This is a genomic window from Kocuria sp. WRN011 (assembly GCF_002295155.1).
Taxonomy (GTDB): Bacteria; Actinomycetota; Actinomycetes; order Actinomycetales; family Micrococcaceae; genus Kocuria; species Kocuria carniphila.
Genome location: NZ_NSGI01000011.1, coordinates 1 through 93,375, shown reverse-complemented (window position 1 = coordinate 93,375; position 93,375 = coordinate 1). Strand labels below are relative to the sequence as shown.

Sequence of the window (93,375 nt, the reverse complement as noted above, 5' to 3'; positions counted from 1 at the left end):
CAACGGGATCATCGAACTCGGCCGCCGCATCGCCCGCGGCTTCCGCAACTTCGAGCACTACCGCCTCCGCATGCTCCTCATCACCGGTGGACTCGACGCCTCACCCCACACTCAACTCTGAAGAGCCCGATTACTTGACGTTGGTGACCGACTCCAGGTTCTGGGCGAGTTGGTTCTTGTAGCGGTTCTCTTCCTTGCACTCGAAGTTCGTGTACAGCTCCAACTGGTCCTGATAATGCGGCGATTTGGTTCCATCAGGGGCCACAAAACCACTCTGACCCGGGGGAGCAGCCACGCACATGCTCGCGCCCTTGGGGTTGAGATGCACCAGATCGTTCTGCGTACCGCGGTTCATGTACTGGAGGGTGCTGAGTGCCTCGGACGGATCGGCCTGCGGAATCCCCATGAAGTTCTTGGTCTTGTATTCGTGGGGGATCACCGGGGTGACCCATGCGGCGGGGTCATCACCGTGCGTCTCGCGCAGCTCATCGGTCGCGGCTTTGAGGGTATCGCGAAGCACTTTCCCGTGGTCCTCCCCGTTGAAGAAGTCCACGCTTTGGGGCACCGCGGAATCCTCACCGGCCAAGGCGTTCGTCAGGAGTTTGGTGGTTTCCGCCGGGCGGACGGATCCGCCGGGTTTGCGGTAAATCGACGCGGCGTACTGGTCGTAAACCTCCTGGGGCAGGTCGTCCTTCAGGACTGCCTCCGAGAGCTTGGGGAGCCAGCTGCGCATGATGGTGGGGGCGGCGCCGTCGTAGTTGCCGTCCTTGTCCTTGTCGACCGTCTGCCCGTCCCACTCGAGCAGGAAGTCGGCGTCGGAGCGGAGCTGGTCGTCAGCCGGAACGTACTCGATCGCCGATTCCAGGTGCGGGCGGAGGTAGCGAATGTTGAGGTCCGCAAACGATGTTTCCTTGTTGATGTCCCAGATTTCCTGCGGAGTGAACTTCTCCTGGGATTCCAACCGGGACGTGATCTCGTTGAAGCGGTCCACCGAGGACCAGTTGCCGCCGTCCGAATTGAAGCCGGCCGCGGACTGGTTGTTCCAGTTGGCCACGTAGCCCTGCTCGGGGTTGTACGTCTTGGGGTTGTCCTCGAACGGGCGGAAGCCCTGCCATTCCATGGTTCCGTCACCCTTGGCCGGTACACGGAAGTCCTGGTTTTCCGGCCGTGCGGGGAGCTTGCCCGGAGAGACGTAACCGATGTTTCCGCTCTTGTCCGCGTAGTACCAGTTGATGGTGATGCCCACCTTCTCGGCCTGCGCCAGGTACTCGTCCCAGTTCTTGGCCTTCATGACGTTGACCCAGCCCAGGAGGGACTGCACTTCGGTGCCCTTCCACGCGCGTTTTTTGGAGTAGGCGGAGTTGTTCTGCGGATCGGTGGCCGTCACGGTTCCGTGCACCGTGGACTGCACGGTGAAGTCCACGGGCGCGGAGCCTTTCACCGCGATCTGTTCGGTCCGTTCGGTCATGTCCCGGTACTGCCCGTTGAACATGTACTGCTTGTGGTTCGCGGGGTTGAGGTCTTCTTGGTAGATGTCATTGACATCGAGTGGTCCCGCCGTCGCCCCCCAGGCAATGTCCTTGTTGGTGCCGAAAAGAATGGACGGGTAGGCGGACGGTGTGTTGCCGGTGACGTCGATGCCCGCGCCGTGCAGGCCGATCCCGTACACGTAGGACGGGTTGAACCAGTCGAACTGCGGGCCGTTCAGCAGCGTGGAACCGCCGTCCGTGGACTTGTCCTTGCCCACCATCCAGATGTTCGACGCTTCCGGTGCCGCGTGGGGCCACCCCTGGCCTCCGAACGCTGCGGCGGTGTCCTCGGAGCTGTCCTGAACGGATGGGTCGATCGGTGCGAGCGCATGTGATCCGGAGGACTGGGTGGACACGGACTCGGCACGCGGAACGGTCGTGGGTGCGCTGGGGTCTTCCGTCCAGATCAGCTGGTCGAAAAGCTTGGCGCCCTCATCCGCTCCGTGCTCGGCAATGAGCTGGTTCTTGACCTTGAGGTTCTCCACCTCGCTGGTCGAATCCGAGAACCGGTTGGCCATGGTGCCGATCCAGATCATTGCCACGTCGTACTCGGTGAAGTGCGAGGGCTGGAAACCGAAATCGGTGAACTGCTTGGGCAGCAGGTTGGCTTGGTCCGCGAGGACCTTGTCCACGTATTTGTTGTACCCGCGGGCGTATCCGCGCAACACCGCGCGGTCGTCCTCGGAGAGCTGGTCGATCTGCTGCTGAATGGACTCGGGATCAAGTGTCGCCCGAGAACGCTTGTCATTGTCGACGCCGCTCTCGCCGATCACTTCGGCGGCCGTGCCCAGCACGGAGCGCTTGGCCATTTCCATCTGGAACATCCGGTCCTGCGCCACCGCATATCCATAGCCCGTGTAGAGACCGCCAATGGTCTTGGCGTACACGTGGGGCACGCCGTAGTTGTCACGTTCTTCTCGACGTGTTCTTTCGGGCCCTTGCCGTGTCCGTGCCCGTGACCCTGCTGGGCGTGTTGAAACGCGACGGGGACCGCGGCTGCCGGTGCTGCGGTGGTGCCCGCCATGAGTGCGACCGTCAGTGCGGGCACCAGAATTCGGTTCTTGAGTGTGGGCACGGTGTCTCCTGGGGAAGTGAGGTGAATCACGCTACGGAGTTCACTCTCTAGACAGCCCGAGAAGTTGTCAAGACTTAACCGACCGATCGGTCAAGATTACTGTTGGGTAGTAAATCTGCGCTCTGACCTGGGGCGCAGTAAAGTCCCTCCTAACCCGTCAGCCCCATACGGCCTGCGCCAGCACCGGGGCGCCCAACACGGGTTCCTGGTCCAGGACGGTCACGTCCGACACGTCGGACTCAGCCAGAAGCTCCTTCAGTCGGTCGCCCACCGGTGTGCGGGCAAGCCCGCCGCCCAGCACCACGGGCAACGGCCCGTCCAGGTGTTCCGCAACCATCATGACCAGCGCGTGCAGCTCATCCGCGGCGCGATGTGTCAGGTCCAACGCGGTGTCGTCACCGCCTGCGGCGTACTCCACCACCGTGCGGGACAGGCTCGCCCAGAAGGAACGCTCCGGGCGGTCGTGGAAGGCGGCAATGAGATCCACTGCGGAAGAAACGCCGGTGTGTAACAGCACCGCGCGAGTGAACGGGTCCGGTGCGGCATCGGGCTCGCGTTGGTTTGCCCGCAGTACGGCGCGAACAGTTTCACGGCCCAACCAGTAACCGCTGCCCTCATCTCCCAGGAGATAGCCCCACCCGCCGGCGCGGCGCTCGCAACCGGTGCAATCAATACCCCAGGCCACGGAGCCGGTTCCGGCAATCACCGCGATTCCAGTGGTGTGACCACCCGCAGCAAGGATCAGGCGAGTATCGTGCACCGCGGTGACGGGCACCTCGGAGGACACCCCGGACACCGAGCGGATGAGAGCCTCGAGCCGGGCGGCGTCGGCGGGGGTGTCCACACCACCGGCACCGGCGAGCACGGGAACGGAAGGCTCAGCTGCCAAGCCGCGGAACACCTCGCGCAGCGCAGCCGCGGCGGCCTCCGGCGAGACGTTCTGAATGTTGGCACTGGGGGCCCTGGAATGGCGAACGGCCTGGCCACCGCGGAACAGCACCCCGCGTGTGGTGCTGCCGCCGATGTCCAGGCCGATCAGTTCACTGGAATGGGTCACGGGACTTTCAGCTCACCCATTTCATCCCAGCCGTCGCCGTCGATCTGACGGGAAATGATGCGGGGAGTGGAGCTGAGGTACTGCGGAAACCGCTCGGTCATCGTGGTGAAGTGGTCGGATTTCACGTGGGCCTCGGCGGCGTCGTCGTCGAAGGCCTCCACGAGCACGTACTCGTTGGGGTTGTCGATGCTGCGTGACCAGTCGAACCACTTGTTGCCGGTCTCCGCGCGGGTGGCCCGCGTGAACTCCTCGGCCAGCTGCGGCCAGTGGTCCGCGTGCTCGGGCTTCACGTCGAATTTCACAACGATAAAGATCATGGTGGGTGTGCCTCCTTGGGTTGCGGTCTTCTCTTCCAGCATATGGGTGCAAGCCGGTGACATGCGGGGCACCTCAGCGTCCCGCGGCCGTGCACACGCGGAAGGCCCCCGCCAATGGCGGGGGCCTTCCGGTCAAAAAGTTGCGTGGTGCGGAACCTAGTTCAGTCCGTCCTTCAGGTTCTTGCCGGCGTCTTTGACGTTTTCCACGGACTGCTTGGCGCCACCAGAAGCCTTCTGGGATGCACCTTCAGCCTGCATATCGCGGTTTTCCGTGGCATCACCAAGCTTTTCCTTGGCGGATCCGGACGCTTTCTCCGCAGCATTACTGATTTTATCGCCGAGTCCCATAGGCACTTCCTTTCGTCGGACGAACAGGTACCCATAATGTAAACGGACTTGGCTGGGAGGGGAAGAGGCGGAGCCTGAAATTTCGCCCAAAGCGTGCACCCGATGCGCTCGCTGATGTGCAGCGGGCAACGTCAGAGAAGGTTATTGATAGGACACGAACCACGGCTTGGGCTCAATGTTGTACGTCTGCGCCGGTGTGAACGTGGGGGTGTCCTCGTCGTAGAAGTTCTTCCACGCCATGCGGATACCCTCGGGCAGGCCCTGTTGCAACACGCCCCAGGTCTCCATCTTCAGTTCCGGGGTGCCGTGGCCATCGGCGTGCAGAACCAGTTCCAGTTCGGGGTGGTCGGTCTTGATGTTTTCGCGATCCTGAATCATGGACATGGAGAATTGATGCAGGATCACGACCTTTTGTGGCAGGTCGTTCTTCGCGGTGAGCTCGGCCAGCCACTCGGTGGTCTTGTTGATCTCTTCCGCGGAGACCGAGCCGATTTGCTGCATGTGCACCTGCCCCGGGGCCAAACGCCATTCAGGGTCCAGCGCCAGGCCAACATTGGGCCGCTTCAGCAGTTCCTCGTAGCGCTTGGCCTGAGTCAGGAAATCGGTGTGGCCCGGTTGCAGATCGAGCACCACGTACACACCGTTCTTCTCGGCGGCCTCAATGTAGGGGATGAAGTGATCCACGGGGACCTCGTTGGAGTAGTTGCCGTCCGCTCCGGGCTCCGATGACGCCGCCGTGACAATGATCTCGAAGGCGGGGATGACCTGTTCTTCGCTGTACGGCTGGTACTTCTTGGCCAGTTCGATGGCGCGCTGTGCAGAGGCTTCCGGTCCCTGCTCGCCCAGTGCGCCCAGCCCGGGTGTTCCGGGGTGCCCGTAGAGCGCCACGAAGCGCCGGTCGGGGAACAGCTCGGTTCCGCCGCCGATCAGCTCGGGCGGTTGCGTGGGCGAGGGAGTTGCCTCCGGTGATTGCGATGCCGATGCCGATGCCGACGCCGCGGCGGTTGCGTTCTGCGTGCTGGGCGCCTGCTCTTGGGGTTCGGACTCCCCAGTGCCGCAACCGGAGAGCAGAAGGGCCGCGCAGGCGGCGGTGGCGAGAACGGCGGACAATCGGCGCATGATGCAAACACCTCAGGGGGGTAGGTCGGTCGCGGGGCGTCACCACTTGTCAGCATGCTGTCCATGTGGCGGCACCGCCAGCCTATGCGTAAACAGTTAGGGCGCATGGGAACATGACAGTACTCATCCCCCCGGAGGTTTTCATGAGCTCGTCCTACACACCCCCCTCGGGTCTGCGGGAGCCTTCGCAGGACGGCTCACCGGATCAAGGACCGCAGGAATACGTCCCGGCCTACGGTGCGCCCACAGCCCGCGAAGGCACATCCGTCAAGACGGCCATTCTGCTAATCGGTCTTGCGGCGCTCCTCGGCCTCCTGCTTCTCGGCGCTCTCCTGTGGGCGATCACCAGGGTTGCCCCCACGCTGCTTCCGGGTGGCGGCGGGGAGGACCCGCCGGCGCCCCCACCGACCACGGCGGTTGCCCAACCCACCGCGACCCAGGACCGCGAGTCGACGACGTCGCCGTCGAACGCACAGAGCCCCGCGAGAACCACCGAGCCCCCACGCGCCGTGGCCCGGAGCGGCAACCTGGAGGTGCCCACCGAGGGCGCCCTGTTCGGTAAGAAAGGCGCGTTCGAGGAGACAGTGCTGGAGGAGAAGAGTGAGTTCGCGATCGAGGTCCCGGATCACGACGGCCCGCTGTTGATCACCTGGTCCGTTGCCAGTGACCGCGAAAATGCCGGAGTTTTCCTCAATGCCTACGAGAGCAAGGGCGGGGACATGACCGAGCACCTGGGCGCCGTCAATAGCGGGCAGACGGGCATGATGCTGATTGACGCGGATCCGGATGCACCCAAAACCACGGTGATTTACCCCGAGGGCAACAGTGACACCGAATGGAAGGTTCAGGGGTTCCCCGCCTCCGAGATGCCGCGTGTCGAACGCGGCGCGGAGATCACCGGTGGCGGACCCGCGGTCGTGGAGCTCCCGGCTGGCGAGGAGCAGGACTATCGGTTCACCTCGGAGGAAGGCGTTCCCCGGGTTGAGGTGTACGACAAGGACGATCTGAGCAGCTGGACCCAGTTCGAATACGGAACGGGCCCCGTGGAACTGGATGTCACGGCGGGTTCTGGCGAGCAAGTCATCATGGTGCACGCGGACGGCGAGTGGACGCTCGAGCCACGCTGAGGCCGATTCGCTGGACACTCAGTCCAGTGAGATCTTCCGGAGCATATCCAGCAGGCTGGCGCGTTCCTCAGCAGAGAGGTTCGAGAGCGTGCAGTTCGATGATGCCTCCACGGCAACCTTCGCCTCCTGATACAGCTTCTGTCCCTGCGCCGTGGGCACAATGATTTTGGAACGGCGGTCGCTGGGGTCGGTCTCACGGTGGACCAGGCCCCGCTTCTCCAGGGCATCCACGATCAGGACGATCTGGCTGGGATCCAGCACCAGGTGGTAGCTCAACTCGCGCTGAGTGGGGTGCTTCTTTCCGCACACCAAGGACAGCACCGAGTAGTGGCGCACCTTCAAGCCCAGATTTGCCAGGGACCGGTTGGCCGTGGCCGAGCCCAATGAACTGGCGCGCGCCATGAGAAACACGGGCTCTTGCGAAAGATCGGATTCCCTCAGTGTGTGCGGCATGCGTCAATCGTACCGGCAAAACGCTAAGTAATGGAGAATATTGATCATTGACATCATCAACGAAATACGATGCGATGGACACAGCACATTGGGAACCGCAGCACTGAATTTGGGAGCAGACATGACTCAGTCACCACTGGCCGGCAAGGTCGCCATCGTCACCGGGTCGGGCCAAGGCCTGGGCCTGGCCTACGCCCAGGAACTCGCTCGGCAGGGCGCGTCCGTCGTGATCAATGACGTCAACCAGGACACCGCGGACGCCGCCGTGGAATCCATCGTGGCCGAGGGCGGCAAGGCCGTGGCCGTCGTCGCCCCCGTGGGTGACACCGAGGCCGCAACCGCGCTGGTCAACGGCGCTGTGGATGCCTTCGGTCGCCTGGACATCCTGGTCAATAACGCCGGCGTGCTGCGCGACAAGTCACTGCTGAAGATGACCGACGAGGACTTCGACCTGGTCATCAAGGTTCACCTGCGCGGCACCTTCACCTGCGTGCGCGAAACCTACCGCTACTTCAAGGAGAACGGCGTGGCCGGGCGCATCATTGCGATCGGTTCGCCCACCGGCCAGTACGGCAACTTCGGCCAGACCAACTACGCGGCCGCCAAGGCGGGCATCGTGGGCATGGTCCGCACTTTCGCCCTGGAGATGAAGAAGGCCGGCGTCACCGCCAATGCCGTGATCCCCGTGGCCGCCACCGCCATGACCAAGACCATCCCGTTCTTCCAGAAAGCCGTGGAGGCCGATGAGCGCGGCGAGGCCATGCCTTCCTTCTTCCGACACGACCTGGGCTTCGGCACCGCCGCTGACGTTGCAGGCTTGATCACCTGGTTGGCTTCCGACGACGCCGCTGACGTCACCGGCCAGGCCATTGGTGCCGGTGGCGACCGCCTCCAGTTGTTCAGCCACCCGACTCCGCTGGTCACCGAGTACCGGGAGGGCGGCTGGAGCTACGAAGCCCTGGCCGAGCAGGCCCACGGTTTGTTCGAGGGAAAGCTGCAGACCTGCGGCGAGATGATGCCCCCGCTGCCCGAGGAACTTCAGCCCGCGCAGGGCTGAACCGCGGTCCGGACCGGTTGAACTGAAGGGAAATCACCATGCGTTATGAATTCGGTGCAGAGCTCGCCCAGCGCGACGGCATTGACGTGCACGTGCACATCGAGTGCTCGGACCACGGCCACGCGTCACTGCCCCAGGCCCTGACGGACGCGTCTGCCAAGTACTTCAAGGCGGAGGATCGCTCCCCGTCGCTGGACACCATTGCCGAGCGTTACCGCGAGTGGAATCTGGCCGCGGTCGTATTCACCGTGGACGCCACCACCGCACTGGGTCACGAGCCCAACTCGATCGAAGAAATCGCGGAAGGCGCAGCGCGCAACAACGACGTGCTGATTCCGTTCGGTTCCGTGGACCCGCTCCAGGTTCCGAAGGCCGTGGAACGCGCCCGGCAGTTGGTCGAGGAGTTCGGGGTCAAGGGTTTCAAGTTCCACCCGTCCCTGCAGGGCTTCGACCCCTCGGACGAGAAGTACTATCCGATCTACGAGGCCATCCAGGAGCTTGGCGTTCCGGCACTGTTCCACACCGGCCAGAACGGTATGGGTGCCGGCCTTCCGGGTGGTTACGGCATCAAGCTGGGCTACTCCAACCCGTTGCTGCTGGACTCGGTGGCCGCTGATTTCCCGAACCTGCAGGTCATCATGGCCCACCCCTCGGTGCCGTGGCAGGAGGAAGCCAACTCGATCGCCACCCACAAGGCGAATGTGTGGATCGACCTGTCCGGATGGTCGCCCAAGTACTTCCCGGAGTCCCTGGTGCGTGCCTCCAACGCGATGCTTCAGGACAAGGTGCTCTTCGGCACCGACTACCCGCTGATCACTCCGCAGAAGTGGCTGGGCGCCTTCGAGCAGCAGCGCTTCAAGGACCAGGTCAAGCCCAAGATCCTCAAGGGCAACGCCCTGCGGCTCTTCGGCCTCGGGGAACTCGAGGAAAGCTACGAACCCAGCGAGGGCGGCGTCGTCGCCGCGGCCAAGGCCTACGCCGCCGAGAAGGCGGCCCAGGCGCAGAAGGTGGAGCGGGCATGAGCCAGCTGTACCCGGACTGCGACCCGTACGGCATTGCCGACCGGTTGAGCGAGGCCGAGCGCGCGCCCATCCTGCGATTGCGCACGGTGCTCGAGAACGAGATCACGCCCCTGGTGGCCGAGTACTGGGAGAAGGGCGAGTTCCCCTATCAGATCGCGCCGTCCCTGTACGGGCTGAACCTGATGACCCCGGACGAGATCGAGGGTGCGCCGCGCTCGCTGTACCACGGGTTCCGGATCTTCGAACTGGCCCGCGCGGATGCCTCCATGGCCACGTTCTACACGGCGCAGGCGGGTCTGTTCCGCACCACGTGCCGCGTGGGAGCGTCCCCGGAGCAGTTCGCCGAGCTGGACCCCAAGATCACGAGCTTCGAGACCACCGGTGTGTTCTGCCTGACCGAACCGGATCACGGTTCGGACATTGCCGGCGGTCTGGCCACCACGGCCGAACGCCAGGGTGACGAGTGGATCCTCAACGGCGCCAAGCGCTGGATCGGTGGCGCGCTCACCGCCGATTACCTGGCCGTGTTCGCCCGCGACGTGGCCGACGGTCAGGTCAAGGCGTTCCTCGTGGACCGCGAGGCAACCGGGGTGACGCTGGAGAAGATTTACGGGAAGACCGCCCTGCGCATGATGCAGAACGCGGACATCACCCTTGAGAACGTGCGCGTTCCCGAGGCGCAGCGGCTGCAGAACTGCAACTCGTTCAAGGATGTCGCGGCCATGCTGCGCGTCATGCGCTCGGACGTCGCGTGGATCGCCACCGGCATCCAGGCCGGCGCGTACGAAGCCGCGCTGCGCTACGTGCGTTCCCGCGAACAGTTCGGCAAGTCGCTGGGCAGCTTCCAGCTCGTGCAGGAGAAGCTCGCGCGCATGCTGGGCAACGTCACGGCGAGCCTCTCGATGGTGTCCGATCTCGCCGAGAAGCAGGACCGCGGCGAGTACCGGGACGAGGATTCGGCGCTCGCCAAGATGTGGATCTCGCTGCACATGCGCGAGACCGTGGCCCTGGCCCGCGAAGTGGTCGGAGGCAACGGGATCACGCTCCCGACCGACGTCGCCCGCTTCCATGCTGACGCCGAGGCCGTCTATTCCTACGAAGGCACCCACGAGATCAACGCGCTCGTGGTCGGCCGTTCCATCACGGGCAAGTCAGCTTTCGCCTGATTTTCCGACTGCGCCGCTCGCGCCGTTGCGCTCTCTTTACTCATTACCCCAAGGAGAATTTCATGACCGCCAAGACCGTTGTTTCCTTTGACGAAGTTGCCGACCTCGCGGGCAAGGACCTGGGCTTTTCCGAGTGGCGCGAGATCACTCAGGATCAGGTGAACCTGTTCGCTGACGCCACCGACGACCACCAGTGGATCCACACCGATCCCGAGAAGGCCGCGTCTGGACCGTTCGGTGCACCGATCGCTCACGGTTTCCTGACCCTGTCCCTGCTGATCCCTATGTGGGGCGAGCTCTTCGACGTGTCCGACGTGAAGACCAAGGTCAACTACGGCCTGGACAAGGTTCGCTTCACCTCACCCGTGAAGGTCGGTGCACGCGTGCGCATGACCGTGACCATTACTGAGGTCTCCGAGGTCAAGGGCAACGGCCTGCATCTGGTGGCCGATGCGACCATCGAGATCGAGGGCGAAGAGCGCCCCGCCGTGGTGGCGCGCTTCTTGAACCGCTTCTACAAGTAAGCGTTCTTTGCGGCTTTGCACGTCAGGGCCCGTTGGAACCCTCCGCTACACGTGAAGGCTCGTAAGAGCCCTTGCGGCGTGGTTTGAAGGTTCTAACGGGCCCTGAGGTGTGTTCGAGGGTTCTAGCGGAACGTGGTGTGTGCGGCGCTCACAGTTTCTACTGCTCGGTGGCGTGTGACCCGTGGCGTGCGGCCCGTGGGCCCGGGTAGCTAATGAGCGCTAAGTCGTAGCGGCAGCCATCAGTCCTTGGGCGTACCGCGCTCCGCAACCCACTTCTGGAACACTGCGGAATCCTGCTCGCCCAGCCCCGCGTCGATGAGCTGCTCCGCGGCGCTCGCAATGGGTCCACCCAGTACCGACTTGGTTCCGGTGGCGCGGGCCGCGTCCAAGTAGGCGGAGACGTCCTTGTGGACGAACGCCGCCTGCGCGGACACCGAGTAGTCGTGGGCCACGAGCTTGGGCGTCTTATCGTTCATGATCACCGATCCCGCATAACCGCCCTGGAGCAGGTCCAGCAGCTTGGCCAGATCCAGCCCGGCGCGTTCGGCGACCACGCTGGCCTCGGAGATCGCCACGATCTCGGCCGCGCAGATCAACTGATTGCACGCCTTGGCCACCTGCCCCGATCCCAACGGCCCCAGATGAACGGGGCGACCGCACGAGGACAGGACGTCCGAGACCCGGCCGACGGCGGCGTCGTCGCCACCCACCATGATGGACAGGTCTCCGCGGATCGCGCCGGCCTCCCCGCCGCTGATGGGAGCGTCCACGAACTCCACGCCCGAAGTGTCCCGGTGCCAGCGAGTGATATCAACGGGGGAGACCGTTGAGCTGATCACCAGGATCAGGCGGTCGTGGTCGGCGTCGCGCTCGCGGGCGCCCTCGACGAGTTCGTCGAGCACCCCGTCGATCTCCGGGGCGCCGGGTACTAACAGGATGACGACGTCGCACTGGCGCGCCATATGCCGCGGCGAATCTACCGCGCGTGCCCCCTCCGCCTTGTGGAGGCTGCGATGCAGGACCACCACGTCGTGACCGGCGTCGATGATGTGCCCGGCCATGGGCTTCCCCATGGATCCGAGACCGATGATTCCCACGGTGTGCGGTGATGGGCTCATGCTGTGGCTCCTCGCGACGGTGACGGCTGGTTCCATCATGCCCTGAAGACCGCTGTCAGCGTCCAGGGGCGTGAGGGCCGGCGCCCCAACTTGGAGAATTTCGGAGCTCAACTTGGAGATTTTCGGAACCAAACTTGGAGGTTTTCGGATGATGAGAAGAGCAGCCTGCTGCGGTGAATCTGGCGATGCAAGGCTGCCCAGAAGGCTTATATGAGAATGATAATCACTTAAGATAAAGTGCTCGCATGCACAACATCGAACGCATTGCCACTGAAGGGGCTCAGTCGCCCATGTCCGGATCCACCAAGGCGCGCCGTCGTGCGCCCAACACCATGGCCGCGATGGCTATCGGGGCACTTGCCCTCACCGCGTGTGGGGCGGGTGGCAATGGTGAGGCGGGAGCGGCGTCGTCGTCCCCGAGCGCCAGCGAATCCACGAGTGAGGCCGCCGCGAAGGAAGTCTCCAGCCTGACCCCGCGCGCCGTGGTGTCCTACGACGGCGGGCTGCTGACCGTAGACATCGAATCCGGTGAGGTGGTGGATGACACCAAGAAGGACGGTTTCCTGCGACTCAACAACGCCGGCGACGGACGGCACGTGATGGTCAGCGACAGCGACGTGTTCCGCATGCACGACACCGGCCTGGACGCGCACAAGCACGGGGACCACTATCACTACCGCGAATCCGCGCCGGAGCTGACCGACGTGACCTTCGATGCCCCGCACGCCGGGCATGTGGTGGTTCACAACGGCAAGACCACGCTGTTCGGCGACGGTGACGGCTCCATCAAGACCTTCGACTCCGAGGCGCTCAAGGAGGGCAAGCCGGAGATGAAGGAAACCAAGACTGAGAACCCGCATCACGGTGTGGCCCTCGAGCTGGCCGACGGCACGCTGTTCACCACGCAGGGCACCGAGGACGAGCGCAATACCGTGCAGGTGCTCAACAAAGACGGTTCGGTCAAGGCCGAGACCAAGGACTGCCCGGGCGTGCACGGTGAGGCTGCTGCGGAACCGGGTAAGACCACCGACACCGTGGTGGTGGGATGTGAGAACGGGCCCGTGATCTACCGCGACGGTGAATTCCACAAGGTCGCTGTGGCGGGCTCTTATGCGCGCTCGGGCAACTTGGCCGGCTCGGAGGAATCGCCGATCGTGCTGGGTGACTACAAGGTGGATGAGGACGCGGAGCAGGAGCGCCCCACCCGTGTTGCGCTCTTCGACACCCGCGACGATTCGCATCAGCTGGTCGACCTGGACTCCTCCTACTGGTTCCGTTCGCTGGCCCGCGGACCCGAGGGTGAAGGTCTGGTCCTGACCTATGACGGCAAGCTCAACGTGATCGACGAGGAGACCGGCAAGGTCACCCAGAAGATCGATGTGATCGAGCCGTGGGAGGAAAAGGAGGACTGGCAAGACGCCGGCCCCGTGATCAAGGTGGCCGGTGCCAACGCGTACGTGACCGACGCGGAGAACAAGAAACTCCATGTGGTGGGCCTGTCCAAGGGTGAGGTGACCAAGTCCATCGACCTGCCGGAAACCCCGGTGGAGATGGCCGTGGTGACGGGCAAGCCAGAGGCGCCGGCGCATGAGGAGGAATCGGGCGACCACGGTTCGCACGAGGGCCACGACCACGCCCACGACGACGCCGCTCCCACCGCGGGTGCCGAAGGTCATGAAGGGCACAATCACTGAATAGCCACTCCTCGAATGAGATAGCTCAGGCTCCAAGAGGCGCGTGCGATCGGTTCACCTTCCTAGGTGGCGGTCGTGCGCGTTTCTCTTGGGGGTTCAAAAATGAATGACGATCATTTAGAGTGATCCACACAACCCGACGGCTCGAAGCACAGATTTCCGTGCATCACGAGACGATGACGGCACGGGCAACGTGAGACGCACTCACAAGCAGGAGGATTTCCATGGCAGAGGTGCTGCAGAATTACATCAACGGCCAGTTCGTGAAAGCTCACGGGCAGGACACTATTGACATCGTGAACCCCATCGACGCGCAGACGGTCGCGGTGGCTCCCATCTCCGACGAGGACGACGTGAACGCAGCCTTTGAGGCGGCGGTGGCTGCGGCCAAGATCTGGAAGCGGTCGACTCCGGCCGAGCGCCAGGACGCACTGCTCAATCTTGCCGAGGGCCTCCGGGAACACCGTGACGAACTTGTGGAGGCTCAGCACCGCAACACCGGTCAGCCCAAGGAGCAGATCGGTGTGGAAGAAGTGGACGCGGGCATCGACAACCTCAAGTTCTTCGCCGGCGCGGCCCGAACTCTCGAGGGCAAAGCAGCCACCGAGTACATGAGCGAGCACACTTCCTACGTTCGCCGTGAACCGGTGGGTGTAGTCGCTCAGGTGACTCCGTGGAACTACCCACTGATGATGGCAATCTGGAAGATCGGCCCGGCGCTCGCCGCGGGTAACACGATCGTGTTGAAGCCCAGCGATACAACCCCGGAGTCCACTTTGTTGCTGGCCAAGATTGCTGGAGAGGTTCTCCCAGCCGGAGTGCTCAATGTGGTTCTGGGTGATGGCGGCACAGGGGCTCTGCTCACCGAACACCCTGTGCCAGCCATGGTGTCCATCACCGGATCGGTGCGTGCGGGGCAGGCGGTGGCCAAGAGTGCCGCTGCAGGAGTCAAACGCACTCACCTGGAGCTGGGAGGCAAGGCGCCGGCAGTTGTTTTCGCAGATGCGGATCTGGAGCGCGCGGCGGAACAGCTCATCGGCTTCGGTACTTTCAATGCGGGTCAGGATTGCACGGCCGTCACCCGGATCCTGGTGCAGGACAGTGTTCACGACAAGTTCGTGGAGTTGCTGGCCGCGGAGGCTAAGAAGGTTTCGACCGGCAGCGCGGACGACTCTGAGAACGATTACGGCCCGCTCAACAACAAACGTCACTACGCGGATGTGTGCAGCAAGCTGGAGAACATCCCGTCTCACGCCACTGTGGTGACTGGTGGGAAGCCGGTTGAAGGCTCAGAAGGTTTCTTCGTAGAGCCCACGGTCATTTCTGGCTTGCGTCAGGATGACGCGCTTGTTCAGGAGGAGACCTTCGGACCAGTACTTACCGTGCAGTCCTTCTCATCCGAAGAAGAGGCTGTCGAGCTCTCCAATGACGTTCCCTACGCTCTGGCTTCCAGTGTGTGGACCTCGGACCACGGCACAGCAATGCGCGTGAGCCGTGACCTGGACTTCGGTTGCGTGTGGGTCAACACCCACGTGCTCCTCGTGTCGGAGATGCCCCACGGCGGCTTCAAGTACTCCGGCTACGGCAAGGACCTGTCCCTCTACTCGGTCGAGGAATACACGCGCGTCAAGCACGTGATGCACTCGCTCGAGGTCTGACGGTCCAGATCTAGTCAGCCGTGGTGCCGTTCTGCAGGGCTTCCAGGGCCAGGCGAAATCCAGCCAGCAGGCTCCGCAGGCCCACATCGAAAGCGACATCAGCCGGTGACGGTGCCCGGGGCGCCTCGGCGGCGTCGTGGTTCAGCGCAGAATGCAGGAGGAGATCACGGTGAGCAACGGCTGCGGAAAAAACCGGGGCGATCTCGCTGAGTTCGCCGGGATCAAAGATATTCTCGGGCGCCACGGCGTCATAGGCAGCTCCGAAGACCAGGGACTCGACGGCCACGATCGTATTAACCACCCAGGACTCGGGCCAGCCGGCGCGGGTGAGTCCCGCGGCAACCTTCTCGTACATACGCAGCGTGTGTGGGGAGTTTGCCACGGGCAGTACGGCCATCACCGGAATCAGTGGGATGTTGCGAGCGTAGACGTCGCGGTAGGAGCGGGCCCATTGGTCCAGAGCCAGGTCCCAGGGCTCCGACTCAAAGGCGCTGCAGTCGATATCCTGGTTCACGCGGTCCTGGATCAGGATCATGATGTCCCGTTTGGAGCCCACATGGTTGTACAACGCAGACGCAGAGACACCCAATTGTTCAGCCATCGCGGACATGGTCAGGGCGCGGTAACCCCGGCTTTGGATCAAGGACACGGCTGCGGAAGCGATCTTGCGCTTGGTCAGCACTGGGCTCAGGGGCCTCCCTCGACCGCGTGCGCGACTGTCCTGACTCACTGATCCTCCTGATACCCCGGGCTCCACACACGGTGACCCGCGGGGATGGATAACAACAACAGTAAACATGACGTGCTGGAGTGCACGACTTCAATAAATGAATTTCATTCATAAAAGGTGAAAGGAACACACCATGTCTGAACAGCGAACCATAGGATCCCCCGATGCGATCGAGCGCGACGTTGTCATCGTCGGCGCTGGCCCCGCAGGACTCATGGCGGCCCGCCGCCTGTCGCAGGCTGGCAAGTCGGTGGCCGTGCTGGAAGCTCGTGATCGCGTGGGCGGTCGCACCTGGTCCGACGTGATCGACGGTGCCTTCTTGGAAATCGGTGGCCAGTGGATCTCCCCAGACCAGACCGAGTTACTGTCCCTCGTGGACGAGTTGGGCCTGTCGACCTTCGAGCGCTATCGCGAAGGCGATTCCGTGTACATCGCTCCGGACGGCATCCGCCATACCTACACCGGCCACATGTTCCCGGCCTCGGATACCACCAAGGCCGAGATGGAGAAGCTTATCGATCTCATGGACGGGCTCGCCGCAGAAATCGGCGCCAAAGAACCGTGGGCCCACGAGAGGGCTCGCGAGCTGGACACCGTCTCCTTCCAGGACTGGCTGCGTCAGAACAGCTCGGACGAGGAGGCGTGTAACAACATCGGCATTTTCATCGCCGGTGGCATGTTGACCAAGCCCTCGCACGCGTTCTCCGCGCTGCAGGCCATCCTCATGGCCGCCTCTGCAGGTTCGTTCTCGAACCTCGTGGATGAAGACTTCATCCTGGACCGCCGTGTGGTGGGTGGCATGCAGTCCGTGTCCATCACTATGGCCGAACAGCTGGGTGTGGATGACGGGACAGCGATCCTCACCGGACCTTCGGACGCCTCCGTGTTCCTCAACTCCCCGGTGCGCACCATTAATTGGGCTGGCGAAGGTGAGACCTATGACGAGCACGACCCGAACTACACTGTCACCGTCTTTTCGGACCGGGTGACCGTCCAGGCCAAGGATGTCGTGGTTGCCGTTCCTCCGAATCTGTACTCGCGTATCTCCTTCGAGCCGCCCCTGCCGCGATTCCAGCATCAGATGCACCAGCATCAGTCGCTGGGCATCGTGATCAAGGTCCACGCAGTGTACGAAACTCCGTTCTGGCGTGAGAAGGGTTTGTCCGGTACCGGATTCGGCGCCTACGAGCTCTCACAGGAGGTCTACGACAACAGCAATCACGGGGATACTCGTGGCACTTTGGTTGGTTTCGTGTCGGACGAGAAGGCTGATGAAGTCTTCCGTCTGCCCGCTGAAGAGCGCAAGCGCCAGATCCTTGAATCCCTTTCCCACTACTTGGGTGAGGAAGCCAAGAACCCGGTGGTCTACTACGAGTCCGATTTCGGATCCGAGGAATGGACCCGCGGTGCGTATGCAGCTTCCTACGATCTGGGTGGCCTGTCCCGTTACGGCGCCATTCAGTCCGAACCCGTTGGTCCCATCCGCTGGGCCTGCTCAGACCTTGCTGCTGAGGGCTACCAGCACGTGGACGGTGCCCTGCGGCAGGGCACACTCGTGGCCTCGCAGATTATCGAAGTGCGTGATCAGGCATGACAAGGCAGGACAACAGCTCCGGCGGCACATTGCCAGGCCCCGAGACGGGAGACAGGACGTCGCCGACGTTTCGTTACGTGGTGGGCTACGGCGGTGACAAGCGCAGTAAAGAGGCCGTAAAACTTGCCGTGGCCATGGCGCGAGCCTTCAACGCGCAGCTGGAAATCGTGTGCGTGCTACGCGCTGATGATCCCTATCAGCAGGTGTACCCGCCCGTGGGTGATATTTCCCCCATGCTGCGTCAGCAGGCCTCGGGGTGGCTCCAGGAGGGCCTCGAACTCGTTCCCGACGACGTCGCTGCGTGCACCCACATTCGCACCTCGCCTTCGATTGCAGGCGGCCTTCTGGATGCCGTGACTGAATTCGGCGCTGGACTGATTGTGGTTGGCGCCGCGAGCGGGAAGTACACGGCCAAGTTCTCCGTGGGGCCCGTGGCGGATACGTTGCTTCACCGCGCCTCCGTTCCCGTGGCTCTAACGCCCCGCGGTTTTAAGGGGACCGAGCCCATCACCCGCATGTACGCGGGAGTGGGGTTGCGCCACGGGGCCCAGCGGGTCATCGCCGAGACCAAGCGGGCGGTGGAACGCACCGGGTTGGAATTGGTGTTGGTGAGCTTCTTGCCGCTGGACCATGTTCACGGCAAACCGCAACAGGCTGTTGATGCAGCGCGGGAAAAACTTCGCGAGGATGCCGCCGAAATCGGTGCCGACCACCCCGTGAGCGTGACCGTCGCTCAGGGAAAGAACCTGAAGAGGACCGTTGCCAGCATGGACTGGCATCCCGGTTCTGTGCTGTTTGTGGGGTCATCACGCCTTGCCGGAGATCGCCAGATCTTCCTGGGCAGTACCGCCGCACGCATTCTGCGGCATCTGCCTGTTCCCATGATTGTGCTCCCTCGCGGAGCAAATAATCCGAGCGCTCCCAATGTCGACGACTTTCACGAAGGTGGCCGTGGAATGGGCGGTGCCGGACTGGATGAAGAGGAGGTGCGCTGATGGCCGAGACGACCAACAGCGACACCAGCAAAGGACTGAGTTCGGGTTCCGTGGGTCTGCTGGGTGCTGTGGTGATCGGTATGTCCTGCATTGCCCCGGCCTACACACTATCCGGCGCACTGGGGCCGACCGCTGCTGCGGTCGGCACCCATTTGCCAGCTATCTTCTTGGTGGGTTTCATACCAATGCTGCTCGTGGCCGTGGGCTATCGGCAGCTCAACCGGGCCATGCCCGACTCCGGCACCACGTTCACCTGGACATCCAAGGCTTTCGGACCGTGGGTTGGGTGGATGGGCGGTTGGGGACTTCTGGCCGCCACCATTTTGGTGTTGTCCAACCTTGCGGGTATCGCGGTGGACTTCTTCTATCTGATGCTCTCGCAGCTCACCGGTGACCCTTCACTGGCTGATCTTGCGCGGAACGTACCCATTAACATCCTGACGTGTTTGGTGTTCATGGCGGGCGCGTGTTGGATCTCGTATCGCGGGATGGAGGCCACTAAGAAGGTCCAATACGTGCTGGTGGCTTTCCAAGTCATCGTGCTTCTGTGGTTTGCGATATCCGCTTACGTTCACGTGGCTAACGGTACGGCTTTCGGGGGCCTGCAGATCGAACCCGAGTGGTTCAACCCCTTCGGTGTCCCATCGTTCTCCGCCTTTGCCGCCGGCGTTTCCCTGTCCGTGTTCATTTACTGGGGCTGGGACGTGGTGCTGACCATTAATGAGGAAACGACCGGGTCGTCCACAACCCCGGGCAAAGCTGCGTTGGCCACGATCTTCTCCATCGTGGTGCTGTACATGATCATCGGGCTTGCGGTCCTTAGCTTCGCAGGCCTGTCAGACCAGGGAATCGGCCTTAACAACGCTGAGATTCAAGAAAACGTGTTTGCGGCACTGGCGGGGCCGGTCATGGGGCCCTTGGCGATCTTGTTATCGCTGGCGGTTCTTTCGTCCTCTGCGGCTTCTCTTCAGTCGACCTTCGTGTCCCCGGCTCGCACTTTATTGGCTATGGGCTACTACGGAGCCCTACCCAGGCCGTTTGCCCGAATCAACCCGCGGTTCCAATCTCCGGGTTTCGCGACAGTGGCCGCGGCCATTGTGTCATCGGCGTTCTATACGTTCATGCGGATTGTCAGCGAGGACGTTCTGTGGGACACCATCACAGCGCTGGGAATGATGGTGTGCTTCTACTACGGGGTCACCGCCCTAGCGTGTGTCTGGTACTTTCGCCGCTCGTGGTTCCGATCGCTCAAGAGCTTCTTCACTAATCTCTTGGCCCCCTTGCTTGGTGGTGTGCTGTTGTTGGTCTTCTTCGTGCAGACTTCTGTCGACTCCATGGATCCGGATTACGGATCCGGGTCGCAGATCGGCGGAGTGGGGCTCGTCTTTGTCCTGGGTGCGGGCATTCTGGTACTTGGGTTGATCGTGATGTTCACGCAGTACTTGCGCAATCGCTCCTTCTTCCAACAGAAATTTGAAACTACTGAATTGCCCGTGGTGGAGTAGACCCCTCTCCCTGCCGGAACTAATTTTCTAGTGAAGTCCGCCGTATCTCGTGTGGAGACACGGCGGACTTTGCGTGCCTTGTGTTCTCCGGCCATGTGGGTGTATCGGCCTGCAGGTTTGGGGTGCCGCATGGCCCGAATTTTCCGCCTCGAAGCGCCCCGAGTAGCGTTGGACCATGCCCGCGAATGCCAATGAACCGACCAGTGTGCGCCTGGATGTGTGGTTGTGGTCGGTCCGTCTGTTCAAGACCCGCTCCGCCGCGACCACTGCGTGCCGGGCCGGTCACGTGCGGCTTAATGCGGCGCCGGTCAAGGCGGCCCAGCCCGTTCGTGTGGGGGATCGAGTCACCGTGCGGCGCCCCGGGTGGCAGCAGGAATTCCAGGTCACCAAGTTGATCGTCAAGCGCGTGGGCGCGCCGGTTGCTGCTCAGTGCTACATCGATCATTCGCCGCCGCGGCCCGCTGAACTCAGTGTTCCCGTGGGTCGTCGAGACCGCGGTGCGGGTAGGCCCACCAAGAAGGACCGCCGTGAGATGGAGCGGCTGCGGGGCTTGGATGGGTCGCGCTAGTCCATCGGGTTCTGCGAAGTGCACGCGAGCACGTGACGCACCCGACGGCTCGTCACTGTGGATGCGCCCAGCCCAACCCCCGCTACATTGACCGCAACATTCCGAAAGCGTTGAGTGCCAGTAGCACTCCCACAATGCCGATGAACCAGGCCGAGCCGGACTGCGCATGCTTGGTGAACCATCGTTCCAGCGCGGACAGCGGGCGCTCCAGTGCGTTGCGCGCGACCAAACGCCCGATGGTCAGAATCAATGTGGGGGCAATCATCACTAGGCAGTATCCCCCGAGCATGAGCAGCGAAATCGTCAGGCTGGGGCTGGTCGACGAAATGATGCCGATGCCCGCCAGGTACGGAACCATCGTGGCCACCTCGAGTGAGACGCCCACCAGGGCAAGTCCCATGAGCGCAGCCAGGGAACCGACGCCGGCGCGAGTGCCGATGGGAGCGCCGTCGGCACCCAAGATTCGGGCCCGCCAGCGCGAGACGCGGCCCCCGGGCGCCGACGCCGCGTTGCCGGCGGCCGCGCGCTCGGCTGCGAGGCGTTTGGCCCGCTTGGTTCCCGGATCCATGACGTAGCTCAGGACGACCAGGCCGATGCCCAGCGCCAATTGGATGATGTACGCGGTGCGGGATTCCAGTGCCTCGCCAAAGGCGTCGATGAACGCGGTGGCGCCCAGCATGATGAGCACGCCGATCACGAAATACGCGGCGAGAACGGTGGCTAAGTACACGAGTAGACGGCCGAGCTTCAGCCGACCGGGTGCCATGAGCAACCAGATCGGGATGAGCAGGGTTCCAAAACTGGTGGAATCCACCAGCGCGAGAACCGTGAGAACTCCGACGGTCTCCATGGGATGGCCCTTCCTAGGGGAATTAGCACGCTTGTGCCATTTAAAGCTAGCACAGTCGTGCTAATTTAAGGCCATGCCCTCCAGAATTGACCGCGAAGCTCGTAAGGCCGAACTTGCTGAGGCCGCGTGGCGCGTGATTCTCCGATCGGGCGTTTCCGCGGTCTCCGTGCGAACGGTTGCGGAAGAAGCGGGCCTGGCCGTGGGGTCCTTGCGGCACGTGTTCCCCACGCGCACCGAGCTCCTCGTGTATTCCGCGGAGCTCATGATGGAGCGTGTGTATGAACGCATCGTGAGCCTCCCCCGGGAAGGCACCACGGAGGCCTACGCCCTGGCCGTGATCAAGAATCTTGTGCCGTTCACTGAGCAGACGCGAGCCGAAATGGACGTCAACATCGCGCTGGTCGCAGAGGCCACCGCGGTTCCGGAGCTCAAAGTTTTGAGGGACTCCGCTCACGAACAGCTTGCTGCCGCCTGCATCCGGTTGGCTGCATTGCTGCGAGAAGAGAATTCCGAGACCCCCAGCGAAGGTGCAATTCGAAGTGGTCGGAGACTTCACGCCCTCGCGGACGGGTTGGCTCTGCACCTCATGCATCGGGCCGAATCGGAGGACCTGGAGCGCGTCGCTGAGCTCCTGGAGGATGAAATTCAGAGCATCGCGGCAGGTCGCGCTTAGGGCGGGCGGCGCTCGGTCGAGATTAAGGGACTCTCACTCAATCCCCATCGTCATCTCATGCGGTCCATTCATCATGAATGTGTCAGCACAAATGGCAAGTAACACGTGTGTGGGACACGAGCCGCCCCGCGCTGTCGCCGTACGCGGCGGTAGAATGACAGTTGCTTTCCAGTGAAAATATCAGGACGATCCGGGGGTATCCATGAGCCGATCCACCACTCCTCGCCGCAACCGGCCCTTCTGGGTGGGTGCCCTGGTGGTCTCCGTCATCGTCTCTCTGATCATCACGCTGCTCAGTCTGTTCGCCGTGTGGTGGGCCCCCAACATGGGCATCTACCACTACCTCGAGGTGACGTCCGAGGTGAACCTGCCCATGTGGTGGAACGTGCTTCTCCTCATTGTGGCGGCCACCTTGATGTTCCTGGTGGCCGCAAACACCCCGAGCCGCAGTGCCCGCCTTGCCTGGCGAACGATGGCCGTTATTGCCCTGTTGATGTCCCTGGACGACGCCACCATGTTGCACGAGAAGCTGGGCATGATTGTCGAGCGATTCGCACCGGCCACCGGTATGACGTTCACCTGGGTGCTGTTGGGAGGCCCAATCGCACTGGCCGTGGTCATCATGGCGATCATGGCCTCACGCAAAATGCACAAGACGCCCAGGCGCTTGCTCGTGAGCGGATTCGTGGTGTTCCTGGGCGCAGCGGTGGGTTTCGAGTTCATTGCCGACTACCTGATCCGGACCGAGGCGCACTGGTTCCTCTACCGCGTGACCTACCACCTGGAAGAGGGCTTAGAGATGGCGGGGGCGGCCCTGATCGCGGTCGCACCACTGTCCAATATTCAGCGCGTCCGACTCACCGGTCAGATCGACTCCGCGGGAGGCGGCACGGCACCGTGGGCCGGGACACCCGCCGGTCGCTAGTCGTTCGCGGACCCGTTGCGCTTGCTCTTCCAGCGCGTCATGGCATAGCCCAATAACGACGGCGCTTCTTCCGGTTCCTTGGCATTCGCATTGCGCAGCCGGTCCTGGCGCATGCGCTGGTGCTCGTCCAGGTGCTGCTCGTAGCGGCGTTGTTGTTGCCGCTGTTGTTCCTGCTCGGCTGCGCCGCCCTGATCGTCGCTGTCCGGGTGACGCTCCATGGAAGTGATGGTGTGCGGCGGCTGATCATCCGGGGACCGGCGGTTGCGGTTTCGCCGTTCCATGACCATGCGCTCCCGCTCGGCCCGTTCGGCCAATCGGCGCTGAGAGGCGCTCATCTTCTTGGGGTCCGAGTAGTTGTCCCGGATCCGTTCGATGACCGGTAGCTCATCCGTGTTCTCGTAGCCGACGTGATCGTCATCGGCGCGATGCGTCGTGTAGGTGGGCGGGGCGTCGTCGTACGTGGCGCGTTGCCGGGGGATCGGCTGGGTGGTTTCGCTCTCGTGCACCACGGTGACCGCGGGGATGGGGCCGGTGTCTGCGTCCTCGACGCGGGTGGGGGCCCAGTCGGCCTCCGAAAAGGACTGATAGCTGCTGAAACCGCGCCAGAGTTTCCAGCCGAGGTAGGCCACGCCCAACAGGATGACCGTGGCGGGTGCCCCGTAACCGGTTGCGTAGTAGATGGTGGCGGCCACGAGCAGGATCAGGCCCAGGCCCACCGGCGCGAGCGCCATGGGTGTGTGCACCGGCAGCGCGCCCAGCAGGGTGCGGGTGTAGCGGCTGGGTGCGTCCGAACCGTGCAGCGCGTGGGCGCGGATTTTCACGCCGGGCGGGGTGGTTTCGGCCAGTTTGTGGGCGACCACCGGGGGCTCGTCCGGCTGGGAGGCATTGAGGACGACGTCGCGCGCTCGTCCCGCAGCCAATGCCGCCCTGTTTCGCGCGGAGGCACCCGCGATCACGAGGTACACGCCCATGGACAGCAGGATCCCGGGGAGCATGACGGCGATGGCCAGGGCCAGAACGCGCCAGACCCAGGGGACCTCCGCGGCGGGGAAGTTCTCGAACTGCAGCACCCCGTGGGTGAACCACAGGATCAGGCTGCCGATCAGGACACCCGTGATGCCGTTGATGATGGCGAACACGCGTAACCGGGGCCAGCCGCGCGCCGAGCGGGCTGCCCAGCGTTGTTCGCGTGTGCGCATGAGAACTCCTGATGTCCCGGGGAAGTGGGCTCCTCTCAGGGTAAATGGTTCCGGGCGTTCTGGCTGCTCTCGCAATTCGGATGTGTGGGCCTAGGATCGACCAGTGCCCCGCTTATTGCTCGACCTCACCCCGCTGCGTGAGTCCCCGGCGTTCCGACGCCTGTGGATCGGCTCCACCATGTCCATGTTGGGGAACCAGTTCACGGTGGTGGCCATTAGCTTGGAGGTCTTCGAGCTCACCCGCTCCACGTTTGCCGTGGGCATGGTGGGTGTCGCCGCGCTGCTTCCGCTGATCGTGTCCGGGTTGTACGGCGGGTCGATGGGAGACGCGCACAACCGCCGGACCGTGGGGTTGTGGACCACGTTCGGTTTATTCGCAGTCACGGTCGCGCTAGCCGCGCACTCGTGGGCGCACATTTCGTCACTGGTGGTGCTGTACACGCTGGTGGCGCTGCATTCGTTTGCCCAAGGGCTCAATCAGCCGGTGCGCGGGGCGATCGTGCCGCGGTTGGTGCCCATGAAACAGCTGCCCGCGGCCAATGCCTTATATCAACTGACCATGGGCTCCACGCTCATGGTGGGGCCTCTACTGGGTGCGTTGACGGTGGCCGGGTTGGGGTTCCAGTGGGCCTATACCGTGGATGCGGTGGCGTTTATGGCGAGCTTGTGGGCGATGTACAAGTTGCCGTCCCTGCCGCCCGACGGTGTGCCATCCCGCGCCGGTTTTCGCTCCGTGGTCGAGGGGTTCCGGTTCCTGGCCACCCGCCCCAATCTGCGCATGACGTTCCTGCTGGACATGGCCGCGATGTTCTTCGCGATGCCTCGCGCGCTGTTTCCGGTGCTTGGTGCGACCGTATTGGGCGGCGATCAGTTCACCGTGGGTCTGTTGACCGCAGCGCTCGCGGCGGGCTCCGTTCTGGCGGGGTTGCTGTCCGGGCCGTTGGTGCGGCTCAACCGCCATGGCAAGGCCTGCGCGATGGCGGTGGCCGGTTGGGCCGTGTGCATCATGGCGTTCGGTGGCGTGGTACTGCTGGCCTCGGCCGGGTGGGGGCGCGAGACCGTGTGGCCGCTGGCGGCCTCGTGCGCTGTGCTGGTCGCGGCCGGTGCAATGGACGCGATCTCCATGCTGTTCCGCACCACCATCCTGCAGGCGGCGACCCCGGATGCGCTGCGTGGGCGACTGCAGGGCATCTTCATTGTGGTCGTGGCCGGTGGGCCGCGCCTGGGCGATGCCTACATGGGCACAGCGGGGGAGTTCGCCGGACCCGGTCTGGCTGCCGTGGTGGGAGCCGCCGTTTGTTTGGTACTCGTGGTGGTCCTGGTGCGGAAGTTCCCCGCGTTCAGCCGGTATGACGCGAGGGATCCGCAGCCGTAGGGCTTGCCCCTTACCGACCCAGCGTGCTGGGTTGTCTGTTTGGCCGTTCGGAGTGAGCTCTTGTAGTGGTCACGCGTCCCGACGAGTCATGCTGCTGATTCGAGCAGCGCGTCCATCTGATTCATGGCCTGCACCGTGCCTTCTTCCGCGCCCATCTTCAACACCTCCTCCAGGTCTTCGCGTGACGTAATGGTGGTGACCGTGGTGATCCGGCTCCGATTGCCATCCAACGCCTCGAAGGCGACCACCACGTCCGAGGCGGGCAGAGCGGCGTCGACCTGGCCGTGGGAGTCAGCGAAGCGATCGGTGAAGTGGATTTCTCGCTCGGGGGTGACCTCCTGGACCTGCCACAGACCGTGGTACTTCTCGCCGTCCGGGCCTGTCATGAAGTAATTCACCGTGGCCCCGGGGGTCAGGTCATGGTTCGTGAACGTGGCGGGATAGCGGGGCGGACCCCACCATTTTTCGACGAACTGCTGGTTGGCGTAGAGGTTCCAGGCGGTGGTCACGGGGGCGTCTAGTTCCGCCACGAGGGTGAGTTGGGCGACGTCGAGATTCTTCTGAACATCCACTACTGACATGGGTCAATGCTGCTCCCGTCGGTGAGCGGTGACAAGACTTTGAGCGGCATCTGTGTTTTGTAGGTCACAATGTGGGGAGAGATTGTGCGGTGTGCAGTGCGTTGCGCACGGCGCTCGCCGATCCACCCGAAGGAGCGAACATGGCAATTCTCGACGACGAACGCTGGCACGGAAAGCTCTACATCAACGGCTGGCGGGATGGGTCCGGCGACTCGATTTCCGTTCAGAATCCCGCGTCGGAAGCTGTCCTGGGCTCGGTGGGTTCCGCATCTCCCGCCGACGTTTACGACGCCGCTCGGCAGGCTTCCGAGGCACAGGTCGCGTGGGCCGCGCTCAAGCCGACCGAGCGTGCGGCCGTGCTCCGCAAGGCGGGCCAGCTGTTCGAGGAGAACACCGAAGAGATCATCGACTGGGTGGTGCGCGAAACCGGCGCGATCCAGCCCAAGGCGGGGATGGAAGCAAACGTCGCGGCGCAGGAGTGCTTCGAGGCGTCTGCACTGCCCACGCACGCTAGAGGGGAGGTGTTGGCCTCAGACGATCCGCATTGGTCGTTTGCGAGGCGGGTGCCCGCTGGTGTCGTGTCGGTGATTTCGCCGTTCAACTTCCCCTTGATTCTGTCGATCCGTTCGGTCGCGCCGGCATTGGCGCTGGGGAATGCGGTGTTGTTGAAGCCCGACCCCCGCACGCCCATCACCGGTGGAGTGCTGATCGCACGGATCTTCGAAGAGGCGGGACTGCCCTCGGGCGTGCTGCAGGTGCTACCGGGAGGCGGCGACGTCGGCGCGGCGACCGTTGATGCGCCCGAGGTGAGAATCGTGTCTTTCACCGGCTCTACAGAAGCGGGCCGCCATGTGGGTGCGGCGGGTGCCAAGCATCTGAAGCGAACTCACCTGGAGCTGGGCGGCAACAACGCGATGGTGGTGCTGCCGTCTGCTGATTTGGATCTAGCGGCGGGTGTGGGATCCATGGGCTCGTTCTTCCACCAGGGGCAGGTGTGCATGACCACGGGGCGGCACATTGTTCATGAAGATGTCTACGAGTCGTACGTGTCCAAGTTGGCCGAGCGGGCTGACGCTCTGGTGGTGGGTGATCCGTCCGAGGGGCAAGTTCACCTGGGGCCGATCATTGACGAGAAGCAGCTGAAGGCCGTGGATTCCAAGGTGCAGGATTCCGTGATCGCGGGTGCGTCGATCCGTGCGGGCGCAACGCACGACGGGTTGTTCTATCGGCCCACCGTGCTGGCTGATCTGACGGTGGACATGCCGGCGTGGAACGAGGAGATCTTCGGCCCGGTGGCTCCGGTCATCAAGGTGTCCTCCGTGGAAGAAGCGGTGAACCTGGCGAACAACTCGGAGTACGCGTTGTCGCTGTCGATCATTGGTGATGTGGGTGAGGCGTTGAAGGTCGCGGACCGAATCACTGCGGGCAAGATCCACATCAATGAGATGACCGTAATGGACGAGGCGACCGCTCCCATGGGAGGCATGAAGGCCTCTGGGACGGGTGCTCGATTCGGCGGTGCGGCCGCGAACATCGAGGCATTTACCGAGAGCCAGTGGGTCACGATCAGCCCGGACATTCCGCAGTACCCGTTCTGAGTTAATTACTCGGAATAGCAAGGTGACCGTGCAACAAACGGTCACCTTGCTGGTTTGTAGATGCGTGCGAAAACTTCGTGACTGGCCGTTATGCGTTTACATTGAAAAGTTATCCACAAAAATCTTTCCGCGGTGGATAGTGTCAAATGAAATTTCGTAAGCTCGAATCGCTGCCGTAGCTTGGCAGTGGCCGCCGGGCTTCATGAGTTAGAGGGGACCATCCAATGGGGGATGCGCTGAAGCGTAGGAAGCTCGCGGCGAGCCTGGCCGCGCTGGCGTTAGGGCTGACGCTGGCCGGCTGCGGCAACTCGAACGATCCCGAGCCGGGTGATACGGCCACGTCTACGTCTGCGGATGGCGGTTCGTCTCCCACGGTTAGTGAGACCGGAGATGGGTCATCGGATTCACCATCCTCGTCTCCGGATCCGTCCGCCAGTGGGGACTGGTGGCCTGAGCAGCCGGAGACAATGGCCACCGGTCAGGAGTTCCCGGATGACTTCGAGCCGGCAACCCTTGAACACCCTGCACGCAATGTTCCAAAGCCGGTGATGCCCGAAGAGGCCAAGCAGGAGACTGAGGCGGGGGCGCAGGCGTTTTTGGACTACCGCACGGACGCAGTCTGGTATGCCTTCCAGACGGGGGATACGCAATTGGCGCGGGAAGTGACAGCAGATGGTTGCGAGAATTGCATGGTTCAGTTCAACAGGATTGACACCATTTATTCCGATGGAGGATGGATCGCAGGGGGATATGAGGGTGGATCCATCCTGGAGGAAGGATTTATTCGAGGTGCTGATGGGGTATATAACATTCCGGTGGAAACCAAAAGTTCTGGCGTGAAAGTGACGGATGGGGATCGGTTAATATCTCAGCAACATCCTTTTGATACGTCAGAAGGATTTAATGTGAATCTTATTTTCAGGGATGGAAAATGGGTATATATAACTGCCTCTCCGAGAAACCCTTAATATTAATTCACGTTTTCGTTTTCTCCTTACTTTTGCTCTCCGCCCAATTCGCATTTGTGGGTGTAGCGTCAGCTGAGGAGGGGGGCGCAGATGGAAGTTGGGGGCGAGGAAGTGAATCCGGCAAAGTGGCCAGCGATACAAGAGCTACTGCTGGTGGCAATGTTATTGACGTAAAAGTTGAATGGGACGAGGGAAGTTCCGGTGGTCAAGGAATTTCTATTTCCTTGGGTGCGCCCGCTGCCGGTGGCTCAAGCGAGGGAGGCGCAGGTACTGACTGGAACCCGGATGAGGACCCTGCGTATCAAAAAGCCTTACGTCAAGAACTCATGAGCGATGATGACTCGATCTTCTTTGACCCCACCAAGATGGACACAGCGCTGAATCGAACCACATATAGCCTGCAGGATCCTTGCAATGGTGAAGATGGCGACGCCTTTGACGACTGCCGCCAGGAACAAGAGTGCACGGTCGATGGTGGCGGCGAAGGCGTCAATATGGACGTCGTCGTTGGTGGAGCGGGAGAAGAGGGTCGTGCGTCACGCGGCACTCAAATGTGTGTGGCAAATGCTGAAGCGGCCGAAGCTGATGACGAAGGCGTCATTCCGCTCCCCGTATTCACGCTGCAGGATTTCCAGCGTCTGAACGTTGCTCCCGCTGCCTCAACTGTTGAGCCAGCACCCGACACCCTCAAGAACATGAATACCAATGTCTTCGCGGTCGCTGATGCCCAAGCGTTCCAAACCGAATTGGGAGGCTTTCCTGTCGCGGTGCGGGCGTATCCGGTTCAGTACTCCTGGAACTACGGTGACGGGGCAGCTCTCGGCCCCACGCCTTTGACAGGTGCACCATTGGCCGAAGGCGATTGGGATATCCCCACGGACACCTCACACGTCTATTCGGAAACCGGTGACTACAGCGTCACGCTGACTACTTTCTTCTATGGAGAGTACAACGTGGCGGGTACCGGCTGGCAGCCGGTCGCTGGGTTCAACGAAGTCGCATCCGCGCCAGTCCCGATCAGCGTGTGGAAGGCAACCGTCCGCAATGTCGCTGATGACTGCAACGAGAATCCCCGCAGCTTCGGCTGCCCAGGCACGAACTAACTCATATAGATTCTCGGCGTGACGGGTGCCTTTGCAACAACCGTATGAGTTCGAACCACTGAAGTTTTAAGTGAGGAAACTGCAGCACCGAAGTCTCCGGTGAGGGAAGTGCGTCGAATTTGGTTGAACTCAGCACTTACATCACATGAGACCGCGAAGCTGCAGTTTCCTCACTTCAGGTTGAGGTGTGGTGCGTCTACCTCACATGGCATCGCACGGTGGCAGAACCCGTCTACGTATCCCGCCTGGTCCGGCTCGTGATCTTGCTCCGCAGGGTCAGCAGCAGCACGACTGCCAGCAGACCGTACAGCGTGAGCACGATCGGGCCCTGCACGAGTACGGAGGCGTCACCGTTGGCGCTGATGAGCGCATCGCGCAAGCTGGTTTCAGCCAACGGGCCGAGCACCATGCCAATGATGAGCGGCGCCAGCGGGTAGTCGTGCATGCGCATCAGGAAGCCCACGATGCCCACGCCCAGCAGCAGGAGCAGGTCGAACGTCGAACCGGAGGTCGCATAGATGCCCAGGCCACAGAACACCGTGATGCCCGCGTACAGGTAGTGGCGCGGAATCAGCAGGAGCTTGGCCCACACCATGGCGAACGGCAGGTTGATGATCAGCAGCACGATCATCGCGATGAAGAAGCTCGCCAGCAGCGCCCACACCAGATCGGGTGCGCGCTCGAACAGCAGCGGGCCTGGCTGCAGGCCGTACTGACGGAACGCCGCGAGCATGATGGCCGCGGTCGCGGAGATCGGCAGGCCCAGCGCCAGCAGTGCGCCCATGGCCATACCGGTCGTCGAGTTACCAGCGGCCTCGGGTGCGGCCAGGCCGCGGATGGCGCCCTTGCCGAATTGTGGGTCGTGACGACGTCGATCCAGCTTGCGTTCCGCTCCATACGCCAAGAACGTGGGGATCTCGGAACCACCCGCAGGGATCACGCCGAACGGAAGACCGATGGCCGTGCCGCGAGCCCATGCAGGGGCGGCCTCTCGAAGCTCTTTCCTGCTCAACCACGGGCGACCCTTCGAACGGATCATCTGACCTTCACGCTGGAAGCGGGCAATCGTGGCGAAGTAGATGACCTCGCCCAGAGCCAGCACCGCCACGGTGACGGTGACTAGCGAGATGCCGTCGAAGAGGAACGGTGAGTCCATGGTGAAACGGGGGATACCCGTGACGCCGTCGATACCCACCACGGCAATACCCAGGCCGAACGCGAGGGACAGTAGACCCTTGACTGCAGAGTCCGTCACCACGGATGACGTGGCCATGAACGCGAACAGCGCCAAGGCGAAGAACTCCGCCGGCCCGAATTGCGTGGAGAATTCCGCGAGGAACGGCGCCAGGAACACCACCACTCCGGAGGCGATGAAGCCACCCACGAATGCACCGATGGCTGCGGTAGCGAGTGCCTGCGGGGCGCGCCCATTCAGGGCCATCTTGTGCCCCTCGAACGTTGAGGCAATGGCAGACGCCTGCCCCGGAGTGTTCATGAGGATGCCCGTGGTGGAGTCACCGAACAGGCCACCGAAGTACACGCCGGAGAACATGATGAACGCCGCGGTGGGCTCCAGGGCGAAGGTCACGGGCAAGAGCAGAGCCACGGCCATGGAGGAGCCCAGGCCGGGCATGACGCCCACGGCGGTGCCCAGGAAACAACCCAGCACCACCCAGAACAGGTTCTGCCAGGTGAGGGCTCCAGCGAAGCCCTCCATGAGTAAGGACAGAGTCTCCATTTAGAAGCCACCCCCAAGAAGTCCGGAGGGCAGCGAGAGCCCCAGTGCCATGTCGAACGCGATGTACGCAATGGAGCTCACGGTCAGCCCGACGATCAACGAGAACAGAGGCCGTTTAGACCCGAACCCACGCGCCACACACCAGAACAACAGCGCAGCGCCAAGGATCCACCCCAAGAATTCCAGGAGAAGGGAGAAAGCCAAGAAGCCGCCGATGACCCACACGAGTGAACGCCACGAGAAGGCGGCGGGAGCGGCGTCGTCGGTGGTGCCCAGCGAACCGCTGGACCAGTGACGGAAGATGCTGATGACTTCCACTACCACCAGGACGTAAATGACGCCGGTGATGATGGCGGGGAAGAAGCGCGGGCCCGGGAAGTCCACGGAATCCGGGACCTCCATCATCAACATGCCCACCAGGAGATAGGTGGCGAACGCGGCGAGCACCAGCGGCATGGTGAGTGCTTGAAGCAGGGAGCCTGCCGAGCGTGAACTCCGGTCGACGGGACGCTCGGAATCTGCCCGGGGTGCGGGTGCCGAGGATTCGGAAACCGATGCGTGGCTCATACTCCCAACTCCTTGTACAGCGCAGTGATTCGCTCGGTCTCGTCCTTGATGAACTGCGTGAGCTCGTCGCCGGTGATCACGTTCTCGTTCCAGTTGTAGCGCTCGATGGCTTCGCGCCATTCGGGAGTTTCGATCGTCTCCAGCACGATGTTCTCCAGCTCTTGTTTCTCGTCATCGGTGATGCCGCCGGGGGCCATCAGGATGCGCCAGTTGGCCAGAGTAACGTCATAGCCCTGCTCCACGGTGGTCGGGATGTCGCTGCCCTCCAGGGGTTCCTCGGCCACGAGCGCGAGCGCGCGGAGCCGGCCGGACTCGATCTGGTCGATGGAGTCCGGGTATCCGCTGGCTGCCGCGGCAACGGTGCCGTTGAGCAGTGCTTGCGTGGACTCGCCGCCGCCGTCCGAGGACACGTAGATCATGTCCGCCGGTTTGATGCCGCCCGCAATGGCCATTTCGGTGACCACCAGTTGGTCGAACGAGCCACCACCGGTCCACGGGACATCGCCCGGATTCTGCGCCCAGGCCTTCATGAGGTCGTCCAGGGTCTTGTACGGGGAGTCGGCTGGGACCACGATCACGTCGTACTCCTCGACCGTCACGGCCAGGGGGTTGACGTCCTCGTACTTGGTGGCGGAATCGTACTGAATGGTCGCGGCGAGCTGACCGGTGCCACCGACCATCAGGTTGTTCGCATCGCCGTCCAGAACGGACAGGTTGCCCAGCGCGATAGTTCCGCCGGCGCCCGGCATGTTGACCACCTGGGTGTTGTTGATGATGCTGTTCGCTCGCTGCGCCTGCTGCATTTCGCGAGCCACGGTGTCCCAACCGCCGCCGGCCGCCGCCGGGGCGATGATGGTCATGCTCGAGCGGAGGTTGTTGCCGCCGGAGGCTGAGGAAATGGATCCGGTCACGGCGGTCCCAATGGCGCCAGCCGCGATCAGTCCTCCGATCCCGTACGTGATGAACTGCCGACGATTCGGCGGAGGCTTCTCGACCAAACTGGTCTCCTGGATCAAGTGCGCTGATGGCATGCGGACCGGCCACCTGAGAGCGGCCTGGGATTGTGACCTAGAATACACATAAGCTCATCTGGGAAAGTAGTAATTCTCAGGTGTGGCGCACGATTTTGGTAACACGACGCCATGACGCCGAGCGCACCGTTCAGGTCCTTAAATCGAGGAGTAGTTTCCAGTAATGACCATCATCCTTGCCAGCGCAGACACCCCCGCCGGGCACGCCGCCCGCGACTTCGCAATCGACGAAGCCCGACGCCGCGACGCAGACCTCATCGTGTTTCCCGTGGACGGTTCCACCCCGGACATCTCCGGCTACGGCTACGATCGCGTAACCCTGGAAAACGCCGACGGTCGCAGCAAGGACGCCGTGGGAGATCTCATCGACGCCACCAATCGCCCGGAAGTTGAAGCCGTGGTCGTGGGTGTGAAGCGCCGCAGTCCCGCGGGCAAAATCTTCCTGGGCTCGTCCGCCCAGCAGATCATCCTGGAGGCCGCCGTTCCGGTGATCTCTGTAAAACCCGCCACCTGATCGTCGGGCTGCTCTACGGTGAGCGGTTGCAAGTGAGGGAACTGCAGCTCCAAAGTCTCATGTGATTAAAGTGCCCGAAATCGAGCCGGATACTGCATGTTCCTCCCCTGAGAGTCTGCAGCTGCAGTTTCCTCACATCAGGTTCTGCGGCTGTCGTTTCAACCCGTGAGTCTCCGCGGCCACGCCACTTCACTGCACCACCTACCCTGGACTGGTGCAGTCCGAACCCGAATCCCCAGCCACAGAACCCGCAAAAGCCACAGAGCCCAAGGAAACAGCAGCCCCTCGCGACACCCGCTCTCTCAACCGTCAGATCCTGGCGCTGGCGGTCCCCGCGTTCGGTGCGTTGATTGCGGAGCCGCTGTTCCTGCTGGCGGATTCGGCGATCATCGGGCACCTGGGAACCGCGCAGCTCGCCGGCGTGGGGATCTCCGCGACCGTGGTGCAGACGGTGGTCGGGCTGATGGTCTTTCTCGCTTACTCGACAACTCCCGCCGTGGCCCGGCATCTCGGCGGTGGCCGACTCAAACAGGCCCTCGAAGTCGGCCGTGACGGCCTGTGGACCGCTGCTGGTCTTGGCGTAGTTCTCGCCACCGCAGGCATCCTCGCTGGCGGGCCCCTGCTGCAAGCGCTCGGTGCGCGGGGCGAGGTGCTGGAGCACGCGACGTCGTACTTCGTATGGTCCATGCCGGGACTGCTGGCCATGCTCGTGGTACTGGCCGCGATGGGCGTGCTGCGCGGACTGCAGGACACGAAAACTCCGCTGATCATCGCGGGAATCGGCGCGGCGGTGAACGCCGGGCTGAACGTCGTGCTCGTCTACGGCGCGGATCTGGGCGTGGCCGGCGCGGCGATGGGCACGAGCATCACCCAGTGGGGCATGGCGATTGCCTATCTAGTGCTCCTGGGCAAACAGTTCCGCAGGGAGAACGTGCGGCTGACCACCGGCTGGCGCGGCGTGCGTGGCCATCTCACGGTCGGCTCCTGGCTCATGCTCCGCACCCTCTCACTGCGCGCGGCAATCCTCGCGACCGTCGTGGTCGCCACCGCCCAGGGCGCGGAGAATCTGGCGGCGTACCAACTGACCATGACGGTCTTCAACTTTTTAGCCTTCGCTCTCGACGCGCTCGCGATCGCCGCCCAAGCCCTGCTGGGTAAGGAGCTGGGCGCCCGCGACCTAGGCCAACAGGGCGAGCGGGAAGGCGTACGCCACCTTATGCATCGCCTCATCCGCTGGGGCCTGGGATTCGGCGTGGTCACGGGCTTGATCGTGGGCTTTGTGGGCCCGCATCTGGGGTTCCTGTTCACGCAGTCGGAGAGCGTGCAGTACTTGTTCGGGATCGCGTTGATTGTGGTCGCGGTGGGGCAGCCGCTCGCGGCGTACGTGTTCGTGCTCGACGGCGTGCTGATCGGCGCCGGCGACGCCCGCTACCTGGCGCTGGCCGGCCTGATCAACATCGTGGTCTACGCGCCGCTGCTGTGGGCGGTCATGCAGTTCGCTGGTGGGGGCACCGCGGGCATGGCCTGGCTGTGGATCGCGTACGCGGGCGGGTACATCGGCGCGCGGGCGCTCACGCTGGGTTGGCGGATTCGCAGCGACCGGTGGATGTACGCCATGGCCTGACCACATTCCGGTTTCGATCGACGACGACGCCGCTCGCCCCCTTCCCGGGGCGCCAACCGGGCGATTCGGCGGGCAAAACGAGTGGTGTGCGTCTCTATTTATGAGGGTGAATCGACTATCCTTAAGGCATGAACAAAGACGTTCCCAACACCAAGTCCGCATCCGTCAACGGCCCCGTCTTGGTGGGTATTGACGGTTCCGAAATCGCACTCCGCGCCCTGGACCGCGCCATTGAAGAAGCGCGTGTTCGTAACGTGGGCGTGCGCCTCATTGGAGCCTTCCCGGTGGTCGGTGTGGGAGATCCCGGCCTGGAGCGCCGCTTCCGCGAGGCAGTGACTGCCGAAAACGACCAGAACCTCAAAGCGGCTCAGGACCGCGTGGCGCAGGCCGACGTGAAAGTCGATACTGCCAGCGGCGAGGGCGATGCCGCCAAGGCCATCATCGAGGCCGCCAAGGATTGCAGCCTGGTGGTCATGGGTAAGCGCGGTAAAGGTGGCGCATTGCGTGGCCGCCTGGGTTCGGTGTCCGCAGCTGTAGCGGCTCACAGCCCCGTGCCCGTGATCGTTGTTCCGCCGCGCGAAGAGGATGACAGCTCCGATGTGGAGTCGGCTCGTGAGTCCGCCCACCACAAGGACGTCCACGTTTCTGAAGAGGAGTCCCAGGGCGGTACCCGGACCCCGGCTTCCGAGATGGACTTCACCGGATCGGTGGTGGTCGGCGTGGACGCTGCCGGTGAGAAGAACCCGGCCGTCGCGCAGGCCATCGAGTACGCCAAGGCCCACGGCTCCACCTTGAGCCTGGTCTCCGTGAACGGCGCCCTGTCCGGCACCCCGGACTGGTTCCAGGATCAGTACAACCAGACCTACTACTTCGACGAGTCCGTGCGGAAGCTCAACCAGATCGCCAAGGATATCGCGGAGCAGAACCCGGATCTGAAGGTCACTCGTCACGGGTTCCTGGGTCGTCCCGGTCGCGTGCTGGTGCAGGCCACCCGTACCGCGGATCTGGTGGTGGTTGGCTCGCGCGGCATCGGTGGCTTCACCGGTCTGCTGCTCGGTTCCGTGTCCCAGTCCGTGCTCGGTGCGGCTGCCGGACCCGTCATGGTGGTTCCCAGCGGCAAGTGAGCCCCAACAGCATCCATTCACTACACACAGAAACAGGTGCGAAACAGATGTCACAACGAATCGTGGCGGCATACGACGGCTCCGACTACAGCGAACGCGCATTGGACTGGGCCATCCAGGAAGCAGCAGCTCAGGAGATCCCGCTGAAGATCGTGGTCTCCACCGGTCGCCCCGTGGGTGTGGATCAGTCCCTGTACGGCCCCTTCCTGGATGCAGTGCAGGAAGAATCCGAGAAGCTCGCTCGTGCGGCCGTGGCCAAGGCCAAGGACGCCGGTGTGCAGGTGCAGGGCATCATCGAGCGCGGTGACGCCGCGGGTGTGATCGTGTACGAGGCCAAGGATTCTTCCCTGGTGGTCATGGGCAAGCGTGGCCGACATGGCGTGCGCGGCCGCGTCGGTTCGGTTTCGGCCGCGACCGCCTCGCACTCACCGGTTCCCGTGGTGATCCTGCCGGAGAGTTGGAACCCGGCTCAGCGTGAATCCCGCTCGGAGGACGAATCCTTCGAGGGCGCCGTGGTGGTTGGCGTGGACAAGCTCGGTGCCAAGAACAAGGCCGTGCACGTGGCCGCCGATTACGCTCGGGCCCACGGTCTCACCCTCGCCGTGGTCAGCGTGGTTCCGACCACCAGCTACCTGCCCATGAACTCCTCCGAGTTGGAGCGCGCGGTTCAGGAACAGCTGTTGGCTCCGGCCAAAGAGCTCACGGACCAGGTAGCGGCGGAACTCGGTGACAAGTACTCGGATCTGAACATCGTGACTCGCGTGCTCCAGGGCCGTCCGGCCGATGCTCTGGTGGATGCTTCCCGCACCGCTGACCTGCTGGTCATGGGTTCGCGCGGTTACGGCGGATTCCGCGGCCTGCTCATGGGCTCGGTCTCCCAATCCGTGCTGGCAGATACCGAGTCACCACTGATGATCGTGCCGAACCGCGAAAGCTAGGCAACCTAGCGCGGGGTAGTCTCCGTGCGACGTCGGCGTTCCGGCTCCACCGTGAGGCGGGGCGCCGATTTCATGCCCCGGGCTGATCCTTTGCGGGTTGCGCGGTGCCTACGCTGGGAGCAGTCGTACCCAAGGAGGCATCATGCTGACCCTGACGAGCTCGCGTTCCAGCAGCGTCTTTCGCTGGTTCGTGCTCTCCATCTTCGCGCTCCTCGCGGCGGTATCGCTGGTGGCCTGGTCCGCCGACGCCGCTCGCGCCGCCCAGGTGCCACCGCGCCCGGACTCCGGAGCGGTACTGGACCAGGCCGACATCCTCTCCGATACCGATGAGCAGCGGATCAACGAGAGGATCGGCCGCGGAAACGAACAGAACGAGTTCATCCGCGCGGCGGTGCTGACGGTGAACGGCGTTGACGGCGATTTCGAAGACTTCACCCGGCAAACCGCTCGCGAATGGGGCGTGGGGGAGGCCGGTCGGAACAACGGCGTGCTGATCGTCGCGGACATGGATGAGCGTGAACTGCGGATCGAGGTGGCCGACGGTGCCCGCGAGGTACTTTCGGACGCCACGGCGGAAGACATCATGGAAGACCAGCTGGAGCCCGGTTTCCGGGACGAGGAGTACGCCCAGGCCTTCACGGCGACCTTGGATTCGGTGTACGACCAATCCAACCCGGAGGCGGCGGCGCAGGCTGCCGCGGACCGCGAGCGGACGGGCAACATCGTCATGTGGGTGCTCCTCGGGATCGCGGGCCTGGTCGTGGCCGTGGTGGCTGGATCCATCGTGTGGTGGAGCAAGGACCAGAAGAAGGTTCGTGAGCAGGCCGACCGGGAGATCGAGCGGTATCAGTGTGAACACCCGGACGAGGAGATCTCGGACGAGGTGCGCAAGCGGTACTACAAGTACCGCTCGAACCACCGCAAACCGCCCAAGGACAGCAAGAAACCGCCCAAGGCCAAGGATCAAGATGGCGTGGAGCGGGATGTGCAGTACGCATCCACGTTCCAGAGCTGGCTGCCGCTCTACGTGATGTACCCGGCCATTTACAGCGGCACCAACCACTCCATTTCGTCGAGCGGCTCGTCCGGCTCGGCTGGCACATCGTTCGGAGGCGGCGGAGGATTCAGTGGCGGAGGCGCGTCCGGAAGCTTCTGACCGGGAACGCCAGTTCTAACGCGGACACCTGGGACATCTCGGGCAGAGCTTCGCACCTAAGCCGGACTCCCGTGACATCTGGGGCAGCGTTTCGCATGGTAGGCGGATCCCCCAGACATCTAGGGCAGAGCTTCGCGTCGAGGGCGTGCCTTGGTGACATCTGGGGCACCATTCCGCATGGCCGACATTATTGGCAGAGGTACGCAGCGTTTCCGGTCGAATCAATGCGTACCTCTGCCAAATTTGTCAGCGCACTAGGTGTAGGTGTCTTCGTGGCGATGGATCGGGCTGCGGATTGACTTGAGGGCCCTCCTTCGGTGCCGTCGCCCCGACCACTCGCAGCTGGGACCCCAGTGTTAACGCGTGAACATCATCCGCGGGCAGCGAGAGTTCTGAAGCGATTCGATCCACGTCAACCTGGCCGTGCTTCTCGGACGCGAAAACCTGCGGAAAGACCTTGGATTGCTCGAAGTGGTCCATGCCGTTGGGCTCTCCGGTTCGATAACCTAGTTGACCCAGCTTGTTGCACGTTGTGCGGTAGATCCAATCCGTCATCCGACCAGCTTTATGGACCGCGTAGGTCAACGCCATGGCCGATACCTTGAACGCGTTCTTGATCTTGAAAATGTCGTCGATCGTGGGGTTCCTCGGGAGGTACTCAGCGATACTGTCCCGGGGGATCAAGAACTCTGACGCAAACCTGTTGGCCTCGTCTTCTTGCTGGGATGTGGTTTCCACCTCACGATGCTTGTGAAGGACTAGGTGTCCGAGCTCGTGGGCAACGTCGAATCGAGTGCGCTCAGGAGTCTTTCGCCGAGCCAGGAACATATAGGGAACATCCCCGTGCCACAGGGAGTAGGCGTCGACGGATTCGGCAAGGGGTGGCAAACCGAATACGCGGATGCCATGGGATTCGCAGAGCTGAATCGAATTGGGTAGAGGTTTAGTTCCTAACCCCCATGCCTCACGGAGCATGATGGCGGCCAATTGAGGTGTCTCCTCACCGAGCTGAGGCACATCGATTTTGGGCAGCACGAAATGACCTGAGATCCAGTCATTGACCTCCATGCCGGAGGCGCCCGCAGCGATCGCGGCGTCTCGCTCACTCCGGGTCGTGGATCGGCCAGCTCGAAAATTCACGCCGTGGGATTCAACGCTGGGTGCACGGGAGCGTGAGAAGTAGTCACTTGGGAATTCGAGAGCGGAGGCTAGCGGTTCCGTTGTGGCGCGCGGGGCTCCCCGAGTTTCGTACTTGTGGATCGTGCGCTCGGTGACGTCCAAGATGTTAGCCAACTCGACCTTGGTCAACCCTCTTCGCATTCGAGCGAGCGTGATGCGGTCAGGACTCAGTAGCCCGTCAGGCGATGTTGAAGTCAACGTCACCCCCGCCAATGTCTGTGATGTTCGGTTCCAGCACCGTGTCATCTTGCAGCGGCGCGAGGATTACTCGGACGTCCCAGCCCGTGAATTGGCCGAGTTGCTTGTCGAACCCCGAAGGGCGCGAAAGTTCACGACGGATTTCTCCCTCGGCCCGGTGATAAAGCAAGACCCATGCTCCCGACGGCGGCTGTTCGCTTGAGCTGAGGGGCTGGTCGATCATGGATAGGTCGCCTAGTGCGAAAAGCACTTGTTGATTTCGGTCTACCGAGTCGGCTGTGGCTCGACCCTTTCTGCGAGCGGCCTGGGGGACTACAAGTGGGTCAGGGTCTCCGGTCGCATTATTGCCGCCAGCCACAGAGATCTGGTACTTCCCGGTCGGGTCAACGGCAATTGGTCGATTCTGAGGATCCGTATAAGTCCAGTCCCCATCTTCAGTCAGACGTTGGCGAAGCATTGCCACGGTATTGGTCCAGCGGTTGATGCCCGCAGCGATGATAGGGGCATATTTACTTGTATTGCCCGAGGCGTTCTCACCAGTTGCGATCGCTTCATCAATTTGCGCGACGCGGAGCCCCATACGCTCTAGGTACTCGGCGGCATTATCGGGATAAATAACAAGCGGCTGAGGAAGCGGTGCAAGCTGGCTCATGGTCGTCGGCCCTTCGGGATTGCTCGATGAAGTGCCTCAAATTATTGCACAAAACCGGAACGCCTATACGGCGGCTTCCAAGCGAACCAGACCCAACAATTCCTCGTGCACCGTGACATCCCCGGTGAGTTCGGGGTGGAAGCTGATGGCCAGGATATTGCTCTGCCGCACCGCGACCACGGACTCCTGATAGCGAGCCAGCACCTCTACACCGTCACCGACTCGAGTCACTGCGGGCGCGCGAATGAATGCCGCACGGACGACGCCGCTCGGGGCCAACGCGACGTCGGCATCCGAAGCGGCGCGGCCGGAAACAAGGTCGAACGCCCGTCCAAGGTGGCCAGTAACGGCATCAGTCACATCGACGTGACCTTCTGCGGTATCGCCCGTATCCGCGTGACTAGCTGAGTCGCCGGGGTGGGAGTCGAGGTGGTCGGGAGTCGTTGAAGGACCCATCCACTCCAACAGCACCTCCGCCGAGTCCACCTGCGAACCGAACGCGTTCCGAGCCACTGTCACATCCAGCACTCCCAGCGACTGTTGTCCCGGCGCCGGATCTTCGATCTGGGAGGCGAGCATGATGAGCCCCGCGCACGTACCCAGAACCGGCAACCCCGCCGCGATCACTTCCCGCAGCGGATCGAACAGCCCGAACGTCCGGCACAGTCGATCCGTGGTGGAGGACTCACCCCCGGGGAGGACGAGGGCGTCGATGACCGGAGCGCCGTCGTCCCCCACGAGATCGGAAGCGGACCGGACGCGGATCGCCCGAGCACCCAGCGACTCGAGCATCGCCAGGTGCTCGGCCACCCCGCCCTGGAGGGCGAGCACGCCGACGACCGGTTGGGTCACCAGCCGCGCTCCGCGAGGCGGTGCGGTGCGGCCAGGTCTGCCACGTTGATGCCGACCATGGCCTCGCCCAGGCCGCGAGAGGCTTCGGCGATGCGGGCGGGATCGTCGTAGTAGGCGGTCGCGGCCACGATGGCACGGGCACGCTCGGCCGGGTTGCCCGACTTGAAGATGCCCGAACCAACGAACACACCGTCCGCGCCCAGCTGCATCATCATCGCGGCATCTGCGGGCGTGGCAATGCCACCTGCGGTGAACAACACCACGGGCAGCTTGCCGGTGCGAGCCACCTCGACGACCAGTTCATACGGGGCGGACAGTTCCTTGGCCTTGACGTAGAGGGCGTCCGGGGAGACGGTGTAGAGGCCCTGCAGTTCGGCGATCTGCGAGCGGATGGTGCGGATGTGGCGGGTAGCCTCGGAGACGTCGCCGGTGCCGGCCTCGCCCTTGGAGCGAATCATGGCCGCGCCCTCGGTGATGCGGCGCAGCGCCTCGCCCAGGTTGGTCGCACCACACACGAACGGCACGGTGAAGCGGTGCTTGTCGATGTGATTGACGAAGTCAGCGGGGGAGAGCACCTCGGACTCGTCGATGTAGTCCACCTTCAGGTGCTCCAGAACCTGCGCCTCCACGAAGTGGCCGATGCGCGCCTTGGCCATCACCGGAATGGATACGGTATCGATGATTTGCTCGATCAGGTCCGGGTCGCTCATGCGGGCCACGCCACCCTGGGCGCGGATATCCGCGGGCACGCGTTCGAGCGCCATCACGGCAACGGCGCCAGAATCTTCGGCGATTTTAGCCTGCTCGGCGGTGACCACGTCCATGATCACGCCACCCTTGAGCATGTCGGCCAGCCCGCTCTTGACCAGCTTGGATCCGGTCACGGGTGTCTTGTTTTCAGCAGGAGAATGCACGGTTTGAGTCATGCTGACCATGCTGCGCGCGAAAGTGGCCCGGTAACAGATCCATAATTGAGTAATTCCAGTAGTCCACTTTGGAGGAACACATGCGGCATGCGCGTGCGGTGGATGTGCCGTTGTCTGTGGATCGGTCTTCGGGCGTCTCGCTCGGCGAGCAGCTCGTCGGTCAGGTACGTGACCTAGTAGCGCGCGGCGTCTTGTGCGCGGGTGATCCGTTGCCATCGTCGCGGGTGCTTGCAGAGCGATTGGGGATTTCGCGCGGCACGGTGGTCACGGCGTGGGACGTTCTCGCGGGGGAGGGGTACCTCACCGCCGACCGCGGAGCCACGCGCATTGCCCCGGACGTTCGCGTGGTCCCCGCGGCGAGCGAACTCCCCATTTCGACGACGCAGCCCCGCTCCTCCCGCACGCGGCGTAACGTTCCAGACACGGGGCAGATCGACCTGCGACCCGGCAAAGCGGTCATCGCGGAACTGGACACCCCGGCCTGGCGGGGTGCGTGGCGTGACGCCGCGAGTGCCGCTGCGGGAGCCGTGCCGTTGCGGCAGCACCTGGCCGAATACCTGCGATTGAACCGAGGGGTGGTGAGAGAACCGGACGACATTGTCATCACTGCGGGCGCCCGTGACGGTCTGCAGCTGGTGCTGCGAGTCCTGGGCGCACTGCGCGGACGCCGCCTACGCGTGGCCGTGGAAGACCCCGGCTACTCCGCACTGCGCCGGGTCGTGGAAGCCACCGGGCACATTGCGATACCGATTCCGGTGGACGAGTTCGGCCTGAACCCCGCCAGCTTGCCCACCGGCGAGTGGGCGGGAACCGGAACGTGGGATGTGGCCGAAACTCCGGATGCGGTGGTTGTGACGCCCGGACACCAATACCCGTTGGGCGGCACCATGCCCGTGAGTCGCAGGCTGGAACTGCTGCGGTGGGCGCGGCAACACAGAGCCGTAGTTATCGAGGACGACTACGACTCCGAGCTGCGCTACACCGGCCAACCCCTGCCCGCGCTCGCCGCCCTGGATACCAATCGGGACACCGTGGTCACCCTGGGCAGCTTCACCAAGGTGCTGGGCAACGGTGTGGGCGTGGGACACCTCGTGGCACCCGATGACCTGCTTCCGGGGCTGCACACCCTGCGTGCCGAGCTGGGATCACCAGTCTCCGCGGTGGCTCAGCGAGCGATCGCTCGGTTCATGGATTCGGGTCACTTGCAGCGCCACACCGCTCGGATGCGCCGCGCCTATCGCCGACGTCGCTCGCTCATCGCTCACGCGCTCGCGGACCTGCCCGGTGTGGCCGTGGTGTCCATGGCCGGTGGGTCGCACGCTGTGATCGAGGTGCCGGACGAGGCTGCGGCGGTCGCGGGGGCGGCCCAACGCGGAGTCCTGGTGAGCGGGCTGGGAGAGTACTGGGCGGCGTCGACGTCCCGAGCTGAAACGCGCACGATGATGTCCGCCAGAGATGCGGCGGAAGCGGTACGGGCGGAACCGCGCGCAGACCCGCGCGAGGGGCTGGTACTGGGTCTGACGGCGTCGGACGCCGAACTAGAGAAAGGAATGCGAGTACTGCGGGACGTACTCAAGCCGCACCCGAGGAAACATCGGGCCCAGCACGGGCGCCAGTGAACACCAAGTTCTGTTCCCGGACGGCCCGTAGTTGTCTCCACTAGACTGGCCCGGTCCCACCCCGCCAATGAGGAGTATTTCGCGTGTCTCAGCAGATCCCGTCCCCCCGAGGCGGAGCATCCGGCGGCCATCGCAACGGAACGGATGTGCGGCACGATCTGTGGGTGCCCACGCTGGTTCGGGCCCTGGCCGCGCTGGTGTTCGGCGCGGTCACGATCTTCTGGCAGGAACCCACCGAGAACGCCGCACCGTGGGCCCTGGGCCTATTCCTGGTCGGCACGGGTGGCGCGTGGCTGTTTCTGCACTTCCGCATGAAGGGCCGTGAGGACGTCGACCTCGGCTCCTTGGCCAACATCCCCCAGCTCGCGGGAATCCTCTACATTCTGGGCGGCGCGCTTGTCGCGATCATGGCACCGCAGAACTGGCTGTTCGTGCTGCTGGCCACCATGGTGCTCGGCCTCTGCGGCATTCTGGAACTCGCGCTGGGCCTGCGATTCCGCCAGAGTTTCCCGCTCGGCAGGGATTGGACCCTCAGTGGTCTGGTGACCGTGGGCGCGGGTATGGGCATGATGCTCGTGGAGACCCTGGGTGCCAAGGCGGAGCTGGGCGTTGTGGGTGGTGCGGCCATCATCATTGGCGTTACTCAGTTCATTGCGGCCTTGAGCTTGCGGCACGATGCGCTTGCAGCGGACCGCGCCGGCTCCCCTGATAGTGGCCGGATAAACGGCGTAGACTGATCAGTCGGTCTCAACAATTTTTCGCAAGTTTCCGTAGGAGGATTCACGTGGCCCAGCGCACCGAGCACAACGGCCGTCGCAAGACTGATATCAAGGGCCCCCTTGTCATCTCAGCCGTGCTGGCAGTCGTCGCCTTCGTGGTGGTCTCGGTAGCAGCCGCGGGCGGCACCGACAACGCCGCACGAGTGGGGCTGGGCCTGATCGCCGCCGGCATCGCATTCATCGCGTCCGTGGTCGTGTGCTCCACGCTCATGCTTCTGGAGAAGCCCAACGACCCCGAACTCGGTCAGGGCACCGGCGTGAACCGTTCCTCGGCCAAACTGTTCGCGGAGAACAAGGCCCGCCGTCAGGCCGAGCAGGCGCGTGGCGAGGGTTCGGGGACCGCGTCACCCCGCGAGACTTCCGGTGCCGCCGACTCCAAGAGCAACGGCGAACCCCAGTACGGTCAGCGCGTACGCCCCGACACCAAGGGCGAGGAACCGGGCTCGAGCGCTCGCTGATCAGCAATTCAGCAACGAAGAACGCCCTGGACTGTGAATCACAGTCCAGGGCGTTCATTCATGCTCTACCGACGAGCAGCATTTACCGCCCGAAGCGCTTCAACCGCAGAGAGTTCAGCACCACGAACACGGAGCTGAAGGCCATGGCACCGCCGGCGATCATGGGGTTCAAGAAGCCCAGTGCGGCCACCGGGATGGCCACCACGTTGTAGGCGAAGGCCCAGAACAGGTTGGACTTGATGGTCCCCAGGGTCTTCTGTGACAGCTTGATCGCGGTGGGGATGGCGGTCAGTTCGCTGCGGACCACGGTGATGTCCGAGGCCTGCATGGCTGCGTCCGTACCGGAGCCCATGGCGATGCCCAGATCGGCTTGGGTGAGGGCGGGAGCATCATTGACGCCGTCGCCCACCATGGCCACCACGCGACCCTGCTTCTGCAGGTCGGTCACGGCCTGAACCTTGCCGTCCGGGGTGACATCCGCGATGACATCCTCCGGGGCGATGCCCACCTGTTCCGCCACGGAACGTGCCACGGCGGAGTGGTCACCGGTCAGCAAGACCGGGCGCAGACCCAGTTCCTTGAGCTGTGCAATTGCCTGAGCGGACTCTTCTTTGATGGTGTCCTGCAGGTCGATCAGGCCGGCCAGGTTGCCGTCCACGGCCACCAGGATGGTGGTGAAACCGTCCGCGCGTGCGTGCTCGAGGGCCTCACGATCGGTCTCCGACAGGCGCACACCGTTCTTGGCCAGCCACTGTTCGCGCCCCACCACCACGGAGCGAGATTGCATGCCGTCAGCGACATACGCCTTCACGCCACCCCCGGGCGCGGACTCGAAACGAGCCACCTGGAAGCGCTGCGACGAGGCATCCGCAATGGCCCGAGCGATCGGGTGCTCCGAGTAGTCCTCCACCGCCGCGGCGAAGTCCAGAACCTGGTCCTTGGACCACTGGGACACCGAGTTCACGGCCGTCACGGCCAGCTCACCGCGGGTCACGGTGCCGGTCTTGTCCAGCAGGATGGTGTCCACGTTGCGGGAGTCCTCGAGTACCTCGGCAGACGTGATGAGGATGCCCATCTGAGCGCCACGACCCGTACCGGTCAGCAGGGCGGTGGGAGTTGCCAGACCAAGCGCACACGGGCACGCGATCACCAACACGGAGACCGCAGCCACGAAGGCCTGATCCACGTTGCCGGTCACGAGCAGCCAGAACACCAGGGTCAGCAGGGCAATGCCGATGACCACGGGGACGAACACGGACGAGATCTTGTCTGCCAGGCGCGCCACGGGGGCCTTGGTCGCCTGCGCGCGAGCGACGGTACGACCCATGGATGCGAGCACGGTATCGGATCCCACGCGGGTTGCTTCCGCGACCAGGCGCCCGGTGGTGTTCACGGTGGCGCCGGTCAGCTCGTCACCCGTACTGACCTCCACGGGCATGGATTCACCGGTCAGCATGGACGCGTCCACGGCGGATTCGCCGGAGATCACCACGGAGTCCGTGGCGATTTTCTCGCCCGGGCGAACCACGAAGCGATCGCCCACCTTCAGCTGGTCCACGGGGACGGAGCGTTCGGTTCCGTCCTCGTTGAGCACGGTCGCCTGTTGGGCGCCCAGGTTCAGTAGCGCCTTGAGCGCCTCACCGGAGCGAGCCTTCGCGCGGGCCTCGAGCCAGCGGCCAAGCAACAGGAACGTGGTGATGATGGCCGCGGATTCGAAGTACAGCTGGTGGCTGGACATGTCCATGGCCTGACCGGGGTGCGCGTGCGCGGTCATCCCCGGGTCCACGAGCAAGTGCCACAGCGAGAACAGATAGGCGGCGGCCACACCCATCGACACCAGGGTGTCCATGGTGGAGGAGAAATGCCGTGCGTTGATGGCAGTGGCCTTGTGGAACGGCCACGCACTCCACGTCACGACCGGCAGCGTCAACGCGGCGGCCACCCAGCCCCAGTGCGGGAACTGCGCACCCGGAATCATCGAAATGATGAACACTGGAACGGAGAAGATCGCGGCCACGATCAGCCGGGTGCCCAGGTCCCGGCGGCGCTTGTCCGCGGGGGACATATCGGCGGCCGGGTCTGTGGAATCGGTGCTGCGTTCCAGCTCCCGTTCTACGGGGGCCGACGACGCCGCTCGCTCACCTTCCGCGGCGGGCGTCCCGGAAGCCTCGGAGGCACCGGATGTTCCGGAGTGCGTGGCGGTCGTTGAACCCGCCTGTGCAGTTCGCTCGCCGCGGCTGGAACTGGAGGCAGCGGCGTCGTCGTCCGCATGGTCCGCATGACGAGACTCGTCGCGACTCGATGCGGGTGCGGCGGCCCCGCCCGTGATTTCCGCGCCGTAACCGGCCTTCTTGATCGTCTCTACAATTTGGTCGTCCGAAACGCTCTCCGGAACCTTGACGGACGCGGACTCGAGGGCCAGGTTGACCGCGGGATCCACGCCGTCGATCTTGCGCAGCTTGCGCTCGATGCGGCCCACGCACGAGGCGCAGGTCATCCCGCTGATCTGGAGGTCCAGATCACGCAGCGGTCCGTGGACCTGGGTGTCCGTGACGGGGGATTGAGTGGATTGATTAGACAACTGTGTAACCGGCTTCTTCGACGGCCGCGGCGATCTCCTCGGAGCTCAGCTCGCGGGTGCTTTCAATGGTCACGGGCGATTCGCCGCCGGCGTTGAGGTCCACGGAGACGGACTGCACGCCGTCGACCTCGGCGAGCTCTTCCTTGACGGAGGAAACGCAGTGGCCGCAGGTCATGCCGGAGACGGTGACGGTGGTGTTCATGGGGAGACTCCTTAGTCCTAGGGGGTTGGGTTAGCTCTTGACCAGGCGGGCGATGGCGGCGTTGGCCTCCGCGAGCTTGGTGTCCATCTCGGTCGTATCACCGGTGTCATGGGCGTGCTCCACCGCGTGGCGCACACAGTGACCCAGGTGTTCCTCCATGAGCCCCAGGCTCACTGACTTGAGGGCGGACTGGATGGCAGATATTTGGGTGAGCACGTCAATGCAGTAGGTATCCTCATCGATCATGCGCTGGATACCGCGCACCTGACCCTCGATACGCTTGAGGCGCCTGCTGTACGCGGCCTTGTCCTGGGTGTAACCGTGAGTGACTGATTGTTCGGTGCTCATGGCTTCAACATATACCCCACGGGGGTATAAATCAACATCTGAAAGAGCCCGCCCCGCAGTGCGCGGGACGGGCTCCGGATGATCCACGCTTTACTGCTGCGGATGAGCCACGAAAGTGTGTCTCGGGGCCTCACTCCGACCGAGGCGCAGTGCTGCGAGTTCTGGCAACGACAAAGGTCATGGGGGCCATGATCAGCAAGGGCAGAATTAGAACCACGACGCTCAGGAGACCGAAGGTCGACACATCAAGGGCGGGGATCGCCCATCCCAACAGGCCCAGATTCGAACCGAGGATGGCCGGAACGCTCGCCACGGTCCCGATCAGCCACGCCACCACCCCCGTGATCGCGGCTTCGACCAAGGCCATTCGGAGCAACAGCCGACGGGTGGCACCCACCCGGTGCAGCATGGCGAACTCTCCGCGGCGCCGAGACGTAATCATGAGGAGAGTGTTGGCTGCGGCGATGACGAAAAAGCTCAGCAGCGTGAGAAGAAGAACTTGTGACAGGCGTTGTGCGCCGCTCTCGTCAGGCGCATGTGCTGCATACTCGGCGGGTGTGAGCGCGCCGGTGTCCGCGGCGACCGCCGTCTCATCACCCTGACTTGCGCGCAACAAAACCGCATCGCTGTCTGGTGCGAGGTTCCGAGAGTCAACCGTCGCTGGCCCAATAATGTAGTCACCGAAACCGAGACCGCGATCGAATACCGCCACGACTGTCGCCGTGGTGTCTACTTCTCCGTACCGGATCCCCACCTCGGATCCGATGCCACCGGTCTCCAAGGTTGCGTCCTGGCTGATGGCCATGGTGTCCGGCTGATCGAGATCGGCCAGGGTCCCGGATGTAACCCCCGGGTCACTGAGTTCACTGGTCAGGTGCACCGTTGTAGGCTCCCATGTCAAGGACTCCAGGATGGGTGGTTCGTCCTGGTCAACCTTGACGTGAGCGGGTACGGGCCTGATGGACGACACCGCCGTCACGCCCGGGGTTCGGCTGAATGCAGTCGGATCCGCTTCACCGGGAAGGATCAGGGTTCCGTCAAGTCCTTCCACCAGCTGTCTTTCCGCCGCGCGCTCGACGGTGAGATTCAACGACGTCTGGACCGTTCCCGCGGCTAACACCAAGGCCAAAGGCAGCATGGCGCTGGTCAACCGCCGGGAGAATCCTTTGGTGTTGGCCACGGCAAGTTGCGTGGCGGGGGTGTTTCCGGTTGGTAATCGTCCGAAACTCCAACTCACTAGCGCGGGACCGGCCAGGGCCGCGGCTCCCACCAGGAGAAACGCCGATGTTGCCGCGCTGGCCCCACCGAGTGTGCCCGAGACGAACAAGGGGCTGAGCGCGGATCCGAGACCCACCACGGCCATGACGACCGCAGCGATCCCACGCCATCTGCCGAGCGCGCGGGATTCGGCACCGCCCTGTTTGACGGCTTGGGACGGCTGAGAGGCCAGGATCTTCCTGGTGGCGAGTGCGGCGGCAAGTCCCGCGGCGGGAACCATGGTGATCAGAGCTCCTGCCACGGGTAACACCCCGAACGCCAGGCCACCTCCGGCCGGCAACAAACCGGAAGCTGTGAGAAGTGGTTGCAGGAAAACGGACCCGGTCATGCCGAGAACGGCCCCCACCGGAATGGCAATCAATGCCACCACCAGGACCTCCGCGGCCACGATTTCTCTGACCTGGCGCCGGGTGGCACCGACCGCTCGAAGTAACGAGAAATCCCGTTGCCGTCCGCGAAGGGCAAGCCCTACCGTCGATGTCACCACGAGTATTGCGGCCAGCAACACCGTGCCACCGAAGGAACCGGCCAAGGCCGTCAACATTCCGGTCTCATCCTGCCCGGTGAGCCCGGTTTGAATTAGTACGCCTGAGATAGCGACCAGGGCCGCCGCCAGGGCAATCGCAACGGTGGTGCCAACCATGGCGCCACGATGCGCCCAGACACCAGTCAGTATGAGCTGTCGCATGATGCTCACGCCCCCAATGCCAATACTCGTGCGCTGACTTTTTCGACGGTGGGCGCGTCCAAGGCACCAACCACCAGGCCATCGGCCAGGAAGAGCACGCGGTCGGTGACCGCAGCCACCCGTGGATCGTGGGTCACGATCACCACGGTTTGGCGCAGCTGGGTGGCCGTGCGGCGGAACGTGTCCAGGATGTCGTGTGCTGTCCGTGAGTCGAGGGCGCCGGTGGGCTCATCGGCGTAGACCACCGTGGGACGAGTGGCCAGCGCGCGGGCAATGGCAACGCGTTGGGCCTGCCCGCCCGACAACTCTCCGGGCCGGCGGGATTCGAGCCCACTCAAGCCCACGGCATCCATCAACTCGTCCCGCCAAACGGGATCGAGCGTGCGTCCACCAAGAACCAATGGGAGGGCGATGTTCGCGGCGACGTCCAGATGGCCGATCAAGTTGTAGTCCTGAAAAACGAAACCGATGTGATCGCGCCTGAAACGGGTGAGCGAATCCGCGGACATGTTGCTGATGTCATGGTGGCCGATGGTGATTCGCCCACGGCTCGGCGATTCCAAGCCGGCTGCGCACTGCAACAGCGTGGACTTAGCGGAACCGGAAGGGCCCATGATCGCGGTGAATGATCCGGGGGCCAGAGTGAACGAGACCCCACGCAGTGCCCAGACCTTCACCGGACCCGTGGGGTAGAACTTGTGAATGTCGGTGATTTGTACTGCGGCCCGCGTTTCGACACGGGTTTCTGGGAATGTCCTCATGCCCTCAACGCTAGGGATCGGACGGTCAGCGGGACTAGCTGCTCGAGACCCCATGTGGAACTTGCATCGTTCGATGCAATCGACGGTCCCAACGTTCTGTTGACCACGGGGCATCGGGTCAGCCGGGGATCTCGACCACCCGGTTGCGGTAGGCCCATACGGCTGCCTGGAGCCTGGATTGCACGCCCAATTTGGGCATCATCCGAGCAAGATGTGACTTCACCGTGGAGACCTCGAGGAATAACTCCCCGGCAATGTCCTCGTTGGAGAGTCCTTGTGCGAGAAGCAGCAGGATGTCGAGTTCTCGAGGAGTGAGAATGTCGGGCACTCGCCCCGAGGCAATGGGTCCGGAACCTCGCCGCACCACCACCTCGCGCAACACTCGTCTGGTCAGCGACTGGTCAATGGTTCCCTCGCCCGCGGCGACCGCCCGCAGACCGGCCATCAGATCTTCCGGTTCTGCGTCTTTCAGCATGAACCCGGAGGCACCCGCTTCCAACGCTCCGAACAGATATTCATCCACGTCGAAGGTTGTCAGTATCAGAACCGGGATCGGTTCGGAGACCTCTGGCCCGCACAGTCTCAGAGTTGCTGCGATACCGTCCAGTCCCGGCATCCGGATGTCCATGCAGACCACGTCCGGTCGAAGTTGCTGTGCCACCGTCACGGCTGCCAACCCGTCACTGACCGCCGCGACCACGTCGAAATCCGGTTCGGCCGCCAGCAATGTCACCAATCCGGCGCGCACCATGGCTTGGTCGTCGGCGACCACCACCCGGATCATGCTGCCTCCTGCGTCGCAGCATCCTGGCGGGGGACGCGTAAGCGGACGCTCCACCCACCGGAGGCTGTGGGTCCGTAGTCCAGCCGTGAGCTGGTCAGGTCGGCACGCTCGCGCATGCCCACCAGGCCGAAGCCGACGGCGCTATCCAGTTCAGTTCCGCGCTCGCCAGGGCTGTTGGTGACTTCCACGGTGAGTTGCGAGGGGTCCGTGTCGTCGATGATCACGGTGCATTGAGTACCCGGTGCGTGCCGAGCCGCATTGGCAAGTGATTCCTGGACCATCCTGTAAGCCGCCAATTGGGCGAGGGGCCCGATTCCTGCACCGAGTTCATCGCCCCTGTTGAGCACGTCGGTCGAGACGTCGATCCCGGCGGACCGGACATCGTGGACCAGTTCACCAATATTTGCCAGTGACCCCGGGCGCATGCTTGCAGCGGACGGTTCCGCCACTGGCCCCTCGTCCCGGAGGAGACCTACGAGTGAGCGCAGATCTTTGAGAACCCCGGTGCACTCTTGTCGCACCTGATGAACCGCGCGTTTGGCAGCGGCGGGGTCTGTGTCGATTTGCGTGCCGATCGCGGCCGTCATCACCGCTATACCGGACAGGTGGTGCGCTGCGATGTCGTGCAGTTCCCGAGCCATGGCGGTGCGCTCGTGAGCTACCGCCGCCTGAATCCGAGCCTCCAGCTCACCGGCGCGGGCACGAAGTTGTTCTTGCTGCGCGGCGGCTAATTCGTGTCGACCCCTGAGCCACAGCCCGATTGCCAGCGGTAAGCCCACCACACCCAGGCCCTGGACCAACCCGCTTCCGGCGGGTTCACCGGAGAGCAGGGTGCCGACCCCCACCAGTACGGCAGCGGCCAACGGGGCCGGCCACGCGCCCCCATACTCAGCCCGGAGACCCCAGGAGAAGGCCGCCACGACGACCGCCACCGACAGCACACCCACCGAATCTCCCAGGCCGACGACGCCGCCGACGAGGGTCATTGCGGCGGTGGCCACGAGTATTGCGGAAGGGTGCGTGCTGCGCCATGCAAGGGCAATTGCCTGAATCGTGAGGAGCGCCAGGCCGGCCCACCATGCAAGATGATTCGGCCCGGGAGAATCGAAAGCGGCCTCGGGATCGACATTCATGAGAAGGGGCGCACTCCACAGTCCGAGCACACCCAACACCCAGGAACCCAGCGGAGTCAGCCATCGCCGACGCGACTTCGTCATTGTCGACACATCGTCAATCTACTCTCGTAGTTTGTGAACTGACCTGCCCTTGTGCGCCCGGCGGCTGAGTCCGTCCCGCGAGTATGAAATTCTTGACCCATGGCTTCATGGATCGAGGATTACGCGCTGCTGTCCAACATGCGCAGCGGCCCGTTGGTGTCCCGTACGGGTTCCGTCGACTGGTGGTGCGCCCCCCGCTTTGATTCCCCGGCGATGTTCGCATCCCTATTGGGCACGCCGGACAACGGTCGATGGCTGCTGGCCCCGGCGTGTGCGGTGGACGATGACGGCGAGGTGGACCTCGACCGCCCGGGCGTCACGGCCGTCGAGCGTTTCTATGCGGAGAACACCTTTGTGTTGCACACCGTGTGGACCACGGAGACCGGAACCGTGCGCGTCACGGACTTCATGCCTCTCTCCTCGCGCACCGCGCTGATCCGCCGGGTCGAAGGCCTGACCGGTGAGGTGGAGATCTTCCAGGACGTTCGCCTGCGCTTCAACTTCGGTGCGTCGGTGCCGTGGCTGAGCCGTTTCGACGTGGAGGAGAGCGACGAATCCGGTGAGCACACGGAAGGTGTCCTGGTGGGCATGGCCGGACCGGACGCCGTCGTCTTCCGTGGCGACCCGCTGCCCGAAGCGGACGAGGACCGTTCCAGGCGGCGGCACGCCGGTACGTTCACCGTGGCCGCCGGCCAGACCAAGGACTTCTCGCTGACTTGGTTCCCGTCCCACAGCACGCCGCCGGAAGCCCTGGATGTCAACGAAACCCTCACCGCCACCCTGAACCTGTGGCAGGAATGGTCCGCGCTCTACGACCCCGCGGCCACCGAGGCCAAGCTCGCCGAACGGGAACAGACCAAGCGCGCCCCCACGGACGCAGAACGCGCCGCGGAACTGACCGTCACCCAGGACGCGCGCGAGGACATCATCCGCCGCAGCCTGTTGGTGGTGCGCGGCCTGATGCACCAGGCCACCGGCGGCCTGATCGCCGCGGACACCACGTCGCTGCCCGAGGTGCTGGGCGGTGACCGCACGTGGGATCACCGCTTGTCGTGGCCCCGTGACGCCGCGCTTGCGCTCGAAATCATGCTTGACCACGGCCACGATCGAGAGGCAGCCCAGCTACGCAACTGGTTGCTGCGCGCCGTCGCCGGGGACGTGGACCACCCCTCCAACGTCTATGGACTCGATGGTTCCGTGGTGGGCCGCGAACGGCTCGTTGACCTGCCCGGTTACGAGCGCGCTCGGCCGGTGCGCGAGGGCAACACCGCCGGTTCGCAGTACCAGGCGGACGTCGCCGGTCACGTGCTGGTGGTCTTCGAACGCCTCCGACGCCGCGGGGTCCAGGAGGATCACCTGTCCTGGCCGTTGCAGCAGGGTCTGTTGCGCGCCGTGGTGGCCAATTACGAGGACAAGGACCAGGGCGTGTGGGAGATGCGCGGCGAGCCGCAGCACTACACCTACACGCGAGTGATGATGTGGGCGGCGCTGCAGGCCGGTGTGGACGCCGTGCGGATTCACGGCCTGCCCGGTGACGTGGAGACCTGGGAGGAACACCGCGATCAGCTGGCCCACGAGATCTGGACCAACGGCTATGACCCGGAGGTCGGCTCGTTCGTGCAGTACTACGGTTCCACCGCGGTGGACGCGTCGCTGTTGCAGCTGCCCAAGGTCGGTTTCGTCGCATATGACGATGAGCGCATGTTGGGCACCGTGGCCCGGATCCAGAAGGAACTCACAGACCGTTCCGGCCTGCTGCACCGCTACCGCAACCTGCCGCAGCTCACGGACCTGGACGATGTCGAGGCGTTCGCGTCCTCGATCGGTCAGGACGGTTTCGCGGGTCAGGCGGCGCCCTCGATCTCGGCAACGCTGCAGCTCGCGGACCAGCTGGCCCGCTGTGATCGCGTGGAGGAGGCCGTGAAACTCTTGGATACCGTGCTCGGAGCCGCCAACGAACTGGGACTGCTACCCACCACGTTCTCGACCTCGGAACGCCGTGCCACGGGCAACTTCCCTCAGTCCGAGGCGCACCTGAATCTGATCCGCGTGCTCGACACCCTGGAGGTCATGCAGGGCAGGAGTTCCGCGCAATCGTGAGTGGATCTTCTGCAATGGCTGCGGACTCGGAGTCGGTCATCCCGTGGCGATCTTCGCCCGCCGTGCGCGTGGGATTGTCCCTGGGTATCGCCACGGGTCTGTACGGCATCTCTTTCGGTGCGCTCTCGATCGCCGCGGGACTCACGTTCTGGCAGACCCAGGCGCTGTCCGCGTTGATGTTCACGGGTGGGTCGCAGTTCGCGTTCATCGGTGTGCTCTCCGGCGGCGGTGGGGGAGCGGCCGCATTGGGCGCGGCCTCGCTGCTGGGCGTGCGCAACACCGTGTACGGCATGACCATGAACGCGCTGCTGCGCCCGCAGGCCTGGCGCAAGCTGATCGCCGCCCAGGTCACCATCGACGAGTCCAATGCCGCGGCCTCCGCGCAGCCCACCTTCTTGGAGCGCAAGCGCGGCTTCTGGGTGGCCGGCGTGAGTGTTTTCCTGTTGTGGAATCTGTTCACCGCGGTCGGTGCACTGCTGGGTGACGCTGTGGGTGACCCCGGTCAGTGGGGTCTCGACGGTGCCGCCGTGGCCGCCTTCCTGGGTCTGCTCTGGCCGCGCTTGCGCGAACGCGAACCACTGGCCATCGCCGTGGTGTGCGGGGTGGTCACCGCCCTCTGCATCCCACTGGTCCCCTCGGGCATCCCGGTGCTGGTCGCTGCGGTGGTTGCACTGACCTGGGGCCTGCTCGGTGCGCGTGCCACTCGGAAGCGAGCACGCTCATGAGCATGTGGTTCTGGGTGCTCACCGCCGCCGCCATCGCGTACGTCACCAAGCTCGTGGGGTACTTGGTTCCCGACGCCGTTCTGGACCACCCGCTCGTCCCTCGCCTGGCCGGGCTGGTCACCGCGGGTCTGCTCGCGTCACTCGTGGTGATGAACACCTTTGCCAGCGGAACCGCACTGGTCCTCGACGCCCGCGTGGGGGCGTTGATCGTGGCCGGGGTAGCCCTATGGTTGCGCGCCCCGTTCCTCGCGGTGGTGATCCTTGGAGCCCTGACCGCGGCACTGTTGCGGTGGGCAGGTTGGGCGGCGTGAGCGTCGGCGAGAATTGAGCACCTCGAGATCTGAGCCACTTTGAGGCCAGTACATAGATCACAGACACTCTTAAGCCACTGGCGCGGACGATCTATGGCTTGGGCGTGACTCAGAATTGGGCACTGGCGTGAAAATGCCTCCCGCCAGACCGTGCGGGTGCATTTCCCGCCCCTGAGACTGCATGGGGTTCGGTTCGTGGATTTCGATGGACCGCAGGCAGTCAGATCGGGTCTGCAAGAAACGAGGCGTGAGGTTGAGCGGGGCGGGGCTGACCGAGTACGCGTAAGCGGCGGCGTCGGCACCTGAAAATTGACCGCGGAAGGCGACTAATATGTTACTTTTCGTCATTCTGTGATCCTGACTACTCATTGCCCCCTAAGGCGCGATAGCGTTGGGAGACCAGCCATGCAGGGCCCGGATCACCTCGGCTGGTGGCCGAGGGAATGCCTCGGTATCTCAGCCGGGCCAAGATCCTGGAGGTGCTGCGATGACCAGCAACATCACCGTTTTGACCAATCCCCGCGAATTGGCGGATGCGTCTGTAGACCTGGTGCGCCAGTGGCTCGACCGGGCGCAGGACAACAAAAAACGTAGTTCTCAGAAGAACCCCGCTGAGGATCGTCTCTCCACCGTGCTCCAGGATCCGCACGGTTTGGAGTTCACCGTTGGCTTCGTGGACCGTGTGATCCGCACGGAAGACACTAAGGCTGCGGCCAAGGCGCTGCAGGACATTGCCAAGCTGACCCCGGAATCCATGTCCGCTGTGGACCGTGCCCAGATCAAGGCCGGTACCGCGCTCTCGGACAAGCTCTCGTCCATCGTGGTTCCGGCAGCGCGTACCCGCCTCCGTCAGATGGTGGGCCACATGGTGGTGGATGCCCGTCCGGGGCCCTTCGGCAAGTCCGTGAAGGCCATGAAGGAAAAGGGCCACCGCCTCAACATCAACCTCTTGGGCGAGGAGGTGCTCGGCGAGCACGAGGCCAAGAAGCACCTCAATGACGCCAAGGAACTTCTGCACCGCCCGGACGTGGACTACGTCTCGTTGAAGGTGTCCTCCGTGGTGCCGCAGCTGTCCCACTGGGGTTTCGACCGCACCGCGGACCGCGTGGTCGAGCGCTTGCTGCCGCTGTACGAGGCCGCCGCGTCCAAGGAGACCGGCACCATGTTCATCAACCTGGACATGGAGATCTACTCGGACCTGGAATTGACCATGGAGGTCTTCCAGCGTCTGCTCAACAAGCCCCAGTTGAAGAATCTGGAAGCCGGCATCGTGGTGCAGGCTTACCTCCCGGACGCCCTGGGTGCCGTGAAGCGGCTCTCCGAGTGGTCCGCCGAGCGCGTGGCCGATGGTGGCGCGGAGATCAAGGTTCGCCTGGTCAAGGGCGCCAACCTGGCCCTGGAGCGCGTGGACGCGGAGATGCACGGTTGGCCCATCGCCACCATGCCGTCCAAGCAGGCCACGGACACCAACTACAAGCGCGTGCTGAGCTGGTTGTTCACCCCGGAGCGCATGCGCGGCCTCAAGCTGGGCGTGGCCGGACACAACCTGTTCGACATTGCCCTCGCTCACCTGCTCGCTGACAAGCGCGGTGTGACGGACCGGATCGATTTCGAGATGCTCCAGGGCATGGCCACCGAGCAGAGTGAGGCCGTGTCCACGGACGTCGGCCAGCTGTTGCTGTACGTACCGGCCGTGCGCCCCACCGAGTTCGACGTCGCCGTGTCCTACCTGGTGCGCCGCCTCGAGGAGAACTCCGCGAGTGCGAACTTCATGTCCGGAATCTTTGATCTGGCCCCGGACAACCGCATCTTCAAGCGCGAGGAAAGTCGTTTCCGCGCGGCCCTCGAGGACCTGGAGCCGGACCCGGAGCCCCTGTCACCGAGCCGTACGCAGGACCGCGCCCAGGAGACCGCGGGCGATGAGCCCACCCAGCCCCTGGACGAGCCGTTCATGAACGAGCCGGATACGGACATCTCCACCCGCGCCAACCAGGAATGGGCCGAGAAGATCGCCGCGCACATCGCGGACAAGGAATGGTTCGAGAACTTGCCGGTTCCCGAGGTGCTCAAGGACGTCGAGGACGACTCGAGCGAGGCTGTCGAGGCCGTGAACGACGTCGTCGCGCGCGCTAAGGCTGCCGGCAAGACCTGGGCGGACACCCCCGCCCGCGAACGCGCCGAGATCCTCAACCGCGCAGGCGACATCCTGGCCGCTCGCCGTGGCCATCTCTTGGCCGTCGCCGGCGCCGAAACCGGCAAGGTGCTCGAGCAGGGCGACCCGGAAATTTCCGAGGCCGTGGACTTCTGCCGCTACTACGCGCGCCGCGCGCTGGAGCTGGAATTCGTGGACGGCGGTAAGTTCACCCCGCACCACGTGACCGTGGTGACCCCGCCGTGGAACTTCCCGATTGCGATCCCCACCGGCACCACCGTGGCACCGCTGGCCACCGGTTCGGCCGTGATTCACAAGCCGTCCCCGGAGACCCGCCGCTGCTCGGCCGCCATTTGTGAGGCGTTGTGGGAGGCCGGTGTGCCCCGCGACGTGCTGCAGCTCGTGGACGCCGTGGAAGGTGACGCCGGTAAGGCACTCATCTCCCACCCGGACGTGCAGCGCGTGGTGCTGACCGGCGCGTACGAGACCGCTCAGTTGTTCGCCAAGTGGTTCCCCGAGCGCCCGCTTACCGCAGAGACCTCCGGCAAGAACTCCCTGGTGATCACCCCCAGCTCGGACCGCGACCAGGCCGTGTGGGACTTGGTGTCCAGCGCATTCGGTCACGCGGGCCAGAAGTGCTCGGCGGCTTCGCTGGGCATCCTGGTGGGCTCGGTCGCTACGTCGGATCGCTTCCGCCGTCAGCTCATCGACGCCGCGTCTTCCATGGTGGTTGCATGGCCCGATGACCTGCAGGCGTCCGTGGGCCCCACCGTGGAGAAGCCCGAGGGTAAGTTGCTCAAGGCACTCACCGAGCTGGAGCCCGGTGAGGAATGGCTGATCGAGCCCGAGCAGCTGGACGACTCCGGCAAGTTGTGGCGTCCCGGTATCCGCACGGGTGTGAAGCCCGGTTCGTTCTTCCACCTGACCGAGTGCTTCGGCCCGGTGTTGGGCCTGATGCGCGCGGACGACCTGGATGAGGCCATTGAGCTGCAGAACGCCACGGATTACGGCCTGACCGCGGGCATCCACTCCCTGGACGCGGACGAGATCCTGCACTGGGTGGATCGTGTTCAGGCGGGCAACCTGTACGTGAACCGCGGTATCACCGGGGCGATCGTGCAGCGTCAGCCCTTCGGCGGTTGGAAGCGTTCCTCCGTGGGTCTCGGTGCCAAGGCCGGCGGCCCCAACTACCTGACGTCGCTGGGTCGCTGGTGCCGCGAAGACTTCACGTCTTCGGGTTCGGACCGCAGCGCGGCCGGCGCTTGGGTTCTGGAACCGCGCGTGCACCGCGGACTGGACGCTGTCCTGCCCCTCGTGGGTGAGGACGATCAGGTGTGGCTGCGCCGCGCCGCGATGTCCGATCAGTCCGAGTGGCAGCGCGAGTTCGGCCAGGTCAAGGACCCCACCGCCCTGGTCAGCGAGGCCAACCTGTTCCGCTACCGCCCCCGCACCGTGATCGTGCGCGCGGCGGAGGGTGCATCCCTGACCGACATCCTGCGTGTGGGTCTGGCTGCTTCCCGTTCCGGGTCCGAGGTCATCCTCAGCCCGGCGGAAGAGCTGCCGGAGCAGGTGGGCCGACTGTTCACCACGGTGCTCTCGCCGGCTTCGGACGTGGACTTTGCGCACGCGTTGGGCGCAGGTTCGCTGGGGGCGTTCGCGGAGTTGTCCGACCGGGAGATCCTCAACGACACCGCACTCAACGTGGACCACGGCGCTCGTGTCCGCGTGATCCAGCCGTGGGACGGCACCGACGATGACCTCAAACCGCTCTACGAGGTCCGCGCCGAGCACCCGGACATCGCACTGATCACGGACGACGTGGTGGGCACCGGACGCATCGAGTTGATGTACATGCTCTCCGAGCAGGCCGTGTCCATCACCATGCACCGCTTCGGCAACCACAGCCCATCCATGGATCGGGTCGTGACGGAGATTCGGGCCAACAAGTAACCCGTTCTTTGAGGCACAGTTAGATCTGAGACCGTTTCAAGCCAGTTTGACCCGTTCCGGGTGGCTTGGGGCGGTCTCAGTTCGTGGCCAAAACATGTGAGTCCGTAAAACTGCCGTTTCGACAACTCGAGAGGCACTTTTACGGACTCACATGTTTATGCGGGCCTGATGTCGCTACAGCACCAGCGTCAGCACAAAGATGATCGCGATGATCACCAGGAACACGATGCCCCAGTTGCGCAGCACGTGCTTGTCGCTGTCCCGGGTTTCCTGGCTGTTGGGGTCCCGGTTCGCATAGCGGTCACTGCCCACCCCGTAGTACAGCTCTGACGTCGACGGTTGGCGCGGCGGTCCCGGTTTCACGGGTGGCTGATCCGCGAGAGGTTCGCCAGCGGCGTCGTCGGTCTTACGGGGGCCCATGGGCCAGAAGCGGTCCGCGTCAAAAATCTTGTCCCGCTTGGGCTGGTCGTGGGTGTCCGGGCGCGGGCCGTTAATCGAATCGCGCACGGGCACGCCGGTGCCGGGGTACTCGGTGCTGCCAGGGTTCTTCGGCGAGGTGTCGTTGGCGAACGGGTCCGGCTCGTTATCGTCAACCAGCTCCGATTCCGGGATACCGCTCGTGGTCACGGCCGGGCCCGAGCCACTCGACGAGTTCACGGGGTCCTGGGGCGAGGGCCTCGAGGCTGGCTCATTCACCGCCGCCGACGTCGCTCCGCCCGTTTCGTTGCCACGGTCGGCTGCCTGCCGCAGCACCTCGGTCACCCGTTCGAGCGGGCCGCGCTGATTGCGCTTGGTGGTCTGCTGCGCGACCTGCTCCGCGCGGCTGGCCACGGAACGGAGCACAGTCGAATCCTGAAGTTCCAGGTCACGAGCGGCCATGGCGAGTTCGAGCGGGGGATCGGCGGGGTCGGGCTTGGTAGCCCACTCCAGCAAGCCGGTCAGCACCGGACTGGACAGTGACTTCTTGAGCGCGGGGCGCAGGGCCTCCACCTCGGACAGTGCCACGAGTTCGCGCGGAGGAGTGGAACCATACCCGCGGGCGGCCTGATCAAGGGGGCCGCGGTCATTGAACAGTGCGGCAAGCATGGCGGCGGACGCATAGCGGTCTTCGGGCGAAGATGCTTCGGAACTCTGCGTGAGCAGTTGTCGTTGAGCCGGTGCTCCAGCATCACGCACAACCTCCAGCAATGCTGGGTCCGCACGCACGAGCCGGGCGGGCTCGCTCAAGGCGCGGGCAAGGTCCGGGTCAAGCTCTTCACTCATGTTGATCGCCTCCGTAGTCCGTTCTACGAGCCTACGTGAGGATGCCCGCGCCGTGCAGTAGCGGGCGGACCAGACCGTGACTCTGCGGGCCGCTGAACCCGTCACCGATCCACCGCGCCGTCTCGCACTCCGGACCACCCCTGTCGTGAATCAGTTAGGCCCGCTAATGTGCTGTGGGTGACACGTCCCACATCTGATGCCTCGAACCGCGCGCCGGGAGTGCTGCTGGTCGTGTTGATGGGGGCCATGGCCATTGGGCCGGTGTTCAATTACGCGTTGGGCTCGTTGAGCGCGCTGATCGTGGACGAGTACGGCATCACCGAAGGTCAGTACGGGTTCATCCTGGCGGCTGTCTACATTTCCGCCGGCGTCACGGCTACGTTCCTCGGGGTGCTCGCGGACAAGCTCGCCCCGCGCTTCCAGATCGCGTTGATCTTCTCGGGCATCGTGGTGGCGTTCCTGGTGAGCGCGATGTGGCAGTCCTTTGTGGTGTTGCTGGCCGCCGCGCTGATTGCCGGTGTTGCGCAGTCCTTTTCAAATCCCGCCACTAACCGCCTGATCGCCCAACGCACGAGCTTCACTCAACGCGGCCGCTGGATGGGTTGGAAGCAGTCCGGCGTGCAGATGGGGCTGCTGATCTCGGGGCTCACGTTTCCGTTCCTGGGCGCGGCTTTCGGCTGGCAGACCTCCGCGCTGATCGGGGCGGCGGCCTGCGTTCCCGCGTTGGTGATCGCGTGGCTGATCATTACCAAGGTCGAGCGCGACATCGCCGCCCGTCCCCTTCCGCCCGCCCCCGCCAAACCGGCGGCGCCCGGTCGCGAAAAATTGCCGACGGCGGTCTGGTTGTTCTCCCTCGTCGCTTTCCTCAACGCCGTGGGAACCCAGGGCGTCACCGTCTACTCGTCGCTGTTCGCCGTGCGCGCGCTGGACTTCCCGTTGACGGTGGCGGGAATGATCATCGGCGTGATCGGTGTGCTGGGCATCCTGAGCCGCATCGGGTGGGGCCGCGTGGCCGGCCGCATGGCGCGCCCGTCCGTACTCATCCAAATCATGAGCCTGGGCGGCGTGGTCGGACTGGCGTTCTTGATCGCAGCCGAGGCATTTCAGCAGGGCTGGTTGATGTGGCTGGGCATCGCGTTCCACGCGGCCCTCCCGCTGGCCGCCAACGTGATCATCAATTCCGGCACGGTGGCCGCCGCCCCGGCAGCCAAGGTGGGAGCGGCGTCGGGCCTGGTGGCCACGGGCATGTACCTGGGGTTCGGCGCGGGACCGCTGATCGTGGGGCAGCTTGTGGACCTCACCGGGGGCTTTACCGCGGGCTGGATCGCTGTGGGCGTCACGTACGTAGCCAGCGTGGTGGTCGCGATCATCCTGAGCAGGCTGCAAAAGCGTTCGGAATGACTTGGCCGAGTGTGGTCCCATGGAGGCATGGGCACCCCACGCACTGACCTCGCACACGTCCTCAAGCGACTGGACGGCAACAGCTACGGCGCGTACAAACAGCTCAAGGGCGACTGGCGCGTCGGTGATTTCGATCTGCTGATCGATCGCGTGCAGTCGGATCCTTACGCGCCGCCGTCCATGGTGCGGCTCCGCGTGCCGCGGGAGGTCGCGGGCATCCCGGAGCATCTCGTTGATTCGGCGGCCAAGCGCATTGCCGCGGGTGACTTCCTCACGCGCGCTTTCGGCCGAGCCGCCCGCGTGCTCAGCCCAGACGGCGGCAAGGGCTCCGGTGGGATTTTCATGGTTCGTGTGGGTCAGGAGATCCTGCAGCGCTCGTCGGTTCTCATCGACGACGACGCCGTCGAGGTGCGCTGCGAAATCGCCCTTCCCGCTGCGGGCCGCCGCATCAAGGGGCGCGCCGCAGAACGGTTGCTCACCGAGGTGCTGCCGAGCGTCGTCGACCGCTCTCTGATCTTCCGCAACCTGGACGCCGCGGCGGTCGAACTCCACGTGCGCACCTATCTGAATGCCGAGCACGTGCGCTCGCAGCTCGCCCCGCGCGGTCTGGTGGCTTTCATCGCCGACGGCGCCGTGCTCCCGCGCGCGTCCGGGCACCGTGACGAGCCGCTCACCACTCATGCCGTGCCGTTCGAGCCACCTGAGAATTTGCAGGTCACCCTCTCGCTCGGTGATGGCACGGAGGTTTCCGGCATGGGCATTCCAGAAGGCGTCACCGTGATCGTGGGCGGCGGCTATCACGGCAAGTCCACGCTGCTGCAAGCCCTCGAGCGCGGGGTGTACGACCACGTGCCCGGCGACGGCCGCGAGCTGGTGATCACCAGGGCGGACGCAATGGCCGTGCGTGCGGAGGACGGGCGCGCGGTCACCGATACGGACGTTTCCCCGTTCATCAACAATCTCCCCACCGGCGCGGATACGCGGCGGTTCGGCACCACGAATGCGTCGGGTTCTACATCCCAGGCCGCTTCGATCACGGAGGCCGTCGAATCCGGCGCAAAGGCGTTGCTCATGGACGAGGACACGTGCGCCACCAACCTCATGGTCCGCGATCAGCGCATGCGCGCTTTGGTATCCGGCGAGCGGGAGCCCATCACGCCGTTCGTCGACAGGGTGCAGTCGCTGTATCGGGACAAGGGCGTGTCCACGGTGCTCGTGACGGGCGGTTCCGGGGCGTTCCTGGACGTCGCGGATCTGGTCATTGCGATGGACGCCTATCGAGCCTCGGACGTCACCGACCGAGCTCGTCAGGTGTCTGCCGAATTCCCGTCGGGGGAGCAGACAAAACCCACCGGCAGTTTCGGTGAGTTGCGCGAGCACGTCCCGGCGGCGGCGTCGTCGAAGAACGACGGCGCTCGCGGCACCCAAGCGGGCGGCTCGCGTGACCGGAATCGCCGCGGTGGCGACCACGGTGGGTTCCGCGAGAAACCGGCCCGTGGGCGAGGCCTGGGCACCATCCAGCGGGGCCGGGAAGACGTGGATATAGCCGCACTGTCGCAGCTCGTCGATGCGTCTCAGACCGAGGCCATCGCACGGTTGTTGGACCAGATCGACCGCGAGGCGGACGGACATCAGAGTCTGAACGAGATCGTGGATCGCCTCATGACTCGAGTGGAGCAAGACGGTTTGGACGTGCTCGCTCATCATCGAGGACACCCCGGGCACCTCGCGTTGCCGCGTCGACAAGAAGTGCACGCCGCCTATCACCGGCAGCGGCGGTAACTTCTGCCGTTGTCCCCACTTTTCTTCCGGGTATTGCCTGGCGGACCCCCGTGGAGGAATATGAGCGTCCGCGACGCGGTCCAGTCGAACTGGCTGGGCCTTAGGGCTTATTCGGGGGTATCTCGGTCAACAAAGGGGTCGATCGTGAAGAAGGTTAGATACGGAATTTTCCTCCTGCTGGTGCTCGTCGGAACTGTGTACGCAGTCGTGACATGGACGCCAGCCGGAGCAGTTGTTGGCTGCATCATGGCAGCCAGTGGCGTATTGGGCATGTTCGCCGTGCAAGGAGAGGAACGAAAGACAGACGAATAGGCTCTTTTCCTGTCGTCTGCCCTATTCCACGGAATCTCGGAGGTTGTCATTGGACACTCGTCAGCGATCCAATCCTCGAACGGGCTGGATCTTTCTGATCGTCTGGCTTGCTGTCTTGGTGTGCTTTCTCACCCCGATAGCGGTGTGGACGGAGGTGTCGCCGTGGGTGACCTTCAGCTGGGTCGCCATCCCATCGGTGGCTGCTGTTCTGATATTCATCGCTGCCCGGCGGAAGCGTTCTGAGTCCGGGGATTCCTACGAAATATCGTCCCGTTCCGCCAGATCTGAAGGTCGGCTTGTGGTGAGTCTGCCCATCGATGAGGTTCCAGTCGCCATTGAGCGAGTCGTCGGGAATCACCCCAGATTCTCCGTCGTCGAATTGACCAGCGAGCATGCCGAAATCCGTGGACGCATGAACTTCAAAACGTGGGGCATGACAACCCACTTGAAGTACACATCGCTAAGTCCTGACCGAACGGAAATTACGGCCACTTGCGATCCCCGGCTCGCAACGACACTCGTGGACTATGGGCAAGGTCGGAAAGACATTGGATTGCTCTTTCAAGGCATTGAGGATTTCGCAATGGAACGTGATCGCGAACCGAGACCATGAAATGCAATTTTTCATGCAACGGCCGTGGAGCGGAGTTCGTGCTGCAGCTGGAGTAAGAATGGCCGCGAAGTGAAAAATACGCAGCTTCACGTTTCCTCAGGCCCCGTCAGCTCCTTATCGGGCATTACCTCTAGTCAGCGCGGAGTAAGCCGTCCGAGCCTGATCATATGAGGCTCGGACAGAAGTGACTCAAAAGTCACAAAGGGGAAACATTTCGTTCAGTCGGCGTGACCTGACGCTCACTTAAGGGGAGACTGGTGCGTGTGCGCAACCCTGTGATCCGGGGGGAGAAACACGGTTGCGCCGTGACATGGGGAGGGGTATTCATGGTTTCGATCCGCGAATTCGTGGCTCATTTGTCACCTGACAAGCGCGAGCTTCTAGCTGCACCAGCGCGGTTGCTGCCGGTCAAGAGTCGTTACGGGCCGATCTACCAACGAACGATCCGCGAGATCGAGAAGGGGCGCACAACGCTGTCGTGGGTACTGGACACCGTGGACGAGCGGTTGACCGAAACGTTCCGCACGGCGCGTGAGGCACCGTATTACACGCGGGGCGGGCACTATGACGTGCTGGATCGCGTGACATCGGGGGACGTGAGCCCGCGGGACGCGTTGTCAGAGCTGCCGATCCTCACCCGCGAGGACCTGTCCGAGCACTACCGCGACATGCTCGCGGCTCCGGAAAAGACCGTGGAGCTGTCTGCGAGTTCGGGTACGTCGGGCGACCCCATATTCTTCCTGCTGGACCGCAATCGCGGTGCGCGGGAATGGGCCTACGTGGTGGATTCCTGGTCGAGCACCGGATACCAGCTGGGCCAATGGCGCGTGTTCTTCCGTGGGTTGGACTTACCGCAACATCGGCCGTACTTCGTGATGAACAGCACCGGTGAGATCGTGATCCGGATTCAGACCATTAGTCCGGAGACCGTCCGAGAATACTGGGAGCTCATCGAGAAGCGGGGCATTAAGTACTTGCACGGTTACCCGTCCACGTTCATGTACCTGGCCAGGCTGCTTGAGGACGCCGATTTCGATACGTCGTGGCGCTTCAAGATCCGAGGTGTAATGCCGGTCTCCGAGCAGTATGGTCCGGAACAGCGTGACGTCCTGCAGCGACTCTTCCCGAACGCGAAACAGGCCGTGTTCTACGGTTTGAGCGAAAAGTCCGTCTTTGCGTGGCTCGATGACGATTTCGTCTACCACCCGTATCCGCTCTATGGGCACGTGGAACTGCTGAACGAGGACGGCACCACGGTGGATGTGGGCGAGCGTGGGCGCATCGTCACCACCACGTTGGACGGGCGGGGCATGCCGCTGGTCCGGTACGACACGGGCGACTCGGCGGAACTGATTGGCCATGACGAGGTGGGCACACCCCTGTTCAAGAATGTCCTGGCTCGAAGAGGCCGTGAGGGCTTGATCAAGGCTGATGGTCAAACCTTCTCGACCACTCCGTTCAACGTGCACGGCCACGAGTTCGAATGCGTCCACCGGTTCAAGATCCGCCAGGACACCCCAGGTAAGGCGGTACTGCTCGTGCAGCCGTCCCAGAAGGCTACCGAGGAAGATCTGGAGCAGTTCCGTCAGCTCATGATTCGTCGCACGGAGAATCAGGTGGAGCTGGACTTCGAGCTGGTCGACGAACTACCGGCCACGATGAACGGAAAGTTCACGCTTCTGGATCAGCGGATTCCCAATGCGCCGACGGCGTGGGCGTAAGCGTTCGCGTGATCTAGGTAGCGATAGGTTTTCACCCGCGTCGAGTGATTTGACGAGTGAGGCCGCCATGGGGGCGGGCGGTTTTCGTTCGCAAAATCGGGCAGGGTCCAGTTCCAGCAGTTCTCCGGAGTCTGGGCGGTCAAGGTATTGTGATTCAAGTTAAATGCGCAAGAGGGGGAGCAGCGGTGGTATCGATCCGTGAATATGTGGGCCATCTTCCGGTCGAGCAAAGGGAGCTCCTGGCTGCCCCGGCAAGGTTACTTCCACCCAAAATGCTTTACGGCCCAGTTTACGAAAGCACCCGCAGAGATATCCAAAAAGCGCGTACTGTGCCGTGGTGGTCGAGTCAGAAAGTCGCCAAGCGACTCGGTGAGACGTTGACTGCCGCATGGCAAGCCCCTTATTACTCCGAGAGGCCCGCCTATCGCGGACTCGAACGGGTGGCTCGGGGAGAGATGACAGCCCACGAAGCGCTGCAGGCCCTCCCTATCCTGACCAGGCGAGAAGTTACTGATCACCACAGGGACATGCTCGTGGTGGATGAGTCCCAGGTCGAGATCTCAGGTACATCAGGGACTTCGGGTGAGCCGGTGCGATTCTTCCTGGACCGCAACCGTGGGGCCAGGGAGTGGGCGTATGTCGTGGATACATGGTCGGATTCCGGTTACGAACTCGGGCAGTGGCGTGCCTTCTTCAGAGGTCAAACGCTGTCCCGGGGCCGTTCGTATATTCTGATGCCCAGCGTCAGAGAATTATTGGTCCGTCTTCAGGCTGTGCAACCAGAATCAATTCGCATGTTCTGGGACCTTATCGCGAAACGAAAAATCCATTTCTTACACGGTTATGCGTCATCATTGCTATATCTGGCGCAATTGCTCGACGAATCAGATTTCGACACATCATGGAGACATGAAATCCGTGGACTGTTCCCGGTTTCTGAACAGTTCACCGTTGCACAGGAGGACATACTCCGGCGCGTTTTCCCGAATGCTGTCATTTTGGTCTTCTATGGCCTCAGTGAAAAGACGGCGTTCGCACGAATGGATCGGGAGCACAACTATCACACCTACCCGCTGTACGGGTATGTGGAGCTGCTGGACCCGAAGGGCGACCCGGTGGGGATCGGTGAACGCGGTCGTGTGGTGACGACAAGCTTGGACGGTCGAGGCATGCCGCTTGTGCGCTACGACACGGGTGATTCGGCAGAGTTTATACGCCGGGAACCCAACGGGTCCGTGGTGTTCAAGGACATTCTCTCCCGGCGAGGGCGGGAAGGATTAGTCCGAGCGGATGGAAAATTGTTCTCGCTCACGTCTTACGGCTTTGACGGAAACGAATTCCCGTTGATCCGCCGGTTCAAGCTCCGACAGGATGTTCCCGGCAGGGCTGTGCTGCAGGTCCAACCTTCACCCTCCGCCAGCGAGTCCGACATTGCCGAGTTCTTCCGTGAAATGGCACTGCGCGGCGAGCATCACGTGGAACTGGAATTGGAAGTCATCGACCGGTTCGAGCCGTCCGCCAGCGGCAAGGAAGTCATGCTGGATCAGCGCATTCCGAATGCTCCGTCCACATGGGCATAGCGGGGTTCGTGCTCGACGTGGCCGTGTCAGAGCCTCAGGTCAGGGGCCTCTCTTGGTAGATCGACCCCTGACCTCGTAAATCAATTATTGGAGCTTCAGCGGCGTCGGTATTGAGCCTGTGCAATGACCACGAAAAGGCCGAGAAGCATACCGATCAATCCACCTGCCGCTGTCAGAACCATCGGGTCGGTGGACGACGGGTCCTGAGGAAGTGACGCCTGGCCCACTGGGGCAAGCTCCACTGCGGTACCGGGCGCGTCCGTGTTGTCACCGAGTTCACCGACATTGGTCCCTAGAACCTTGACCCAGGCGTCCGCCAGTTCTTGCGCTTGTTCCGGTGACTCCGCAGTTGCCGAAACACGTACCTCTGAAGTGTCCAGAGGCACCGTTGTGGTCACGTTCTGAAGCAGGGCCTCAGGGGTCTGCTCCAGGTCCAGCTCCTCGATGACCGCCGATGCGGTCGAACTGGTGCCGGAGATGCTGCCGAAGGTCACGGCCTTGGACTTGGACAAGTTTTCACCGGCCAATGCCTCGGTGGAATCGGAACCTCCGTTGGCAACCACCACTCCCGAAGCCGTTGATGTGTACGTAGTGCCCATGACCGTGGACGCCGCCCAGCCCAAGGCCGCCCCTAGCAGTAGCGTGATGAGCGGGATCCACCACAGTCTGCGGAGTGCTCTACCGAATTGACCCGTACTGACTTCGCCGCGTTCATACGGTCGTCTCTGTCTGGTCGTCTCTTGACTCATCGCGAGTTTGATTCCCCCCCTCAGCCCTCCCGCGGGGTGTGATCCGCGGGTTTTGCGTCGAACATGTGCACCTTCCCCAAGGTGCACAGACGTGTTCCATGGTAAACACATTATCTTTACCCGCGAACATTACGGGTGTGGGTCAAAAAAGGGAAAGTCGCTGACTAGGGGAGACCTCAGAAGAGCGGTGTTCCGTTCCGAAAGAACACACTTCGTGGTTACTGTAGTGTCTAGCTACACTCAGCAGATTTCACCATTCTGGTGGCCGCATTCGGGGGAATCGCGGTTCTGCGACTGGTGGACACGCGTGAGCGTGACACAGAAGAACTTCGGGGGGAGACGAGCATGTTCTGGGCTCTGAGCCGTGGACGGTCATCGTGCTGATGGCTGTGGCCGCGGTAATAGCTATCGCAGTGGGCGCATTGTGCTGCGTAGCCCTGGGGCTTTGGCCCAAGGCGGGGACTGCCGTCTTGCTGAGCGCCACCGTGATTGCACAGACCCTGCAAACCATGAGCGGTAGCTCACTTGTCGGGTACGTGGATGAATTGGCGGTCTTGGTTGCCGCGGTGGTCTTTCCCGTGCGGCGACTCCTGATCCACGGAGCCTTGAGGTTCATGACCGCATACTGGTGCTTTGCTGCTTACGCCGCCCTCGGAATCATTTCGGCTCTCCTGAATTCGGTTCCGCTGAGCGTATGGGCGGTGAGTGGTTTCTTGTTTTTGAAGGGCCCCCTTCTGATGCTAGGCATCCTGCAGATTGATTGGCACCGTGCCGACCTGCCCAGGATCGCGCGATTCGGAACCATTGGTGTGCTGGTCATTCTCGTCTCCGCCCTACTCAACGCCGTGGCTCCCGAGGCCTGGAATTCCGTAGTGGGCCGACAGGAAGTGAGTTATCGGCTGGGCATCCCCAGCCTGACCGGGATCTTTGATCATCCGGTGGGCCTCGCGTCCGTCATGGGCATGGCTTTTCTCGCGATCTTGTCCTATCGACGGATTGTCGAGCGATCCATGGTGTCGTTGGTGCTCATGATTGCTGCGGGCGCGGTGGGAATCCTGACCTTCCGCAGAAAGTCCATCGTCTCGGTCCTGGTGGTGGCCATCGGAACACGTCTGGCCCTGCCGGGAAAACTCACCCGGTTCGTGATTCTCCTGGTCATGCTCTTGCCACTGGCGCTCTTGCTGGGGTGGGCGCCGCTGACAGAAGTGGTGACTAACACGTACAACGAGTACTTCACCAACATTGACTCGACCGCCAGAACGACCATGACGATCGATTCTGCGATTCTGGCCGCCGCGGCCTTTCCATTGGGTGTGGGATTGGGGCGGTTCGGGTCGGCGGTGGCCTCGTCCAATTACAGCCCCGTCTATGAAGAACTGGGATACACACGGATCTACGGCATGGGGCCGGGCGAACGAGGGGGTTTCCTGGCGGACACGTTCTGGCCGTCGATCCTCGCCGAGACCGGCTTCTTTGGCCTCTTGCTTTATTTCGCAGGTCTCATCATGGCCGTTTACCCGGGCTGGAAACTCATGCGGCAGTCGAGTCAGCCGTACATGCAATGGATCGGGACCGTTGCCGTGGCTTGGATGGGGCAAATGCTGATCGAGTCCGCCGTTGCCCCGGTTTTTACCGGGCCCCCGATGTTCGGACTCGTTTTCGGTGCCGCGGGTATTGCGGCAGCACTTTACGCGGTTGACACGACCCCCGCTCGCAGAACAGAGGAGCCACCGATGACTACTTCCGATCTGCCGGGTGGCGACGCACTACTGGCCGAGCCGGTTTTCCGAAACGTTCGTGGCCGCCACCGAGTGGAGAAAAGCCGATGACCCGGGTAATTGTCTTAGGTCCAGGCCCCGGCACCGCGGGTGGCATCGGAGTGATGATGGGGCACTTGGCGCGTACCGAATCCGATCATTCGAGTCTTGCGTTCGTCGAGTCCGGCGGCGCACCTGGACCCCGTGCTCGACGCCTCTGTGCGTTCGGGCGGGCCATGTTGGCCTGCTGGGCTCCGGTTCCGGACGGCACTGTCTATCACGTGAACTTGGCCTCGAAGGGTAGTACGTGGCGAAAACTCGTGTTGACGGGTCTGCTGCGCGTCAGACGGCGCCCTTACGTGCTGCATTTACACGGCGGCGGTTACGCCGAATTTCTCAAGAATCTCAACAAGGTCATGACCGTGGCCGTTCGATCCATGTTCCGATCCGCGAGTTCCGTGATGGTACTCGGCGAGTTGTGGCGCCAGTTCGTGAGCGAGGAACTGGGGGTCTCGGCGCAGAAGCTGCATATCATTCCCAATGCCGTTCCCGGTCCCGCCGCGTTACCGAATCCGAGTTCCACTCCCACCGTCCTCTTCACGGGGAAGGTCACCCGGGCCAAGGGAATCGTTGAACTTCTGCAGGCGTGGGGTTCATTGCCGGACCACATACGGACCCGACTGGTCCTGGCGGGGGACCTGCACGATCCCGATGGTTGCATCACCCGGTTGCTGGAAACAACGCCGGACGTGACCACCACGGGCTGGCTCGATGGTGAGCGGTTGAAGAAGGAACTTGCCCACGCCAGCATCTTGGTGCTGGCCAGCCACATGGAAAATCTACCGCTCTCGCTTCTGGACGGCATGGCGTGGGGCTTGGCCCCGGTTGTTACAGATGTGGGGTCCGTCTCGGACGTCATCACCGACGGTGACTCCGGATGGATCGTGCCCGTTGGGGCCCCACGGGAATTGGCGAACGCCATGGAAATACTCCTGGCGGACACCCCTCGGAGAGTGGCCGTGGCCCAGGCCGCGCGGGCGCGGTGGCAAGAGCAATACGACATTGTCCACTACCGAAGTCGACTCGAAGACGTATATCGACAGGCCAGGACAGGGTAATAAAACCGAATAGAAGCCTTGTGTCAGTTCGGGGGGACGGGCACAAAGTATGGCTTCACAAGGGGGGACTAATGAGTTCGTACACTCAGGAAATTCTGAACAGGTCGTTGGGGAACGATATCCACTCGGCGACGGAAGCGGCCCTGGGCTTTGCGCGGAGCCGTGATTACGCCGGCACGGATCCATATGACGGGTTGCTCTCGCCCCTGGCTCCCCTGTTGAAGGGCAGGTTGCCTCGGCAGGTGTGGGTTCAGGCACACAAACGATTGGGGAACTCGCTGCGCTCGATGACGCGCGTCCCCAGAGTCACCATGACCAAGGCCATGGCGCTGTTCGCCATGGCAGAGCAGCATGGCGGCCACACGGATCGTGCTCACGAACTGATCACCAAGATCCTGTGCACGCGTGGCAGTGGGCCGTGGGGGTATGAATTCGACGTTCAGACCCGGTGGGCTCACTATCTGGCGAACTCTCCCAATGTAGTGGCCACGGTCTTCGCCCTGCGCGCCATCTCCGCCATGGAGCGACTGGGCGAGGTTTCACCTGAAACCACCACCTGGCTGGAGAATCTCGCCCACCCGGACGGATTCTTCCGCTATACGGAGGCCTCCGATCGCCTGGTGCATAACGGGTCCCTGCTGGCCGCGGAGTCCCTGGCCATCCTGGGCGGAGACCCGAGCCTGATTCAGCGGGCCATCACCCGCACCGTGGAGGCGCAAGCCTCGGACGGCTCGTGGGCCTACGGCGAAGGTAAGGGGCTCGAATGGATCGATAGTTTCCACACGATCTACGTGTTGGATTCGCTGTACTTCCTGAAGCAGCAGAGCTACGAGATCGGCGACTCGTACGAGCGCGGGCTGGCCTACTGGTACGCCCACTGCCTGACCCTCGACGGGCTGCCGGTCTACAACGCGGACGAGGCCCACGCGTCCAACGACGTCCACAACGTGGCCACCACCGTGGGGTTCCTCTCGGGGTTGGCCCGCCGAGGTGATCTGGAGATCGATCCGGAGCCGACCATCCGGCACCTGCTGTCGCATCAGGGTGAGGATGGCGGATTCCGGAATAGTCCCAAGGCCTTGCCGCACATGCGCTGGAACCAGGCCCACGCGAGTTACGCACTGACTCGGTGGGTTGATCTCCTCAAAGGTGACGAGTCCGAGGAGGTGCAGTCATGAGTTTGCTTCACCGACCCCACTCCTCGGCCCATGAGGCCCGCGTGCGCATCCCGGCGCTGAGCAACCCATCGACTCCCGTTGAGTCTGCCAACCGTCTCCTGGGCACTCGCGTTGACCCGCTCACCATGGACGAGACGGTGCGGACCATTGAGGACCTCATCGAAAAGGACTCGGGTCACTACAACCACCTGGCCATGAACGCCGCCAAGCTTGTGGCAGCCAGCCATGATCAGCACCTTGTCGACAAGTTCGCCACCGCCACGCTGGTGACGGCCGATGGCCAATCACTCGTGTGGGCCTCCAGGCTGTTGGGTGCACCGCTGCCCGAACGCGTGGCCGGGATCGACCTCATGGACCGTTTGGTGGATGCCAGTGCGGAGAAGGGCTACCGGATCTACCTACTGGGTGCCACGGACACAGTGGTCCGTCAGGTGCGTTGGCGTTTCCTGGCGCGCGGGGCCAACGTAGTGGGATGGCACAACGGATTCTGGCGTCGCGACGACACGACCGACCAGGAAATGGCGGACGAAATCGCCCGCAGCAAGCCGGACATCGTGTTCGTGGGCGTGCCGTCCCCGCTTAAGGAGGACTTCGTCTTCGCCCACAAGGACCGCACGGGTGCGGGAATCTGCGTGGGCGTGGGCGGCTCCTTCGACGTGGTCGCCGGCATCACCTCCCGCGCCCCCAAGCTCGTGCAACGCATGGGCATGGAGTGGTTCTGGCGCCTGGTCCAGGAGCCGCGTCGTATGTTCAAGCGCTACTTGGTGGGCAATTCCAAGTTCGTCTGGCTCGTGGTGAGGGCACGATTGAACCGTGTCTGAGGCCCCCGCGGCTCGGGTGGCGCTGGGCGGCGCCACCACGAGTCCCCCCGCCGACTCCACCGAGGCACCTAGCCAGCTTGGCGCTCCCAAGCGGCCGGGTGCCCCGATGAGTGCGGCCAAGCAGTCCATCCTGGTGCTCGGCATTCGCGTGGGCGGGGCCGTGCTGCAGATGCTGCTGGTCGCCACAGTGGCTCTGCGCTTCTCCGTCACCGAGGTGGGTCTCAATGGCATCCTGTGGGCGGTCGCCCTGGTCGCGCGCATGGCCGGGCCCCTTGGTCTGGACGTCATGGGGCTGCGCTCGCAGTCTCCCTTGTGGGCTGAGGGCCGGAATGCCCAGGCGGTAACACTTGCGCGTCGCTATTCGGGTGCGCTGGTGCGCGTGTGGGGCATTGCGTTCGGCATTGCCGCCGTTGCGTGTGCGGCGATGGCGCTCGGGGGTGGTCCCGGAGCCTGGTTCCTTTCGCTGGGCATCGTGGCGGTCACCTCTGCGTTCATGCAGCTCTACGTGGCTCAGCGTCAAGCACGCAACTGGCCGCTGCTGGGCCAGTTCATGGAGTCCATCGTGCTTCCCGCGCTCGGGCTGGTGGGGGCTCTGGTCACCTCGGTGCTCGCGCCGGACTGGCTGATCGCATCGCAGGTTATGGCCTTCGTGTTGGTCACACTGATTTTGTACGCCGCCTCACCGTCGGTTCAGGAGGGCCGCGCACGACGGCGCCGCGCGGCGTCGTCGGCCTCAGATGTCCCGTTCACGGGACGACACGCGAGGGCGGTCCCCGAACCGGGGCCCATATACGTTCCGCGGCATGCTTCGAGGGCACCTCACGCCGACGACGTCGCTCACGCCCCCATCCCGTGGCGCCCCGCCCTGACCGTGGGAGCGGGCAACGCGCTGACCTCGCTGTGCGTGCGAGGTCCCATGTTCGTGATCGGTGGGCAATCACTGGCCGCGGCCGGCGTGTATGAGGTGGCGCAGAAGATCCAGTCCGGCGGTGCCATGGGAACCTCCGCCGTGGCCACCGTTTTTGCTCCGCGGATTGCCGTGGAGCTGCGGAAACCCGCCGCCCTGATCAAGCTATTGGTGCAGGCCGGCGGTAGTTCGCTAGTGGTGCCGTTGGGGCTCCTGGCGTTCTTGTTCGTGGTGGGCTCGGACGGGCTCGTGGCCGTGCTGGGCGATGAGTACCAGGGCGCATGGGCGGCGTCGGTGGTGCTGGTGGTGTCCACGGTGATCAATGCGATCACCTCGGCCATGAGCAACGTGATGATGCTCGGGGGCCGCGAGCGGATGTTCGCGGCGATTGCAGCGGTGCAGATGCTGCTGGTGGTCGGTGGTGCTTTGGTCTCCGGTGCGGACACCGCGGTGACTATGGCCATGTGGGTGCTGATTGGCGAGGCATTCCGCTCCGCGTGCATGGTGGCCGGGTTGGTGCTGCATCTGCGGGCCGTGCGGGGCTAGCCTCGCTCCACCTCTCGCTGCAGAAGACTGGTCATGCGCAGCGGCATGGCTTCGAGCAGTGAGATGGACGTGGTGGTGCGCAGCAACCCCGGAGTTTCAAGGATCAAATTGGTGATCCGGTGCAGATCCGAGGTGCCCTTGGCCACCAGGCGTACGCGCAGGTCGGAGTCCCCGGTAGTCGCGTAGATCTCGATGATCTCGGGGATCCGCAGCAGGGCCTTCTGGGCGTCCTCGCTCGTTCCCTGCCGGATGGAGAGCTCCACGAAGGCCATGAGGTCATAGCCCAACGCGCGTGGATTGAGACGCTGGCTGACGGGACCCATGACCCCTCCCTCGGAGAGGCGGCGGAGCCGAGCATGCACGGTGTTGCGAGCCACGCCCAGGGTCTGGGCCAGAGCCAGGATCGTGGCGTTCGGATCCTTGTCCAGGGCCATGAGGATGCGGGCATCCAGAGGGTCGAGCTGATACATGGTGTGCAGTATGTCACCTTAAAGCGCATTAGCTAAGCATTTAACGCAGTTCAAAATTAAAGTATTGCGCATATCGCTCATGGGGTTCACCATCTTTTCAGCGTGTCCTGGCTCACACTGAGAGCCGACTCTCCAACGGTCGCCCGTAACCCGGGCCCTTGGCATCTGAAAGGCCCCTTGATGACCACCAGTTCCACCACCAGCCCTATTTCCAGCCGGCTCGAGACCACCGAAGCCTCGCACCAGGCCACGGAAACCCGCCAGGCCAGCGAGGCTTCCGGGCGCACGCCCTCCGGGAGCGCGAACGACGAACCGCGCGTGCGCGACGTCGTATCCCAACTGCCCGGCTACGTTGCCGGCCGCCGCGCCACCGGTGATCTCACGGCGGCGCTGGCGTCCAACGAGAGCCACTACGAGCCGCTGCCCGCCGTTCTGGAGGTCGTGCAGCGGACCGCCGGACGGATGAATCGTTACCCGGACATGGCCGCCACTGAGTTGCGGGAACGGCTGGCGGACTTCCTGGACGTGGAACCCAACGAGGTGTCCGTGGGTCCCGGCAGCGTGGGTGTGCTCCAGCAGATCCTGACCGCCACGTGCGGTCCCGGCGATGAGGTCATTTTCGCGTGGCGTTCCTTCGAGGCCTACCCCATCCTGGTGAGCCTGACCGGCGCGACCCCGGTTCCTGTGCCCCTGGATTCCCACGAGGGCCATGACCTGGAGGCGATGCTCGCGGCCATCACCGACCAGACTCGCGTGGTCATGGTGTGCTCGCCCAACAACCCAACCGGGGTGGCGCTGGAGCACGATACATTGGCGGATTTCCTGGCCAAGGTCCCGCGCCACGTGCTCGTGGTGATCGACGAGGCCTACACCGAATACCTCGATGCCACCGAGACCCTGGACGCGCTGGCCCTGTTCCGCGCCCACAACAACGTGTGCGTGCTGCGGACCTTCTCCAAGGCGTACGGGCTGGCCGGGCTGCGCGTGGGGTACGCGGTGGCCCACCCGAATCTGGCCGAGGCCCTGCGCCGAGTGGCGTTGCCTTTCGGCGTGAGCACGCTTGCGCAGCAAGCAGCCATCGCGTCGCTCGAGGCCCAAGAGCAGTTGCGCGAGCGCGTGGCTGCGGTCGTCTCCGAACGACGTCGTATTGTCGCCTCCCTGCGCCAGGCCGGCTGGAACGTGCCGGGCAGCCAGGCGAATTTCGTGTGGCTGCGCGCGGGGGAGGACCTGTGCCAAGCGTTGGTCGACGCCTTCGACCGCTCCGATGTGCTCGTGCGCGCCTACGCCGGAGACGGCGTGCGGGTCACGCTGGCTGACCTCGCAACTAACGACCGGGTACTGGAGGTCCTCAAGGACCGCTCGGCCTTCCCCGCCGCCTGACCCACTAATTTCTCCCACCCTCTGCACCGGGTTCGCCCGGTTTCCTGGAATGCACCCGGTCCATACTGTTGGTGCAGGCCCGAAAGGAATCTCCCTTGTCCTTACGCCATAAGTCGCCGCTCTCCACTGCAGAGGGCGCGGCTCGATCTGATCGGGATGTCATGTCTCACTCTCCATCCACTCCATGCCCGGACATCAAGAAATCCGATGCCAGCCACATGAAGACCCGCCACCTGGTGATGATGGCGTTGGGTTCGGCCATCGGTACCGGGTTGTTCGTTGGTACGGGCAACGCAATTGCCGTCGCCGGTCCCGGCGTGCTGATCTCGTTCTTGGTCGCGTGCGTGATTCTCGTGTTGGTCATGCGTGCCATGGGTGAAATGGCGGCGGCCGAACCCGCCCGCGGTGCGTTCTCGTTATATGCCGAGCAGGCCATGGGTCGCACCGCCGGGCAGACCCTGGGTTGGCTCTGGTGGGTCCAGTTGGTCATCGTGATCGCCGCCGAGGCCACCGCCGCCGCGCAGATTCTGAACGAGATGTGGCCGGTGATTCCGCAGTGGCTCATGGCGCTGGCCTTCATGGTCATCTTCACGGCGGTGAACCTCATCAGCGTCAAGGCACTCGGCGAGTCCGAGTTCTGGTTCGCGCTGCTCAAGGTGGGTGCGGTTGTCGTGTTCCTGCTGGTGGGCGTGGCCCTGCTGCTGGGACTGTTGCCGGCGCCGTCGCCGGGGCTGACCAACCTCACGGAACACGGCGGGTTCATCCCCAATGGATTCACGGGTGTGGCCGCGGCGCTGCTGATCGTGGTGTTCGCGTTCGGGGGCACGGAGCTCGTGGTTGTGGCCGCTGCCGAGACCGAGAATCCCAAGGAGAACGTGGTCAAGGCGATCCGTACCATCGTGGTGCGCCTGCTCGTGTTCTACATCGGTGCGGTGACGCTCATGGTGATCATCCTGCCGTGGAACGACGAATCCCTGTCCTCCAGCCCGTTCGTGGCCGTGCTGAGCGAGGTCGGCCTACCCGGTGCGCAGGTCGTGATGGCCATCGTGATTGCGCTGGCCCTGCTGTCCGCGCTGAACGCCAATCTCTATGGCGCGTCGCGCATGCTGCACTCGCTGTCCTCGCGTGGCTACGCCCCGGCCCGGTATTCGAAGCTGAGCGCCCAGGGTGTGCCGCGGGCGGCCGTGGTGGCGTCGGTGATCGTGGGATTCCTGACCGTGGGTGCCAACTATCTGTGGCCGGAGCAGTTGCTCGGGTTCCTGCTGAATACCATCGGCTCCACCGTCCTGGTCGTGTGGACCCTGTCCCTGATCTCGCAGATCATCCTCCGACGCCGTTCGGACCGTGCCGGACGTCAGCTCACCTTCCGCATGTGGGGCTACCCGTACCTCTCTTACCTGGCGCTGGGTCTCATTGCGATGATCTTCGTGCTCGGCTTCTCCGACCCCGTGGTGCGGACCCAGCTGCTGCTGACGGCCAGCTTGGTGCTGCTCATTGCGGTTGCGTGCAAGCTGCGGACGGGGCAGAAGGCGCGTGCCGCTTCCGCATCGATCGACCGATGATCTAGGTGCCCATGTGCCCACGTGCCCGGCGACCGCTATGGGTGCGTGGGCGCAGTCGTCGGTGGCGTGGGCCAATCTCGGATTGTGGCGGGCCACGGCACAGACCACGCGCTGTCGTGGAGGACGGCGAGCTTGCCCGATGGTGGCCCAGGCAGGTCTGTTGGGCAGCTTTGTGGTGGAGCGGCTAACCTGCGGACATGGCTTATCACGCTGACTCCGCGGACCTAGAGACCAAAGAAGTACTCACGTGGGAAGGTTTCGGCACCGCTAGCCGTGACCTCGCCCAGATGATCGTCGACTCGGATTTCACTCCGGACATCATCATTGCCGTGGCCCGAGGTGGGTTGTTGCCCGCCGGTGCCCTGTCCTACGCGATGGGCGTCAAGCTCTCGGACGCGGTGAACGTGGAGTTCTACACGGACGTTCACGAGACCCTGCCCGATCCCGTGTTGCTCGCTCCCATGCTGGACACCGAGTCGATCAGCGGTAAGAAGGTTCTGGTCGTGGATGACGTGGTTGATTCCGGGCGCACACTGGCCCTGGTTCTGGAACTGCTCAGTGGCTATGGAGCCAAGTGCCGTTCTGCGGTGGTCTATGAGAAGCCTCAGTCGGTAGTGCGCCCGGACTACGCATGGAAGGCCACCGACGAGTGGATCGTGTTCCCCTGGTCCGATCAGGATCCGGTGACGCGGAGTAAGTAATCATTCCAGTCCTCTGCTCCAAACCTCGGCTGGAAACGAGCGACTGAGCTGACTGGCGGTCGCCCAGATCTGGGTCACTCTAGAACCACCGGGAAGATTCGGGTCACTTATAAACCATGTTGGGATACCACGAGTGGCTTAAGAGTGACTCAGATTTGCGGGTGGCGAAAAGATGCCTCAGATCTTGAGAGGAGCTGCAGCTCGAGAGGGATGAAATGCCGAGGCGGCCTAAGTCACTTTCAGGCCATATAACTTTCAGGCCATATCAGCGGAGGAAGAGTGGCCTGGGGATGACCGAGCTCTCGGCATGGTCTAAGAATGACTAGTTTTGGCGTCTGAGCTCGGGCGACTGACAGTTTTCGGTGCTGTCAGGCCGTCTTGAGTGTTGGCGTCGATTCACTCCCATGAGTGGCGTTGGCAAGTTCAGTAGCAAGCCATGTCAGCCAGAGCTTGCGGCGGTGCGGGTCAAGCAGATCTTCCAACACTACGAAGCGGACCTTCCACCCGTTGTCCTCAAGTCGTTGCTTGCGACGGTCCACGTGGTCGGCGCCGTTGTACTCGACAGCCACTCTGGACTCGGGCCACGCGAGATCCAGGTTCCGGTCCGCGTGATCCACCACCACGTGAAAGTTCATGACTGGTGGCGGAAACCCATGGGCGAGGACTATGAGCCGGGTAAGAGTTTCCCTCGGTGACCATGTGTTCTCGACGGCATCAGACAGCGCGGTAAGTGTCCTCCGGGTGGCTACAGACGTCGGGGGAAACCGGCGAAGCCGCTTCTCGATTAGCTTGCGACTGTACGGTGGGAAACTTCCTCCATCGACCGCCACGATGTTCCTCGACATGAGTGCGTCCAGGCAGGCTGTGACTCGCCACCGGGGGAGGAATGACGCAGCGACTACCAGGGCCTCAATTGGATCAGCCAGCCAGGTGCCCCAGGGCCCGGGGTAGCGGTCCAACCCAAATGATTTGGTCACGACAACATCGGGCACCGGAGTTCTCAGGCGCTCACCGACCCAGGAGAAGTGCGGGGTGAAAAGCATCTTTGCATATTCAGGGCCCTTAGGTGGCGGAGCATGGCCAAGGAGCTCATCAATCCTCTCGTCGGGTTCTCCAATGGGGAGGCCGTACAGCTCGAGAGCGCTCAAGCCAGTCAACCGGACCTGAGAATCCGGACAGTCTAGAACCGTCTGGAGCAATGCTGCCCGTTGCAACGGATCCATCGGTTCCGGTACTGAATCCGAGCAGCGCGCCCAGTGCCTGTGGGCGAGACGCTGCATAGCTGGATCGCGATTTAAGGATCGCGCCCGTCTGCCCCACTGGGCACTCGTTCGAACCACAGGGCGGGGTCCCAAATTAGGCATTCGGATGGGCTGCGGCATGCCTGGAGGCTATGACGCAGCCTGTCTGAATGCAGCTAAAAATGTGCAATGTGGAGCGTGAGTGACGAACGCTTCTCGGATGCGTTCCCTCGCATGGGGCCGGGGAGATTGTTGTGTGCGTGAACAGTTGCGCGCAGCTGGCGAACTCGACCTACCCATGTCAGCCAAGATCCAAGATCTGAGTCACTCAGAAGCCACTTTCACTCGGTGATCTTGGCCCGAGAGTGCCTCAAACTTCGGAGATGGCCTAAAGGTGCCCCCAGAGCTTCAGCGGAGCTACTGAGAGGCCGCGTTGCAGGTACATGAGGATCTAAGTCATCCTCAAGCCACTTGCATCCAAAAAAATTGGCTTGAGGGTGTCTCAGATCTTGACCATGGCTTAAAAGTGACTCAAATGTTCAGGGCGGTTCAGCGCCGCAGCGCCGAGCTACTTCTTCACCCGCTCCCGCACCAACGACGCAGTGGCATCCGCGATGGCACGCTCCTCATCCGTTCCGATGACCAGCACCTCAATTGCTGACTCCGGCGTGCTGATGCGGGCGACCTCGCCCTCGGGGGAGGCGTTCAGCTCGGGATCCAGCTTGATGCCCAGCGCACCCAGCTCGTTGCACACCTGCTCACGGAACTCCGGCGAGTTCTCGCCAACGCCCGCGGTGAAGATCAGCGCCTGAGCGCCACCCACGGCCACGTGGTAGCCGCCGATGTACTTGGCCAACCGGTACGCCGCCATGTCCAGCGCCAACTGGGCCTTATCGTCGCCCTTCTGTGCGCGCTGCTCCACAGCCCGCATGTCGGAATCGCCACAGATGCCCTGCAGGCCGGACTCCTTGTTCAGGATCGCGTCCAACTCCTTGGCAGTCATCTTGGGGTTGCGGTCCAGCATGGCGGTGACCACGGAGGGATCCAGGTCGCCGGAACGGGTGCCCATGATCAGGCCGGCCAAGGGCGTGTAGCCCATGGAGGTGTCGAAGGACTTGCCGTCGCGGATCGCCGTCGCGGACGCACCATTGCCCAGGTGGGCCACAATCCCGTTGAACTCATCGCGCGAAATCCCCAGGAATTCGCACGCCTTACCCGTCACGTAATCGTGCGAGGTGCCGTGGAACCCATAGCGACGCATGCCGTGCATGACATACATCTCCTCGGGGATCGCGTAACGCCAGGCCTTCTCGGGCATCGTGCGGTGGAACGCCGTGTCGAACACGCACACCTGCGGCATGTCCGGCCAGGTCTTCTGAATGGCGCGCAGCCCCTGAGCAGAAGCGGGGTTGTGCAGCGGTGCCAGCGGCGCCAGTCGCTCAATAGCCCGGATGATCTCGTTGTTGACCAGCACCGGCGCCGAAAACCGCTCGCCACCGTGAACCACGCGGTGTCCGGCGGCGTCGATGGGGCGCCCACCCAATTCCTCGTCCAAACGCTCGGCCAGAATTTCCAGGGCCTGCGTGTGGTCCTTGATCTCTGACGTGCCGATGTTCTGGATCAGGCCCTTGGTGATGACCTCGTCGCTCTCAACACCCTTGGTGGCCCGCTCCAGCGGCACATTCTCGTTGATGGCCGGCATGGACGAGGTGTACGGGTCAGCCTGTTCATCCGCGGTGGTCACCTCTCGCACCTGGTACTTGATGGACGACGATCCGCAATTGACAACGAGCACGAGCATTGATGGTCCTTCCGCGCGCCCGGTCAGCGGGCGCCTCTGGTGAGCTGGTCGAAGGGGCGACGTCGCTCGCGAACCTCGGGAGCGGCGTCGTACGTACTAGAGGCTCTGGGCCTGGATAGCCGTGATGGCCACCGTGTTGACGATGTCGTCCACCGTGCAACCGCGGGACAGATCGTTGACCGGCTTGCGCAAGCCCTGCAGGACCGGACCCACGGCTACCGCGCCGGCCGACTGCTGTACCGCCTTGTACGTGTTGTTGCCGGTGTTGAGGTCCGGGAAGATGAACACGGTCGCCTGGCCGGCCACGTGGGATTCGGGAAGCTTGGACTTGGCGATGGAGGCGTCCACGGCGGCGTCGTACTGGATGGGACCCTCGACTTCGAAATCGGGGTTGGTGTTCCGGACCAGTTCCGTGGCCGCGCGCACACGCTCGACGTCCTCGCCCGAACCGGAACCGCCGGTCGAGTAGGAAAGCATGGCCACCTTGGGATCCACACCGAACTGCTCGGCGGTTTGCGCGGAGGCCAGCGCGATGTCCGCCAGCGCCTGCTCGTCAGGATTGGGGTTCACGGCGCAGTCACCGTAGACCAGCACGCGGTCGGCGAGCAGCATGAAGAACACCGAGGACACAATGTTCACGCCCTCGCGAGTCTTCACGAACTCCAGGGCGGGGCGAATGGTGTTGGCGGTCGTGTGCACGGCGCCGGAGACCATGCCGTCAACGTCGCCCAGTTGCACCATCATGGTGCCGAAGTATGAACCATCGGCCATACGTTCGAGCGCCTGCTCCTTGGTTACACCCTTATGGGAACGCAGCTTCACGTACTCGTCCGCGTAACGGTTGCGCAGTTCCTCGTCATGCTGGAAGTCGATGAGGTTCAGACCCTCGTCCTCGAAGTTCAGATCGATGCCCTCGGACTGCGCCATGGTCTTGATTTGCTCCGGATCGCCCAAGATCGTGAGGTCACAGAAGTTGCGGCGGTGGATCATTTCCGCGGCGCGCAGGATGCGGGGGTCCTCGCCCTCCGGCAGCACCACGTGCTTGCGATCGGCGCGCGCGGATTCCACGAGCTCGTGCAGGAAACGCAGCGGCGTGCGCTTCACGGGCCGCGGCAGGTTCATGCGCCCGGCCAGCTCGTCACTGTCCACGTACTGGGACCACGCACCGCGGGCCGCCGCGACCTTACGGGGGTGGGCACCGCCCAGGGTGCCGCGCGTGCTGGCCACGGCGCTGGCGGCATTGAACGTGTCGCGATCGGTCGTCATCACCGGGAACGGTGCGGCCGCCAGCAGGGAAGCGACGGCTCCTTCCGGTCGGAAACCACCGGTCAGCAGCATGCCGGAAGGCACCGGCAAAGACGCCGCGAACGACGACGCCAGGGTCGCCGACATCACGTCCGTCCGGTCACCCGGGGTGATCACCAGATCGCCGTCCGCGAGTTGATCCAAGAAGTGGCCCACGGTCATGGCCGCGATCTTGATGCCCTTCATGTCGCGGTCCAGGGAGTTGTCGTTGAGGTCCGTTCCGAAGCCCTGGGCGTCCACGAGTTCGGCGATCGTCGGATTGGAGATCGCGGTGACCTCGGGGATCACGTAGACCGGCAGGTTGTGGGCCCCGGGCTTGGCGCGACGGGTCAGTTCTTCGACCTCATCGGGATCGGCGCGGTTGACGATCACCGCGTAGATGTCGCAGCCGGCCTGACGCAGTTCGGTGCGGGTCACGTCCACGGCGTTGACGGTGTCCTCCACCGACTCAGCCTCGTGGGCGCTGATCACCGCGGCCACCGAGCAGCCCATGTTGTTGGCCAGGCGAGCATTGAGATCGAACTCCGCGGTGGCCGCGTTGTGCGCCACCAGGTCGGTACCGTCCACCAGGATCACGTCACACTCGCGGGCCATTTCCGAGTAGATGGAGACCGCGGCCGAATCTAGTTCGTCATGGTCACCGGAGGCCAGGATCTCGCGGGTACGAGCCAGGGAAAGGCCGCCGCGGCAGCGGGAATCGGGCAGATCGAAGGTACGCTTCATGAGCTGGAGTGCGGAATCCTGCTCGGGGGAGTCGCCGTCGTGAACGGGACGGAAGAACCCGAGCTTGTCCGTGCTGTTGAACAGTGTGTCCGCCAACCCCAATGCCACCAGTGTCTTGCCGGACTGCGGTGTCATGGCGGAAACGTAGATGCCCTGGGTCATGGAGAATGGTCCCTTTCGATTGGCGGTCTGCTGTCTCAGTTTAGAGACGAGACATGAGCGCCGCGGCAACAATGGCGTGAATATCGATGGTTTCACGGGTGCTTCGGTGAGAGAAGTGCCACACTGGAACCATGTTGGTCGCATTCTCAGTCTCTCCCAGCGGCGGGGACAACCCCGACGCCTCCGTACACGACGCCGTGGCCGCAGCCGTCCACGTGGTCCGCGAATCAGGGCTCCCCAACCGCACCGATTCCATGTTCACCACCATCGAGGGTGAATGGGACGAATGCATGGAGGTGGTCCGCCAAGCCACCGCAGCGGTTGCCGAATACGGCCCGCGCGTTTCCTTGGTGCTCAAGGCGGACATTCGCCCCGGGCACACCGGCGAACTTTCCGGCAAGGTCGAGCGTCTTGAGGCCGCCATTCACAGTCACGAGCTGAACCGTGCGCAGGAACGTCGCGGCATTACGTCCGGCTCCGCGGATCAGAAGTAACCGGGTACCCCGGTCTCAGTGAGCAAGAAACGCAACCGTAAGAATCGGCAAGACCAGGCAGGGCCGGTGGGTGCGGCGTCGTCGGACGCCGTGGGCTTGATTGAAGGCACCTGGCACACGGACACCGGCACCGTGCAGCTCGAGCATGATCAGTACGTGCCCGGCGCGTGGGTGCTGCGTGTGAACGGCGTGCCGTCATCGCACATCGTGCCCGACCGGCCGGACCAGCTCGAATTCGAGTACATGCGGTGGTTCACTGCGCTCGCCGAAGAGCACATCGACCGCCATCTGGACCCCACCACCCTGCGCATCCTGCACCTGGGCGGCGGCGCGTGTTCAATGGCCCGCTACTTAGCCTGGCGCTATCCCGATGCCCGCCAGGTGGTCGTGGAGCTCGACGCCGCTCTGACGCGCCTCGTGCGCGAATGGCTCGATCTTCCCCGCGCACCCCTCCTTCGTATCCGTGCCGGCGAAGCCCGTGAAGTCACTGAATCACTGCACAAGTCCTCGCGCGAGGTGATCCTGCGCGATGTGTTCGCGGGCGAGCAAACCCCCGGCCATTTGCGGACTGTGGAGTTCGTTCGGCACGTGGATCGGGTGTTGACCCCGGACGGGATCTACCTCATGAACGTGGGAGACACCCGCAACCTTAAGGGCACCCGCGCGGAGCTCGCCGCACTACTTGAGGTGTTCGAGCACGTGGGTGCTGTTGCAGATGCCGCGATGCTCAAGGGCCGCCGCTACGGCAACGTGGTGCTGGTCGCTTCGCACGCGCCGCTGCCCGAACCGGGATCCGCAGCGGGTGCTGCCCTGGCCAAGGAACTGCTGGGTGGGCCGTTGCCTGCGCAGTACAAGGACACCGAATGGTGCCGCCAGCTCGTGGCCGAGACTCGGCCGTGGAACGACAAACAGGCGGATCAGATGCCGGCGGTGGGGACCATTACGGGCGCGTGAGAAGTCCCGGAGCAACCGTCCGGCACCGTAGGGCCCGGATCGTGGCGGCGCGAGCCATTTCATGCCGGATTACTGCAAAGTAGGGCCGCCTACCGTGCAGTAAGGCGAGATCAGATGGTCCTCAGCCCTCCCGCTCCCCGCCGCGCGACCGTAGCGTGGAGCCATGACTAGCTACATGCATTCATTGGCCATCGACGCCCACGACCCGAAAGCTCTTGCTGATTTCTGGTGCAAGGTTCTGAACTACCAGATCGACTACGAGGAAGAGGGATTCGTCAGCACCACCCCCAAGGAGGGGCGGAGCCTGCGACTGGAATTCCTGCAGGTCCCCGAGGGCAAGACCGTGAAGAACCGGCTCCACCTGGACATTCGCGCCCAGGATTCGAGCCAGGAGGCGGAGGTCGCCCGAGTCGAATCCCTGGGCGCCTACCGCGTGGATGTCGGCCAGACGAGCAAGGACAGCTGGGTGGTCCTGGCCGACCCGGAAGGCAATGAGTTCTGCATCCTGGCGGGCTTGGAAGAGTAATCCATACTGGCCAGTGTGTGGATAGTCCAAGCGCTGGTCAGGTCTCAAGGGCAGATCTTCTTCCAGCGCGCCGTGCTGAGCGGGCTGTTGGTCCTGCTGGCTCTGGCGGTGGCGTCGCCGTGGTTGGTGGGTTTCGCGGTGCTCGGAGCTGCGGTGCAGACTGGCGTGTCCGTGCTGCTGCGCCGCCCGAGGGGCACATCAGCGAGACTGTCCTCGTGCGGTGGTGACCGGGGTTCCCGCGGTCGCACCGGGCCCGGGCCCGGATTCGGGTCCCGGTCGGAACGTCATGGTGCGGACAGAGCCGCGCCGGGTTCGGAACTCGTCGCTGGGCAGCCCCAACGTCCTGCCCCGAGCAGCGGATCCCACCGAGCCTCCGCCCTGGCCATGTCGAGCCTGTCCACGGACGCCACCGCTCGCCGGGACGCCGCGGACGGCATCCACGGCTTCTGTGGAGCCCTCACCGGCTGCGCCGCATTCCTCGCCTGTGGCCCCTCAACCGCCGCACTCGTCTGGACCTTCCTGGGCAGTGCACTGTGCGCCCTGCTCGTACGAGCACTCGAACGGCTACGCATCTTCAACTGGCTGCCCATGCTCACCGGCCCATTCTGTGCGGTCAGCACCGCCTTGAACCCCGTGTTCGCACGGTGGCACCGAGATGCAGAGTCTCCGGGAGCACCGCCGTTCGAGCTCCTCGGACCCATCCCGGACCTGGTCACCGGCACTGTCCGAGCCTCCGCCCAAGTTCTCCTGACCGATCACTTGATCACCGGTTTGCTGGTCCTCGCCATCATGTTCTTTGCCGGCGTGCGCGAAGGTCTGTGGTCCCTCGTGGGCGCACTTACAGCCACAGCCCTGGGTTTCTGGCTCCTCGGTTGGCAACCCACCATGGCGGGCCTGGCCGGCTACTGCGGCTTCTTGACCGCACTCGCCCTGGGGGCGGTTTTCCCACGCAACGACGCCGCTCGCGCAGTTCGTGTGCTCGTCCCCTTGGTGGGTGCCTGCCTCACAGTCCCACTCTGGTGGGCGCTGCAGCAGGCCGGAATGGCCGTCTATACGTGGCCGTTCGTGCTGACCACGTGGGCGATACTGTTCGCGCAGCGACGGTGGGCGAGGCGGGAACGGGCCGGGGCGGCGTCGTAGTCGAAACCGGGTCAAGCGCGGCGCAACCCACGGGCGGAACGCGCGGGACCAAGGGGATGTCGCGCGCGAAACCCCTGGCCAACCGCACGACAACCTGCGAGTTAAGCAGTCCAGCCCTCAATCACAGCGATGCCGAAGAAGATCACGAATGCGCCGGCGACCACGTACATGAGCGGGTGGACGTCGCGCCAGCGGCCCTGGACCAGGCGGATGAACACGAAGGACACGAAGCCCGCGCCAATGCCGTGCGCAATGGAGTAGGTGAACGGCATAACGGCGAAGGTCAGGAACGCGGGGACCGAGACGCCCCAGTCTTCCCAGTCGATGTGCACCACGTTCTTGGCCATCAGGAAGCCCACCACGACCATGGCGGGTGCCACGGCCTCGAAGGGCACCACGTTGACCAGCGGGGTCAGGAACATGGCCAGGAGGAACATGATGCCGGTGACCACGTTGGCCAGGCCGGTGCGAGCGCCGTCGGCGATACCGGTGGAGGATTCCACGAAGATTTGGTTGGACGAGACCGAACCGGCACCACCGGCCACGGCGCCGAACGCGTCGACCAGCAGCACGCGGTCCACGCGCTCGATCTGACCGTTCTTGTCGACCAGGCCGGCCTGCTGGGAGAGGCCCACCATGGTGCCCATGGCGTCGAAGAAGATGGACAGCAGAATGGTGAAGATCAGCAGCATGCACGCGATTACGCCCAGTTCACGGAACGCGGCGATGGGAGCGGCGGAGCCAATCAGGGAGAGGTCGGGCAGCGCGAAGAAGCCCTCGGGGTTGGCGGGAACCACCAGGGACCAGCCGTCGGGGTTCTCCACGGAGGAACCGGACGGGGAGACCGCCTCGAGGATGTGCGCGAAGATCGTGGTCGCGACCACCGCGATCAGAATGCCGCCGCGCACATTACGGACCAGGAGCGCCACGGTCAGCAGCAGACCCACCACGAACGTGAGCGTGGGCCAGCCGAACAGCTCGCCTCCATTGCCCATCTGCACGGGGACGGTGGTGCCAGCAGCGTCCGGGATGCGGCGCACGAAGCCCGCATTCACGAAACCGATGAGCGCGATGAACAGGCCAATACCCACCACGATCGCGGTCTTCAGCGACGGTGGCACGGCGTTGAACACCGCGGTTCGGAAGCCCGTGAGCACCAGAACCACCATGATCAGACCGGCCCAGATGACGAGTCCCATGACCTCGGGCCAAGTCAGACCCGGATTCGTGGCAATCGTGACAGCCAGGAACGCGTTCACGCCCAGACCGGTGGCCAGCGCGAACGGGGACTTGGCCCACACGCCCATCAGGATGGTCAGCACGCCTGCGACCAGTGCGGTCACGGCAGCAACGCGCTCGCCGCCCAGCATGTTGCCCGCGCCGTCGGGCCCGTAACCGAGCACGAGCGGGTTCAGCACCACGATGTAGCTCATGGCAATGAACGTGGCCAGGCCGCCGCGGATTTCACGGCCCACGGTGGAGCCGCGCTCGGAGATGTAGAAGAAGCGGTCCAACGCACCGCGGGGTTCGCGCGTCTGTGGAGTGGGCTTGGTCGGTGACGACATGAAGATCCTCACGGTCAAAGGCACAGCGGTAGCGCGGGCTCGGGCTACCGATATGGGGGCGTTTGTGTAGAAATACTACGCCGACGGCGCTCGGTTCCCTTACGAAATAAGCGTTCGCGAGCGGCGTCGACCTTTAGTTAGGTGAGTCTGCCCAAATTTCACTACCGTAGAACCCAGTCCCCGCAAGCACGCGAGTGTGCGTGCGCGTTGAAAGGAAATACCAGCTGTGACAGCACCAACTTCAGCACGTCCGTTGCGCGTTGCCGTGATCGGAGCAGGTCCGGCGGGCATTTACGCTGCCGACATGCTCACCAAATCCGAGGCTGTGCGGGAAGGCGAGCTGGACGTCAGTGTTGATCTCTATGACCGCTACCCCACCCCGTTCGGCCTGATCCGTTATGGCGTGGCTCCCGACCACCCGCGCATCAAGGGAATCATCACCGCGTTGCGCTCGATTCTGGGTCGTGGTGACATCCGCTTCTTCGGCAATGTGGAGTACGGCAAGGACCTCACGCTCGGTGATTTCATGGCCCACTACGACGCTGTGATTTTCGCCACCGGCGCCGTCAATGATGCTCCGCTGGAGATCCCCGGCGCGGATCTGGACGGTTCCTACGGTGCCGCCAAGTTCGTCGCCTGGTATGACGGTCACCCCGACTACCCGCGCACCTGGCCGCTCAACGCCAAGGAAGTTGCTGTGATCGGCAACGGCAATGTGGCGCTGGACGTGGCGCGTGTGCTGTCCAAGCACGCTGACGACATGCTCGTCACCGAAATCCCGGGCAACGTCTACCAAGGGCTGCGCGATTCGCCGGTCACGGACGTGCACGTGTTCGGCCGCCGCGGCCCGGCGCAGATCAAGTTCACCCCGCTCGAGCTGCGTGAGCTGGCCAAGTCCCGCGACGTGGACATCGTGCTCTACGACGAAGACTTCCAGTTCGACGAAGCGTCCGAGCAGGCCATGGTCGAGAACAATCAGACCAAGGTCATGATGAAAACGCTCAACAAGTGGCGTGAGGACGATTCGCCCAAGACCGCGTCCCGCCGCTTGCACCTGCACTTCCTGCAGACGCCCTCCGAGATTTTGGGCGACGAGGACGGCAAGGTCAACGGCATCCGGATGGAGCGCACACGCCTCAACGGCGACGCTTCCGTGACCGGCACCGGCGAGTACATCGACTACCCGATTCAGGCGGTTTACCACGCCATCGGTTACCTGGGTTCGCCGCTTCCGGAGGTCCCGTTCAACCCCGAGCGCGGCGTGATTCTCAACGAGGAAGGCCGCGTGATCGACGCCGAGGGCGCCGTGGTCCCCGGCGTTTACGCGACCGGTTGGATCAAGCGCGGCCCGGTGGGCCTGATCGGCGCCACCAAGTCCGACGCCCTCGAGACCATCAACCACTTGCTCGAGGACCGCACCGCCCTGGCCGATCCGGACTTCCCGGAGCCCTCCGCCATCGAGTCACTGCTCGAGGAAAAGGGCGTCGAGTACACCACCTGGGACGGCTGGCTCGACCTGGACGAGTACGAGCAGAACCTCGGCCAGTCCTCCCACGACGCCGAGGGCAACCCCCGCGAACGCGTCAAGGTGGTCGACCGCGACGAGATGCTCTCCGTTTCCCGCCGCGGGGTCCACGCCCGTAGCTAGTTCTCGTCGGTAATTACCCGCCGACGACGCCGCCCCATCCAGTTCCCGCGTTCACTCCGGGCTGGGTGGGGCGGTGTTGTTTAGGTGGCAACTGCGGGCTGATCGACAGTGAGACCCGAGAATCGAGTTTTCCCGGTTGTGCCGTCGATCAGGATGCAGGGTGGTCCGGGGTAGTGGCTCTCATGCCAACCAGAGTGCACGGTGGCTCGAACTCCACATCGGGCAAGTGTCATTTCTATCGGCTGGATGGATTTCTAGTCTCCGAGATATGAAGAAACTCGGTGAGCCTTTAGAACTTGGACCGCGCCCGCTCGTCAGGTCCTCGGCACAGCTGGGTAGTCGAGCTCGAGATCTTGAGAGACGCCCGGGGACTCACAAATTGGTTCGGGGAATGTGGGTTTGCTCGGAAGCTTCGCCGGAGCCAGTCCAAAGGTCCCTGCTGTTGCACGACCACTATTCGAAGAATGGCGTGGGACTGAGTATCACCGGCATTCACGCGCTGGAGTTGTTCACGCTGCCGGTCGGGTACACCAAACGCTGGGTCAACGACTTCTTGAGCGACCCATCACCCCCGCGGGCACGCGAACTGAGGCAGGCGTTCGAAATCCCTCATCTTGCGTGGTCGGGATCCCGCCCCACGGTACGTGAGCAGGGAATGCGATTAACCAAGTCCCATGGGCTGAAAACCTATGCGGGTCCCTGGGGCACGCGACTGGCCCATCCAGTCGAAGCTATGGTGGCAGCAGCACCATATCTGTCTCAATGGCGGCTGACTGCCTGTCTGGACGCGCTGATGTCTGGAGCATTGCAGATTCCAGAGTTCACCCCTCAGCCCGCAATGACAAACGAGGAAATTACGGCAGCCATTTCATACCTGCCAGCGCGGAACCCAGCCGTCATCGCGGCGAAGCGGGCACTGAGGAACGCGGCAGAACCGGTGTGGTCACCCATGGAGACGTTGATGCGCCGGATGGTTGTCACCCAAGGATTTCCGGAGCCGATCTTGAACCACCCCGTTATGATCGAAGGTGAACTCGCCTACCCGGATCTTTCCTGGCCCGAACTGCGAGTGGGCCTCGAATACAACGGTGAGATCCATTTACTGGATCGCCGCACGTACGGCACGGAGATGAATCGCATCCGCACTTTTCAAGATCACGGCTGGGATCTCAACATCTTGGTGCTGGACGATCTCGAAGATCCGGCTCTTCGTTGGAAGTGGATTCAGTGGTTGGCTGAAAAGCTCAATCGCCGCTCCCAACGCGCAGGCTGATCAACGTTAGAGCCCCGGCAGTCGGCGGCTCGTAATCTGATGAACGTTAGAGCCAGGAACTCGGATTTCTAGGGTCCCAACGTCGACCAATTTTCAGACCCCAGGAACCAACGGTTGTACCGTCAATTAGATTGCACGAGCGACATGCTGCGCATCGGAAACAGGGTCGAAACGTGGCTCTTCAGAGTTGAGTGTGGGGTGAGGCGTCGAGTCCACCGGTGATGAGGAGCATGCGGAGGCGGTAGTGCTCGAAGTTGCGGAAGCCGCGGGCGATGCGGCGGCCGAGTTCGATGATCCCGTTG

Annotated in this window: 78 protein-coding genes and 1 pseudogene; 47 read left to right on the top strand and 32 right to left on the bottom strand. The window is 63.5% G+C overall.

What is annotated here, in order from left to right:
• Positions 1-130 precede the first annotated feature (130 nt).
• The 5 genes and pseudogenes from CKW39_RS13950 to CKW39_RS13930 form a co-directional block, all read right to left on the bottom strand.
• A pseudogene (locus CKW39_RS13950) lies at positions 131-2,428 on the bottom strand (penicillin acylase family protein); the annotation flags it as partial.
• A gap of 333 nt (positions 2,429-2,761) precedes the next feature.
• On the bottom strand, positions 2,762-3,661 hold the full coding sequence (locus CKW39_RS13945; RefSeq protein ID WP_254049438.1) for an N-acetylglucosamine kinase: 900 nt from the start codon (positions 3,659-3,661) through the stop codon (positions 2,762-2,764).
• On the bottom strand, positions 3,658-3,978 hold the full coding sequence (locus tag CKW39_RS13940) for a putative quinol monooxygenase (RefSeq protein WP_095798738.1): 321 nt from the start codon (positions 3,976-3,978) through the stop codon (positions 3,658-3,660). The genes CKW39_RS13945 and CKW39_RS13940 overlap by 4 nt, the downstream gene beginning before the upstream one ends.
• 156 nt (positions 3,979-4,134) lie before the next feature.
• Positions 4,135-4,326: a CsbD family protein gene (locus tag CKW39_RS13935; RefSeq protein ID WP_095798727.1), complete on the bottom strand. Its 192-nt coding sequence runs from the start codon at positions 4,324-4,326 to the stop codon at positions 4,135-4,137.
• Positions 4,327-4,467: 141 nt separating this feature from the next.
• Positions 4,468-5,445 carry a hypothetical protein gene (locus tag CKW39_RS13930; RefSeq protein ID WP_095798726.1) on the bottom strand — a complete coding sequence of 326 codons (978 nt, stop codon included), beginning with the start codon at positions 5,443-5,445 and terminating at the stop codon, positions 4,468-4,470.
• Positions 5,446-5,588: 143 nt separating this feature from the next.
• On the opposite strand from CKW39_RS13930, the gene CKW39_RS13925 reads away from it, so the two are divergent.
• Entirely contained in the window at positions 5,589-6,572 is a 984-nt protein-coding gene (locus CKW39_RS13925; protein WP_095798725.1) for a hypothetical protein, read from the top strand.
• An 18-nt stretch (positions 6,573-6,590) separates the two neighbouring features.
• Here CKW39_RS13925 and CKW39_RS13920 read toward each other — a convergent pair whose 3' ends face one another.
• Positions 6,591-7,025 carry a MarR family winged helix-turn-helix transcriptional regulator gene (locus CKW39_RS13920; RefSeq protein WP_095798724.1) on the bottom strand — a complete coding sequence of 145 codons (435 nt, stop codon included), beginning with the start codon at positions 7,023-7,025 and terminating at the stop codon, positions 6,591-6,593.
• A 121-nt stretch (positions 7,026-7,146) separates the two neighbouring features.
• On the opposite strand from CKW39_RS13920, the gene CKW39_RS13915 reads away from it, so the two are divergent.
• From CKW39_RS13915 to CKW39_RS13900, 4 genes are all read left to right on the top strand, one after another.
• Complete coding sequence (locus CKW39_RS13915; RefSeq protein WP_095798737.1) at positions 7,147-8,082, top strand: SDR family NAD(P)-dependent oxidoreductase; 936 nt, start codon at positions 7,147-7,149, stop codon at positions 8,080-8,082.
• 38 nt (positions 8,083-8,120) lie between these two features.
• Positions 8,121-9,104 (top strand): amidohydrolase family protein, encoded by a 984-nt coding sequence (locus CKW39_RS13910; RefSeq protein WP_095798723.1) that lies wholly within the window; start codon positions 8,121-8,123, stop codon positions 9,102-9,104.
• Positions 9,101-10,270, top strand: coding sequence for an acyl-CoA dehydrogenase family protein (locus CKW39_RS13905; RefSeq protein WP_095798722.1), 1,170 nt, complete (start codon positions 9,101-9,103; stop codon positions 10,268-10,270). The genes CKW39_RS13910 and CKW39_RS13905 overlap by 4 nt, the downstream gene beginning before the upstream one ends.
• Positions 10,271-10,332: 62 nt before the next feature.
• Positions 10,333-10,794, top strand: a complete 462-nt coding sequence (locus CKW39_RS13900; RefSeq protein ID WP_095798721.1) for a MaoC family dehydratase — start codon at positions 10,333-10,335, stop codon at positions 10,792-10,794.
• A 239-nt stretch (positions 10,795-11,033) separates the two neighbouring features.
• On the opposite strand, the gene CKW39_RS13895 is transcribed toward CKW39_RS13900, so the two are convergent.
• On the bottom strand, positions 11,034-11,912 hold the full coding sequence (locus CKW39_RS13895; RefSeq protein ID WP_095798720.1) for an NAD(P)-dependent oxidoreductase: 879 nt from the start codon (positions 11,910-11,912) through the stop codon (positions 11,034-11,036).
• Between the two features lie 245 nt (positions 11,913-12,157).
• On the opposite strand from CKW39_RS13895, the gene CKW39_RS13890 reads away from it, so the two are divergent.
• On the top strand, positions 12,158-13,606 hold the full coding sequence (locus CKW39_RS13890; protein WP_254049437.1) for a hypothetical protein: 1,449 nt from the start codon (positions 12,158-12,160) through the stop codon (positions 13,604-13,606).
• Between the two features lie 224 nt (positions 13,607-13,830).
• Entirely contained in the window at positions 13,831-15,264 is a 1,434-nt protein-coding gene (locus CKW39_RS13885) for a gamma-aminobutyraldehyde dehydrogenase (protein WP_095798719.1), read from the top strand.
• A gap of 10 nt (positions 15,265-15,274) precedes the next feature.
• On the opposite strand, the gene CKW39_RS13880 is transcribed toward CKW39_RS13885, so the two are convergent.
• The gene (locus tag CKW39_RS13880; protein ID WP_254049436.1) at positions 15,275-15,994 is read right to left on the bottom strand and encodes a TetR/AcrR family transcriptional regulator; all 720 of its coding nucleotides are present in this window, start codon (positions 15,992-15,994) and stop codon (positions 15,275-15,277) included.
• 133 nt (positions 15,995-16,127) lie between these two features.
• On the opposite strand from CKW39_RS13880, the gene CKW39_RS13875 reads away from it, so the two are divergent.
• The 4 genes from CKW39_RS13875 to CKW39_RS13860 all read left to right on the top strand — a co-directional run bounded on the left by CKW39_RS13875 (position 16,128) and on the right by CKW39_RS13860 (position 20,656).
• Complete coding sequence (locus CKW39_RS13875) at positions 16,128-17,588, top strand: NAD(P)/FAD-dependent oxidoreductase (protein ID WP_095798717.1); 1,461 nt, start codon at positions 16,128-16,130, stop codon at positions 17,586-17,588.
• The gene (locus CKW39_RS13870) at positions 17,585-18,583 is read left to right on the top strand and encodes a universal stress protein (protein WP_095798716.1); all 999 of its coding nucleotides are present in this window, start codon (positions 17,585-17,587) and stop codon (positions 18,581-18,583) included. The genes CKW39_RS13875 and CKW39_RS13870 overlap by 4 nt, the downstream gene beginning before the upstream one ends.
• Positions 18,583-20,088, top strand: a complete 1,506-nt coding sequence (locus CKW39_RS13865; protein WP_095798715.1) for an APC family permease — start codon at positions 18,583-18,585, stop codon at positions 20,086-20,088. Before CKW39_RS13870 ends, CKW39_RS13865 begins: the two co-directional genes overlap by 1 nt.
• Before the next feature lie 175 nt (positions 20,089-20,263).
• A complete protein-coding gene (locus CKW39_RS13860) occupies positions 20,264-20,656 on the top strand; it encodes an RNA-binding S4 domain-containing protein (protein ID WP_031273393.1) in 393 nt (130 codons plus the stop codon).
• Between the two features lie 82 nt (positions 20,657-20,738).
• On the opposite strand, the gene CKW39_RS13855 is transcribed toward CKW39_RS13860, so the two are convergent.
• A complete protein-coding gene (locus tag CKW39_RS13855) occupies positions 20,739-21,506 on the bottom strand; it encodes a GAP family protein (protein ID WP_095798714.1) in 768 nt (255 codons plus the stop codon).
• 73 nt (positions 21,507-21,579) lie between these two features.
• Between CKW39_RS13855 and CKW39_RS13850 the strand changes: the two genes are divergently transcribed.
• A complete protein-coding gene (locus CKW39_RS13850; RefSeq protein WP_254049435.1) occupies positions 21,580-22,179 on the top strand; it encodes a TetR/AcrR family transcriptional regulator in 600 nt (199 codons plus the stop codon).
• A gap of 202 nt (positions 22,180-22,381) precedes the next feature.
• On the top strand, positions 22,382-23,104 hold the full coding sequence (locus CKW39_RS13845) for a hypothetical protein (protein ID WP_095798713.1): 723 nt from the start codon (positions 22,382-22,384) through the stop codon (positions 23,102-23,104).
• Here the strand turns inward: CKW39_RS13845 and CKW39_RS13840 are convergent.
• Complete coding sequence (locus tag CKW39_RS13840) at positions 23,101-24,303, bottom strand: hypothetical protein (protein WP_095798712.1); 1,203 nt, start codon at positions 24,301-24,303, stop codon at positions 23,101-23,103. The genes CKW39_RS13845 and CKW39_RS13840 overlap by 4 nt on opposite strands.
• Positions 24,304-24,406: 103 nt before the next feature.
• Between CKW39_RS13840 and CKW39_RS13835 the strand changes: the two genes are divergently transcribed.
• Positions 24,407-25,678 (top strand): MFS transporter, encoded by a 1,272-nt coding sequence (locus CKW39_RS13835; protein ID WP_095798711.1) that lies wholly within the window; start codon positions 24,407-24,409, stop codon positions 25,676-25,678.
• An 86-nt stretch (positions 25,679-25,764) separates the two neighbouring features.
• Here CKW39_RS13835 and CKW39_RS13830 read toward each other — a convergent pair whose 3' ends face one another.
• On the bottom strand, positions 25,765-26,259 hold the full coding sequence (locus tag CKW39_RS13830) for an SRPBCC domain-containing protein (RefSeq protein ID WP_095798710.1): 495 nt from the start codon (positions 26,257-26,259) through the stop codon (positions 25,765-25,767).
• Positions 26,260-26,399: 140 nt separating this feature from the next.
• Here CKW39_RS13830 and CKW39_RS13825 point away from each other — a divergent pair, with 140 nt between their 5' ends.
• From CKW39_RS13825 to CKW39_RS15830, 3 genes are all read left to right on the top strand, one after another.
• Complete coding sequence (locus CKW39_RS13825; RefSeq protein WP_095798709.1) at positions 26,400-27,857, top strand: benzaldehyde dehydrogenase; 1,458 nt, start codon at positions 26,400-26,402, stop codon at positions 27,855-27,857.
• A gap of 467 nt (positions 27,858-28,324) precedes the next feature.
• Positions 28,325-28,825, top strand: a complete 501-nt coding sequence (locus CKW39_RS13820) for a DUF6318 family protein (protein WP_158222958.1) — start codon at positions 28,325-28,327, stop codon at positions 28,823-28,825.
• 125 nt (positions 28,826-28,950) lie between these two features.
• A complete protein-coding gene (locus CKW39_RS15830) occupies positions 28,951-29,928 on the top strand; it encodes a PKD domain-containing protein (protein ID WP_254049434.1) in 978 nt (325 codons plus the stop codon).
• 232 nt (positions 29,929-30,160) lie between these two features.
• On the opposite strand, the gene CKW39_RS13810 is transcribed toward CKW39_RS15830, so the two are convergent.
• Genes CKW39_RS13810 through CKW39_RS13800 form a run of 3 tightly spaced genes read right to left on the bottom strand, consistent with a single transcriptional unit; the run spans position 30,161 to position 33,264 of the window.
• Complete coding sequence (locus tag CKW39_RS13810; protein ID WP_095798707.1) at positions 30,161-31,666, bottom strand: tripartite tricarboxylate transporter permease; 1,506 nt, start codon at positions 31,664-31,666, stop codon at positions 30,161-30,163.
• The gene (locus tag CKW39_RS13805; RefSeq protein WP_095798706.1) at positions 31,667-32,233 is read right to left on the bottom strand and encodes a tripartite tricarboxylate transporter TctB family protein; all 567 of its coding nucleotides are present in this window, start codon (positions 32,231-32,233) and stop codon (positions 31,667-31,669) included.
• Positions 32,230-33,264, bottom strand: coding sequence for a tripartite tricarboxylate transporter substrate binding protein (locus CKW39_RS13800; protein WP_095798705.1), 1,035 nt, complete (start codon positions 33,262-33,264; stop codon positions 32,230-32,232). Before CKW39_RS13800 ends, CKW39_RS13805 begins: the two co-directional genes overlap by 4 nt.
• A gap of 163 nt (positions 33,265-33,427) precedes the next feature.
• Here CKW39_RS13800 and CKW39_RS13795 point away from each other — a divergent pair, with 163 nt between their 5' ends.
• The 5 genes from CKW39_RS13795 to CKW39_RS13775 all read left to right on the top strand — a co-directional run bounded on the left by CKW39_RS13795 (position 33,428) and on the right by CKW39_RS13775 (position 38,620).
• Positions 33,428-33,778, top strand: coding sequence for a universal stress protein (locus CKW39_RS13795; RefSeq protein ID WP_095798704.1), 351 nt, complete (start codon positions 33,428-33,430; stop codon positions 33,776-33,778).
• Between the two features lie 313 nt (positions 33,779-34,091).
• Complete coding sequence (locus CKW39_RS13790; protein WP_254049439.1) at positions 34,092-35,402, top strand: MATE family efflux transporter; 1,311 nt, start codon at positions 34,092-34,094, stop codon at positions 35,400-35,402.
• A 128-nt stretch (positions 35,403-35,530) separates the two neighbouring features.
• A complete protein-coding gene (locus CKW39_RS13785) occupies positions 35,531-36,526 on the top strand; it encodes a universal stress protein (protein ID WP_095798702.1) in 996 nt (331 codons plus the stop codon).
• 47 nt (positions 36,527-36,573) lie between these two features.
• On the top strand, positions 36,574-37,464 hold the full coding sequence (locus CKW39_RS13780) for a universal stress protein (RefSeq protein WP_095798701.1): 891 nt from the start codon (positions 36,574-36,576) through the stop codon (positions 37,462-37,464).
• A 142-nt stretch (positions 37,465-37,606) separates the two neighbouring features.
• The gene (locus tag CKW39_RS13775; RefSeq protein WP_095798700.1) at positions 37,607-38,620 is read left to right on the top strand and encodes a YgcG family protein; all 1,014 of its coding nucleotides are present in this window, start codon (positions 37,607-37,609) and stop codon (positions 38,618-38,620) included.
• Positions 38,621-38,866: 246 nt separating this feature from the next.
• Here CKW39_RS13775 and CKW39_RS13770 read toward each other — a convergent pair whose 3' ends face one another.
• From CKW39_RS13770 to pdxS, 4 genes are all read right to left on the bottom strand, one after another.
• Complete coding sequence (locus CKW39_RS13770; protein WP_238663264.1) at positions 38,867-39,940, bottom strand: XRE family transcriptional regulator; 1,074 nt, start codon at positions 39,938-39,940, stop codon at positions 38,867-38,869.
• A gap of 37 nt (positions 39,941-39,977) precedes the next feature.
• On the bottom strand, positions 39,978-40,649 hold the full coding sequence (locus tag CKW39_RS13765; protein ID WP_095798699.1) for a hypothetical protein: 672 nt from the start codon (positions 40,647-40,649) through the stop codon (positions 39,978-39,980).
• A 63-nt stretch (positions 40,650-40,712) separates the two neighbouring features.
• On the bottom strand, positions 40,713-41,504 hold the full coding sequence (gene pdxT, locus CKW39_RS13760) for a pyridoxal 5'-phosphate synthase glutaminase subunit PdxT (protein WP_371514790.1): 792 nt from the start codon (positions 41,502-41,504) through the stop codon (positions 40,713-40,715).
• Positions 41,498-42,436 (bottom strand): pyridoxal 5'-phosphate synthase lyase subunit PdxS, encoded by a 939-nt coding sequence (pdxS, locus tag CKW39_RS13755; protein WP_371514786.1) that lies wholly within the window; start codon positions 42,434-42,436, stop codon positions 41,498-41,500. The genes pdxT and pdxS overlap by 7 nt, the downstream gene beginning before the upstream one ends.
• A 71-nt stretch (positions 42,437-42,507) precedes the next feature.
• Between pdxS and CKW39_RS13750 the strand changes: the two genes are divergently transcribed.
• From CKW39_RS13750 to CKW39_RS13740, 3 genes are all read left to right on the top strand, one after another.
• The gene (locus tag CKW39_RS13750) at positions 42,508-44,046 is read left to right on the top strand and encodes a PLP-dependent aminotransferase family protein (RefSeq protein ID WP_095798698.1); all 1,539 of its coding nucleotides are present in this window, start codon (positions 42,508-42,510) and stop codon (positions 44,044-44,046) included.
• An 83-nt stretch (positions 44,047-44,129) separates the two neighbouring features.
• Positions 44,130-44,783, top strand: coding sequence for a DUF308 domain-containing protein (locus CKW39_RS13745; RefSeq protein WP_254049433.1), 654 nt, complete (start codon positions 44,130-44,132; stop codon positions 44,781-44,783).
• Between the two features lie 47 nt (positions 44,784-44,830).
• Positions 44,831-45,283, top strand: coding sequence for a hypothetical protein (locus CKW39_RS13740; RefSeq protein ID WP_016996841.1), 453 nt, complete (start codon positions 44,831-44,833; stop codon positions 45,281-45,283).
• 82 nt (positions 45,284-45,365) lie between these two features.
• Here the strand turns inward: CKW39_RS13740 and CKW39_RS13735 are convergent, their stop codons facing one another.
• The 7 genes from CKW39_RS13735 to CKW39_RS13705 form a co-directional block, all read right to left on the bottom strand.
• Positions 45,366-47,864: a cation-translocating P-type ATPase gene (locus tag CKW39_RS13735; RefSeq protein ID WP_095798697.1), complete on the bottom strand. Its 2,499-nt coding sequence runs from the start codon at positions 47,862-47,864 to the stop codon at positions 45,366-45,368.
• Positions 47,857-48,066 carry a heavy-metal-associated domain-containing protein gene (locus tag CKW39_RS13730; protein ID WP_095798696.1) on the bottom strand — a complete coding sequence of 70 codons (210 nt, stop codon included), beginning with the start codon at positions 48,064-48,066 and terminating at the stop codon, positions 47,857-47,859. Before CKW39_RS13730 ends, CKW39_RS13735 begins: the two co-directional genes overlap by 8 nt.
• Positions 48,067-48,096: 30 nt before the next feature.
• A complete protein-coding gene (locus CKW39_RS13725; RefSeq protein ID WP_095798695.1) occupies positions 48,097-48,414 on the bottom strand; it encodes a metal-sensitive transcriptional regulator in 318 nt (105 codons plus the stop codon).
• A gap of 130 nt (positions 48,415-48,544) precedes the next feature.
• Positions 48,545-50,335 carry an FtsX-like permease family protein gene (locus CKW39_RS13720; protein WP_158222957.1) on the bottom strand — a complete coding sequence of 597 codons (1,791 nt, stop codon included), beginning with the start codon at positions 50,333-50,335 and terminating at the stop codon, positions 48,545-48,547.
• 50 nt (positions 50,336-50,385) lie between these two features.
• A complete protein-coding gene (locus tag CKW39_RS13715; RefSeq protein WP_095798693.1) occupies positions 50,386-51,141 on the bottom strand; it encodes an ABC transporter ATP-binding protein in 756 nt (251 codons plus the stop codon).
• A 118-nt stretch (positions 51,142-51,259) separates the two neighbouring features.
• Entirely contained in the window at positions 51,260-51,925 is a 666-nt protein-coding gene (locus tag CKW39_RS13710) for a response regulator transcription factor (protein ID WP_095798692.1), read from the bottom strand.
• Positions 51,922-53,142: a sensor histidine kinase gene (locus CKW39_RS13705; RefSeq protein WP_095798691.1), complete on the bottom strand. Its 1,221-nt coding sequence runs from the start codon at positions 53,140-53,142 to the stop codon at positions 51,922-51,924. The genes CKW39_RS13710 and CKW39_RS13705 overlap by 4 nt, the downstream gene beginning before the upstream one ends.
• Before the next feature lie 99 nt (positions 53,143-53,241).
• Here CKW39_RS13705 and CKW39_RS13700 point away from each other — a divergent pair, with 99 nt between their 5' ends.
• From CKW39_RS13700 to CKW39_RS13685, 4 genes are all read left to right on the top strand, one after another.
• Positions 53,242-55,242, top strand: a complete 2,001-nt coding sequence (locus CKW39_RS13700; protein WP_095798690.1) for a glycoside hydrolase family 15 protein — start codon at positions 53,242-53,244, stop codon at positions 55,240-55,242.
• A 14-nt stretch (positions 55,243-55,256) separates the two neighbouring features.
• Positions 55,257-55,967, top strand: coding sequence for an AzlC family ABC transporter permease (locus CKW39_RS13695; RefSeq protein ID WP_173674338.1), 711 nt, complete (start codon positions 55,257-55,259; stop codon positions 55,965-55,967).
• On the top strand, positions 55,964-56,278 hold the full coding sequence (locus CKW39_RS13690; protein WP_095798688.1) for an AzlD domain-containing protein: 315 nt from the start codon (positions 55,964-55,966) through the stop codon (positions 56,276-56,278). The genes CKW39_RS13695 and CKW39_RS13690 overlap by 4 nt, the downstream gene beginning before the upstream one ends.
• A gap of 487 nt (positions 56,279-56,765) precedes the next feature.
• On the top strand, positions 56,766-60,380 hold the full coding sequence (locus CKW39_RS13685; protein ID WP_095798687.1) for a proline dehydrogenase family protein: 3,615 nt from the start codon (positions 56,766-56,768) through the stop codon (positions 60,378-60,380).
• A gap of 174 nt (positions 60,381-60,554) precedes the next feature.
• On the opposite strand, the gene CKW39_RS13680 is transcribed toward CKW39_RS13685, so the two are convergent.
• Positions 60,555-61,643, bottom strand: a complete 1,089-nt coding sequence (locus tag CKW39_RS13680; RefSeq protein ID WP_095798686.1) for a hypothetical protein — start codon at positions 61,641-61,643, stop codon at positions 60,555-60,557.
• Between the two features lie 177 nt (positions 61,644-61,820).
• Between CKW39_RS13680 and CKW39_RS13675 the strand changes: the two genes are divergently transcribed.
• From CKW39_RS13675 to CKW39_RS13655, 4 genes are all read left to right on the top strand, one after another.
• On the top strand, positions 61,821-63,044 hold the full coding sequence (locus CKW39_RS13675; protein WP_095798685.1) for an MFS transporter: 1,224 nt from the start codon (positions 61,821-61,823) through the stop codon (positions 63,042-63,044).
• A gap of 27 nt (positions 63,045-63,071) precedes the next feature.
• On the top strand, positions 63,072-64,826 hold the full coding sequence (locus tag CKW39_RS13670) for an ABC-ATPase domain-containing protein (RefSeq protein WP_095798684.1): 1,755 nt from the start codon (positions 63,072-63,074) through the stop codon (positions 64,824-64,826).
• A 1,251-nt stretch (positions 64,827-66,077) separates the two neighbouring features.
• Positions 66,078-67,472 carry a phenylacetate--CoA ligase family protein gene (locus CKW39_RS13660; RefSeq protein WP_095798682.1) on the top strand — a complete coding sequence of 465 codons (1,395 nt, stop codon included), beginning with the start codon at positions 66,078-66,080 and terminating at the stop codon, positions 67,470-67,472.
• Between the two features lie 455 nt (positions 67,473-67,927).
• The gene (locus CKW39_RS13655; protein WP_254049432.1) at positions 67,928-69,052 is read left to right on the top strand and encodes a phenylacetate--CoA ligase family protein; all 1,125 of its coding nucleotides are present in this window, start codon (positions 67,928-67,930) and stop codon (positions 69,050-69,052) included.
• Positions 69,053-69,147: 95 nt separating this feature from the next.
• Here the strand turns inward: CKW39_RS13655 and CKW39_RS15485 are convergent, their stop codons facing one another.
• Entirely contained in the window at positions 69,148-69,651 is a 504-nt protein-coding gene (locus tag CKW39_RS15485) for a YveK family protein (protein WP_216823183.1), read from the bottom strand.
• A 659-nt stretch (positions 69,652-70,310) separates the two neighbouring features.
• On the opposite strand from CKW39_RS15485, the gene CKW39_RS13645 reads away from it, so the two are divergent.
• The 5 genes from CKW39_RS13645 to CKW39_RS13625 all read left to right on the top strand — a co-directional run bounded on the left by CKW39_RS13645 (position 70,311) and on the right by CKW39_RS13625 (position 76,128).
• Positions 70,311-71,630 (top strand): hypothetical protein, encoded by a 1,320-nt coding sequence (locus CKW39_RS13645; protein WP_143470013.1) that lies wholly within the window; start codon positions 70,311-70,313, stop codon positions 71,628-71,630.
• Positions 71,627-72,676 (top strand): glycosyltransferase family 4 protein, encoded by a 1,050-nt coding sequence (locus CKW39_RS13640; RefSeq protein WP_095798678.1) that lies wholly within the window; start codon positions 71,627-71,629, stop codon positions 72,674-72,676. The genes CKW39_RS13645 and CKW39_RS13640 overlap by 4 nt, the downstream gene beginning before the upstream one ends.
• A 71-nt stretch (positions 72,677-72,747) precedes the next feature.
• Positions 72,748-73,854 carry a prenyltransferase/squalene oxidase repeat-containing protein gene (locus tag CKW39_RS13635; protein WP_095798677.1) on the top strand — a complete coding sequence of 369 codons (1,107 nt, stop codon included), beginning with the start codon at positions 72,748-72,750 and terminating at the stop codon, positions 73,852-73,854.
• Positions 73,851-74,675 carry a WecB/TagA/CpsF family glycosyltransferase gene (locus tag CKW39_RS13630; RefSeq protein ID WP_095798676.1) on the top strand — a complete coding sequence of 275 codons (825 nt, stop codon included), beginning with the start codon at positions 73,851-73,853 and terminating at the stop codon, positions 74,673-74,675. The genes CKW39_RS13635 and CKW39_RS13630 overlap by 4 nt, the downstream gene beginning before the upstream one ends.
• The gene (locus CKW39_RS13625; protein WP_095798675.1) at positions 74,668-76,128 is read left to right on the top strand and encodes a lipopolysaccharide biosynthesis protein; all 1,461 of its coding nucleotides are present in this window, start codon (positions 74,668-74,670) and stop codon (positions 76,126-76,128) included. Before CKW39_RS13630 ends, CKW39_RS13625 begins: the two co-directional genes overlap by 8 nt.
• Here the strand turns inward: CKW39_RS13625 and CKW39_RS13620 are convergent.
• A complete protein-coding gene (locus CKW39_RS13620; protein WP_095798674.1) occupies positions 76,125-76,598 on the bottom strand; it encodes an Lrp/AsnC family transcriptional regulator in 474 nt (157 codons plus the stop codon). The genes CKW39_RS13625 and CKW39_RS13620 overlap by 4 nt on opposite strands.
• A gap of 180 nt (positions 76,599-76,778) precedes the next feature.
• Between CKW39_RS13620 and hisC the strand changes: the two genes are divergently transcribed.
• The 3 genes from hisC to CKW39_RS13605 all read left to right on the top strand — a co-directional run bounded on the left by hisC (position 76,779) and on the right by CKW39_RS13605 (position 80,241).
• A complete protein-coding gene (gene hisC, locus CKW39_RS13615; protein ID WP_095798673.1) occupies positions 76,779-77,978 on the top strand; it encodes a histidinol-phosphate transaminase in 1,200 nt (399 codons plus the stop codon).
• Positions 77,979-78,139: 161 nt separating this feature from the next.
• Positions 78,140-79,540, top strand: coding sequence for an amino acid permease (locus CKW39_RS13610; RefSeq protein WP_254049431.1), 1,401 nt, complete (start codon positions 78,140-78,142; stop codon positions 79,538-79,540).
• A gap of 197 nt (positions 79,541-79,737) precedes the next feature.
• Positions 79,738-80,241, top strand: coding sequence for a phosphoribosyltransferase (locus tag CKW39_RS13605; RefSeq protein WP_095798671.1), 504 nt, complete (start codon positions 79,738-79,740; stop codon positions 80,239-80,241).
• Between the two features lie 368 nt (positions 80,242-80,609).
• Here CKW39_RS13605 and CKW39_RS15350 read toward each other — a convergent pair whose 3' ends face one another.
• The 3 genes from CKW39_RS15350 to pta form a co-directional block, all read right to left on the bottom strand.
• A complete protein-coding gene (locus tag CKW39_RS15350; RefSeq protein WP_143470012.1) occupies positions 80,610-80,876 on the bottom strand; it encodes a hypothetical protein in 267 nt (88 codons plus the stop codon).
• A gap of 1,174 nt (positions 80,877-82,050) precedes the next feature.
• On the bottom strand, positions 82,051-83,283 hold the full coding sequence (locus CKW39_RS13595) for an acetate/propionate family kinase (protein WP_095798669.1): 1,233 nt from the start codon (positions 83,281-83,283) through the stop codon (positions 82,051-82,053).
• A gap of 96 nt (positions 83,284-83,379) precedes the next feature.
• Positions 83,380-85,473, bottom strand: coding sequence for a phosphate acetyltransferase (gene pta / locus CKW39_RS13590; RefSeq protein WP_095798668.1), 2,094 nt, complete (start codon positions 85,471-85,473; stop codon positions 83,380-83,382).
• 131 nt (positions 85,474-85,604) lie between these two features.
• Between pta and CKW39_RS13585 the strand changes: the two genes are divergently transcribed.
• The 4 genes from CKW39_RS13585 to CKW39_RS13570 all read left to right on the top strand — a co-directional run bounded on the left by CKW39_RS13585 (position 85,605) and on the right by CKW39_RS13570 (position 88,587).
• Entirely contained in the window at positions 85,605-85,967 is a 363-nt protein-coding gene (locus tag CKW39_RS13585; RefSeq protein ID WP_095798667.1) for a thiamine-binding protein, read from the top strand.
• 18 nt (positions 85,968-85,985) lie between these two features.
• Positions 85,986-86,921, top strand: a complete 936-nt coding sequence (locus CKW39_RS13580; protein WP_095798666.1) for a spermidine synthase — start codon at positions 85,986-85,988, stop codon at positions 86,919-86,921.
• A gap of 163 nt (positions 86,922-87,084) precedes the next feature.
• Positions 87,085-87,447 (top strand): VOC family protein, encoded by a 363-nt coding sequence (locus CKW39_RS13575; protein ID WP_095798665.1) that lies wholly within the window; start codon positions 87,085-87,087, stop codon positions 87,445-87,447.
• Between the two features lie 15 nt (positions 87,448-87,462).
• Positions 87,463-88,587 carry an urea transporter gene (locus CKW39_RS13570; RefSeq protein ID WP_095798664.1) on the top strand — a complete coding sequence of 375 codons (1,125 nt, stop codon included), beginning with the start codon at positions 87,463-87,465 and terminating at the stop codon, positions 88,585-88,587.
• 101 nt (positions 88,588-88,688) lie between these two features.
• Here CKW39_RS13570 and CKW39_RS13565 read toward each other — a convergent pair whose 3' ends face one another.
• Positions 88,689-90,152: an NCS2 family permease gene (locus CKW39_RS13565; RefSeq protein ID WP_173674337.1), complete on the bottom strand. Its 1,464-nt coding sequence runs from the start codon at positions 90,150-90,152 to the stop codon at positions 88,689-88,691.
• 226 nt (positions 90,153-90,378) lie between these two features.
• Here CKW39_RS13565 and CKW39_RS13560 point away from each other — a divergent pair, with 226 nt between their 5' ends.
• Entirely contained in the window at positions 90,379-91,800 is a 1,422-nt protein-coding gene (locus tag CKW39_RS13560; protein WP_095798663.1) for an FAD-dependent oxidoreductase, read from the top strand.
• A gap of 442 nt (positions 91,801-92,242) precedes the next feature.
• The gene (locus CKW39_RS15345; protein WP_143470011.1) at positions 92,243-93,073 is read left to right on the top strand and encodes a hypothetical protein; all 831 of its coding nucleotides are present in this window, start codon (positions 92,243-92,245) and stop codon (positions 93,071-93,073) included.
• The last annotated feature ends 302 nt before the right edge of the window (positions 93,074-93,375 follow it).

Bases quoted from the DNA above. Each gene is read 5' to 3' on its own strand.
- CKW39_RS13830 (WP_095798710.1), bottom strand. From the start codon at position 26,259: ATGTCAGTAGTGGATGTTCAGAAGAATCTCGACGTCGCCCAACTCACC.
- CKW39_RS13670 (WP_095798684.1), top strand. From the start codon at position 63,072: ATGGGCACCCCACGCACTGACCTCGCACACGTCCTCAAGCGACTGGAC.
- pdxS (WP_371514786.1), bottom strand. From the start codon at position 42,436: ATGGTCAGCATGACTCAAACCGTGCATTCTCCTGCTGAAAACAAGACA.
- CKW39_RS13940 (WP_095798738.1), bottom strand. From the start codon at position 3,978: ATGATCTTTATCGTTGTGAAATTCGACGTGAAGCCCGAGCACGCGGAC.
- CKW39_RS13900 (WP_095798721.1), top strand. From the start codon at position 10,333: ATGACCGCCAAGACCGTTGTTTCCTTTGACGAAGTTGCCGACCTCGCG.
- CKW39_RS13655 (WP_254049432.1), top strand. From the start codon at position 67,928: ATGACAGCCCACGAAGCGCTGCAGGCCCTCCCTATCCTGACCAGGCGA.
- CKW39_RS13770 (WP_238663264.1), bottom strand. From the start codon at position 39,940: ATGCGAAGAGGGTTGACCAAGGTCGAGTTGGCTAACATCTTGGACGTC.
- CKW39_RS13850 (WP_254049435.1), top strand. From the start codon at position 21,580: ATGCCCTCCAGAATTGACCGCGAAGCTCGTAAGGCCGAACTTGCTGAG.
- CKW39_RS13860 (WP_031273393.1), top strand. From the start codon at position 20,264: ATGCCCGCGAATGCCAATGAACCGACCAGTGTGCGCCTGGATGTGTGG.
- CKW39_RS13915 (WP_095798737.1), top strand. From the start codon at position 7,147: ATGACTCAGTCACCACTGGCCGGCAAGGTCGCCATCGTCACCGGGTCG.
- CKW39_RS13610 (WP_254049431.1), top strand. From the start codon at position 78,140: ATGTCTCACTCTCCATCCACTCCATGCCCGGACATCAAGAAATCCGAT.
- CKW39_RS13875 (WP_095798717.1), top strand. From the start codon at position 16,128: ATGTCTGAACAGCGAACCATAGGATCCCCCGATGCGATCGAGCGCGAC.
- CKW39_RS13700 (WP_095798690.1), top strand. From the start codon at position 53,242: ATGGCTTCATGGATCGAGGATTACGCGCTGCTGTCCAACATGCGCAGC.
- CKW39_RS13715 (WP_095798693.1), bottom strand. From the start codon at position 51,141: ATGAGGACATTCCCAGAAACCCGTGTCGAAACGCGGGCCGCAGTACAA.
- CKW39_RS13585 (WP_095798667.1), top strand. From the start codon at position 85,605: ATGTTGGTCGCATTCTCAGTCTCTCCCAGCGGCGGGGACAACCCCGAC.
- CKW39_RS13925 (WP_095798725.1), top strand. From the start codon at position 5,589: ATGAGCTCGTCCTACACACCCCCCTCGGGTCTGCGGGAGCCTTCGCAG.
- CKW39_RS13920 (WP_095798724.1), bottom strand. From the start codon at position 7,025: ATGCCGCACACACTGAGGGAATCCGATCTTTCGCAAGAGCCCGTGTTT.
- CKW39_RS13725 (WP_095798695.1), bottom strand. From the start codon at position 48,414: ATGAGCACCGAACAATCAGTCACTCACGGTTACACCCAGGACAAGGCC.
- CKW39_RS13895 (WP_095798720.1), bottom strand. From the start codon at position 11,912: ATGAGCCCATCACCGCACACCGTGGGAATCATCGGTCTCGGATCCATG.
- CKW39_RS13645 (WP_143470013.1), top strand. From the start codon at position 70,311: ATGAGCGGTAGCTCACTTGTCGGGTACGTGGATGAATTGGCGGTCTTG.
- CKW39_RS13885 (WP_095798719.1), top strand. From the start codon at position 13,831: ATGGCAGAGGTGCTGCAGAATTACATCAACGGCCAGTTCGTGAAAGCT.
- CKW39_RS13785 (WP_095798702.1), top strand. From the start codon at position 35,531: ATGAACAAAGACGTTCCCAACACCAAGTCCGCATCCGTCAACGGCCCC.
- CKW39_RS13910 (WP_095798723.1), top strand. From the start codon at position 8,121: ATGCGTTATGAATTCGGTGCAGAGCTCGCCCAGCGCGACGGCATTGAC.
- hisC (WP_095798673.1), top strand. From the start codon at position 76,779: ATGACCACCAGTTCCACCACCAGCCCTATTTCCAGCCGGCTCGAGACC.
- CKW39_RS13870 (WP_095798716.1), top strand. From the start codon at position 17,585: ATGACAAGGCAGGACAACAGCTCCGGCGGCACATTGCCAGGCCCCGAG.
- CKW39_RS13685 (WP_095798687.1), top strand. From the start codon at position 56,766: ATGACCAGCAACATCACCGTTTTGACCAATCCCCGCGAATTGGCGGAT.
- CKW39_RS13695 (WP_173674338.1), top strand. From the start codon at position 55,257: ATGGCTGCGGACTCGGAGTCGGTCATCCCGTGGCGATCTTCGCCCGCC.
- CKW39_RS13840 (WP_095798712.1), bottom strand. From the start codon at position 24,303: ATGCGCACACGCGAACAACGCTGGGCAGCCCGCTCGGCGCGCGGCTGG.
- CKW39_RS13935 (WP_095798727.1), bottom strand. From the start codon at position 4,326: ATGGGACTCGGCGATAAAATCAGTAATGCTGCGGAGAAAGCGTCCGGA.
- CKW39_RS13605 (WP_095798671.1), top strand. From the start codon at position 79,738: ATGGCTTATCACGCTGACTCCGCGGACCTAGAGACCAAAGAAGTACTC.
- CKW39_RS13680 (WP_095798686.1), bottom strand. From the start codon at position 61,643: ATGAGTGAAGAGCTTGACCCGGACCTTGCCCGCGCCTTGAGCGAGCCC.
- CKW39_RS13595 (WP_095798669.1), bottom strand. From the start codon at position 83,283: ATGCTCGTGCTCGTTGTCAATTGCGGATCGTCGTCCATCAAGTACCAG.
- CKW39_RS13620 (WP_095798674.1), bottom strand. From the start codon at position 76,598: ATGTATCAGCTCGACCCTCTGGATGCCCGCATCCTCATGGCCCTGGAC.
- CKW39_RS13565 (WP_173674337.1), bottom strand. From the start codon at position 90,152: ATGTCGTCACCGACCAAGCCCACTCCACAGACGCGCGAACCCCGCGGT.
- CKW39_RS13765 (WP_095798699.1), bottom strand. From the start codon at position 40,649: ATGAGCCAGCTTGCACCGCTTCCTCAGCCGCTTGTTATTTATCCCGAT.
- CKW39_RS13800 (WP_095798705.1), bottom strand. From the start codon at position 33,264: ATGCCATCAGCGCACTTGATCCAGGAGACCAGTTTGGTCGAGAAGCCT.
- CKW39_RS15485 (WP_216823183.1), bottom strand. From the start codon at position 69,651: ATGGGCACTACGTACACATCAACGGCTTCGGGAGTGGTGGTTGCCAAC.
- CKW39_RS13775 (WP_095798700.1), top strand. From the start codon at position 37,607: ATGCTGACCCTGACGAGCTCGCGTTCCAGCAGCGTCTTTCGCTGGTTC.
- CKW39_RS13730 (WP_095798696.1), bottom strand. From the start codon at position 48,066: ATGAACACCACCGTCACCGTCTCCGGCATGACCTGCGGCCACTGCGTT.
- CKW39_RS13820 (WP_158222958.1), top strand. From the start codon at position 28,325: ATGGCCACCGGTCAGGAGTTCCCGGATGACTTCGAGCCGGCAACCCTT.
- CKW39_RS13780 (WP_095798701.1), top strand. From the start codon at position 36,574: ATGTCACAACGAATCGTGGCGGCATACGACGGCTCCGACTACAGCGAA.
- pta (WP_095798668.1), bottom strand. From the start codon at position 85,473: ATGACCCAGGGCATCTACGTTTCCGCCATGACACCGCAGTCCGGCAAG.
- CKW39_RS13630 (WP_095798676.1), top strand. From the start codon at position 73,851: ATGAGTTTGCTTCACCGACCCCACTCCTCGGCCCATGAGGCCCGCGTG.
- CKW39_RS13905 (WP_095798722.1), top strand. From the start codon at position 9,101: ATGAGCCAGCTGTACCCGGACTGCGACCCGTACGGCATTGCCGACCGG.
- CKW39_RS13660 (WP_095798682.1), top strand. From the start codon at position 66,078: ATGGTTTCGATCCGCGAATTCGTGGCTCATTTGTCACCTGACAAGCGC.
- CKW39_RS13635 (WP_095798677.1), top strand. From the start codon at position 72,748: ATGAGTTCGTACACTCAGGAAATTCTGAACAGGTCGTTGGGGAACGAT.
- CKW39_RS13795 (WP_095798704.1), top strand. From the start codon at position 33,428: ATGACCATCATCCTTGCCAGCGCAGACACCCCCGCCGGGCACGCCGCC.
- CKW39_RS13890 (WP_254049437.1), top strand. From the start codon at position 12,158: ATGCACAACATCGAACGCATTGCCACTGAAGGGGCTCAGTCGCCCATG.
- CKW39_RS13690 (WP_095798688.1), top strand. From the start codon at position 55,964: ATGAGCATGTGGTTCTGGGTGCTCACCGCCGCCGCCATCGCGTACGTC.
- CKW39_RS13705 (WP_095798691.1), bottom strand. From the start codon at position 53,142: ATGACGAAGTCGCGTCGGCGATGGCTGACTCCGCTGGGTTCCTGGGTG.
- CKW39_RS13575 (WP_095798665.1), top strand. From the start codon at position 87,085: ATGACTAGCTACATGCATTCATTGGCCATCGACGCCCACGACCCGAAA.
- CKW39_RS13720 (WP_158222957.1), bottom strand. From the start codon at position 50,335: ATGGTTGGCACCACCGTTGCGATTGCCCTGGCGGCGGCCCTGGTCGCT.
- CKW39_RS13710 (WP_095798692.1), bottom strand. From the start codon at position 51,925: ATGATCCGGGTGGTGGTCGCCGACGACCAAGCCATGGTGCGCGCCGGA.
- CKW39_RS13930 (WP_095798726.1), bottom strand. From the start codon at position 5,445: ATGCGCCGATTGTCCGCCGTTCTCGCCACCGCCGCCTGCGCGGCCCTT.
- CKW39_RS13865 (WP_095798715.1), top strand. From the start codon at position 18,583: ATGGCCGAGACGACCAACAGCGACACCAGCAAAGGACTGAGTTCGGGT.
- CKW39_RS13855 (WP_095798714.1), bottom strand. From the start codon at position 21,506: ATGGAGACCGTCGGAGTTCTCACGGTTCTCGCGCTGGTGGATTCCACC.
- CKW39_RS13750 (WP_095798698.1), top strand. From the start codon at position 42,508: ATGCGGCATGCGCGTGCGGTGGATGTGCCGTTGTCTGTGGATCGGTCT.
- CKW39_RS13845 (WP_095798713.1), top strand. From the start codon at position 22,382: ATGAGCCGATCCACCACTCCTCGCCGCAACCGGCCCTTCTGGGTGGGT.
- CKW39_RS15350 (WP_143470012.1), bottom strand. From the start codon at position 80,876: ATGAACTTTCACGTGGTGGTGGATCACGCGGACCGGAACCTGGATCTC.
- CKW39_RS13810 (WP_095798707.1), bottom strand. From the start codon at position 31,666: ATGGAGACTCTGTCCTTACTCATGGAGGGCTTCGCTGGAGCCCTCACC.
- CKW39_RS13640 (WP_095798678.1), top strand. From the start codon at position 71,627: ATGACCCGGGTAATTGTCTTAGGTCCAGGCCCCGGCACCGCGGGTGGC.
- CKW39_RS13805 (WP_095798706.1), bottom strand. From the start codon at position 32,233: ATGAGCCACGCATCGGTTTCCGAATCCTCGGCACCCGCACCCCGGGCA.
- CKW39_RS13825 (WP_095798709.1), top strand. From the start codon at position 26,400: ATGGCAATTCTCGACGACGAACGCTGGCACGGAAAGCTCTACATCAAC.